Raw genomic sequence first — 115,343 nt, forward strand, 5'->3', positions numbered from 1 at the left:
ACGCTGAAGAAGCCGGAGGCACTCCTCCTGACCGGGCAGGGCATCACTTCTTATGAAGCAGGCGAAGTGTGGTTCCTGCTCGACCAGCAATTGCACATGCCCATCTCCAAGGTAGAGCTGAGCTCCTTCCCGAGACTGAACCTGAACCGCTACAATACCATCGTACTGGTGAACGGATCGTACAACAGCCTCGATAAAACGGCTGTTGAGAGACTCAAGCGCTGGGTAACAGATGGAGGCACGCTGATCACGTTCAAGTCGGCATCGGAGTGGGCCATCAAACAAGGTATAGCACAGGGCAAGGTTATAGCTGCCCACGATACGGCTTCAAAAGCTGGTGCCCGGATCGACTTCGCCAATGCTGCTCCCACCGAGGGTGCGCAGTCGGTAGGCGGATCGATCTATGAAGTGGACCTGGATACATCGCACCCGCTCGGCTTTGGCTTCGCGGAACGCAAACTACCCGTATACCGCAACAGCACTACCATCCTGGCGCCCGCCAAAAACCCGTACAGCACTGTAGCGCAGTACACGAAGGACCCTTGGTTGAGCGGCTACGTATCGAAGGGAAATCTCAGCAAGATAAAGAACTCGGCCGCCCTGCTTGTGAGCGATCAGGGGCAGGGACGTGTGATCCTGTTTGCTGATAACCCGAACTTCCGCGGCACCTGGTATGGCACCAACCGCCTGTTCTTCAACGCAATCTTTTTCGGGTCTGTAATCAAGACGCCCGGCACTACTGTAGCGGCTGAATAAACCCTGCTATCTGGTTACAATGCAAGGCTGGTGCAACGCGTACCGGCCTTGCATTATTTTTCTGCCAGCTGCATCGGCATTCTCCTAAAAAATAGTACCTTCACTTATACCTGAGGCTGCTCTTTCGGGAGCAGCAACCAACCCCATTAAAGACTTTACTATGCAAGCTACCGTTGCTTTAATCGCCCACAACAACAAAAAAACCGAGTTGCTGAACTGGGTAAAAGAAAACCAGCAGGCCCTGCGCCAATACAAACTGATCGGCACCACCAATACCTCTAAGCTGATCAACGAACTGCTCGACATGAACATCGAACCCTTCGGACACGGCCCCAGTGGTGGTGACATTCTGTTAGCCGCCCGCTTGCTGCAAGGGCAGATTCAGAAAGTGATTTTCTTCATCGACGTAGAAACCCCGCACGGCCACGAACATGACATCCAAACACTGATCCGCACCGCAGTACTTAATAACATTCCTATCGCGCTCAACAAGGCGTCGGCAGACCTGATCGTACTGGAGCGGGAGAATTAGAAAGAGACCTTCTGATATAGTACCAATAAGCGTATGTTCACGCTTTTGAGGTAGTTAGCGTGCATTTGTGAATCATAGAATCTATACATAAAGAAAGAACAAGAAGAATTACCTATGGAAACAAATAAGTTCTTATCTGCAATAGAACACGATGAACTGGCTGACTTTTCTGTAGGAAAAGGTAAATATTTCATTGCTGACCCGGAGTATGGAGAACACTGGGTATTGGGAGCTTGGTTGTACCATATTATCCCAGCGATAGAGCAAATTAAGGGTTTAGAAAAAATACATTCTTGAACTGATTAATGCATTAATAGACAGGAATAGTATTTCAGTAGATAAGAAAATTGAGTATCTATTATATCATGTGTATGTCTTCTACTACCTATTAAGTGAGAAGAGGTTAAAAACAATGGATATAATCAAAGACCTTGAACTCAAAATCCATGGTGAAATAGAGAAAGCTAGAATATACTATAAGTCAGTTGAAGAAGAGAAAGGTATCAGGCAGTTAGATTCGACTATAAAATTAATCAAAGCAAGAGGGGGGTTGATCGAGTTAAGCATTTAAGAAAACCGAACGCTAACAAGACCTATAGTGCATAAACACACCATAGCAAAACCGTTACCTGCAAGCGTAGAGCGACACTGCAATCATTAAGCGGACAGACTAAAAATCGTATTCAACCTACGACAATTGACAGAATGTGAACTTATGACTTTTTTAACACAGACTTTCTATGTTCTACTCCCCATTCAATCATTTTATCCAAGACTTCTGTAATCAATTTCCCTGACTGGGACAACTCATATTCAACAGACACAGGTGTTGTTTCATAGACAGTTCTAATTAACACACCGTTTAATTCTAATTCTTTGAGTTCCTTACTCAACATTCTGGGAGTAATTTTAGAAATATTGCGTTGTATATCTGTAAACCGCTTTTTACCAAACAGGACGGAACCGATTATTGGCAACTTCCATTTGCCACTAATGACATTAAGCGTGTCATTAATATTTAATACATACTCAACTGGACAAGATTTAATCTCCTTTAAACTAAGTTGCTTTTTCATTTTGCTGAATTTTTATCACTATACTTTAGTATATCACTATACTTTAGGAAGCAAATATAGTGCATCTTTGCAACTCACAATTAAAAAACAATAAAAAAATGATTTTAGTAACAGGAGCAACAGGACATTTTGGAAAGGCAACAATTGACTTTCTATTAAAAAAAGGAATTTCGGCAAACAACATTTCAGCCTTAGTAAGAGATGTAACAAAAGCGGAAGACCTAAAAACAAAAGGTATTAACATAAAAATTGGCGACTATGACAATTACGCTTCATTGGTAGAAGCATTTAAAGGCGTTGACAAGTTGCTATTGGTTTCGGGAACTGATGTTGTGAACCGTGGAAAACAACAGATAAATGCAGTAAATGCGGCTAAAGAAGCAGGTGTAAAACATATCATCTACACCAGTTTTGAGCGAAAAAACGATACCGAAACTTCGCCAATTGCCTTTCTTGCAAAATCGCATATTGACACAGAAAACCAAATCAAGACAAGCGGAATGGCTTACACCATTCTAAAAAACAATCTTTATCTTGATGCGTTGCCAATGTTTTTTGGTGAGCAAGTTTTAGAAACCGGAATATTTTTACCGGCAGGCAATACACAAGGGGCTTTTGCTTTGCGTAGTGATATGGCAGAAGCTGCTGCCAATATATTGACAAGCCAAGGACACGAAAACAAAGAATACTCTTTGAGTAATAGCGAAAATGTATCGCTTCAAGAAATTGCTCAAGATTTATCTGCAATTGCTGGTAAACAAATAAACTATGTAAGTCCGCCACAAGAAGTTTACGTTGACGCTTTGACAAAGGCTAACGTTCCAGCAGAATATATTGGAATGTTTTCTGGGTTTGCAGAAGCAATCAAGCAAGGAGAATTTTCAGCCGAAAAAACAGATTTAGAAAATCTCTTGGGCAGAAAACCAACGACAACAAAAGCGTTCTTGAAAGAAGTTTACGCAACTAAATAACAACTTGAAATTATTGCTTTACATAGCGGACAGTTTAAGGACTGTTCGCATTTTTTTATTCCACAACTCGACAGACAAAAACGCCAGCAGGTAACAGCGGTTTGGCAAAAGTGGCGGTTCAGCGCTTCGTATGACAGTTTTTCGTAAATTTAAAGTGTGTGCTTCGTATGAACATTTGTGGTAAAATTCGCCACCTTCGCCAAGCCGCAAAACGTTGTATTAAAGAAGTGTATCATGAGCCTTACTTACACCCATAATTGGGGAGGCATTAAGTTAGCATAAAAGCACACAAGCTTTTACCGAATGGCGGGGATACATAAAGTGACAAATCCAGGTTCTTTTATCTCAGTTTGATTAGTCGTGTTTTCTTCGCTTTCGTTCGATCTAAATGTATTGCTACATTGACCAAGCACCACCCAAATAATTACAAAAATTAGGATCGTACTGAAGCATCCTCCACCTAGTTTTTTAGCACCATAGCCAGCAAGCAATCCTCTGAATAAGTTATTCATAATAGTATTTTTATGTTTCTCGTTAGAAACGACATTTGGAATATGAAGTTCTACTTACTTGCCCAACCGTTCCTTAAAAGTTATTTGCATAAGGTTATATGGTAGGCTTGCTGATTTATCCTAGTCCAAAGGAGTGGTAAGGTGGAGTATAGGAGCTAAACTTAGAGATACTTGAAAAGACGAAGGTTAGAGATTTCGTTGAGTATAGAGCAAAACCCTACACTGAATAAATAAAGTGGTGAAAAACACGTTAGTACAGGGATTCCGTTCGGCTAACGCCTCAAACATTGCCTGTACTAATCAGTCAACCTAAATCCTAACATCCTTCCTACCCCATGAACATCACCTACAAAACAGACTTCACCCCAGACACGCAGCTGATCATCGACCTCTACAACAGCTCAGGCATAAACCGCCCGACTGCTGACCGCGATCGCATAGAGATGATGTATACTAATTCTAACCTGGTGGTAACCGCCTGGGATGGAGAGACACTGGTAGGTATAGCCCGCTCGCTCACCGACTTCTGCTATGCCTGCTATTTGTCGGACCTTGCCGTTCGGAAGGAATATCAGGCAGCGGGAATCGGCAGGCAGCTGATTGCTTTGACGAAGGAAATAATAGGAGAGCAAAGCATGCTATTACTTCTGTCGGCCCCGGCTGCCATGGACTACTACCCGAAAGTGGGATTTGATAAGGTAGAAAATGGCTTTATGATCAAACGGAGCAGGTAGCGGTGTCTCTATTTACCGCTTATCCGTAACCGCACCAGCACAATCCAGTAAAAGGGGGCGTATACCTAACCTGGAACACGCGCCTTATGGAAAACATCTTCTTTGATAGTTGGGAAAGCATCATCAGGACTTTTTCTGTCACGATCATGGGTTATATCGCTATGATCTTTTTGTTAAGAGTCTCTGGCAAAAGGACGCTCTCCAAAATGAATGCTTTTGACTTTGTTGTGACAGTGGCCTTGGGCTCTGTACTGGCTTCGCTTTCGCTCAATAAAAGCGTGCCGCTGGCTGATGGTGTCACGTCATTTTTCGTGCTGATCTTCCTGCAATACATCATTACCTGGCTGTCTGTGCGCATAAAGCAAGTCAAACAGCTTGTAACCAGTCAGCCCACGTTGCTACTCTACAAGGGGGAACTCCTGAAAGATGCGCTTAAAAGGAAGCGCGTTACGATAGAGGAAATCAATTCTGCTGCACGCAGCGGGGAACGGGGAGACCTGTCGAGAATTCATGCGATGATCCTGGAAACGACAGGTGAAATAACAGTTGTACCTGAGCTAAAATCTGACTCGCCCCATACACTGAAAGACGCCGGTAATTTTCCGGGATAAGGCAGGAGCCCGGCAACACTTTCTGTCCCAAAATAACAAAGGTATATATAGAACCACTGTGCCTGTGCTTTTTAGCAACCTGCACCCGAAATTCCTTATGTTTTCCTAACTTGCATTTTAAAAAGGTTCCCATTCACCCTTGCTTAAACCGACCCACGCTCGATGAACATCATCAAAAACCTGAAGATCAGGGATAAACTCCTCCTCCTGCTGGCTTTGCTCCTTTTTCCGCTCGTTTACTTTGTGGCTGCCACCGTGCAGCGCGAGCTCGAAGACAACGAGAAGCTGCAAAATGAAGTGGTGCAGTTAAACGAGTCAGAAAAAATCTCCGATCTGGTGCATTCCTTCCAGCGGGAAAGGGCCCGCATTCTGGCTGCCTCTGCCGGCGACTCCGCTTTTATGCTGGATGCCCGCGCCCAACGCGGCCTGACGGATGCAGCCGGACTGGAGTTAACCAATTTCCTGAACGAGACGAATCGGTCATTCCCGGCCCTCAGCATGCTGGATGACCTTAAAAAATACCGCAGCGAGCTCGATAAGGGCAAACTCGACCCAGAGGACTTCCGACGCTATTCATCAGATTTTATTTTCAGCATGCTGAACCGCATGGACGCCAGCGCCATCGGAATCAATGATGCCGAAATCGGCAAGCAACTTACCAGCTTCAAAAGCTTATCGGAGGCGAAGATCCACCTGGCCCGCATGCGCAGCCTGCTCATGAAATCCTTGCAGGAGGGGATTTTCTCGTACCAGGATTATGCCCAGCTCATGTCGCAGTACGCGTCACATACCGCTGCTCTGGGGGATTTTTACCGCTATGGCGAAAAAGAGGCTGTCAACGTGGTGCAGCAGATCGTAGTGTCGGACGAGTACAAGCGCGGCGACGCCATTTTGAAGACACTCCAGGAAAATCCCGAAACCGACTTGAACAGATTTCAGCCCCTCCAGGTCTATACCCTTTTCACGAACAACATTGAGGCCCTGCGCAAAGCTGAGTTGGCGCTGATAGACCAGATCAGGGAAGGAGTTGAAGCTGAGAGCAAGAGTAAAGAACACTACCTGCAGGTGCTGTTTGCCAGCCTGGCGGCGATCCTGATGCTGGTTGGCTTCCTGTCGTACTACATCATCAGCCTGATCTCCGGCTCCCTGGCCAGCCTCAAGAATGCTGCCGACCGCATCCGGCTGGGCGCCACCGACGTGGAGATCGACGTCAACAGCACAGATGAGATTGGCAGTGTGGCCGCTTCGTTCAGAGGTGTGGTCAATAAAACGGTGATGCTCTCGGAAGTGACCAAAGCCATTGGCGAGGGCCGCTACGACATGGATGTGGAGCCGCAAAGCGAGGCAGACGTGCTCAGCCTGTCTATCCGCACCATGAAGGAGAACCTGCGTACCTACACCACCGAGAATGCCAACCGTAATTGGGTGCTCACCGGCGTGGCCGAGCTCAGCAATCTGATCGGGGGCGAGTCCACGCTCGACAACGTGTCCAAACACGCCCTCTCCTACCTTTGCAATTACACCGACTCTGAGGCGGGTGTGCTATACCTGCACAACAACACGGGAAAACTGGAGCCTGCCGCCAGCTACGGCGTGCAACAGAACAGGGCGCAGTTGCCAGTGTTTGAAGTCGGAACCGGCACCGTGGGCCAAGCCGTTCAGGAACGAAAGGTTAAAGTGCTCGAAGGCGTGCAGGAGGAATACCTCCGCATCCGCACCGGCCTTTCTGATATCGAACCGGCCACAGTTATCATCATGCCGCTCTACTTTGGAAACACCATCGTGGGGGCGCTGGAGCTGGCTTCCCGCACGCCTTACACCGAGGTGCAGCGTCGCCTGCTCGACTCCGCCTCCGAGCGCATTTCGGTCCTCATCCATACCCTGAAAGCGCACCTGCAGACCCAGGAGCTGCTTTACGAAACACAAAACCAGGCCGAGGAGCTGGAGACGCAGCAGGAGGAACTGCGCCAGCTCAATGCCGAGCTGAAAGCATCGGAAGAGGAACTGCGCGTAAACCAGGAGGAACTGCAGGAAAAGAATGCCGAGCTCGAAGAAAAAGCACAGCTGCTGGAAGAGCAGTACGAGGCACTGGGTGCCAAGAATAAGGCCCTGGAGGATGCCCGCGAAGCGATTGAGCTGAAGATACAGCAGGTCGAAACCGTGAGCAAGTACAAGAGTGACTTTCTGGCTAACATGAGCCATGAGCTGCGCACCCCGCTCAATAGTATCCTCATCCTATCACGCTTGCTGGCCGACAATACTGAGAACACGCTGTCTACCAAGCAGATCGACCACGCCCACATCATCCACAAGTCCGGCAACGACCTGCTGCGTCTGATCAACGAAATACTGGACCTTTCCAAGATCGAGTCAGGCATGGTGAAACTGGAAACAGAGGAACTACAACTGTCCGACATCTCGATGAAGCCGATGTTTAAGGAACTGGCTGCCAAAAAGCAGATCAACTTCAAAGAGCGTCACCAGCCGGGTGCGTTCGACAGCATCGTGACGGACCGTTTCCGACTAGAGCAGATCCTGAAAAACTTCATCGGCAATGCCATTAAGTTTACCGACGAGGGCGGTGAAGTCGAGTTCCAGGTATACCCGGTTACCGAGCGCCCTGCCTTCAGATCGGAGCAGTTGCGCGAGTCGCAGGACGTGGTGGCCTTTGCCGTGCGCGACACCGGTATAGGTATAGCTCAGGACAAGCAGGAAATGGTGTTCGAAGCCTTCCAGCAAGCCGACACCTCCACCACCCGCAAATACGGCGGCACGGGTCTGGGACTCACGATCAGCAAGGAACTCGCCAGCTTGTTGGGCGGTGAGCTGATGCTCGAGAGTGAGCCGGGCAAGGGCAGCACCTTTACGCTATACCTGCCGCGTGTGCCGTTCGGCGCCGTAAACGGTTCGGCTATACCTGCGCAGCGACAGACGGCTGCCCATACACCGGCCGTACAGCCTGCTGCAGCGCCAACTGCCTCCCCGGCTCAGCAGAAAAGCCAGAGCATGGGGCAGGTGTTCCTGAACATGGAGCGCGAGGACAAGAAAGACATCTGTGTGCTCATCGTGGAGGACGACAAGGGCTTCAGCGACATCCTGGCAGACTTTGCCAAGGCCAAGAACTTCCGGGTGCACCAGGCCTTCACGGGTCGCGACGGCCTCCGCATGGCCCTGCAGCACAAGCCCGACGCCATGCTCCTCGACATCCAGCTGCCGGACATGTCGGGCTGGGACGTGCTCAAGAAAGTGCGTGAAGACAAAAACCTGCGCAACATCAACGTGCACGTCATGTCGGCCTACGACAAAGAGGTGATTGGGGAGCATGCCGAAAACGAAGAGTACCTGCCAAAACCGGTAACGCTCGAAATGCTCAACAAGGCCTTTGGCTCCATCGTGAACAAGTCGGGTGCGAACATCGAGAACATCCTGATCGTGGAGGACAACGAGATCGAGAACAAAGCCGTGGCCGAACTGCTGCTGGCCCACGGACTGAAATCTACCTCCGCCTACTCCGCCGAAGAAGCCGAGAAGGTGCTGGCCAAGCAAAAGGTAGACTGCATCATCCTCGACCTCAACCTGCCGGGCATGAAAGGCTACGAGTGGATGAAGCGCATCAAGTCGCAGACCAAACTCGGCGATATTCCGATCATCATTTACTCCGGCAAAGACCTGAGCGAGGAAGAAGAAACGAAACTGAAGGAGTTCGCCAACACGATCATCATCAAGAACGAGTACTCATACCTGCGCCTGCTCGACGAGGTGCAGCTCTTCCTGCACAAGGTGAACCAGAAGCTGCCGCCTGGCAACGAGTTCAAAATGAAGCTGCACGTGCCCGAAGAAGTGCTGCGCGGCAAGAAGATACTGGTGGTAGACGACGATGTGCGCAACATCTACTCGCTGAGCAGCTTGCTGGAGCTCCACGGCATGCAGGTGGTGGCCGCTTACGACGGCAAAGAGGCCTTGGAGAAACTTGACACCGAAACAGGTATAGACATGGTGCTGATGGACGTGATGATGCCGGAAATGGACGGTATAGAAGCGACAAAACGAATCCGGGCGGATTTACGTTTTAAGCAACTGCCGATCATTTCACTCACCGCCAAGGCTATGAAAGAAGACCGAGAAAAATGCATAGAAGCCGGGGCTTCTGACTATATACCGAAACCAGTAGACACCGATAAGTTACTTACCCTGATGCGGGTATGGTTGTATGAAGCCTGAGCAGGATGAATTGTTTGAGCTGGAGGTAGAGGCGCTCATCAAGGAAATACACACCCAGTACGGATACGATTTCAGCGGCTATGCCCGGGCCTCGGTATACCGGCGCATCAAGCGGTTTCTGGGTCAGAAGCACTTGCAGAGCATCGAAGACCTGCGCAAGTTTCTGTTCACGGACAGTTTTTTCTTCGAGAATTTCCTGCAGGAGATCACCGTGAACGTGACGGAGATGTTCCGCGACCCGACCTTTTACAAGTCGCTGCGCGAGAACGTGCTGCCCATCCTGTCCACCTACCCTTTCATCAAGGTATGGGATGCAGGCTGCTCTACCGGCGAGGAGCTCTTCTCGCTGGCGATCCTACTGGAGGAAGAAGGGCTGCTGGGCCGCACCAAGATCTACGCCACCGATATCAACCAGAAGGTGTTGCGGCAGGCGAAAGAAGGCATCTTCTCTGCCTCGAACATGACGGCCTATACCGCAGCGTACTATGCGGCGGGCGGCAACCGTGATTTTGCGGACTACTATACCAGCAACTACGGCAGCGTGAAATTCAACTCGTCGCTCGTCAGGAATGTGGTGTTTTATCCGCACAACCTGGCTACCGACAGCTCGTTCAACGAGTTTCACCTGATCGTGTGCCGCAATGTGCTGATCTACTTTAACCGGGCCCTGCAAGACAAGGTATACCAGCTATTTGACGAGAGTCTGGTGGATCTGGGCTACCTGGCACTGGGCAAAAAGGAAACGCTGGCCATGTCAGGCATCAGCGACACGTACAACTTTGTAGACAAGAACAACCGCATATACCGCAAAAACTCCTGATGCACAATATTTCCAGACTGATCGTAATAGGTGGCTCCTGGGGCGGCATACAGGCGTCGATGAGAATACTGGAGGGCCTTCCCGCCGATTACCCTATTCCCATCGTGCTGGTGCTGCACCGTTTGCGCAACCAGGAGGGCAGTCTGCAGGAGCTATTCGAAAAGAAACTGGTGCTGAAGGCAGTAGAGGTGGATGATAAAGCGCCTCTAGAGGCCGGCCACGTATACATTGCCCCGGCCAACTACCATGTACTGCTCGAAAAAGACCATACCTTCTCGCTCGACGACTCGGAGCTGGAGAACTACTCCCGCCCTTCCATCGACGTGACTTTTACCAGCGCAGCCGATGCTTTCGGGAAAAATACGGTGGGCATACTACTTAGTGGGGCCAGCAAGGATGGAAGTTCAGGATTAAAGTATATATTTGACAAACGGGGCACCGCCATTGTGCAGCACCCCGGCGAAGCAGAGATTTCCACCATGCCGCTGGCAGCCATCCATAGCACACCCGGCTGTAGTATCCTAAATGTTGAGCGCATACAAGCTTATTTGCTAACCTTACATGGACACTGACCACGATACCTTACCTATTACGACTTTGCCTACTCCTACCCATCCGGTAAAGATATTGCTCGTGGACGACAAGGAAGAAAACCTTGTCAGCCTGGCGAGCCTGCTATCGGATGACGGCGACAATACCGACTACCTGTTTGCCAATTCAGGCGAAGAGGCCCTGAAAATAGCGTTGCAGGAAGAGATAGCCCTTATTCTGCTGGATGTGCAGATGCCCGGCATGAACGGGTACGAAGTAGCCCGCTACCTGCGCGACATTTCCAAAACACGGGATATTCCAATCATTTTCGTGACGGCCATTCACCAGCAGGATGTGCACGTGATGGAGGGATTCGAGGCCGGAGCCGTGGACTTTCTGTTCAAGCCCCTGCACCCTGCCATCACCAAAGCCAAAGTGACGGCCTTTGTTCGGTTCTACCTGCAGAAGAAAGAAGTAGAGCGTGCCCACAAACGTACGCAGGAGATCAACCGTGAGCTGGAGGAACGCGTGAATGCCCGCACCGCCGAACTCACCCGCGTGAACAAAGACCTGGACAACTTCGTCTATACCGCCTCCCACGATCTGAAGGCCCCGATCAACAACATTGAAGGGCTGGTAGTGGCGCTGAGAGAGGTACTGGATAACCCGGAGCCTGACCACGGTGAACTGAACATCATTATGAACATGATCCAGGATGCCATCGGTCGGTTCAAGCACACTCTCATGGACCTGACAGAAGTGGCCAAGCTGCAGCACCAGGACGAAACCCCCATCGAAAGTGTCCGCTTTGCGGAGTTGATCGATGATGTGACATTGAACATTCAGGACCTGATTCTCAAATACGACGCTACAATCAACACAGACTTTTCTGAGGTGCCGGAGATGATTTTCTCGCGAAAGAACCTGCGCAGCATTGTCTACAATCTCGTGTCGAATGCCATCAAGTATAGCTCACCGGAACGTCAGCCGCTGATCGAGGTCAGCACTTACCGCGAGGGCGCCTATACCGTGTTCCGTGTCAAAGACAACGGGCTGGGTATAAGAGCAGATGACAAAAACAAGGTGTTTGCTATGTTCAAGCGCCTGCATGCGCACGTAGAGGGCACCGGCGTTGGCCTGGCCATCGTGAAGCGCATCGTGGAGAACTGCGACGGAAAGATAGAGTGCGACAGCGAACAGGGCATAGGCTCCGAGTTCAGGGTATACCTCAAGGAAGTTTAAGACCTCAGCATCTAGGTATAAAAAAGCCCCTCCCGGAATCATCCGGGAGGGGCTTTGAATTATAGGCCAATGCGGACGTTAGGCCTTCGTAGGTATACGCTTCAGGGTATCCAGCAGGAAATCCCAGTACTTCTGCACCGAGCTGATCTGCACTTTTTCGTCAGGTGAGTGGGCGCCCCGGATGTTCGGACCAAACGAGATCATCTCCATTTCCGGATAGTTCGCCCCGATGATACCGCACTCCAAACCGGCGTGGCAGGCGTTTACGTGGGCTTCCCCGTTGTACTTCTCTCTGTAAAGGTCGCTCATCAGCTGCACGATGCCGGCACCCGGACGAGGCATCCAGCCCGGATACATCCCGCTCAGTGATACGGAAGCACCCGCTAATTCCAGGGCACATTGTATGGCTGCGGCCAGATCCATTTTCTCGCTGTCCACGGAGCTGCGGGTGAGGCACTGCACAGTCAGTTTACCGTCCTGCACCAGCACGCGGGCTACGTTGTTCGAGGTTTGCACCAGGTGCTCGATATCCGGGCTCATGCGGTATACCCCGTTGTGGCAGGCATAAAGCGCCCGCAACAACTTACCCTGGTAATCGGCTGGCAATACCTGCGCCGGAGCCTCTGCCTTCTCCACCGTCACAGCTAGGTTCGGGTCGGTGGTAGCGTGCTCGTTTTTAAGGATCGCTGTCAGTTCTTCCACAAATTTTTCGAAAGCCGTAGCCTCGCCTGCAGGTATAGCCACTACGGCCACCGACTCGCGTGGGATGGCGTTTCGGAGGCTACCGCCGTCGATGGAACCGATGCGGAGGCCAAGTTTCTCAGAGGCCTGGTGCAACAAACGGTTCATCAGCTTGTTGGCGTTGCCACGACCCAGGTAAATGTCCATACCGGAGTGCCCACCGGTCAGGCCTTTAATGCTCACTTTGTAGCCTTTCATGTCGCCGCTTATACCTTCGGCCTGGTAGGTGCCGCTGGCGTTAATGTCTACGCCGCCGGCGCAACCAATGGTTAGTTCGGTGTCATCTTCGGTGTCGAGGTTGAGCATGATGTCAGCTTCCAGCACCCCGCCTTTCAGGCCAAGAGCGCCGGTCATACCTGTTTCTTCGTCTATTGTAAACAGGGCCTCAATAGCCGGATGTTCGATGTCGGTTGAGGCGAGCAGTGTCATGATGGAGGCCACGCCAAGACCGTTGTCGGCGCCCAACGTCGTGCCACGGGCTTTCACCCAATCGCCGTCCACATACATGTCGATGCCCTGCGTGTTGAAATCAAAATCGGTATCCGCGTTTTTCTGGTGCACCATGTCCACATGGCTCTGGATCAGCACCGTTTTGCGGTCTTCCATACCAGCAGTAGCGGGTTTCTTGATGATGACGTTGCCGATCTCGTCCTGAATGGTTTCCAGGCCAAGTTTCTGGCCAAACGCCATCATGAACGCGACCACACGCTCTTCTTTTTTGGAAGGCCGCGGCACGGCGTTCAGGTCAGCGAAATTATTCCAGAGGGCTTTCGGCTCGAGTGCTCTTACTTCGGTGCTCATGTATGATTGTTTATATCTAGTGTTGAATTTCTTATTGGTAATTGCCAGCGGCAATGTGGCGCTAAGGTAGTAAGAATATGGGAAAGGTTTTGGTTTGTAGGTATAGCGGAGGTTGTTGCAGGTATAGTGATTAGGGTTGTGCTTTTGCTTGCCCTGCCCGGGCACTCTCCGGAAGGCGGGAGCGTCCACGCTCGTGAAGGCTATCGTGGGGCCTCTGCTCAGGATAGGTATAGCGATAGCGCAACTTGTGGATACGCATGAAAGCCAGTTTGAAACCGGCGTAGTCGCGGCTTTTGCAGGTATGGCAAACAGTGTTGTTTTATAGCTTCGCCTGTGCGGCGGGCACTCACTTTTTTCCTTGATGGGGGTAGGGGCCCTCGATAAAGAAAAAAGTAAGCAAAAAAATCAAGACGCTCCAAACTCGCTGAACGCTCGAACAGTGGAGCGCCAAAAAGTGCACCTGGCTAGAGTGATTTGTTTCATAGTTTCCGGGGCAAGTTACTCTTGCTATACCTGCCAGTGGTGTGCGATACAACGCTTATAGCTTGGATTAGCAGTAGCAGAAAGTCCCCCTTTGAAGGGGGCAGGGGGATGTTAATCATTCACATGAAACTTCAGCTACTAAGCTATACCTGTAAAGTAGTAGTAGCCGAAACTCCCCGCCTTACACAAGGAAGGGTTAGTGTTGGTCGGATCCGGTAAAACAGAACAATTACAACGAAGCTTATACCTGTGGACCGGCAGCTACAGAAAATTCCCTTCTGGGGGTAGGGGCCATCGATAAAGGGAGGGGCAGATTCATCGTGCACGAGAATCCTGTTAATCCTAAAATCCTGTAAATCCTGATTCAGACAAATAAGACAGGGGATGACAATCATGCTCAAGCATCCTGCCAATCCGTGGGGAATAGGCGCCCTTTCTAAAACTAAAAAGCACGATCAAAAAAAATTTCCAAACCCCTGCGTCTTTCTACTCTCCTCCCCGTCATCCTGATGAATTTGAAACCGAAACATTAAAACAATTCATCCGATGGAGCCGATTTATCAATTTGCAACACCTAAATCAGTCGAAAAGCAGAAAGCTTTACAAAACAGCCAGGCACCAAAAGAGCAGCAGTTGACTGCAAAGCAAGCCTGCAACGAAGTCGCTTGTGAGCGCCAGCATAAAGTGGCATCTCTCCTGCGCATGTTAGCCCTGGTCTTGCTCTGCAGCGTGGCCTTGCAAACAGCCGCATTTGCCCAAACGACCCTCGTTTTTAATAATGGGAACAAGTCCACCAAAGAAAATAAGTCGGTCGCGGCCATCGGGTCTCTCGATGACATCACGTTTCCGGAAGCGGACTTTACGCGTGGTGCCTACCTGAAGCTGCGCACGGTATACCTGGATGTGCCGGTAAGGAAATTCAGGCTGAAGCCTTTCCCTGCCAATACCTCTGCCGAAACCCGCGCCGAACTCGACTTTTTGCTATACCTGCAAAAGACCCGGAATGCCGAAGCCATCAACCGCACCGAAACCATGGCAAGCGTGTACTTCGACCCACTGACTACCAACCCAACCGATGTTGACTATAGCCGCAACCTTAACAGCCTGTTTTACATCGGGCGTGATCTGGGCCCATGGTTTAATGCGGAAAAGCTGCCGGTTACCTCGCAGGTGCTGCAGAACGTGATCCAGGACGCTACGTATTACATTTTCTCACTTAAAAAGGAATTCAACCGTCCCAGACCTTACCAACTGGACAGCCGCATTGAAAACCTTGAAGCGCCGGGCCATGCCTCCTACCCGAGCGGACATTCTTCTACTTCGCACGTGCATGCCTACATTCTGGGCCACATCTTCCCGGAGTATCAGGATCACTTCGAGGGGGTCGCCAGCGAGATGGCCTTCTCCCGGGAAACCCGCGGCGTACACTACCCAAGCGACTCAGAGGCCGGGAAGGAGTTTGCCCGACAGTTTGTGCACGAGCTGATGAAGAGCCGAAAATTCCGCACTGACCTGGAATCCATGAAAAAGGAAATTGTGCAGGTGAGAGCCGCTCATCAGCTCACCAAAAAGTAAAAGTGCTGAGGCTGGCAGTAGGATAAAATATTCCGGCTGGAAGTAGCGGGAAAGAACAAAACCTATCGTACTATTGCAGCCTGAAAGTATAAGAATAAATGGAACCTTGGTTAGGATATGCACTCGTTGCCATGCTCACAGGGGGCGTGGCGCTGGTGTTTGCGAAGATGGGAATGAATAACAATGCCAACGAGCACCTGGCTTTGGTTATACGCACAGGTGTGCTGTTTATGATGGTGCTCGGGCACGCGCTGTACGCAGGCGGTCTCAAGACAGCCCGGCAAATTGACAACAAAACGCTCATCTGGTTCATTCTGGCCGGCGCCTGCACCGCCGTCTATTGGATTCTCTATTTCAAAGCCATCAAAACAGCCGATGTATCGATTGTGGCGACAATAGACCGGGCAGGTATACTGGTGACGGTAGGCCTCTCCTATTTTCTGCTGAACGAGCCGCTCACACCACGTCTGCTGCTGGGTATGGGCGTGATCTTGTGCGGCACCCTGATTCTGATCTGGAAATAAGCGATGATACAGCTCGTAGCGATGCAGCCGGAGCATGCCCACGAGGTGCTCCGCATCTACGGCGAGGGCTTGGAAACCGGCTTTTCGACCTTCAACACCGAAATACCCACCTGGCAAGAATGGGACCGCAACCACCTGCCGCATACCCGTTTGGTGGCTATTGAGAACGACGAAGTGCTGGGCTGGGTGGCGCTGCTGCCCGTTTCATCCAGGGCCTGCTACCGGGGTGTGGCGGAGTTCAGCATCTACATCGGTGCCCGCCACCGGGGCAGAGGTATAGCCGACCAGTTAATGCGCGCCATGATCGAAGCGAGCGAAGCCAACGGCATCTGGACCTTGCAATCCTCTACCTTTGCCGATAATACCACCAGCCTGCGCATGCAAGAGCGGCACGGCTTCCGGCGGATCGGCTACCGCGACCGCATTGCCCAGCTGCACGGGGTATGGCGTAATACCATCCTGCTGGAGCGACGCAGCGATAAGTTCTGAAACGACAAAGGCCCTGTAGTTCTACAGGGCCTTTGTCGTTTTGTATTCAGGTATAGCCTTTTTAACAAAGCGCTATACCTGATGAATGATAAACCAAAACACAAGCTATACCTGCGCTGTGCGTGCCTGGCCAAAAATCTTCTATCTCCGGAAAATGCAAAGCCATATTTCGCTTCCTATAGGTATACCGGTCTGCACTTTTGCAGCCATGCCTTAGATCGTGCGCATGGTCAGTGCTTTGTAGTCCCACTCCCTGATGTCGTGGCCGTACTGGGTCTGGTCGATGTAGGGGCCGCGGCAGATCTTCTCTTTGGGTGTTTCCACATCGTACTGCTCCTTGGCCCGCAGCAGCAGCTCGTCCATCAGCCAACGGGGTATGATGTCGCGGTCGGAAGGATATACAAAATGGAAGCTCATGAACTGGGCCAGCACAAGTTGCCAGTGCTGCTCTGTATAGGACCAAAGGCGGTTCCAGTCGAGGTTCTCGCCGCAGCGCAGGATAAGGTGGTTGATGTCTGAGCCATCGTAGCGCTCCCGGTTCTGCACATACAGTTTGCACCAGATGAGCTCTTCGGGCGGCATAAACTTCACTTTTACACCATACAGCTCTCCTTCGGTGGCATACTCAAACCAGCGGTCGTCCACGGGGCACAGGCTGGCGGGGTTATTATAGATGAGATCCATGAGGTGATCTTCCTTTTTAGCTTTGGCCAGCCAGCGGGGGTCGGTCATCTCGGTGTTGTAGCCACTGTCAGCAAAGGTCTTGAGAATGCGGGGGCACTCCCCTACTTTACAGAAAACATCGAGGTCCTTTGTTGCCCTGTTGATCCCCGTATACCTATCCAGCGCGAGTCCGCCTCCTACCAGGAACTTTGCCTCGCTCTTCACCAGCAGACTTAGCGCTTCCTTGTAAAAGTCTTCCGCCTCCAGCTTTTTGGGGGCCTTCTGCCCATTCTTCGACACAGTACGGGTCACTTTCTCCGTTGCCTGGTCCTTTTTTATTTTTGTATTATTCAGTTGCTTGTTCATGTGTTCATTCAGGCTCTAGGATCTTTGAAATGTTCATCAGGAGACAGCATGGCCTGAAGACTGCCTCTGGCGGAAACAGTCTAAATTGTACTACTCCTAAATCTAAAACTGAGGTAAGTGGTTTACTGATGAAGCGCCCAATTGGTTGTAGGGCTTATCAAATAAAGATTAACACAGGACAAGACGCTGAAATAAGTCTAATAAACAGCCTGATAGTATAAATGCACTGCTGAATCTGCTAATAGAAATCCAACGCTGAGCTAAAGGTGTTACCAGCCTTGACATAAAACGGAAAGTTAGCGGTGGCGACATTCCCCTGGCCGTCATACACATAGGCATACAGCCGGTAAGCGCCGTCCCGCTGCGGGGCTTTGAGGGTGGCGCTGTTGCCCTCCGCCTGCTGGATCACACCAGGTATAACATCTGGTTTTTGCTCTTTGATGGCGTTGCCGTCCTCGCTCACGGTTTCGGGCAGCAGCTCCCAATCAACCCGCAAACTATCGCCGTCGGCATCGGTGGCAAACACGGCTACCGGGGACAACTCACCGGGTTGCAGGTATACCTGGTCTAATGGGAAGATGCCCTTGAGCGACAAGTAGGCAATGTGCGGTGCCCGGTTGAAGTCGCTCGCTCCACTCCAGATTTCCCGCATCACCTGCGCCATTTCGGTTTCTTCGCCGGTTTCGGTCATGATGCTGAACCAGGTCGGTGTCGTTTCATATTTGTAGCCCCAGATAAAGGCGTAAGCACCCAGGCAACGATCAGCGTCAGCCAGTACGGTTTTCTCGTACCTTTCACGGGCGAAGGCGGCTTTCTCTGAACTGGTCTGCTCGATGGGCGCATACCACCAGGTGGTTCTGGTCTCCCAGTAGCCCCGGCCTCCGAACTCGGCTATCACATAGGGGCCTTCCCAGTCCGTATCGCGCAACTCAGCAGGCAAATCGTGCAGGGCTCCGAATGAGTTGATGGAAAGGATGTCGATGGCCGGGCAGCGGCGGTTGATGAGGTTGACGACCTGCTTGGGCACGTTCATTACTGTAGTGGTCGTCGGGTGGTTGGGGTCAGTTTCGTGAATCATTTCGGCCACGCCGTTCACAGCGTCCCATACCTTCACGTTTGACCCTTCGGCGTACAGCTCGTTGCCTACCACCCACATCAGCAGGGCCGGGTGGTCTTTGTACTTGAGCACTTCCTCACGCAGGCGCTCCTTCTGGGCGGCCACATCGTCTTTATCATAATAATTAAACCCTTCCCGCTCACGTTCCATCCAGAGCCCCAGCATCACGCTCAGGCCTTGCTGATGCGCTTCGTCCAGTATGCGCTGTGTTTCGTCATCGGTGTGCCATACCCGGATGGAGTTGCCCCCATAGGCCGCGACCTTGTCGAAATGTTCATATCCTGCGGCTCCCTTTATAAAGTAGGGCTCTCCGTTACGGTACAGGGTATACTTGTCGCCTTCTTTTACCACCTCTACGGCGCGACCTTTTTTGACATATTGCTGATTATCAGATGTTCTGAATGAACAAGCGCTTATGAGAAGTAAGCAAAACAATAAAATTGCACTCTTACTGGTAAGATAAACCATACTGTGGGTAAACATATAGTCAGGTATAGCGGGATATGTGTAATAAAATTCTGCGTAAAGCAGTAGAACTTTTGAGGCTAATACGAGTATAAACTTCAGATGTTATTGTACCAGATAACCCAAAATCATGCAAAACAGCCCTTGCATGAAAATTAAGCCACCCCAACGATAATACACGACCCCTTTTACTGATGTTTAACATTCCTGCCAGTAATCCAAAAGTTCAGCATGCTTCTATTCCCGGCGTTGTCCCCAAACAGAAGGATGTCCTGACGATCCGGCTGATGATCGTGATGGGCCTGATCACGATGGCGCTTTTTCTTTACTGGTTCATCGACAAAGACCATATCGGCTACCTGCCGCTCTACATCATGCTAACAACTGCGCTGGGCTTTAAACTCCTCCGCACCCTGCATGAGTGGTACCACTACTTTGATGTGAGCGTACCCATTAAGCCCAAACTGCGCACTAAGTTTAAGGTCGATGTGCTCACCACGTTCTGCCCCGGCGAGCCCTACGACATGATCATCAACACGCTTGAGGCCATTCAGCGCATCCGCTACCCGCACACCACCTACCTCTGCAACGAGGCAGATGATCCGTACCTACGGAAAGAATGCGCACGTTTAGGCGTGATCCACGTTACCCGTACCCAGAAGATCAATGCCAAAGCCGGCAACATCAACAACGCCCTGAAGCAGGCCACCGGTGACATCTGCCTGGTGCTGGACCCTGACCACGTGCCCGTGCCGGAGTTTCTGGACGAGGTGTTGCCTTATTTTGAAGACCCTGAAATAGGCTATGTGCAGTGTGTGCAGGCCTACTATAACCAAAAGGAAAGTCTGGTGGCCTATGGCGCTGCCGAACAGACCTACAATTTCTATGGCCCAATGATGATGGGCATGAATGCCCACGGCACGGCCCAGGCCATTGGCGCCAACTGCACCTTCCGCCGCAGCGCCCTCGACAGCATTGGCGGTCACGCTGCCGGTCTGGCCGAGGATATGCACACTGCCATGCAGTTGCACGCCAAAGGCTGGAAATCGGTATACGTTCCCAAGATACTGAACCGTGGCCTGGTGCCCGGCACACTTTCGGCTTACTACAAACAACAGGTAAAGTGGAGCCGCGGTACGTTTGAGCTGCTTTTCACGGTATACCCGAAGCTGTTCAGTCGCTTCACCTGGCGTCAGCGAATCCACTACGGTACGCTTCCGTTCTACTACCTTTTCGGGGTGTTCAACCTGATCGATTTCCTGATTCCTTCGCTCGCCCTGATCATGGCGGAGTTTCCGTGGTATGTGTCGTTGGGTGAGTTTTTGATCATGTTCACGCCTTTCTTCCTCATCTCCATCGCCATCCGGCAGTATGCGCAGCGGTGGTACCACGAGAAAAACGAGAAGGGCTTCCACCTGTTCGGCGGCATACTGCGAACCGGCACCTGGTGGATCTTCCTGCTGGGGCTCATCTACTCTATTTTCCGGGTGAGGGTGCCTTATATACCTACGCCTAAAGACGACAAGCCAAAGAACAACTGGCTGCTGAGCCTGCCCAATATCGCGATGATCGGGCTGATGCTGGGCGCCATCGCTTACAGCCAGCACCTGTACGGGCACCTGTATACCAACCCGTATGTGCAGATGATGGCCATGTTCTCGCTGGTGAACATCGGTATACTGGGTTCGGTGGTGGTGATCGGGCAGGAGAAGTTCATACAGTGGGTGCGCCACAATGTGTTGCATGCTAATGCCCTGCAGCCTGTGTTGCAGCCGCTCCGTCTGGCAATCTGGCGCACGCGCCACAGCTTCTACGACGGCATCCGCTACGTGGCCATTGTCATCACCATGGTGTCGGTGGCCGTCTCGACCAGCTTCCTGTTGTTTGGTTACAAACCGTATAACACCTCCCAGCAGCAGGACAAGCCACTCGTACAAAAGCCGGCTAAGTCAGGCGCCCGCACCCATACCATTCTTCCCGCCAACCTGCTGACCACTCCTCAGTAAGTCCGGCTACAAATAGCCCAACAGTTGACGGTCGCTCCCGTTTATAAGAATAGTGTACAGATGTAAAACGCTAAAACTTATAACTATGAACAGACACTCATCAGACCGGGATTACGACCGCCACGAAGGAGGTTTCCATACCCATCGCTCGGAACGCTACCGTCATCCGGATCAGGACAGCGGCTATCGATTCGACGACTACGGCTCCGCCGCGCACGGTGGATATGGCAACGAAAGCTACCAGGGCACCTGGGGCAACCAGGGCAATGAACGGGGCGGATCGCGCAACTACCCCAACACAAACATCACCGACAACAACACCTACAGCACTTCCCGCAATTACGGCAACATGGGCAGCTACGGAGGTGCCCAGGGCTTTGGCGACATCCGTGGCGGCCGGCATGCTTCCAGTCACCCATTTGATAGTGGCATGGGCTCCCAACGCAGCTATGGCAGCGAAGGCAGGGGATCGATGGGCAATCGTGGCTACCGCGAAGAGCACCGGGACTACAGCCGCCATAACAGGTATGGCTCCAACCGCGAAGACTTGTACGGCAACGAGGTTTCGCGCCGTTTTCAGGGAAGTGGCGGACAGGAACGCTACGACTTTGAACGGGACGACTACTACAGCTCCAACTATGGCGATGACCAGGGTAACTACATGGGCGGCGGGTATAACCGCGAATCCCGCAGCCGGTATGGCGAAGGCGACTATGGCTCGAGCGGCAACCTGCAGTCAGGCAACCAAAGCAGCAGCAACCGCGACCATCAGAACCACCCACGTGAATTCAACACGGTTCAGAACCGTTGGAATACGGACTGGTAGCCAGGTATCTATTAGCTGAAAAGTCAATACCAATTGCTTGCGGGAGTGTTTGATGCTCTGGCACCAAACAAACGCTGGCAATTTGAATTAACAAATCAGGGTTCAACCTCATGTTGAACCCTGATTTGTTTAAATAGCGGGTCAAACCCGCCAAAAAGAAGGAGTTACTATCGTAATCATTTCGATTCTAGCTCATTCTACTCCGGTACTCACTTGGAGTAGCACCCAACAATTTTTTCACATAGCGGGTAAAAAACGAACGGCTGCCAAATTCCATTTTATCGGCAATCTCAGAGATATTGAGCTTTTTATTTTCTAATAGGATAATGATGCGTTCCCTGGCGAAGCGTTGAATCCATCCGGAAGCTGTGATACCAGATGTTTGCTTACAGATCTGGTTGAGATATTTTGGGGTGATGTTTAACTGATTGCTGTAAAACTGTACTTCACGCTCGGTTGTGCAATGCTCCTGGGCCAGTTGCATAAACTGTTCATACAGGGTTCCGGTTTGCAGGCTGTGTTTCCGTCTTTCATATTCATTGGCAAAGATGTGCCACATTTCGAGAATAAACAGCTGCATCTGCAGGTTCAGGGCTTCCTTATAAAAGCGATGATCGGCCTCCAGAAAGCGGTCATACAGCCATTTAAAGTTAGAAAGGATTTTTTGTTTACCATTCCTGGCATGTAACGCTTTTACCGGGTAAACCCTGGAATGCAACAAGGCATTGATACTCCAGCCTTGGTCAGGAAGGTTGCTGTTCAAGAAGTCTTTTTCCACCAATAGTGCTGTTGCTTTAAAGCTTTTTGAAAACTGCAAGCTCGAAAGCTTGCTTTCGGCAAACCAAAACAAAAACTCCCCGCTTCTGCATTCCATCTCCTGGTCATTGAATACAAACCTGATACTCCCGCGATGGCAGAGTAAATGGGTATGGTAATGATCTTGGAAGTGATCGGGCAAATCATTCCTACCCGCTATTTCAATTAAAATAACCTTAGGTTCTTCTTTATGCGGCATTAATCAGGAGATTATTTCTGCCAATATAAGTGATATTTGACATTATAACCGAATAATGTGTAACAATTAAGAAGTGGCTCAGATTTAACTTTGTAATACCAGATATAACAAAATATGAAAACAGCTGATAAAGATATTTTTGAACGACTTAGAAGAGGGGAAACAATCACCCCAGATGATCCGCAGAGCAGCAGTTTGCGTGCGGAGTCCTACGCCACAATGAAGCTGGTTCAACAAATGAATAATTCCAGCCATCCCGAGGAGATTCGGAGTCTGTTAGGTCAGATCACAGAACAGGAAATCGACGCATCAACGGCCGTGTTTCCACCACTTTATATCAACTACGGAAAGAACACCAAAATCGGCAAGCATGTATTTATCAACTTTGGCTGCACATTTCTGGACCTAGGAGGCATTACCATCGAAGATAAAGTGATGCTGGCGCCTGGCGTGAAACTACTTTCAGAAGGGCATCCCTTATCGCCAGAAAACAGGCAATCACTTGTACCAGGCCATATTCACATCAAAAAGAACGCCTGGATTGGTGCAAATGCTACCATTCTGCAAGGGGTTACGGTAGGAGAAAATTCGGTTGTGGCAGCCGGAGCAGTTGTGTCAAAAGATGTGCCCGCCAATACAGTTGTGGGCGGCGTTCCCGCAAAGATCATTAAAACCATTTAGTATGAAAAATTTAGTAATCATGATAGCAGCCTTGCTAATGAGCGGGCAGGCTATCAGCCAAAATCTAAGGCAGCAAGGTGTAAGTAAGATGCAAGATCAGGAGCGGTATACTTTTGAATTGAACGACCAGGTAATACGCCGGGAAGTTACCTTCAAAAATAAGTATGGAATTACGGTAGCTGCAGATTTATATACGCCAAAGAACATTGGTAATAAAAAGCTTCCGGTCTTGATAGTAAGCGGTCCGTTTGGCGCCGTGAAAGAGCAGTCTTCGGGACTTTATGCGAACGAGTTGGCTGCCAGGGGCTTTGTAACGTTGGCTTTCGATCCTTCCTTCACAGGCGAAAGTGGCGGAGATGTTCGCAATGTTGCCTCGCCCGAAATTTTTACAGAAGACTTCAGCGCAGCGGTGGACTACGCTGGCTTGCTGCCTTCCGTTGACCGTAACCGCATTGGTGTGATGGCCATCTGCGGTCTGAGCGGGATGGCGCTTACTGCCGCCACAAGCGACTCGAGGATTAAAGCGGTAGCCACGGCTTCGATGTATGACATGTCTCGCAGCATGAGCCGCGGTCATAAAGATGGCTATACCTTGGAACAGCGCAAAAAAGTCGTTGATTACCTAAGCCAGCAGCGCTGGGTAGATGCCGAAAAAGGAAGCTATGCGTTGGGCTTACACGAAGTCCCCTTTGACAAGAATGGGGATATTGCAAAGGGAAATCGTGTACTACCTGAAACATTGCCCAAGAATCCAGACCCTGTTTTAGCTTCTTTCTTCGATTATTACCGGACACAACGCGGTTTCCACCCAAGGTCCATCAACTCGACAACAGCCTGGACTGCAACTACACCGATGTCGTTCTTCAGTTTTCCAATGGCAGCAAACATCAAGATGATTTCGCCCCGCCCGATTATGCTGATTGCAGGAGAGAAAGCTCACTCTCTTTATTATTCTGAAGATGTTTATAAGGAGGCTCCCGAGCCGAAAGAATTGGTGATTGTACCCAACGCTGACCATGTTGATTTGTACGATAAGACCGATTTGATTCCATTTGACAAGATGGAATCCTTCTTCAAAAAGAGCTTTCAACAAGCAAATTAATTATTTAAGATAAGCTGCTCCGCCATAAGCAGGGCCTTTTCATGAAGTTTTTATCATTAGACAAAAGTAAATTATGAACAGTAATAGCATGAAAGGAAAAATAATCGTCATAACCGGGGCTAGCAGTGGCCTGGGTGCAGAAACAGCCCGTCACCTTGCCGCACAGGGTGCATTTGTAGCACTTGGCGCCAGGCGAGCGGATCGTATAGAGTCATTAGCGGAGGAAATCAACAAAAATGGTGGTAGCGCCGTTGCTGTGGCTACTGACGTTACAAAGCGTGAACAGGTACAAAAATTAGTTGATGCTGCGGTTAAGCAGTTTGGTCGTGTGGACGTGATTCTCAATAATGCCGGCATCATGCCGCTCTCTCCTATGGAGCGCCTGAATGTGGACGAGTGGGACCAGATGATCGACGTTAACCTAAAAGGAGTGCTCTACGGCATTGCCGCCGCACTTCCTTATATGAAAAGTCAGAAATCAGGTCATATTATCAATGTTTCTTCGGTAGCAGGTCACAAGGTTTTCCACGGTTCTGCAGTGTATTCAGCAACGAAGTTTGGGGTCCGTGCCTTATCTGAGGGCCTGCGGCAGGAAGTGAAGGCATATAACATCCGCACCACCATTATTTCCCCGGGTGCCGTGCAGACGGAACTCCTCGATCACATCAGCGAAAGAGATATCCAGCAGGCAAACCAGGACTTTGTGGGAAAGGTAGGCGTTACCCCTGACGCATTTGCCCGCCTGATTGCTTTTGCCATAAGCCAACCTGAAGAAGTCGATATCAACGAGATACTTTTCCGGCCAACAGCCCAGGAGCTTTAAAGAGATAATAGAATATTAGTATCCCTTCCACATCGTGGAAGCACTGACCAAACAGGCGTCAAATGCCTACAAAGATTTCCTCAGGAGGTAAGAGATATCCTATATTATGGCAGGCCAAGATCAAATCGGTTGAAGAATTGAAAGAGGGCACTTTATGGATTCGCTATACCGTAAAGCTGGCTTAAAATTAGTGCGTTTAACTTGTTTTGATAACAACCTCAAGATTAAGCTGAGAACTTTGCTAGGAGCCTTGTGCAAAGTAAACGATAGGAAATAATACAGGAAGGAGGACTCGTGGATTTACTGACGAGGAGACAGGTTTAGATACGTTTATCGTTGCGTCTTTGCTGTTTGTGTGGTTTCTTTTGGCTGGATACACAGTTTCAGGATGTCTTTCCTGGTGCCGTAGAAGATGTTGCAGTCCACAGGCCCTCTTATACCTTCTATCACGCCGCGGTCAGTGTGCTGCCAGAACGAGAGCAGGGCCCGGTCGGTGCGCTGCATTTGCAGCTCTTTCACGTTGTAGTGCGCAATCCAGAGGGTGTACTCATCAAAGAAGCCCTCCAGGTAATCCTTGTAAAAGCTATACCCGGTATAGATGATTGGCTTGACGCCATAGGCCCGCTCCACATGCACGAGCCACTCTTTGATATCGCCCCGGAAATGGTTGAGTGGTTGCTTGCCACGGACCTCTACATCCAGCACGGGCGGCAAATCGCCGGGCTGCAGCACCACCGTCTGGATGAAATTGCGGGCCTGTTCCTCCGGCGACACGTTGGGCCGGTAAAAGTGGTAGGCTCCCCGGATGATGCCCACTTCCTGCGTCCCCTCCCAGTTGCGCTCGTAGTGACTGTCTTGGAGCTTTACGCCCTCGGTGGCTTTGATGAAGGCGAAGGATACATCGTTGTCGCGCACCTTCTCCCAATGGATCTTGCGCTGGTATTTGGACACGTCTATACCCAGTATGGTATTACCGAGCGGACTGTGCCCCTCTGGCCAGATGGGTTGCTCCTTTTCCCGGAAGAACTCCACGTAGAGCACCAGCAAGCCGATGGCTGCCACCACCCCCACCCCGATCCAGAAAGGCAATCTGGACTGCTGTTTCTTCCCTTTTTTTCGCTTAGGCGCAGCCCGTGGCGCTCTCGGGGCCTGCGCGGCCTTTTTGGGCGTCTTAATCGGCTTTAGCGGTGCGGGCGTTTTAACAGTGCTCATAGATTGCTGCGGGGAAGGCAAAGATATGCCTTTCAGGCAAATGGAAGGTATAGGTGTGTTTAAAAAAGATTGCCACAAAAGCGGCTATACCTTCGGGAGGCTCAGGAGCAGCTTCTGTATTACATTCAGCCGGATTCCGTTTAAACAGATCTTGCCAATGCCGTAAAAGGAAATCTACAAGAAGGCCATGGTATGAAAAACAGCAAAGAGAGACTTTACCGGGATGTGGAGCGGCTGACAGGTATAGAGCCGGCACGAAACTACCAGAACCTGGAGGCATTGGAGGAGGCGGTCCGGTACATCAAAGGCGAATTGGAGCAACTGGATTGTGAGGTATGGGAGCAGCCTTTTAAGGTCGATGGCAGGACTTACAAAAATGTGGTGGCGCTGTTCAAAGGCAGTAGCAGTGCCGAGCGGCTTGTGGTGGGCGCGCACTACGATGTATGCGGAAACCAGCCCGGGGCCGACGACAATGCCAGCGGTGTGGCCGGCCTGCTCGAAACGGCCCGGCTCCTGCACCTGCACAAACCACCGCTACCGTATGATGTAGAACTGGTAGCCTACTGCCTGGAGGAGCCGCCTTTCTTTGCCAGCGAGGACATGGGCAGTGCCGTGCATGCCCGAAAACTGCACGAACAGAAAGTAAAGGTACGCGCCATGATCTGTTACGAAATGATCGGTTACTTTTCGGAGGAGCCGAACTCGCAGAAGTTCCCGGATCCGGAGCTGGCGAAGCACTACCCCCATACCGGCAATTTCATCGTAGTGGTCGGCAAAACAGGGCAGGAAGCTTATACCCAGCAGGTGCGGGACCTCATGCGCCAGTATACCACTATCGATGTGCAGTCAGTGAACCTGCCGGCTGGCTTCGGACTGGTGGGTCTCTCCGATCACCGCAACTACTGGAAGTACGACATCAACGCCATCATGATCAACGACTCGTCCTTCCTGCGCAACCCGCACTACCACCAGACCAGCGACACCATCGATACGCTCGACTTCGACAAAATGGCGGCAGTGGTAGCAGGAGTATACGGGGCGCTCATTCGCCTATAAAAGCCTGGTGGTTTTTAGCTAAAACCCGTCCGACACCGACTACAGGTACAGCCAACTTTAAACTAACTTATACCTGCCCTATACCTGACAGATGCTCCAGCCGCTTGCCGTCCATAGTAGTATAGCTCCCCATCACATCGGCCGTCAGGCAGGAGTGTACCGGCAGGATTCCCATCAGATCGCCGATCTTATACCTGTCAAAAAGCGCTTTACTGGCGCGTATAGTGCCGTGCTCCTGCGACAGCGACACCACCTCAATCCCTTCCAATGGTTCCGACCAGCCGTTCTCGCTCAGTTCCACAACACGCCCGAAGATCAGTGAACCGTCGGCTCCCGCCAGGCTGTCTTTGGAAAAATGCACGCTGCCCCCGTGCACAATGAGCTCGTTTCGCTCCGGATGTTTGGCGATGACCGGGCAGGCCATGCACACCGCTATCTGTTTGAAATCGCATGAGCCAATGTGCTGCTGCGTGAGGTCGTAAAACACATAATTGCCTGGTCTGATCTCGTCTACGCCAGTGATGGTTTGTAAAATGCTGCAGGACGGCGTGTCACCGATCGATACCTTCAGCTCCTGGAAACGGGCCTTATACCTGTCGCGCACCAGATTCAGGAGAAAGACGGTCGTGTGGTGGATCGTGCGGATGGCATCGGCATCGGTTTGTTTGTAGGTATGGCCGTCGTGGGCGAGCACGCCTGCAAACTGCAATTTCTCGCTTTGCTCTAGCAGGGCCACGATGGTGTCGAGTTGCTCGTGGCTGTGCGGCAGGATACCTGTGCGGTGGTAGCCGGTATCGATCTTGAGCCAAAGGTTGACCGGATGCTGCAAAGCTTCTGCCAGCGCCTTTACCGTTTCGATGTTCACGGCCACCAGATGCAACTGTACCTTAGCCGCCAGTTCGTTCACCAGCGCCATGTCCCGGATGTTCACAGGTATAGCCACCAGGATGTCGGTCCAGCCGTGGCTGGCAAAGTAGCGGGCCATCTTCAGCGACGACACCGTAATGCCGGTCGTGCCCTGCTCCCGGAACCACTCTCCCACCTGCGCTGACTGGTGCGTTTTAAAATGCGGACGGAGCCGAATGTTGTTGCGGGCCGCTTTTTCGGCCATCATATTGATGTTCCGGCGGCATTTTTCTTCGTCGAGTAAGAGCGTGGTTTGGGTAATATGGTCGAGCATAGTAGTAGGACTTAACAGGTATAGCGGGCAGAATGGTGGCAGGTATAGCACCTGGGCTTTCATCATGCAACTTATTTTTCATGACAAATATCACCCCTTTGCCCTGCCCTAAATTTCGGAAAAAGCGCGCTGACTGACAAATGTCATTTCTTAGGCGGCCTGCGTGCCCGACCTTTGTAACCGTAATGGAGCAGACGTCTGCTTCGGTGTACAATTTAGAAGCGTTAATATGAATATTGCTGTCACTCCTGCCACCCCTGCTGAACTACTGGCCAAGTACGATGTACCGTCGCCACGCTATACCAGCTATCCTACTGTGCCGTTCTGGGACGAAAAACCCCTGACCGAAGAACGTTGGATGAGCCATGTGCAGCAGGCTTTTCGCAAGACCAATAGCAAAGATGGCATCAGCCTATACCTGCACCTGCCTTTCTGTGAGCAGTTGTGCACGTACTGCGGCTGTAACAAGCGCATCACCAAAAACCACGCAGTGGAGTCGCCCTACCTGGAGACCCTGCTAAAGGAATGGGACCAGTACCTGGCGCTCTTCGACGAGAAACCACGCATCACCGAGCTGCACCTGGGCGGCGGCACCCCGACTTTCTTCAGCGCAGCCAACCTCAAAAACCTGCTGGAGCGCCTGTTGGAGAAAACCGAGATCACGCCGGATGCGGCTTTCAGCATTGAGGTGCACCCGAATGCCACCAACGGCGAGCAGCTGCAGGTGCTCTACGACCTGGGCTTCCGCAGACTGAGCGTCGGTATACAGGACTTCGATCCGCGCGTGCAGATCGTGATCAACCGCATCCAGACCTTTGCCAAAACAAAAGAGATATTTGACATAGCCCGTGAAATCGGCTATACCTCCATCAACGGCGACATTATCTACGGTTTGCCGCACCAGACGGCCGAGAGCGTACGCATGACCATTGAGAAAGTGAAAGAGCTGCGCCCCGAGCGCATTGCCTTCTACAGCTACGCCCACGTGCCCTGGAAGAGCAAAGGCCAGCGCCGTTATTCGGAGGCTGACCTGCCGGCACCGGAAGTAAAACGCGGTCTGTACGAACTCGGCAGAGCCATGCTGCAAGAAGCCGGTTACATCGAGACAGGTATGGACCACTTCGCTTTGCCGGAAGACGAGCTGTGCATTGCATCCGCCAACGGCACCCTGCACCGCAACTTCATGGGCTATACCCCGCGCCACACCGAGTTGCTGATCGGCCTGGGCTGCTCCAGCATCTCTGACACCGGCACGGCCTTTATGCAGAACGTGAAAGAAGTGGAGGCCTACGAAGAAGCCGTGCTGACCGGTCACCTGCCGATCCTGAAAGGCCACGAGCTGACGGGTGAGGACATGCTGCTGCGCACCCACATCCAAAACCTGATGTGCCGCGACTATACCAGCTGGGAGCTTGAGGAACTGCCTTACTTTGTTAATGCCCTGATGCGCCTGCAACCGCTCGCCGACGACGGCCTGGTAGAGTACAGCAACCACGACATACAGGTGCTGCCGGCTGGCAAGCCTTTCCTGCGCAACATTGCCATGTGCCTGGACTCGCGCCTGTGGGCCAGCAAGCTGACCGTGCCGATTTTCAGTAAGTCTGTTTAAGGTGAGAGGATTGATTTAGTAATTATTCAGACTGAAGAGCAAAGTCCGGGTGCCGCAAGGTATGCCGGGCTTTTGTTTTTATGTTACCTTTGCCGATACAGCAACCTGACGGTCTATGTCATTTTTATACATCAAAGCCCTGCACATCATCTTTGTGGTTACCTGGTTTGCGGGCTTGTTTTACATCGTGCGCCTGTTCATCTATTTTGCAGAAGCACAGGAGAAACCGGAGCCGGAGCGCAGCATTCTGCAGAGCCAGTTCCGCATCATGCAGAAGCGTCTTTGGTATGGCATTACGTGGCCGTCAGCCATTTTGACGCTTCTATTTGGCACCAGCATTGTGGTGACCCTTGGCCTCTACGACCCGTTCCCGGGCTGGCTGATCTGGAAGCTGGCATTTGTGGTGTGCCTCTACGTGTACCATTTCCTGTGCCACAGCATCTTCAAGCAGCAGCAAAACGGCATCATCCGGTATACCTCCACCCAACTGCGCATCTGGAACGAGGTGGCCACAGTCTTTCTGATCGCCATTGTGTTTCTGGTAGTGCTCAAAAGTGCCTTGAGCATGGTCTGGGGCATTGTGGGACTGCTGTTGTTTTCGGCTATGCTGATGCTGGCCATTCGTATTTACAAGCGCAGCCGCGAGGCGAAGCAGGCGCGCTAAACTGCTCAACAATTCGTGCTTTGCCACGGATTTCGTAACTTTGAACAAATAAAAACCCATGAAACAAGCCGCTCTGAAGCCCAACGAGAGAGAACTGATCAAACTGATACGCTTTTTCAGCAAGCGTGCTGCCAAGCTAATGGAGGAAGGCGAGCTTAGCGCGGAACATTCCCAACTGACTGCTGCCTGCCAGAACCTGGAAACGCAGCTGCTCACGCATGCCACCAACCGCAGCGCCATTATGGACAAGCGGGAGCGCCTGCTCAACATCATCGAGGACAATGCGCAGTGTCCCAAATGCAACAAAGCCGACATGCTGAAGCGCACCGGCTCCACCACCAACGAGTACGGCTGGAAATGCAACACGTATAAGTGCCGCCGCTGCAACACCGGCTTCACCTGGAACCGCCCCAATAACCCCTGGGATATGGTGGAGTTCCTGGAAATGTACATCGGGCAGCTGCAACTGGCCATGGCCGCCGAGCAAAACCAGGAGGTAATCAACCATACCGAAGACGCTGTGATTCAGATGAAAGAAAGTCTGAACCGCCTGCGCCCGGTGCTGCAAACATCAGACGAAGAAGTAGACGCCCTGCAGCAAAAGGAAAAGGAAATGGACAAGCTGATCCACCAGTTCAAGACCTATCTGCAGATCGAGAAGATCAAACTGAACGCTTATCCGGAAGAGGAAGCTGAAGAAGAGGAAGATAATCAGTAAGCTATTCGGTAGAAGGATTTCAGGGGTAGGTATAGCGAGCAAACTGACAATCACCAAATTCGGCATATTGGCATCCGCTATACCTTGAGAACTCAGTTATCTGAAACAAATGCCGTTTACTTAAGAAATTGTCCCCCTTTTTGTCATCTCGACAGTATGGAGAGATCTGGATGATATAAGCATGAAGGCAATAATCCAGATTTCTCACGCTGTTCGAAATGACAGCAAAATATCATTAAAGCTGATTCGGATATATTTATCCGAATCTTTTTAGAGGGCCCCTACCCCCAACTGCTGCGGGTCTCCAGACCCGCGTGTGCCGATACACGGGGATTAGGAAATCCCCAAAAGCCAACTTTCGGATTGATAAATCCGAAAGAGCAATTGCAGTAAAATGCTTTAATTGTTGGCATTGGTAAGGGCTCGTTGCGGTAGAAATACAAAGATCTTATAACTGCGAAAGAACCTATACCTGAGTGCAGGCCCAATCACTTCTAAATCAGTAGGCTAACCAAATTAAAAAATCCGATGCAGCAGGGGCTTTCTATACCTGTTGCACCGGATTTTTGCTTTTATCGTATTGCTTAGCGTCTCTTCCGTCCGCCACTCTTGGCTGCCGGGGCGTTCCGGCTGGCTCCTCTGGCACCTGCGCTGCTCTTTCCTCCTGATTTTTTAGCGCCCGGCCCTTTCGAAGTGCCGCTCCGGCTTTTGCCTCCTCTAGCCTCGCTTACTCCGAAACCACTTTTCTTACCTGCTCCGCCTTCTTTTCGGGGCGGCCGGCTGCCAGAAGGCGACTTCTTGCGCGCCGGTTGCGAAGATGACGTTTGATTAGTAGATGTTTTCTTTTTAGGCGCTGACCCTTCTTCGGTTTTCGCCGAGTCGGCCACCTGACTCTGGATCGTGGCAATCTCTTCGTCGGTAAGTTCGCGCCACTGGCCTAGGGGCAGTTTGGCCAGGGTAATGTTCATGATGCGGATGCGCTGCAGGGTCTGCACTTCGTAGCCCAGCGTCTCGGTCATGCGGCGGATCTGGCGGTTCATGCCCTGCGTGAGGATGATGCGGAACTTGTTGGCTCCCAACTGCTCGACAAAGCACTTCTTCGTGTTCACGCCAAGAATCGACACGCCACTGCTCATCTTCTGGACAAAATCCTCATTGATCGGCTTGTCCACCGTCACGATGTACTCCTTCTCGTGCTTGTTGCCCGCCCGCAGGATCTTGTTTACAATGTCGCCGTCGTTGGTCAGAAAGATCAGGCCTTCGGAGTCTTTGTCGAGGCGGCCGATCGGGAAGATACGTTCCGGGTAATTGACGAAACGGATGATGTTGTCGCGCTGCGAAAGGTCGGTGGTGGTTTCGATGCCAGCCGGTTTGTTGAGCGCCAGGTATACGGGTGCCACCTGGTTCCATTGCAGCGTCTTTCCATCTACCTGTATTTTGTCTTTGCCTTTAATCCTGGCACCGACCTCAGGCAATTTGCCATTCACCAGCACCCTCCCCTGCTCTATCAGTTTATCGGCTTCGCGGCGCGAGCAAATACCTGCGTCGCTGATGAATTTATTCAGGCGGATGCCCTCGGCTGTGTGTTGTGTCATAATCTGAATAGGCTCGGGTATAGCCGGGCCCTGTGTATACCTTGTAAAATAACGAGAATTCTTCAGGAATAGCTAACCCCGTTTACCTACAGCCCCTGCACCAGCAGGTACCAGACCGCCAGCGTAATAAAAGAGAGCGGTATACCGAAGCCCACCATCATAGAGGCCAGCCGGGGTTTGAGTCCGTAGGAAATAGCCACGATGGAGGCCGTGATCATAGGCGCCATTCCTGCTTCGAGAATGCTCACCTGCACCACCGGGCCGCGCATACCCAGCACCAAAACGTAAAGCAAATAGATCAGCAGTGGAGCCAGAATCAGCTGAAAAGCAAGCCCCAGGAACAAAAAGCGCCAATGCTTGCTCTTGCGTTCGATGCGCAGTTGCATGCCCACGCTCACCAGCGCCAGTGGCGTTACGGTACTGCCCAGGCGGTTGAAAACATCCTTCAGATCATCTGAAAAATGCAGGTTGGCCACGTTCATGGCGAAAGCGATCACAAATACTATAAAAGGCGGAAAGGTGAGGATCTTGAGGCCAATGGCTTTATAATCCGGCTGTCCTTTGGAGAAGTAGGCGGCCAGGGCTATACCTAGTGTCGACACCACCACGAAGGTACCGGGCAGGTCGACGAGGATAGCCGTCTGCAGTCCTTCCTTGCCGTACAACGCCTCGATGATCGGGAAACCGACGAAAGAAGTATTGCCCAGCCCGGCGGTGAGGATCAGGCAGCCGATCAGCTTTTTAGACCAGCCATAGATGCGGCCCAGGGTATAGAAGAACACCGCCGCCGCTGCAAAGCAGATCCAGGCCACTGCTACTGGTAGCAGCACCGTGCTGTCGAGTTTTACCTCAGGTATAGCATAGAGCGCCAGCGCAGGGAGAGAAATATAGATGATGAACTGGTTGAGCACCACCGGCGAAGCGCTCGGAAAAGCCGGCACCCGCCGCAGCAGCACGCCCACGATCAGGCAAAGAAAAAGTAAGATGATACTGCTCATGCAGGCTCCGGTAAAAATGAAACCGCAAAGCTAGTTATACGGTGTCAGCTATAAGGTATAGCGCGCCGGAAAAATTATCGCTTCCGGAACAGCTCCGCGATCATGCACCGGATGCTGCCGCCCCCGGCTTTCTCGATCATGTGGATGGGCAGGTATAGCAGGTGCTCGTTGTGGGCTTTCATACGCTCCAGCTGCAGCGGCGTCAGGCTTTCGTAAGCGGCCTTCGACATCACCAGGATGCGCTCTCCCTGCCGGTTTTCGACCTGCAGCATGTTGCCGGCAAAGTACTGGTAAGTCTGCTCCTTGCTGATCTCGATGATTTCCTTCCCGCTTTCAATAAGGCTTGTTTGGAGCTTTTTGCGGTCTTGTTCAGCTACTGTGCTTAAAGCTACCACGGCATAGGTATCGCCCACACACATCATCACGTTGGTATGGTAGATCAGCTCTCCTGCCGAACCATACGCCTCGAAGGTAACTGCTTGGTAACCCAGTTTTTCGCAGAATTGCTGCAGCACCTCCACATTGGTCCGCGGAGACACAGCGGCATAGGCTATTTTGTTGACCCGGTCGAGTACCATGCTGCCCGTTCCTTCCAGAAAAACCGGTGTTTCCTGCCTCTCAAAAAGCTCCAGCGTCACGTGTTCCCCACACTGGCAGGCATGCTTTATTTGTTCGATCACCTCCTGACGCCGCTCCTTCCGTCTGCTGGGAGAAGCCATGGGGTACGTCACCAGCTGTCCCTCGGCATGGGTCGAGAACCAGTTGTTCGGAAACACAGAGTCGGGTGTGCCTGCATTTTCAGGATCCCGCAGTGTGATCACCTCCACACCCAACTCGCGCAGTTCCGCCACCGCATTTTTGAACTCCAGCAGGGCAATGTCCTGTACCTGCCCGGGTGTGAAATCCTGCAGCTCCTGTTGAAAGGAGTTCGTAGCGGCCGCCTCGGGGTTAAAACCAAAGCCTGTCGGCTCGATCATCAGGATAGTGGGAGTGGTTTGTTTCATGGGGATTTAGGTGTTTCACAAATATACCAGAGAAAATGGAGGAAAGGGATAAGCCTAAAAAAACCGGCTATACCTTACACAGGTATAGCCGGTTCAAAAATAAACAATCAACATCTAAATCGCCTTCGCCTTTTCCTTCAGCCAGTTCAGTTCCTCTTCGCTTAAATTCGGCCCAAGCTTCTCTACCACCAGTTGGTTGTAGTCATTCAGCCACTTGATCTGGCGCTCGTCCAGCAACTCTTTCTTCACCGGAGCTGTGTCGATCAGCGCCAGGGTGAGGTGCTCGAAGGTATAGAAATCGCCGAAATCGTTGGCTTCGTCCGGTATAGTCAGCACAAGGTTTTCGATGCGGATGCCGTACTGGTTCGGACGGTACAAGCCGGGCTCTACCGAGGTGATCATGCCCAGTTCGATATCCACTGGCGTAGGCGATGGGTTGAACACATGCGGACCTTCGTGCACGTTCAGGAAGAAACCAACGCCGTGACCGGTGCCGTGTCCGTAGTTGCGGGCATGGTCCCAGAGCGGCTTGCGGGTAATGGCATCGATCTGGTAGCCGCGGGTGCCTTTCGGGAAACGGGTGGTGGCACCGTCAATCATGCCTTTCAGCACTAGGGTATAGTCAGTCTTTTCTTCTTCTGTCAGGTTGCCGAGCGAAACCACGCGGGTGATGTCGGTGGTGCCGGTGGTATACTGCCCTCCGGAGTCAAGGAGGAACAGGCCATCGGCTTTCAGCTCCACATCACTCTCGGGAGTGGCTTTGTAGTGCGGCAGTGCCCCATGGGCCTTGTAACCAGCGATGGTGTCGAAACTCTCGCCCACGAAACCTTCCTGCTCTGCCCGGAACTCAAGCACCTTGTCTGCAACAGAAAGCTCCGTAATTTTTACTTTGCCCAGGTTTTCCTCCAACCATTTGAAGAAGCGGGTCAACGCCACGCCGTCTTTCACCATGGTCTTGCGGGTGTTCTCTACCTCCACTTGGTTTTTAACGGCCTTGAAGAAAGTAGTTGGGTTCGTGTTCTGCGTCACGCGCACCTCGGCTGGCAGCTGCTTGTACAAGGCGTAGCAATTACGTTTCGGGTCGATCAGGATCGAGGAACCGGCCGGCAATTCGGCCAGCAGGCGCTCCACCATTTCGTAAGGCTGTAGTTCCACCCCATCAGCCATCAATTTCTTCTTGTCGGTTTCGCTCAGTTTTGCCTGATCAATGAAGAGCACCGCATTATCCTGGCTGATCAGCGCAAAGCTGAGCACCACCGGATTGCACTTCACATCGGAACCGCGCATGTTGAAGAGCCAGGCCATGTCGTCGAGCGAGGAAATCAGGTGATAGTCCGCCCGCTGCTTTTTAAGGGACTTGCGCAGGGCTTCCAGTTTCGCGGTGGTGGATTGGCCTGTAATCTCCTCTCCCAGCAGGTAAGCCGGGGCAGTTGGCAATTCGGGGCGGCCTTCCCAGATTGGATCCAGAAGGTCGCGGTCAGAGGCCAGTGCTATACCTAACGGGGCCAATTCCTGCTCCAGCAGTTCTGCCAGTCCCACCGAGATCAGTTTCGCATCAAACCCCACTACCTCGCCCTGGTTGAGACGGTCGGCTAGCCAATCAATATATTCCGGAGCGTGCTGCACCTGCAGTTTTACCAGTTCAAAACCACTGTCCGCCAGTTGGTCCTTGGCCTGCTCAAAGTAACGGGCATCGGTCCAGAGCCCGGCAAAATCCGGGGTGATGACCAGCGTACCCGCCGAGCCGGTAAAGCCGGCGGCAAAGTAGATGCACTTGTAGCGGTCGGGCAGGTATTCGCTGATGTGTGGATCGGCGGAAGGGATGATGTAGGCGCTCAGCCCCTGCTCTTTCATTTGCTGGCGTATAGCGGCCAGTCTCTCTTTATGACTCATAGTTCGTGTGGCTTATTGAAAGAGGCAAATTAAGGAAATATGGGGAGAAATGCGCAGTCACGAACCCAGATTGGTGGTTTACCAATTGGTTAATTTTTACCCGGACGAGAAATTTCAACTGGCAAATATGCGGCTATACCTGCTTAAAAAGATGGTACGCTCACTTTTGGAAAATCTCAATTTCCACCCGCCTGTTCAGCGCCCTGTTTTCTTCGGTGAGGTTGTCCTTCTTCGGCGAGGCTTCTCCCAAGCCTTTGGCCGAAATGCGGTAGGCCGCTATACCTTTGTCTTCCAGGTAGGCTTTCACAGCAGCTGCCCTTCTTTGGGAAAGGGCCAGGTTGTCTGCTTCGGCCCCTACATCATCGGTATGCCCCACAATTTGAACAGCTACTTGTGCGCGCAACGCCATAAAAGCAGCCAGTGAATCGAGCAGCGGAAAAGCTACGGGCCTGATGGTGTGGTCAGCGGTGGCAAAGTTTACATCGCTGAGGGTGATGGTGCTGCCAATGGCGATGGGCGCTTCAGCTACTGATGCCATTGATGGAGCGGCATCAGGTATAGCTGAAGGTATAGCTTCGCCCTCCCCGTCCGCCTCAGGTTTGAGTACAACACTGATGTTGTCGTAACAGTAATACGTCCCTTTTTTCTTGCTGCTCTTCAGCTCTTCTTCCACTTCCTCTGTCTCCGGGTTCATCACCTCCAGCGCACTGGCATTTGCCCCCAGAAAATTACCAATCAGCAGGTAGCGTTCCCCACCTTTGGCTTTGTAGCTGCCACTCACCTTTATCCAGTTCGTTCTGGAAGCCAGCGGCTCGGCTGTAGCAGGCCTGAGCGAGGTGTAAGGTATAGCAGCGTTTGTCAGGGGATGGTCTTTGAGCCCGTATACCTGCCTGATGGCTGGCAGGGGCCTGTTTACGAAGTGTACCGTTACTTCACTGATGGGTGGTTCAATAGTAGAGGCCTTGATGGTATGGAGCGACACCACATACTCTTGGTTCTTCCGAAGCGGCCTCGCTAATTCTACCTGCGTCAGCTCGCTTGCTTCAAAACTAAACCACTGGCAAAGACAAACCTCCCCAAATTCAATATTGGCAAGCTGCCTGGAGGGCGTGTTGGATTGGTACGCATTAAAGTAAGGCGGGAACTGCAGTACTTTCGCTTCTATAGAGGCAATGTCGGGGGTGCCGCTTATGGCTTTAAATCCAATGACACCCCCTTTCAGCTGCTCCAGGCTGGGGTTCCGGACCAGGTTCTGCGCCATAGCCTGACTAAGGTATAAGCTAAAAAGAAAGTACAGCAGTATCGCTTTCATGTCATTTTTTACGGAGAGAAGCGGTGGAAGGTATACTGCATGCGATCAGCTGATCCGCTATTTTTAAAAGGGTAATAGCTCACCTTTACAAACAGCTGCACCCATAATTATCAATATCGCTGTACCACAGGTATAGCCATTTCCCATTCTCGCCCTTCGCCACCAGGGCCCGGAGTGGCGTGTCCAGTTCCCGGTTATCCGGAAAAGCATCCGCATACATGAAATAGAGATTTTCAAAACCCGTCAGTTTCGCGACAGATCTAGCTTCATTGTGACTGTCGGGACAGTCGGCGCACTCGGGTATCAGATTAGACCTGTACCATGTGTCAAAAGCCGGATTATTTTCATACGCCAGGTCGAGCGGCAGACGGCTGGCAAAAAGCACCTTGTCTTCAGATTGCAACGCCTGCCTGTCGAAGGTATAATGGTAATATTCAGAACATGTGCTTACGTAATGCCCCAGGTCCTGAACGCGGGATTTGCGGGTGGTTTTGGTCGTATACAGGTAAATCCGTGGCTTGCCGGCCGGGTATAGCGAATCGAGCACCTCCGGGAAATGCTGCAAGCTGGCAGTGTCAGCACTTACTGCCCGGTTCTTAAGGCGCCTGTTTAGCAAAACTTTTTCAGCTGACAAATCGGTGTATTCCGTTAGCAGATCCTTATCAGGCACGGGGTGCCCGATAATGCCTGGCTCTTGATTCGGAATTCTGAAAACCGGAAACAGCACTTGCTCAATGGTCAGGCGGGGTTGTTTGGGGTTGCTGTTGGAGAACTCCTGCTTGAGCTGCGTCAGAAACCGGCGGTTGTTAACGGTGAGTTTGCTTTGTTTGTCTACCAGAATTCTGTCAAGGTAGGCTATGCGCACAGAGTCATGCACATTCATAGAAGCATAATAGGCTTCACACTTTTGCCGCATGGCCTCCATTTGCTTGTCGGAGAGTTCTGTAGTGATTTCGGTCGGTTCGGAAGCCTCTTTTACCGGGGACTCTTTAGTTGAGACTGTTTCAAGTTCTTGCACCGGCCGTTCACCGCACGCCATCATGAGCAGCGCAACAAGGTATAGCACATAGTTTGTCTTCATAATTTCCGGAAGGGATTTTCAGTTACACAACAGGCAGCTTCACACCCGCCCACACCTAAAACTACTAAAAATCAGCAAAACCCTATATTTAATTACGCTTCTCCTCATACTACACTCCCAAAACCGTACAAACTGTTCATTTCTGAACAGGTATAACAACGCAAAAATCAATATACTATACCGTAAGTTACTTATTTACAGTAATATACAATATTGGCATCTAAATTGGCTATACCCTCACGAGTAAACCACTACGCAAGACGATGGACCGTGAATTATCAGCCAGCACAAAACAAGCACAAAAGCGGAAACGCATTTGGCAACTAGGTATAGCCGTTTCCTTCATAGCTGCAGCCATCTTTGGATTCAGAAGCCTGATAACGCCCAGCATTGCGCAGTCAGAACTCAGAACTGCGACGGTCGAGGAAGGCCCGGTTGTCGCCACGATCACGGCCTCAGGTATCGTGGTACCGGAGCACGAGCAGGTGATCACCAGCCCTATCCAGGCGCGCATCGAACAAGTGGTGCACAACACGGGCGAGCAGGTACAGCCCGGCGACCAGATCCTGCTGCTCGACAGGGGCTATACCCAGCTGGCTTACGACAAACTGAAAGACGAACTGGAACAGAGCCGTCACAAAAGCGTGCAGCTCAACCTCAACCTCGAAAAAAAACTGAACGCCCTGGCCTCGCAGCTGGAGATAAAGCGCATGCGGGTGAAAAGTCTGCAAGCCCAGCTCGAAGACGAACAGTACCTCCTCAAGATCGGGGGCGGCACCCAGGAGAGCGTGAAGCAGGCCGAACTCAACCTCCGCATCGCGCAGCAGGAACTAAAGCAAATAGAGCGTGAGATCGTAACGGAACGCCAGCTCCTGAAAGCCGACGAGCAGGAACTGCGCTATACCCTGGCCATGCAGAGCCACTCGATTGAGGAGTTGCAGCGCAAAATGGAGCAGGCCGAAGTGCGTGCGACGCAGCCGGGCGTTATCACCTGGGTGAAAAACGAGATCGGTAGCAACGTGAACGCCGGCGACATCATTGCCCGGCTCGCTGACCTGAGCAGCTACCGTGTGCAGGCCACCATCTCCGATGCCTTTGCCAGCCAGATCAGCGTTGGAAGCAGCGTGGTGGTGCGTATCAACGATTCCAACCTGCGAGGCAGTGTGGCCTCCATCAAACCGACCGTCGAGAATGGTATCGTCACCTTTTTTATAGCCCTCAAAGAAAAAGCACACCAGCAGCTGCGTCCGAGTCTGCGCGTGGATGTGTATGTGCACACTGTCGCCAAACCAAACACGCTGCGTGTGAAGAACGGCCCTTACTTTAGGAAGGCCAGCAAACCCCAGGTATACGTGCTGCGCGACGGCGAGCTGATCAGAAGAGATGCCAAAATCGGTGTGAGCAATGTAGACTACGTGGAGCTGGAAACCGGTGTGCAACCCGGTGACCAGGTGGTGATTTCTGATCTCGCAGAATACCAGCACCTCGACAAAGTGAAAGTGAAGTAAAACCATGAAAAATCTATACCCAATTTTTTTGCTGTTTGTAACGCTGCTGCCCTGTTTGCCAGGTATAGCACAGCCTGCAGCGCGCACCTTGCGTCTGCAGGAGGTGATTGCCCTAGCGCAGGAGCAGTCAGCAGCGGCACGGCAGGCCGAGACCAGCCGCGAAAACAGCTACTGGCAGTGGCGCAGCTTCAAATCGGATTACAAACCCCAGCTCAGCCTTACCGGTACCCTCCCCGATTTCAGCCGCACGATCATGCCCGTAACACAGCCTGACGGCACCACCGACTTCAAACCGGTGTCGATCAACAACTCTGAACTGGGGCTAAGCCTGAGCCAGGTCGTAAGTCCAACGGGTGGCCGGGTGTTCGTCACCTCACTGATGCAGCGCTTCGACGATTTTGACCGCGACGAGACCCGCTACAACGGCAACCCCGCCATCATCGGTCTGGAGCAGCCGCTGTTTGCCTACAACCAGTTGTCCTGGGCCAAAAAGATAGAACCGCTCCGTTACCAGGAATCACAGAAAGAATACCTGGAGGAGCGCGAAAGCATTGCTGTGAAAGCCACCCGCCTCTACTTCGACCTGCTGCTGGCGCAGACGAATCAGCGCATCGCCAGCCAGAACCAGTCGAGCAACGACACGCTGTACCAGATCGCGCAGGAAAAGTATAAGCTCGGTCGTCTCTCCAAAAACGACCTACTGCAACTCCGCCTGGCGGTGTTGAACGCTGAACTGGCCATGGCACAGGCCGCCCTGGATCAGCAGACCGCGGCCCTTGCCCTCAAAACCTACATCGGTATGAAGGAGACCGATCAGCTGGAGTTGCTCACACCCGAAGGTATACCTGCCACGACTGTGCTGGCAGAAACAGCGCTGGCTGAAGCCCGAAAAAATCGAAAGGAGAGCATTAACTTCAGCAGGAGACTACTGGAAGCCGAGGCACTGATGGCCAAAGCCCACGGCGACAATGGCTTCAATGCCAGTCTGTTTGCCACCTTCGGCCTCACCAACCGCGGCGCCTCCTTCACCGACATCTATACCCGACCTGAAAACCAGCAGCGGGCCCGCATCGGTTTCAGCATGCCGATCATGGACTGGGGACGGCAGCGCTCTATCTATAAGGTAGCGGAGCTGAACAAACAGCTGGTGCAGTATACCGTGGACCAGGAAGATGCCAACTTCGAGCAGGCCGTGCTCACACAGGTGAATCAGTACAACACCCTGAAGGCCCGCATCGCCACCACCGCCGAGGCCGATGCCATCGCGCAGGAGCGTTACGAGATCGCCCGCAACACCTTCCTGATCGGCCGCATCAGCATCACCGACCTAAACATTGCTCTGGCAGAAAAAGACCAGGCCCGCCGCGCCCACATCGCCTCCCTCAGCGAATTCTGGACGGCCCACTACACCCTGCGGCTGTTGACGCTTTACGATTTTGAAGAGGGACAGGTGTTGGAAGTGAGGGATTAAGAGAGTGAGTGAAGAGTGGAGTTTACGAATAGGGAAGGCAAGTTAGGGAAAGTGTACCAACTGTTATCAGGATGAACGGCTAAAATGAAGAATCCCTGTAGGGACAGGTCGCGACCTGTCCGAATCGTGCACTGATAAATATGCAGAAAAACCTGCCCTAGTCGTGCACACAACAATTTAACCATCAACAATTTAACAATTAACCACCAACAATTCAACCGACATTAGAACCAAGGTATAAAACTATGATCACGTTAAAGAACATCGAAAAAGTCTACCAGACCAAGACCATTGAGACGGTAGCGCTGCACAACGTTAACCTGCACATCCCGAAGGGGGAGTTTGTGTCGGTGATGGGACCCTCCGGCTGCGGCAAGTCCACCCTGCTCAACATCATAGGCTTGCTCGACGAGCCGACCAATGGCATTGTGGAGATCGACGGCAGCCCCATCAGCAGGTATAAAGACAAAGAACTGGCGCACATCCGCAACCAGAAGATCGGCTTTGTGTTCCAGAGCTATCACCTGATCAACGACCTGAGCGTGCTCGACAACGTGGAGTTGCCGCTCCTGTACCGAAGCGGCACTTCAGCAGCTGAAACCCGTCATCTGGCCCTCACAGCCCTGGAGAAAGTGGGTCTGAGTGCCCGCACCAAGCACTACCCAACCCAGCTTTCCGGCGGACAGCGCCAGCGGGTGGCCATTGCCCGTGCCCTCATTGGTCAGCCCGAACTAATTCTGGCCGACGAACCGACCGGTAACCTCGACTCGGTAATGGGCGAAGAGATCATGAACATCCTGCTCAACCTGAACCGCCAGGACGGCACTACCATCGTGATGGTGACGCACGACGAGAACATGGCCCAGAAGACCGGACGCCTCATCCGCTTCTTCGATGGCCAGCAGGTGTCTGATGCCAAAACTGCCGCACACGAGTTTCAAAAGGTATAGCCATGCTGAAGAATTACATCAAAATAGCCTGGAAGGTGCTCTTGCGGCGCAAGTTCTTTACCTTCATCAGCCTCTTCGGCATCAGTTTCACGCTGATGGTGCTGATGGTGGCCACTTCCCTCTTCGACCATACCTTCGGGCCGCAAATGCCGGAGCGTGACATGGATAATCTTTTGTTTGTCAATATGATGCGCGAAGAGCATTCCGAGGGATACTCCAGCAGTGGCCCGGCAAGTTATCACTTCCTGGACCGCAACGTACGCACCCTTCAGACACCGGAACAAGTGTCCGTTAACTCCATGTTCTTCCAGGTGAACAGCTACATCAACAACCGCAAGCTTGCCCTGGACATCAAGTACACTGACCGTGAGTTCTGGGACATTCTGGAATTTGATTTCCTGGAAGGAGGTGCTTTCGGACAGCAGGAAGTAGCGGGGGCCAGCCGCGTGGCCGTCATCAACGAAAGTACCCGAAACCAGTACTTTGGTGCAGGTGAGGCCGTGAGCAAGACCATAGAGGTTGACCAGGTTAAGTACAAGGTGGTGGGTGTGGTAAAAGATGTACCCGTGCTGCGCCTGAACTCATACGCCGACATCTGGGTGCCCATCACCCTCAAGAGCCAGGACTTCAATAAACCCGGGCTGAGGGGTCTTTATTTTGCCACTATCAAAGCGCACAACCCTGCTGATATACCGAAGATAAAAGCCGAATATGCTGCCATGCTGCAAAAGTTGGAGGATCAGCATCCGGTGAAGGGCACCAAGCTCTCGTCCTTCCCGGACACGGTTCTGGAAGCCTTTGCCCGAACCTTCCTGGGAAGAGGAAAAGAGCCTGGTCTGGCTATCCTCTACAGTATACTGGCTGGGTTGGCATTTCTGTTCATGTTGCTGCCCGCTATCAACCTGGTCAGCATCAACATCAGCCGCATCATGGAACGCTCCTCCGAGATCGGGGTCCGCAAAGCCTTTGGGGCCACTTCCTCCACTATCATCGGGCAGTTCATCGTCGAGAACGTCTTTTTGACGCTGCTGGGTGGTATACTTGGTTTTGCGCTTTCGGCTGCCGTGCTGAAGCTCATCAACGACAGCGGCGTGATCGTGTATGCCGACCTGGGGCTGAACCTGCGGGTGTTTGCCTGGGGACTGTTGCTCAGCCTGATTTTCGGATTGATCTCCGGAGTGTACCCTGCCTATAAAATGTCACGCTTAAAAGCCGTTGAGGCACTGAAAGGAGGTTCAAAATGATACGCCATCTGTTTAAATTAATCTGGAACAGGAAGAGAAGCAACTTCCTGCTCATCACCGAGATCTTCTTTTGCTTCCTGGTACTGTTCGCTGTGCTGAGCCTGATCGTTTACAATGTGCGCAACTACAACAAACCGTTGGGTTTCGAGCACGAGAACGTCTGGCTGCTGACCATGCGTCCTGACACCGACTCGACGGCGCTCAATCGCCAGACCCAGGAGCAGATCATACAGCGGGCGAAAGGCTTTCAGGAAATTGAGAGCATGGCGCTGACCAACAGCAACGCCCCTTTTGCCTTCAGCCAGATGAATAATGACGTATCGTATGGGGGGAAAGAGGTAAGGGCCAACGAGTATCTGGTTCAGGACAATTTTGACCAAGTAATGCGGATGCAGGTGAGCCACGGTCGCTGGTTTGGGCAGCAGGACAATGCCTCCCACCACTATCCTATTGTTATCAACAAGGCATTGCAGCAACAATTGTTTGAAGGAGAAGACCCACTGGGTAAGCTGTTGCCTCGCAATGACTCGTCCAGCTACCAGGTGGTGGGTGTGGTGGAGCATTACAGGCCAAGCAGTGAGTATACGGCCGAAGAGCCAGGCTTTTTTAACCGTATCTACCTGCCTCGAAATGAAAGCGAATTTTATGGGGAACTTCTGATACGGGTGAAGCCGGGTATGGGTGTGGAGTTTGAGGAGCGAATGGTGAAAGAGCTTTCAGGTATAGGCAAAGGTTGGACCATGGAGGTAGCCACCCTGGAGAAGATGCGCCAGAACAAGGAAAAAATGGCCAAAGTCCCGATGATCGCCCTGGCCATCATCTGTGGCTTCCTGATTTTAAACGTGGCGCTGGGCTTGTTCGGGGTGCTCTGGTATAACATCAGCCGCCGCAACAGTGAGATTGGCTTGCGCAGGGCTGTAGGTGCCGCCTCCGGCCAGGTATACCGGCAGTTTATCGGAGAGGTGCTGGTACTGGCTACTTTTGGCCTGGTGCTGGGCGTGGCCTTTGCCATTCAGTTTCCACTGCTGCAGGTGTTTGAGGTCGAGTCGACGGTATACTTCATTGCCTTAGGTATAGCCGTGGGATTGATCTACCTCTTAGCCATTGGCTGTGCCTTCTACCCCAGCCGGCAGGCAGCAGCTATACATCCGGCCATCGCGCTGCACGAAGAGTAATAGAAATTTCTGACTGAAAAAAAATATCTTTATACCTGATTTAGCAGCACCAGTTCAATGATCCTGATAATAGACGATGATGTGGCCGTTCGCGCTTCTTTGAGCATTTTGCTTAAACAGCACGGCTTCAAGACGAAAGAGGCCGCCTCTCCCAGGGAGGCGCTCGAAGTGGCGCAGCAGCAGTCCCTGCAGCTCGTGATCATGGACATGAACTTCTCCATCGAAACCACAGGCCATGATGGGCTCGAATTACTGGGAACGTTCAAACAGCGGCTGCCGCAGGTGCCTGTTATCCTGATCACGGGCTGGGGCTCCATCAGCCTGGCGGTGGAGGGCATGCGCCTGGGAGCGGCAGATTTTATCACCAAGCCCTGGAGCAACGATTACCTGGTGCAGGCGGTGCGCACGGCCCTGAGTCTGTCGCAGCAGGCACCCATTAAAGACGAAGCCCTGACCCGCAAAAAGCTGGACCAACAGTACGATTTCAGCAACATTGTGGGACAGGACCCGCAACTGCTGCAAATCCTGAAACGAATCGGGCAGATTGCACCCACCGATGCCTCGGTGCTGATCGAGGGCGAAAGCGGCACCGGTAAGGAACTGATTGCGGAGGCGGTGCACCGCAACAGCCTCCGCAAATCCCAGCCTTTTGTGAAGGTGAACCTGGGCGGTATATCGTCGAGTCTGTTCGAAAGCGAAATGTTTGGCCACAAACGCGGCGCCTTTACCGATGCCAAAGCCGACCGGGTCGGCCGCTTCGAGATGGCGAACAAAGGCACCATTTTCCTGGACGAGATCGGAGAACTGGACATGAACAGCCAAGTGAAACTGCTGCGCGTGCTCCAGGACCGCACCTACGAAGTGCTCGGCGACAGCCGCTCCCGCAAGCTCGACATCCGGGTAGTGTGCGCCACCAACCGCAACCTGGAGCAGATGGTGGAGGAAGGCAAGTTCCGCGAAGACCTCTTTTACCGCATCAACCTCATCAAGATGCGTATACCTGCTTTGCGCGAGCGGCCGGATGATATTCCGCTGCTGGTGCGGTTCTTTGTGGAGAACATGAAAAAGACCTACCACCGGCCTGAGTTGGAGTTGAGTCCCAAAGTATTGCAGTGGCTGAAGGAAATTTCCTTTCCGGGTAATATACGGGAGTTGAAAAACCTGGTGGAACGCACGGTGCTGGTAGCCGAAAACGATGTGCTGAGCGCCGAGGACTTCCAGGCGCAGGCGCAGCAGGGCCCCGTAAAAGCTGGTGACAAGGCCCTGCCTGCCGTGGGCACCATGACGCTGGACGAAATGGAAGCCTCCATGATCCGCAAGTCCATGGCCTATTACCACAACAACATCAGCAAGGTAGCCCGCGCATTGGGGCTGAGCAGGGCCGCCCTCTACCGTCGCCTCGAAAAGTTCGGCATCCCCTATGAAGCTCAGGACTAAATTTATCATTTTTGCGGTCTTCTTGCATGGCCTGCTTGCGGCCATGGCGTACTTCCTGCTGCAGGAGAACAAGCTGCTCTTTATTGGGATGGAGGTGCTGGTGCTGCTTTCCGTTGCGGTGACCGTGAACCTTTACAATGCCTTTTTCAAACCGCTCAACCTGATCCGGGCAGGTATAGAGTCCATCCGCGACAAAGACTTCTCGACCAAGTTTGTACAGGTGGGGCAGCCGGAGCTGGACGAACTGGTGGATGTGTACAACCGCATGATTGAGCAGTTGCGGCAGGAACGCGTGGCGCAGGCCGAAAAGCATTTCCTGCTCGAAAAGATCATCCAGGCCTCCCCCGCCGGCATCATCCTGCTCGATTTCGACAACCGCATCGAAAGTATTAACCCCGCTGCGGAGCGATTCCTATACCTTTCTGGCCAGTCGTTGCAGGGCAGCGAGCTGGCAGCGCTGCCCAACACCTGGGCACGGGAACTCACGCAGGTACAAGCCGGTCAGCCCTATACCTTCCGTCTCAATGGCATCCGTACCTTCCGGGCACACCGCGCACATTTTATTGACCGTGGTTTTCAGCGTGCCTTTATTATGCTGGAGGAACTCACCGAAGCCATTATCAAAAACGAGCGGCAGGCTTATGAAAAAGTCATCCGGATGATGTCGCATGAAGTGAACAACTCGACGGGCGCCATCAACTCCATTCTCGACTCGGTGCAGTACTACACCCCGCAGATTAACGAGGAACACCGCGAGGACTTCACCTACGCCCTGCAGGTAGCGATTGACCGAAACACGAACCTGAGCAAGTTCATGGCCAATTTTGCGGATGTGGTGCGCCTCCCTGCCCCTTCCAAAAAGCCGGTACAGGTGCAGGCCCTGCTCAAGCGGCTCGAGCGCCTGATGCTGCCCCAGTTGGAAAAACGGCAGATTAACTTGAGTCTGCAACTCCCCGCCACCCCGCTTTGCATCTCCATGGATGAGCAGCAGATCGAACAGGCGCTGCTCAATATCCTGAAAAACGCCATGGAAGCCGTGAAATCGGATGGCAGCATTTGGGTAGAGCTGCAGGAACAGCCGCCTTACCTGACCATTACCGACAATGGCGAAGGTATACCTGAGCACGTACGCCCAATGCTCTTCACCCCGTTCTTCAGCACCAAAGAAACCGGCCAGGGCATCGGCCTGACCATGATCCGGGAGATACTGCTGAGCCACGGCTTCCAGTTTTCACTCGAATCTGATGCTGACGGACTAACCTCGTTCAGAATACGCCTTTCAGCCGAAGACGCCAAATAGAACTAATTCATCAAAAAGCTACTCAAGCCGCTGCTTTCATTGAATCTTTTTAATAATCATCTAAATTTTATTTTGAAAGTAACTTCATTGGCCAAATTTCGTAGCCGAGCGCATACAACCTATGTTATAACCCCCTATATTGGTTCTACCGTTTGTTTATTTACACATTAAGATGGAATACAATATTATAGTAGCCCCTAACCTCGAAACACTGGCAACAGAGGTTGCCGTATTATTTCCGCAAGGCTGGAAGCTGAAAGATGGAATTATTGAGCATGCCGACGGATTCTCACAGCAGCTGATCCGCAAGGCGTCAGATAAACTGAAACTGAAACAAAACCAGATGCCGCAGCCCCGTGCCAAACAGCGCCGCACCAAATGGATTGAATAATATATATACTATATACCCTTTATATTAGTAGGTGAGCCACCTTCTTCATGCCAGGCGCATGGGGAAGGTGGCACTGTTTTATAGCAGTCCTTCGCGTATAACAGCAGTCGTTTCACGCTGCACGCCCCGCCAACATAGCTCCCGTCCTGCCATAAGTTATATTACTATTCCTATAATTCATTTATAGAGCATCCTACCCCACGTGCAATTGCAAGGTTATCTTGTGTTAATATTCATCCATTGCGCAAAATCACAACATTCTGATTCAAAATAACTTGCAATTAAAAAGCCGCACCCCGTACATTAAATTCACATAATATTTTTGAAAATAAGCATCTTTTTGTGGCTCCTATAGTATATATGGCTGATACAATTTTTTGGGTACCCCATGCCGAAGCACACCCGGTATGCGCTCCCGCTATCATAAATCAAAATAAACGTACGAGTATCATCATTCACAACACCCTTAACCAAAACACATGAGAAGAGTCGTATACCTCCTGCTCCTAATGATAAGCGCTACTTCGTGCTTAAGCAAAAAAGAGCTTGTATACATGCAAAATGACAACCTTAAGGAGACCGTGGCCACCCCTATGCAAACCACCTACACGCCGTACCAGCTGCAGCCTGCCGACGTACTCTCTATTAAGGTGCAGAGTCTGGAACCCGAAATTTCCAATATCTACAACATCGTACCGCCCTCCAGCGCCTTTGGCTTTGCCGACCCGGGCACTATGTTCCTGAGCGGCTACTCCGTAGACGATGAAGGCAACGTGAACCTCCCCAACGTGGGCAAGGTGAAGGTATCTGGCCTGACCCTGCAGCAGACACAGGAGCTGATTCAGCGCAACGTGGACCGCTACATCACCAACGCGACCGTAGTCGTGAAGCTCATCAACTTCAGAGTAAGTGTGTTAGGCGAAGTGCAGCGCCCGGGCCAGTACTTTGTGTATAACGAGCGGGCAACCCTCTTTGACGCACTGGGCATGGCGGGCGACCTGACACGCGGCGCGGCGCGGGAAAATGTGAAACTGGTGCGCCAGACACCCGGTGGATCTGAAGTGGTCCTCCTCGACCTGAAAGACCCAAATATCGTACAATCCAAATACTACTTCATGCAGCCCAACGATGTGCTGTATGTAGAGCCGTCTGTTGCGCAGGTGAAACGCGACAACCTGGTAGCGCTTAACGTGGTTACCATTGCCCTGGGGGTTATCTCAACTGCGGCAGTTATCCTGAATTACTTTAAATAGTACCCATGAAACGAAAAAATACAGCGCACGAAATAGACTTGAGAAGCTGGCTGTTCAAGTTCCGGACCAGATGGTATCTGTTCCTGGCTTTTGTACTGGTAGCCATGGCTGGGGCCTATGTCTATGTCAAAAGCTCCACCCGTGTCTATGCTTTTAAGTCGACCCTCCTTTTGGGGGATCAGCATACCGGTTCTAAAAAGGCGCAGGAGTTGCTTAACCTGCTCGATGTGCAGAACAAGGGCATTAAGGTGGAGGACGAAATCGGTATTCTGACCTCGGCTGATATGATCCGAACGACCTTAAAGCAACTCGACTTCTCGGTGTCGTACTACAAAGTGCCCGACCACTGGCTGAACACCGGGCTGGACCTGATTAAAGAGGAGCAGTACGACAACGCCCCCTTCATCGTGCACCTCGACACCAGCTCGCTCCAGATTGTGGACATTCCGCTGGAGGTGCGCGTGCTCAATGACAAGGAGTACGAACTGACTGTGAAGGCAGACACCCCTCCCCTGTACGATTACTCCACGCATACCGTGAAGCAGATCGTGCCGGAGGTGAATATTAGCAAAGTGCTGGAGTTCGGCAAGCCCTACAAGGATAAGAACTTCAGCTTTACGCTTGAGCGGGCCAACCCTGAGGACCAGATAGACGCCAAAAAGCACTACTTCGTACTCAACAGCTTGGAGAGCCTGGTGGCACAGTATGCCGGCAGCCTGCACATCAAGCCGATTGAGCGCGAAGCGCGGGTACTGGAAATGAGCACCAAAGGCACCATCCCTGAAAAGGAAATGCTTTTCCTGAACACACTGATGAGCACCTACGTGGCCCGTGACCTGGACGAGAAAAACATGAATGGTCAGAAAACTCTCGAGTTTATCGACGAGCAGATCGGCAGCCTGACGGACTCGCTCCGCCAGAGCAAGCAGGCGCTTTCGTCTTTCCGTTCGGCTAACCGAATTGCCAACATCGATGTGCAGTCTAACATCAGCTATGAAAAACTGGCGCAGTTGGAAATGGAGAAGTCAAAGTTAAGCACTGAGAAGCAGTACTACGTGACGGTGCTCGACCAGATTGAGGACGACGAGAGCTTCACCCAGGCAGTATCCCCGGCAGTGGCGGGTGTGCAGAACCCGAACCTGGCCAATCTCTTCACCGAGTTGTCGCGCCTGAACCAACAGCGCGCCTCATACAGTGTGAGCGCCACAGCGGATAACCCGAGAATTAAGGTGATTGACAGTGAGATAAAGAGCACGCGCAATGCCATTATAGCAAACATCAAAAACCTGATCCGCTCTACGGACATTTCCATCGCCAACGCCGACAAGCGCATCAACCAGCTTGAAACTGGTATAGCGAAAGTGCCGGAACACGAGCGCCGATTGATGGACCTGCAGAACCAGGCCGATTTCGTGAACAAGAAGTATGACTTCCTGCTCGAGAAACGCGCCGAGGCTGCCATTGCACTGGCCACCAACACTACCGATAAAAAGATAGTGGACAAAGCCGCCATGTGGGGTTCCGGCCCAGTGAACGTGAAGCCGAAGATGATCTTTATGCTGGCCCTGATTCTGGGTCTGATCATACCTGCCGCGCTCATTGTGCTGCTCGACAACGTGGACAACACCATACAGGGCAAAAACGACCTCAACAACGTGACCAACATCCCGTTCCTGGGCGTGATTGCGCATGGCACGAAGGCTGACAAGCTGGCGGTGAAGAACAACCCGCGCTCCGCCATTGCAGAGTCGTTCCGGTCGATCCGCATCAACCTGCAGTACCTGATGTCCGAAACCGACTTTAAGGTAGTGGGCGTGACTTCATCGGTGTCGGGTGAGGGCAAGACCTTTACCTCTGTCAACCTGAGCAGCGAGATGGCCATGGCCGGAAAACGCACCATCCTGATTGAGTCGGATATGCGCAAGCCTACCTTCAGCAAGTACTTCAACACGCACAATGCGGCCGGCTTGTCCTCATACCTGAGCCAGGGGCTGCCGCTGGAGGAAGTGATCCAGAAGACCGATATCGAGAACCTGGACATCATCTCGTGCGGCCCTATACCTGACAATGCCATCAAATTGCTGGAGCACAAGCGCATGGCCGAGCTGATCGCCAAGCTGAAGGAGCAGTATGAGTACGTGGTGATCGATACACCGCCAATCGGGTTCGTAGCCGAGTACTTTATCCTGATGAAGCACATGGATGTAAACCTGTATGTGGTAAAGCACAAGTACACCAGCAAAGACATGCTCACACAGGTGAACGATCTGTACGCAGCCCGCAAGTTGAAGAACATCTACATGGTGATCAACGACCTGAACTACAGCAGCACCTACGAGTACGGATACAAGAAAAAAGGCAGCTACTACTACGTGTAGCGCCTAAGCAAGAGATAAATGCACGCTTGAACCAGGAGGTGCTGTAGGAAGCAGATTCCTGCAGCACCTTTTTTTAGGGGAAGCACGATTACCAGAACTTCTACATGAGTAAAAATTTAGCTTCGAAGGCGGTTAGCGGGTTGAAATGGAGCTCGGCGGGCACTATCGCCAATGCCGTGATGCAGATCGGCTATACCTCCGCCATGGCCCGTCTGCTGGCTCCCGAGGCCTTTGGTCTGGTAGCCCTTTCGGCCGTTATCCTGCGCTTCGGGTACTATTTCGCGAATCTAGGCCTTAACCAGGCCATCATCCAGAAAGAAGAGCTTACCTCCGAAAACATACGGGCAGCCTTCACCTCATCGGCCCTGCTCGGTGCCGTGTTCACGGTGCTGGCTTGGGTGCTGGCGCCTTATGCCACCCTGATCTTCGATATGCCTGAAGTGGTGCCGATTGTGCGCGTCATGTCGCTGGCCTTTGTGGTGGGTGGGGTTTCTGCCACGGCCACCAGCCTGTTGCAGCGCAACATGCGCTTCAAGGAGCTGAGCATTGTGGAGACAGCTTCTTACGTGATCTCTTACCTGGGCGTCGGCATCCTGCTGGCCTGGCTGGACTTCGGGGTGTGGAGCTTGGTATATGCCTCGCTGGTGCAGCAGGCGCTGGTGGCGATCGGTGCTCATGCCATGGCCCGCCACAACGTGCTGCCGGTTGTGCGCTGGGAAGCGTATAGGGCGCTGCTCGCCTATGGCAGCAAAATGTCCGTGATCAGCTTCTTTGAGTTCATCTACACCGAACTGGCTACACTGCTGATTGGCCGTGTGTTCGGCGCTTACAAACTGGGTATCTACAACCGGGCTTTTATGCTCGTGAACCTGCCCATGTATAACCTGACGCGCACGGTGTCGCGGGTGGTCTTTCCCTCCTTCAGCAAACTGCAAACCGAAACAGAGAAGCTGGCCAGGGTATACCTTTCGAGCACCACCCTGCTGGCGACCCTGATCATACCTGTCTGCCTGGGCATCATGGTGGCCGCTCCGGAGATTGTGCATGTGGTGCTGGGCGACCAGTGGCTGGAGGCTATACCTGTGCTGCAGGTGCTGAGCCTGGCCATTCCGCTGAGCTTTGTCACCATGTTTGCCGGCATCGTGTGCGATGCCAAAGCCGTGCTTAACTGGAAGATCGTCATCACCATCACGCTGATTGTCGTGATCAGTGGCCTGTTTTTCCTGCTGCGCGACTATGGCCTGGTGGGCTTTGGCTTTGCGCTGCTGATCAGCGAGCTGGTCCGCATCGGCATGTACCAGACCCTGATGAAGAAGATTCTGTTCCTCTCTTACTTGAAACAGATAAGAGTCTACCTGCCCGGCATCCTGAACGGAGCCGTGGTGGCCATGGTGGTATACCTGGTGAGCACCTTGCTGCGCAACATGGAACTGCCGCATCTGGTGATTCTGATCTCACAGATGATTGTAGGCGGCTTCGTGTTTCTGGCGATGATCCTGCTCTTCCCGCACAGCGCCCTCAAGGAGCAGCTGCACATGATCTTTTCCAAACTGGGAGTGCAGGACAACCCAAGCTCCTATTCTGGCCGGATGCTGATGCGGTATAGAAAGAGCCTGATAAAAGAAACTGAGCAGGTATAAACAGGGTATACACACAACAATGACAACAAGTTTTAGCCAGCTTTGGCTCGTCTAATGCACACTAATTTACTTTAGAAGAAAACCAAATGACTATAGGAGTAGCTGGTCCCGTTGAATTGCGAATACTTGACTGGGACCTGAAAGACACGGACTTACCCCCGACCAATGCGTTCCCCCTCACCTCGCACTTCATCAACGCTTTGCTTAAAAGAGGTTTTAAAGTAATCGCCTATACCAATTCAACCGAGATAGCGGAGCCGATGGTGCTGGAGAGCGGCAACCTTAAGGTTTGTATCAGCCGCCAGAAGCCGCAGCCGGGCCGTCGTTTTTTTCTGTTCGAGGTGGAAGACCTTCGGAAGATGATGGTAGCCCATCCGGCTGATTTCATCAGTGCTTTCTGGAGCTATGAGTTTGCTTGGGCGGCCCTGAAAACAGGGAAACCCACCGTGGTGAGCCTGCACGATGTGGCATTCCAGATCCTGCGCAAAATACCGGATATGTTCCGTCTGGTGCGCTGGATGATCAACTACATCGTCGTGAGCAAGGCGGATTTCCTGCTAGCCAACTCCGCCTATACCTACAACCAGCTCGACCGCAAGACCAAATCCAAAACTAGGGTCATTGATAACTTTTATCCCAGCACACTGCACCAGCGCCTGGCAGCTACCGCCCAGAAAGGAAATTATATCATTACGGTAGCCCAGGGATTCACGCACCGAAAAAATATCGAGACCGGATTGCAGGCTTTTGGCTTGCTGCGCAGGCAGTTTCCGGACCTGGAGTACTACCTGGTGGGGGTTGACTCGGAAGAAGGGGGCCTGGCACAACAGTACGCGCAGAAACAAAACTTAACAGATGGCGTACGGTTTATGGGCCCGATGCCTTATGACGAGGTGTTCAGGCTGATCCAGAATGCCCAGGTGCTCCTGCATCCTTCCAGGGAGGAATCGTTTGGCATGGTGCTGCTCGAGGCAATGGTGGCCCGCACGCCGACGGTGGGAGGCAAAGACAGTGGCTACATCCCGCATTTGCTCGACTATGGCAAAGCAGGTCTGCTCTGCGACGTGGAGTCACCTGACTCGATGGCGACCGAAGTAGGCCGCCTTCTGTCAGACAGGGAGTTATACCAGACGCTCGTAGACGAAGGCTATACCTATGCGGAGGAGAACTTCTCTGAGAACGTCATCGTTGACCGGCATTTGAAGTACTATAGCGAGATCCTGGGCAAGCCCCTGCAGCCTGCGGTAGAGTCCGGTAAGCCAAAGCAGGTTGCCTAAGCGGGTTGCCGCCAGCCACTTTCCGGAAAAATGGCTTTAGAATGAAAGAACCGTATGAAATTTAATTACAGCTTTATATTCATTATCCCGCTTGCCATGATCCTGATCATGGACAACGCGTTTACGGAGTTGGCATTCCCGCACAACCTGGAAGCGCAGGGCAACATGCTGAACCTTTTGCTGAAAGGTATGGCGGCTGTTTCGTTTGGCTATAGTGCTTTTTACTTTAAGCGCATGTCGCCCGTCATGCGGGTAGCCTACGTGCTTACGACGCTGTATGTATTCGCCATGGTGTTTGAGTCGTACTACTTCTATGGCACCCCCATGGTGTACCCACACGTATTCCAGAAGCTGTTTTTGTTTTACTTCATTTTCTTTGTCTATACCTTTTACAAAGGCAATTTTCATCTGAAGTTCTCGCATGTAGTCTGGTTTATACTGGGCGGCTTTTGGGTGAGCGTTATTGTGGTGCACCCTGATAAGCTCAGCCTGGGCGCTTTTACCTCGCATGAGCGGGGAGTGTATGCCTCTTCCGTGTACATGCTGGTGATACCGTTCATGTACTTCCTGAGCAAGTACATTTTCCATGGCAAGCTGATGAGCCTGTTTATGGCTTTCTTTATCCTGGTCTCGATCGTTTTCTTCCAGCACCGGACCGTGTGGATATCGACTGCCATCATACTGATCATATATTACCTGCTGATCAGGTTTAAGTCCGGCTTGTCGATCAACTTCGCTGCGAAATTCATGCCCATCGGCATCGTACTGTTGATCGCAGGTATAACCAGCAGTGCTTTCCTGTTCTCGACCAACCCGGAGATTATTACCAAGATACAGGACAGTTTCTCCGATATAGAGAACTTCGACTCGCAGGGCACGGGCGGCTGGCGCTATATACAGTGGATGTCGTACCTGCCCTTTATCCAGGACAACTGGCTGGTCGGCATGCGCTTCGAAGGTTTTGAGCTGCCTATCCAGTTCTGGCGCGACGATACCAACGAGCCTGTGTTCGATGACGGCCAGGGGCACCACTTCCACAGCTTCTATGTGGACATTCTTTTCTACACCGGCTTTGTCGGACTCGCCATTTACTGCATCATGCCGATTTACGCGATCGTGAAGGGCCTGCGCTCGAAAGCCATGACCGTGAACCAGATTATCCTGATCGCCTTTATCAGCACAGGATTTGCCTACGGTTTCTCGTACGTGTTGCCCGTTTTTTATTACGCCATACTGGGCTGGACGATCGTTTACATGGAGGAGGACGGCGTGGAGCGAACCAGTTACCTGCGCGATTTCGGTTCCCGCTGGAAGGCGAAAGCAGTCGGTCAGTATAGAAAGCTAACAGCCGCCTGATTTCAGTAACCTCTGACGGCATTTTCAGTATACAAAACAGACATATCGTTATACCTTAATATTATGAGTAATTCTATTCCTACTACCCCTTTGCACACACCCGTGCTGTTAATCATATTCAATAGAGCTCATACCACACAACAAGTATTCGACCGTATCCGCCAGGTAAAGCCAGCGCGACTCTATGTAGCCGCTGATGGCCCGCGACCCGGCGTAGAGACAGATATAGCTAAATGCGCCGAGACACGTCGCATCGTAGAACAAGTGGACTGGGACTGCGAAGTGAAGACGCTTTTCCAGGAGAAAAACCTGAAGTGTGGTGTGGCTCCCGCAACAGCGATCAGTTGGTTCTTTGAGCATGAAGAGTCCGGCATTATCCTGGAAGACGACTGCGTTCCTTCCAAAAGCTTTTTCTGGTTTTGCCAGGAGTTGCTGGAGAAGTACAAGCACGATACGCGCATCATGCACATCAGCGGCAACAACTACCTGAATGGCTGGCGCCGGGACAACGACTACTCGTACTACTTCTCGAACAAAGTGAACGCCTGGGGCTGGGCTACCTGGCGCAGGGCCTGGCAGCTCTTCGACTTTAACCTGAAAGCCTACCCGGAATTGAAGGAAAAAGGCTACCTGAAAGGCCTCTTCCTGAACAAGTTTGAAGAAACCTACCGTTTGAGCAAGCTCGAGGAGGCGTTCGCCAGCATTTCGAACGGCGACATCTGGGATTACCAGTGGGAGTTTACGGTATACAGCAACTCGGGGCTCTGCATTGTGCCGGAGGTAAATTTGGTGCGCAACATTGGCTTTGGGGAAGATGCCACGCACACGTTTAATACCCACGATAACAAGGCACAGATCAAGGAGAATGAGATCGCTTTCCCGCTGCGCCATCCGCGTTTTGTGGTACGCGACATCGAGTCAGACACCAAGAACTTCAATCACCTGATCAAGGGCAAGGTAAGCTCCAAACTGAAGAGCATCCTAAGCTTTAATTTGTAAATGATCCTGTAACAAACCTTTTGATTTTCGTAGAAAGTGCTGCCACACTGCCCGGCGCAACGCTGGCACACGACCTGCACCTGATACTAGCATTACATTAGAACCACATGATAAGCATCATCATACCTGTATTTAACAGAAAAGAATATACACGCGAATGCCTCCTGTCTTTAGGCAAACAAACAGACCAACGTTTTAAAGTGGTTATTGTGGACGATGGCTCCACAGACGGCACAGAAGACATGCTTCGGCAGGAATTTCCGGAGGTAGAAGTACTCAAGGGCAGTGGCAGCCTGTTCTGGACAGCCGGCGTGAACATGGGCATCCGACATGCTTTGAAGCAAGACGCGCAGCTTATCATGACCATGAACAACGACGTGATAACGGATGAGCGCCTGATCGAGAAAATGTATTACTGGCATGCACAAAAGCCGGAAGCTCTTTTGGGAGCGCTCGAACTGGATGCCAATACCCAACAGCCCATCTTCGGAGGCGAGCGGTTGAACTGGCTCCTGAACACCATTGAAGAAGTACTGCCTACCCTATCGAAAGATGAGCAAAAAGGCCTACACGCCGTAACCCACCTGCCAGGCAGGGGTCTGCTTATACCTAGAGTGGTAATCGAAAAGATAGGCCTCTTCGACCAGGATCGGTTCCCACATTACATTGCCGACTACGACTATACCCATACCGCCAGGAGAGCAGGATTTGAGCTGTACGTAAACTATGACGCTAAGCTGCTCACCTATCCCGAAGAAAGCGGGGAGCGGCAGATACGAAGCGACAAGAACTTTAAAAACTACTACAAGCACCTGTTCGACCTGAAGGGCGGCGGTAACCTGCGGGACTTTACAAGGTTCACATTGAAGAACTGCCCTGCACCTTATATCCCGTTTCACCTGGCAAACGGCTATACGCGCAGGCTGTTTGGGTATTTTCTGAGATAACACTCCCTGATGCACCAGGCCATTGATTTGAAAAAAGATTTTCCATACCTCAAAGCACTAAGCATTGCAATTCCCCTGGTGGTGATGGCAATGCTTTTTGCTTATTATTATACCCAGGGGCACCTGCCTGGCGCAAAAAGCAGCGCTAAAGCCACCACAGTTGGCTATGACGATCCGATCGTGATCACGAAGAAAGGCACGTACTCCGGCAACTGGGAGTCAAAAGACTCAGAGGTGCCTGCTGTGGAAATCAGGACATCTGAGCCCGTCATAATCGAGAACTCCAACATACGGGGCGCCGGCTACCTGATTAAAAGCTGGGGCCACGCTGCCAATATTATCGTTAGAAACACCAGGGGCTACGGCCTTCCCCCCACCCCCTGGATTTTGTATGAGAAGCCGCGTCGTTTTCTGATCGTGAATGATTTTAAGCATGTGGTGGTAGAGAACTGTTATATGGAGAACACGGCCGGCATCTACATTGGAGACGCCTACAAAGGCGATGGCAGCCCGGACAACACCATAAAGATCCGCTACAACAAGGCAAAGAACATCGACGGACGCATTTACGACGGCTGGTACCGGTCGCAGTTTGTGCAGTTCAATTTCCGGAACCCGATTCAGCATGCCGAGATTGCCTGGAACGAGGTGATCAATGAACCGAACAAGTCGCTGGTGGAAGACAATATCAACCTGTCTAATTCACGTGGCACTTCCAGTTCACCAATCCGCATTCACAACAACTACATCCAGGGGGCTTATCCCTACCCAGCCGATAGCAAGGACTATTCAGGTGGCGGCATCATTGCGGACTCCTGGTATGAGGACGGTATGGGCGACCCCAGAGAGGTAGCCACGGCCCACGTCAAGGTATACGACAACCAGACCGTCAACCTGGGCAACTACAACTACGCCATCGCCGGCGGCAATAACATCGAGGTGTTTAACAACCGCGCCGTTTCTTCTGCTCGCTTTGAGGATGGTGAGATGTTTAAGATGTGGACACAGGGGCTGTACGGCTACGACTTCTACAAAAAGAGTGCGACTTTCAACAATACCTTTCACGGCAATGTGATCGGTATCATGGGACAGGGTGGCCGAAACGACAACCATTACTTTCCGGATGGGACGGTGCGCGAACACAGCAACACGTTCATAGAAGGCGAAATAACAAAACAAAGTGAGCTTGCCGAGTACCAAATCTGGAAGTCCAAACTGGAGAAGAACAACATCCTGCTTGGTCCTTCACCGGCACAACCTACAAAATCAACCAAATCGTCTTCAATTCAGTAGCTGGGAATCTGCAAAAAGGCACTTGACTCAGGCAAGAGCACACACCTCTACTCCCTTGCTCTTTTATAGCCTCCTCTCCCATTTCTCTTCTCTATCTATATTCCCAAGCCATTACAACGTCATCAAACCAAAGTTATAACACCTTTAAAAAGACAAAGATTAATAGCCTAATTATTAAATATATTATATTTAATATATTTATCATTTTTGTATTCTTTGTCTTCGTTATTTGGCTGAGTATTCTATATTTAAAATAAATATTATTAATTAAGTTATATGATATATTGTTTTAGATCAAATTAATTATATTGTATTTTTTAAATTTTTGTAACCTTTTTTAAAACCTCAACAAGCACCTAAAAGCCACTTATTCGCTTTAAACGCGCTTTTTACTTCCATTGCAAATTTAAATATTCCAAGTACTTATGATTTAAACAAGAATAAATCAAAAAAGACTGGTTTTTCTAAAAAATTCCGACTTATATTTGCAACAACTTATATATGAAGATAGAAGCACCGGTTAGCCTAGCTTAATATTTTCATAAAAAGCACCAAGCAGTACATCTGCTTCTGTATCGGAAAACGGTCACATGCCTGGCGCCTTATAAGGAATACATTTTTTTAATTTTTCAACTTTTAGCCAAAAAGATGAATACAATTTCCACTCAGGGGACTAAGTGGGCGGGGACAACTCTGTCTGCTCTAATTCTCACACTCGTAGCCTTTCTATTCTCGACAGGTTTCGTCAATGCCCAGACTTATAGCGGGCCATTAGTAATCACAAAAGGAGGTACTTACACAGGTAACTGGGAGTCAAAGGATTCCGAAGTAGCTGCTGTAGATGTTCGTACTTCCGAACCTGTAACCATCGTTAACTCGAACATCCGCGGTGCAGGCTACCTAATCAAAAGCTGGGGATATGCTGCCAACATCACCGTGAAAAACACGAAAGGTTACGGTCTTACCCCCACTCCTTTCAGAGATTACAAGAAACCACGTCGTTTCTTAACAGTTAACAACTTCAAGAATGTTATTGTAGAAAACTGCTACCTGGAAGGCACAGCCGGCATTTATGTAGGCACACGCTACGAAGGTGACGGATCTACAAACAACACCGTAAAAATACGCTACAACAAGGCAAAGAACATTGATGGCCGCGTATACGGTGGTCAGCGCGAGCACTCGCAATTCGCTCAGTTCAACTACCGTGGCAACCTGCCACACGCAGAGATCGCTTGGAACGAGGTGATCAACGAGCCAAACAAGTCGCTGGTGGAAGACAACATCAACCTGTCTAACTCACGTGGCACTTCCGGTTCTCCAATCCGCGTTCACAACAACTACATCCAGGGAGCTTACCCATACCCTGCCACAGAAACTAAATTCTCAGGTGGTGGTATTATCGCTGACTCATGGTATCAGGATGGCATGGGCGACGCAGCTTCAGTAGCGACAGCCTATGTGAAGGTATACGACAACCAGACGGTAAACATCGGTAACTACAACTATGCTATCGCAGGCGGTAATAACATCGAGGTATACAACAACCGTGGTGTTAACTCTGGCTTGTTTGACGACGGCACCCGCGTAAACACGCACAACGTAGGCCTGTACGGCTATGACTACTACAAGAAAGGCGCTACTTTTAATGCCGTAATGCGCAACAACGTGACGGGCGTTATGAGCCAGGGCAACCTGTTCGACAAGAACTACTTCCCGGATGGACTGGTTAAAAACGAGAACAACCCATACGTAGGTGGTAACATCACAAAGCAGCACGAAAAGAACGAATATACTGCCTGGTTGAACAAGCTTAGCAGCAATGGCATCGTACTTGGCCCTAATGGTTCAGCTCCGGTTACTTCGCCTTCACAGCCAGTACAAGAGCCGGTTGCCACAGCACCTGCTGACCAAACGCCAACTTCAGGATCAGGATCTACTGAAACTGCAACAGGTATTGCCGGTACTGGTAAGATCACACGTGATTTCTGGTCAAATGTGCACGGTACTGCTGTGAGCGTGATCCCGGTGAACACGACCCCAACCTCTTCCAGCGCACTGACTTCGTTCGAGGCGCCAGGCAACCAGGGTAATAACTACGGCCAGCGCATCCGCGGCTATGTAACAGCCCCTGCCACCGGCCAGTATACCTTCTGGATCGCGGCTGACGACGCGGCCGAGCTGTACCTGAGCTCAAGCGAGGACCCGGCCAAGAAGACGCGCATCGCCCTATCGAGCACCTGGACCAACCCACGCGAGTGGACCAAGACCAGCGGCCAGCAGTCTGCCAAGATCACCCTGGAGGCTGGCAAGCGCTACTACATCGAGGCGCTGATGCTGCAGGGCGGCGGCGGCGACAACCTGGCCGTGGGCTGGCAACTGCCAAGCGGCGCCATGGAGCGTCCGATCGCTGGAAACAGATTGTCTGAAATGGGAAGCACGGCTCCTGTAGTAACTGCTCCAGTAGAGGCTGTTACAGCAACCGTTCCTGTTGGCAAGATCACGCGTGACTTCTGGTCAAATGTGCACGGTACTGCTGTGAGCGTGATCCCGGTGAACACGACCCCAACCTCTTCCAGCGCACTGACTTCGTTCGAGGCGCCAGGCAACCAGGGTAATAACTACGGCCAGCGCATCCGCGGCTATGTAACAGCCCCTGCCACCGGCCAGTATACCTTCTGGATCGCGGCTGACGACGCGGCCGAGCTGTACCTGAGCTCAAGCGAGGACCCGGCCAAGAAGACGCGCATCGCCCTATCGAGCACCTGGACCAACCCACGCGAGTGGACCAAGACCAGCGGCCAGCAGTCTGCCAAGATCACCCTGGAGGCTGGCAAGCGCTACTACATCGAGGCGCTGATGCTGCAAGGCGGTGGCGGCGACAACCTGGCTGTGGGCTGGCAACTGCCAAGCGGCGCCATGGAGCGTCCGATCGCAGGAAACAGACTGTCACCAATCGAGTCTCTGACTGCTTCTTCTTCGTCTGCCCTTACTGCTGAGACAACTGATACAAACATCAGCTTTGATAAAGTAAGCGCTTACCCTAACCCATTCAACGACGTGGTAACACTAGACCTGGGCAAAGAGGAGATCAAACTACAGGCAGTTGTTATCCTGGACCAGGCTGGTACAGTGGTATACAAGGAAGAAAACCTGAAGGTAGAGAACAACAAGCTGGTGATGAACCTGGCTGCTACCGGACTAAGAGCAGGTCTGTACTTCCTGAAGTATACTGACAACACCGGTAAAAGCGCTACAATTAAACTGATGAAAGAGTAAGGGTAGCTTACAACTAAAAATGGATTTTCCCGAAACATGCCGGAAGACCAGATACAGTAAAATGAAAGGTTGGCTAACGCCGGCCGGATAGAACAGAAAAGCGGTGCAGGAGTTTTCCTGCACCGCTTTTCTGTTCTATGGCAGCCCTGATTGCGCAATAGTAAGGCGCAGAACCGGATAAAAAATCAGAAGTATTATTTATGAGAAAACCTCCTGACTTAGGTGATACACTGTGTGTATACCTAAAACGGGAGGTTTTCCTTTTTCATAGTACCCCTCAGGTCCGGGATGCTTCAGTCGCTACTACTTCTTGCGAACGAATTTCCAGGTATACACGCCTTTTCGAGATGTTGTTTTTTCCGAATCTGGTACGTCCTCTGGGAAACCAGCATATTCTTTTTCTTCTAGCCAGGTCATTTCTGAATCTGAAACAGATGCAACTTTATACTGTCCTTTATCGCTACCCCGCTGTAATTCAATTACAGTAGAATCGTTCGGGTTTGGAAAGCTATAATTCATTACCTCTGGGGCATTTCCTGGCGCGGTTACGGTTAACTGTTTGCCATTAAAGCTAAAGGTTGTCTGATACTGAACTGAGTCAGTGAACATGACTGCATTTTGATCTGAATAGTAGACTCTTTTAATCTGTGTGTTTGTCCAGTCGCCACGCATCTTTGCATCAATTACTGAAACCGGTGGGTCAAGCTTTTCATCATCGTCATCATTGCAAGACGTGAGAACGAGTGCAAACAAAAGGGGTATAAGAAATAGCTTTTTCATGGAGTAATACAATTAGATTTAGTAAAGGAATTTGAATTTTTATAATTGATTGTCTTTCTGACGGAGGATATTCGATGTTTTCAAAGCTTAGTACGAACTACGTTTAGCAGGGTTTATCAAAATTCTCACATTCAAAATATTTTATTCGCAGGCTATTGATATCCATTACGTTATAAAAAATTTAAAAGTTATATATGACCGGTATACCTACAATTTGCCCCAAGGCAGTCGATACATTGCCGACCGCTTTCCTGACTATACGTCTTCTTTCCCAGGCTTGCGAACTATTCCTTCATGCAGGCTCTGTTCTTTGCACGGCCTCTCCAATGGAATCAACGGGCGACTACGAGCTTACGGTTAAGGGTTTTGTTACTGCTAGCCACTGTCAGGTTATAGATGCCAGGTTTTAAAGAGCCTCCTACCGGCAGTGTCAGATACAGTGCACCAAACGCATCGGTTTGTACCTGCTGTCTAAGCACTTGCCTCCCCGAGCCGTCCGTTACCATAAAGGTCACCTCTTCGCTCTCTTTCAGATTAGCAACTTCGATGGTTACTTCATCTCCCACCGCGGCAGGGTTCGGATACACTCTAAACGAAGAGGCAGCCAGTGACCGGTCCTCGACCAGAATGATATTGGAATAGGAAGCGGTGCCATCCAATCTCACCAAGCGCAACCTGTAATACCCCTGGTCTTTGAGCGGCGTCTCGTCCGTGAAGGTATAGTCGATCGGAGCCGTTGTAGTGCCCGAAGCTTTCACCTGACCGATGGAAGTGAAATTCTCTCCATCTTCAGATCGCTCTATGTCAAAGAAATCTGTTTCCAGCTCATAGAGGGTTCTCCAGTCCAGCACAACGAATTTCTTGCTGAAGCTCTCCCCTTCTGTATACCTTCCTTTGAAGCCTACGATTTGTGTCAGGCTATTGTATACTTCCACGAAGCGCTCTCTGATCTCCTCTGGTGAGAGCGCTCTTCCAAAAAGCTTCACTTCATCCAGGTCGCCCTCGTAGTGGTAACTGTTAAGCTTGCTTGCATTAAAGTAGCCAATGGTAACCGGCGACCTGCTGCTGAAGCCGAAATCGTAGACGAAGTTGCCGGCGGCGACTTGCTCACCGTCCACATACAGCCTAATTGCCCCTGAGCTACCATCACGCACCGCCACGAGCTGGTGCCAGGCTCCGTCATTAAGCTTAGGGCCACTGGAGCCTACAAAATCACCCTTGAACTCAATGTTGGGCAGGTAAAAACCCGCTTTGCGGTCTTTGTCAAGCCCCAGCCACCACTGCGAGGGCGAGTCCGTGGCATGGCGACCCAACAGCACCTGGTTCTGGGCCTCACTGCTACCTTCTTTCGTTTCGGTGCGAAGCCACAGCTCAATCGTAAACGTCTCTTTCGCTTTCCAGTCGAAGTTCGGACTCCCGATTACATCAAGTCCCGTGTCCCGTCCGTTAAACCGTTGCCCTCCTTCTACTACGCCTTTCACGGAGGCAGGACGGCTTCTTGCCTGGGCAACTGCATCGATAGGCGTATACACATCCCGGTAATTGGGGCCCGAGCTTTCGTTCAGCTTCCAGTGGTGCAGCATCCCGATCCCTTCTTCCGTGGCGGCCCTCACCTCGATCTGAAAGCGTTGCGGGGCGCTCTCCCCCTCGCTATTACTGGCTCTTACCTCCACAGCAAAGTTCCCGGCAGCCTGTGGCACCCAGGAGATGAGGCCCGTGCCTGCATCGATCGTCATACCCTGCGGGCCTGAAATCAGGATGTAACGGGGGGCAGGCTTACCGGCTGCATTCACATCATACCTGTACTGCTGGTTGGCCGTGCCGTACGCAATGGGCGTCGATACGATCTCAGGTCTGGTTTCTTCAGGACCACAGTAACTGCCTGCTCCCTGATTATAGCGGTCGCGCGCTACCTGTTCCGACAAATTGGTGTTGTAGACCAGCAATTCGTCCAGGATGCCATCAAAGTAATACTTTGAGTCGATGTCAATATACCCGATTGTGATGGGGCTGGTAGCCTCCATGCTTCCGCGGTATTCCCTTATTTCCGTCCTTCTGTCGTCTACCCGGAAGCCGTCCACATACAGTTTGGTGATCTGGGGGCCTCCCTCCCGAACTACCGCCAGATGGTGCCACTTGCCATCAAACAGGTTGACAGCTTTGAGATAATCCGTCATGGTATGCGGGGCTCCATAGTTATCCTGCATATCAAAAACGGCGTACCCCTCCGGGTTAACGCCCAGCCACCATGCCGCCAGACCATCACTTGATTTACGACCGACAATGACCTGGTTGGATGATTTGCGGTTTACCTGCACCCATACCTCGATCGTAAAATTGCTGTTGGGTCCCCACTGAAAATTCTCTATCGCACTGAATTGAAGGCCAGTGCCCGAGCCGCTGAAGCGCTGCCCGCCGCCAAAGCGACTGACGGTGGGTGCAGGACAACCCGTACAGGTGGCGCTGGCGCCGGATACGTAATCAGAATAGCTGCCCGGCACTTTTTCGTCAAGCCCGAAGTGATGCACCAAACCGGGAGGGCAGTTTGTCTGGGCCAGCGCCACATTTTGAAGCGCTACCCCAAGCAGCACGCTAAGTGCCGTTGCCAGGGCCATTTTGCGCTTACAGCCCCAAGGGTATAAAGAAAGGTATCGGAAAATGTACCTGAAGGAAGATGCTATCATATAAGCTCACTAAGTATATGTATCACGGCATGTGGTGAATGCTCGCTACTTTGTTCGGGTTGAATTAGGGTATGGTTCAGAGTTGAACAGCTGCTGTTCCAGGCAACATGCCGGTCCACAACATTGCATGTCCTTTACGGAGAGTATAGGGCTACTGTTGTATTAGAGTACAATAATATTACGCCGCAGCGGCCCAGATGTTCGGCTTTGCAGCATACTTAAATTGTCCACAAAGCCAGGGCCTGTACTAGATGTACCTGAGGGAGATTTAGCGGTTAAATTATGGCTGGGGCAGATCCGGTAACACAACCTACCTGTTGTCTGAAAGCATGCGCCCGATACAGCTATACCGGCCTATGCAATTTTCTTGTCCAGGGAACAGCCATTTCATACCAGTTGCGTATAGAAAGCTGCACAATTATACTGATGCACCTATACAGCCCGGAAAATATATACTGAAATCCTAAACCTTTTGGCCCCGCACTTAATATAAGGGGAATGGTTTCTGTTTTCACCCGCCAGAGGGCACATACGAGGTGAAATCAAACAAACCACAGGGGACTACACGCTACTCTCGACCAATAACTGCGTCTGCATATGTTATTCAACTCTACTGAATTTTTCATATTCTTCCCGGTAGTAGTTACGCTCTACTTTTTAACGCCCCCGAACCGCAGATGGCTTATTCTGCTGCTGGCCAGCTATTACTTCTATGCCTCATGGCGTCCCGCCTATACCCTGATCCTCATCGTGTCTACCCTGGTCGATTATTTCTGCGGCCGTGCCATGGGCAGGTATAGCGACGCAGAAAAACACAAACGTAAGCCATACCTGTATTTCTCGCTATTTTCTAATCTGAGCATACTCGGCTTATTCAAGTATTACAATTTCTTCAACGACAGTGCGCGGGACATGGCCTCGGCTTTGAACATGGGATATGCCGTGCCGGCTTTTGAGCTGCTCCTGCCCATGGGGATCTCTTTCTATACCTTCCAGACCATGAGCTACTCCATTGATGTGTACCATGGGCGCATCAAAGCAGAAAGACACCTGGGTATTTTTGCGCTGTTCGTCACCTTTTTCCCGCAGTTGGTGGCAGGCCCCATTGAGCGGGCGGGCAACCTGTTGGGGCAACTCAAGGCCCACCACGAATTCAGCTACGAGCGGGCAGTAGCCGGCCTACGACGCATGGGGTGGGGATTTTTCAAGAAGATCATGATCGCGGACAACCTGGCCCTGATGGTAAACCAGGTATACAACAACCCAACCGACTACGAAGGCATCACGCTCATCATCGCCACCGTCTTTTTCGCCTTTCAGATCTACTGCGACTTCTCAGGCTACTCCGACATCGCCATCGGGGCGGCGCAGGTCATGGGCTTCCGGCTGATGGAGAACTTCCGCAGGCCTTACTTCTCTAAGAGCATTTCAGAATTCTGGAGCCGCTGGCATATTTCGCTTTCGTCCTGGTTTAGGGATTACCTCTACATTCCGCTGGGCGGCAACCGGGTGGTGAAGTGGCGCTGGTACTACAATCTGTTCATCACGTTTCTGGTGAGCGGTCTGTGGCACGGTGCTAATTGGACATTTGTGGTGTGGGGCGCTTTGCATGGCTTTTACCTGGTTTTTGCCATCGTCACAGCCAGGCAACGCGACGCCTTGGCGAGGTCGCTTGGCCTTACGAAAAGCCCGCTGCTTTACAAGTGGGTGCAGGTACTGAGCGTGTTCGCGCTGGTGCTCTTTTCCTGGGTATTTTTCCGGGCAAACTCCATTGGGGAGGCCTTTTACATCCTTCAAAGCAGCGTGACTGGTATAGGCAACATCCGGCAGTTGCTGGCAGGTATAGACCTGCAGCACATCCTGTTCATGGACCAGGGCTTTAAGGTATTTGCCGTATCTGTCATCTCGATTATGATCATGGAAACGGTGCACCTCATGCAGCGGCGTGGCAGCGTATCGCAACTGATCAGTCAAAAACCCGCTGTGGTGCGCTGGGGGCTCTATTATGCGGCCATCGTGGCAGTGCTGCTCTTCGGACAGTTCGGGCACCAGGAGTTCATTTATTTTCAGTTCTAAATGGCACAGGAGATGAAAAAAATGGAGGTTACAAGGCTGTTCAGGAAACTGGCGCTGCTCGCGTTGCCCTTTGTGCTGTGGCCTGTTATAGAGGCTGTCGTACTGCCAATGGACACGTTCACCTTCCGGGTATGGGAGACCATTTCGGTGAACAGTGTGCGCCTGCTGTCGGGCCCCTTTTACCCGAACATGCACCTGCGCATGGAGGAAGAGGGTGAGTTGGCTCCCCGCACACCATACGCCGAGAAAAAGCAGGTGGAATGGTACACTGATTCCTATGGCTACCGCAACCGCGACACCAAAGCCGAGGTGCTGCTGATCGGGGACTCCAATATCACTGGGGCCAAACTCTCGCAGGAGGAAACGCTGGCCGAAGTGCTGGAAAAGCAGCTGGGCAAAGAAGTATACTCCTTCGCCCCCGCCACCATCAACCGGTTTCTGGGCACCAAACGCTTTGAAGAAAATCCGCCTCAAGTGGTGGTGGTTTCGAGCATTGAGCGCCGTATCCCCGAGCTGCCCGCCGTGGGTGCCACAGGTATAGGCAATAAGCTCCGCGACCGCACAGGCACCATCATCAACTCATCCAGGGCACTGACCTGGCTGGCCGTAACAGCAGACCGCATTTCGAAGCTGGCGCTCTACCATCGCACCCTGGCCAACATCGAGCGTAAGTTTGGCAAAAAGGCGTATATCCAGTATCAAAATGAATTCTTTATGGAAGGTGAGCAAGCCAACCGCACCTTCGGTGACGAGGAAATAAAGCAGCTAGCCGATGTGCTGGAAGGCTACAAGCATGCGCTGGCCGAGCGAGGCATCCCCTTTGTGTTCATGCCTATACCTAACAAAGAGAACATTTACCACCAACTGCTGCCATCGGGGCAAAAGCCGGACTTTCTGCCCCGCCTGGTGGCTGAACTCCAGCGCAGAGACGTGAAGGTGGTGGACACGCAAGGCACGTTCGAACACCTGTACCACAACGAAAAGCAGAAGCTGTACCCTGCCGATGACGGGCACTGGAACAACACGGCGGTGATAGCTGCCGCCAGCCTCTTGGCGCAACATTTGCAGCAAGCAGCAGATAGCACCGAGCTCAACACCCGCCATCTGGTAAAACAGTTGGATTGATGGTGTAACACAGCCAAAATTGAATTAGAAACGTATAGCAACTATTACTCACCTTATATATATGAAACCAAAGGTATTTTACGATAAATCCACCAAACGTCTGAAAAAGATTCTTGGGCGTATCATCCCCCACAACACCCGTTTCAGACCTGATGGTGTTTTCCAGATCAATACAAAAAGCGAAACCACCAGTCCCCCATCCGAAGTGAAGGTGTATAGCATATACCCCAACCTGACCACCCCGCTTGAGATATCCGAGGACCTCTACCAGGCTTGTTCTGACTATTGGAAGCCGAAGCGCAGCGTCACCACCGACTATGTGGTGGTGGAGGTACCAAACGGACGCATCTACACCGACAATGAGAGCAGCGTGGCGATCATGTCGCAGCAAAACCACATCATCGAGAATGTATCGCTTAGTCTGGTAGACGGCAAAGTCGTAAGCGCTGATCAGAACAACATCTTTACCCAGAGTTATTTCCAGGCGCCGACCCGCTTCCCGGGTACCGTGTTCAGCATGCTGACCGGTGGCGCTGGCCTCAACAACATCGGCCACTGGTTCATGGATGTGCTGCCACGCCTGCACCTGCTCCGCGAAAGTGGCCTTTACAATGAAGTAGACTGGTTCCTGGTGCCCAGCACACGCTATGGCTACCAGACCGAAACGCTGGAACTGCTGGGTATACCTGCCGAGAAGATCATCACCTCTGTCGAATACCACCACCTGACCGCCGACCGCGTTATTGCCTCTACCGCGCCGCGCGGAAGCCATACCCTGGTGCCACGCTGGCTGGGGCAGTACATCCGCAACTCCTTCCTGCCGCTGGTGCAGCACGAAGTATTACCGGAATCGGAGCGGGTGCCTTACCTGTACATCAGCCGCAGCGACTCGGCTATGCGCAATGTGCTGAACGAAAAAGAGCTGTTGGAAGCGTTGGAGCCCTATAAATTCAAGTCGATTGTCTCCAGCAAGTACAGTATCCTGGAGAAGATCCGGATGTTCTCGCAGGCGAAGGTGGTCGTTTCCGCTACAGGTGCCGGCCTGATCAGCATGTTCTTCTGCAAGCCGGGTACCAAGATCATCGAGATCTTCCATGAGGGGTTTGTGATAGAGCCTTTCTATGACATTGCGACCAAAATAGACCTGGACTACGACTACCTTATTTGCAAAGGCGACAAACCAGTGCACAATGCCGACGAAGGCCAGCGCCAGCACCTATTGGTAGACACCAACCAAGTGGTGGAAATCCTCGAGAAAATGCGAAAGAGTTCGGGGAAGAAGAGTAGTGTGGAGACAGTTTAGAACCTGTTCCTAAGAATGATTTGCCTCTGTGACTTTGGTTGCAGGGGCTTTTTTCTTTTTAGTGCGGATGGCGTCTTCGTAAATGGAGAGCAGCACATGGTAATTGGCCTCCGGCGTATACCTGACCTCATAGCTCTGGCGGGCAATTACTCCCATTCTGGTAGCTACCCGGGGGTATTGGATCAGGGTATGCACGCGCTCTGCCAGTTCCTCCGCATTGCCGGGACTATAGTGCAGGCCATTCACGCCATCTTCCACAAGCTGCGCTGCACCGCCTATGTTAGCGGCGATAACAGGGGTGCCGGTCGAGAAGGCCTCAATGATGGTCATGCCGAAAGTTTCGAGCCATTCGGAGGAGAAGATCAACCCGCGGGCGCGCTTCAGATGTTCCAGTACCTGCTCCCGGTTCTGAAAGCCCAGGTAATCTATACCTGCATGCGCTGCCGCATACTCCTCCACCCGCCCCCGCAGCGGGCCGTCGCCCACCACTTTCAGCGGAAAAGGATTCAGTTCATGCGCTTTCAGCAGCGTCTCTATCCCTTTCTCAGGCGTCAGGCGGCCTACGTATAGAAAATAGTCTTCCCGCTCGGCACGGCTTATACCGATGTCCTGGGTAAAGTTGGGCTTAACGGCCACCTGCCCGGGCCTGAGTTTGAGGGATGACTTTCGGAATAAATCAGCGGCGCCGGGGGTGAGCGCAATAAACTTGTCTACTTTGCTCTTCCAGGTACCCAGCAGCTTGTGCATGCCGGTGGTGAGTACCACGGAGGCCGTCTGTACGGCGGAGTCACGGTATACCTTTTGACGGATGGCTCCCAGCGGGAAAGTCTTTCGCAGATTCTCCAGCTGTACCTTTCCGTTGTAGTAGAGCAGGGCACTTGGGCAGACCAGGCGGTAATTGTGCAGCGTCATCACAATGGGTACCTGCATGCGGTTCGCCACATAAAACACGGCGGGAGATAGCAAGGGGAAGAAATTGTGCACATGAATCACATCGGGCTGAAATGCCTTAATCCGCTCCTCCACCAGCTTGGCGCTACCCGGATTATACACAACGCCCAAGGCAGCTTTCAGCTTCTCAGGCAGGCTGTTCACCTCATTGTTCGAAAAGGTGAGCTTCTCTACCTGATGGCCGTGCTCCTGCAGCAAAGCAGCCTCCGCATGGAAAACAGTGTCCTCGCCACCAGCCTGCTTGTAATAGTTGTGTATGATCAGAATGCGCATGTATCGTTATTTGTCAGGCATGCGAATTCCCGCCCAGGCTATACCTGACCTGGACGGGGGGGATTCACAAGTTGCTGTATGATTAACCCTGAAGGGTTTAGGCTATCGCGGTTTTTGTTGGTGCTTGGGCTTCAGTGAAAGCCGATGCAAAATACTGGCGTTGCTCCTCGCGCAGTCTGTCGATGGTGCGGCCTTCCGGCAAGATCACATCGTCGTAGGTGAGTACCTGGTCTTTCGGAATGTCACGCTTCAGCACACACCCCTCGGCTATACCGATTGGCAGCAGATTCTCGTGCGCGGTCACGTCGGCGTTCTCACACAGGCCATAGGTCATATAATGGCCAATGCCGTCGATGGTTTCGCCCGCTTTCAGGTCTATTTTGGCAGCAGTCACTACTTCCACATACGGACGATCCAGTGGTGTTAGCGCAGCGTCGTTAAAAAGTACGGCTCTGGCGATGGTGAGTGGCACTTCTAAGTGACACAGGTGGTACGGGGTATAGAAACAGTAGAGCGGCCCCTCTCCCATCTTATAATAGTTGAGGTAATGCTGTTGCCGTGGATTGTCCTGCGTAGCGAGTACAAACACACCGCCAGCAGGCTCGGCTATACCTACCACGTAGTCCACAATGCCCGGCCCGTTGGTCAACTCTTCCAGCGGAAACAGGTTCACAGACTCCCGGATATTAGCTCCCTGGGGTGCGTATGGCCCCAGCATGCCGCGCTTGGCCACGCGCATACCTGTTCCGTTGGCCACAATGGCCTGCTCAAAAGATATCTTGGTGCCGTCGGCAAAGGACGTTACCATAGCCGGGTTCTGTCCCCAGCGTTTGGCAAAGCCTTCCTGCGTGGTCGGGTTGCGGTAAGGGTCGTGCAGGCCTTTGATATTGCCGCAGAGCACCGGCTTCATGCCGATAGACTTCACATAGCGGTACAGGTTCATGATCACGCCGGGCTGGTCGCCGTCCACGTTCGTGAACACGACACCCGCCTTGTCGGCGTATACCTTCAGAATCGGGCCCACCGTACCATCCACTTCGGCATCCATCATAATCGTATGCTTCCCGTTTTGTATGGCCGCTAAAGCCACCTGCGCCCCGAATTCCACGGCGCCTGTCACTTCCAGAATGGCATCGATCCCTTCCGCCTGGCACAGCAGCATCGGGTCGTTGGTGATGCTATACCTGCCGTTTCGGATGTTTTCCTGCAGGGCCTCCACAGAATCGACTTCCTCTACCTCGGCTATACCTGCTTCGTTGTAAGTTTCGCGGGCACGATCAATGGTCCGGTTTGAGATGGCCACCAGTTCCATACCCGGCACGTGGTTTTTGATTTGCAGCGCCACACCTTTGGCCATAAACCCGGCTCCTACCATCCCTACGCGGACAGGCCGGCCCTCGGCCTCTCGTTTGGCTAATGCGGTATCTATAATGATCATAATTCTTCTTTTAAAATGCGCTTTTGTTAAAACGACTTCATTCCGTTTCAGACAAGATCCAGGTCAGCTCAAGGTATAGAAATCTGTCGGTTTTATGTCAAGTGCTCCATCTTTGTAATCACACCCTTACAAAGCCGATTGTTCCGGCACAGCTTCCAGCAAGGGATGATTCTGGTCTTTTTCCGAGATCACCTGCGGCTCCATGGGCCACTGAATGTTGAAGGCCGGGTCGTTCCAGCGGTGGCCGCGCTCTGCTCCCGCCGCATAAAAGGCCGTCACCTGGTACATCACATCCGAGTTGTCCTCCAGTGTCAGGTACCCATGTGCGAAGCCTTCCGGAATGTAGAGCATGCGGTAGTTGTCAGCGGTCAGTTCCACGCCTATCCATTGCTTATACGTTTCGGAGTCCGGACGTAAGTCCACGATCACGTCGTAGATGGCACCGCGGGTACAGCGCACCAGTTTGGTCTCGGCGTGCGGAGCCAGTTGCATGTGCATGCCGCGCAAAGTGCCTTTTTTGTAGTTGTAGCTTACGTTCGCCTGCACCAGGTTGGTATTTAAGCCATATTGCTCAAATTCCTGCTGGCAGTAAGCCCGGCCGAAAAAGCCACGCTCATCTTCCAGCTTCTTTATATCGATGATATAGGCGCCTTTTAGTTTGGTTTCTGTAAAGATCATGTGTGTTGATGTATTAGAAAACACCTGCAAAGGGTTGCCTTGCAGGTGTCTGTCGTTCAGATTAGGAAGGCAGGTATACAGGTTGCTCGTCCTCGAGGTATTCCGCAATCTGGCCTAGCGTGAATTCTTTGATGTCGGTTATAGCTTCGTGGTAGGTCTTATACCAACCGATGGTGCGCTCGATGGCCTGCGCCGAGTTGTACTTCGGCGTCCAGCCCAGTTCTACCAGCGCTTTGCTGATGTCCAGTTTGAGTAATCCGGCTTCGTGTGGCTGGTTCTTGAGCTCCGGTTTATCGTAGCTGCCTGAGCCCCATACCTGCAGCGCTTTTTGCACCAGATCCTCCACCGGGCTGTTGTCGCCGGCTTGCGGACCGAAGTTCCAGGCGCCGCCAAAGGCTCTCGGATCTTGCGCCATTTTAGCGCCCAGCAACAGGTAACCGCCCAGCGGCTCCAATACGTGCTGCCACGGACGCACCGCATTCGGGTTGCGCACCGTTACCGGCTCCCCTACCCGCAGTGCCCGCACAATGTCCGGTATAATGCGGTCTTTGGCCCAGTCGCCACCCCCGATCACGTTACCGGCACGGGCGCTGGCAATCGCTTTCTGGTGCTTGTCGTAGGCCTCCGGATGGAAGAACGAGCGGTTATAGGATGAAATCACCAGCTCCGCACAGGCCTTGCTGGCGCTGTACGGGTCGTAACCACCCAACTGGTCGCTTTCGCGGTACGGGTATACCCATTCCTTGTTCTCGTATACCTTGTCGGTCGTGATCAATACCACCGTGCAAGGCTTTTCGAGTAAACGGACGGCATCCAACACATGGGCTGTGCCGATGGCATTCACGGCGAAGGTTTCTGACGGAAACTCGTAGGACAGGCGCACCAGCGGTTGCGCGGCCAGGTGGAATACAAAGTCCGGCTGAAAACGCAGCACGGCTTCCTCCACAGCCTCCTTGTCACGAATGTCGGCAATCACCGAGTCGCATAGGCTGTCGCCGTCCATCAGGTGGTACAGGTCTTCGTCGGTATCAGGGGCCAAGGCGTAGCCCATTACCTCAGCGCCCAGCGAATGTAGCATTTGCAGCATCCAGGAGCCTTTGAAGCCGGTGTGGCCCGTCAGAAATATTTTTTTGTTTTGATAGGTTTGCTGCAGAAATTCTCTCTTCATCAGCTTATGTTTCGCTAAAAGGTCAGGTATAGGATATGTTATACGCAGGCGCAAACATTCCGGTATACCTGGCGCCCTTTAGGCATTTACGGGTTGGTTTTTAATTACATTGTACCATGGCGCATTGCCAGCCTGAATTAATTCCTCCAGGTAGTTCTTGTCGCGCAGGGTGTCCATGGGTTGCCAGAAGCCAGTGTGCTTAAAGGCCGACATCTCCCCTTCGCGAGCCAGTCGCTCCATCGGTTCGCGCTCCCAGGTGGTGTGGTCGCCGTCGATGTAGTCAATCACAGAAGGTTCCAGCACAAAGAAGCCGCCGTTGATCCATGGTTGTTCGCCGCCTTCGGGTTTTTCCTGGAAGTGGCGCACATGCGTGTCTTCTCCGGAAAGCGTAAAAACGCCGAAACGACCCGGCTGCTGCACGGCGGTGAGTGTCGCCTTGGTGCCCTGCTGTCGGTGGAAGGCAATGGAAGCGCTGATATCGACGTCGCTCACGCCGTCACCATAGGTTAGGCAGAAGGTTTCATCGCCAATGTAGTCACGCACGCGCTTCAGACGGCCGCCTGTCAAAGTACCTTCACCGGTGTCAACCAGCGTCACCTTCCACGATTCTGTTTTGTTTTGGTGCACCTCCATGCTGTTGTTGTTCATGTCGAAGGTCACGTCGGAGTTATAGAGGAAGTAGTTGGCGAAATACTCTTTGATCATGTGACCTTTGTAGCCGCAGCAGATCACAAAGTCGTTGATGCCGTGGGCAGAGTATATTTTCATGATATGCCAGAGGATTGGTTTTCCGCCGATCTCCACCATGGGCTTCGGCCTGATGCCACTCTCCTCACTGATGCGGGTTCCGTATCCGCCTGCCAGTATTACAGCTTTCATTAATTTCTAAGGGTTTGGGTTGAATTTCTATTTAAATCTGTCATCTATACGACAATTACTATATTTTGATTTTGATATTGCAGATTTTCTGAAGGAAGCAAATTAGCGACCTGATTGTCAGGACTCCGCATGTTATAACACGCCTCAGCCAGTAACCACCCGTTCTTATACCTGTATTTGGCAGATAGGTTGAGTCCTGGCCGACTATCCTTTGAAAAGCGCTTTTCTGAAAATCGAAAAGATCGGATGAAAAAAATGCGCTGCGGGCTTCTATACCTGCACAGCGCATTTTTTGTTGACTAGCCTACCGTAACGGTGGTGGCCTTGCTATGTCTATCTTTAGGCCAGAGCATGTCCTTCAGCGTCAGGTATACGAACGTGCTGTTGGTGACCAGGTAGCGCTTCCAGAGTCGCTTCGGTTCCTGGTACAGCCGGTACGTCCACTCCAGCGACAGGTCACGCGCCCACTTCGGCAGTCGCTTCTCCAGTCCGGCATACGTCATGTAAGCCTGGCCAACGCCCAGCATACACGCTTTCACGCGGCCCTTGTGCTCGGCCATCCAGCGCTCCTGCTTCGGGCAACCCAAGGCTACAAACACCAGGTCAGCCCCGGCGTCATTGATCATATCCACGATCGACTGATCCTCAGCCTCGGTCAGTTGACGGAAAGGCGGCGAATAGTGTCCGGCAATTTTTATCGATGGGTGCTTTGCCTTCGCAGTAGCGACCACAGCCTCCAGCACATCATCCGTTGAGCCGAAGAAGAAAACCGACTTGCCTCTGGCAGCGGCCTCCTCGATCAGGCGCGGCATCAGGTCCATACCTGGCACGCGGTCCTGCTGGTGGCCATACTTCAGCTTCATCAGCTTCGACAAAGGACCACCGTCCGGTGAGGCCACATCTGCCTCGTTGAGTATTCGGTTAAAGCTTGGGTCCTGCGAGGCCTCTACAAGCATGTGCACATTGGCAAAGCACACATAAGAGGAGTCCCGGTTATCGGTCATCCAGAAGACCTGCTCCACAAATTCGTCGAAGCGACCCGTGGTAATGTAGGAATTCAGTAAGCGACGCTTCTGCTGCAGGGGTGCTGCCGTTCTGCGTAGGGTGCTTGGTTCCATTATATCGTTAGTATGCATTTTTCTCGCCTCTCACCATGTTCCACACGGTCAGGAAAATGATTTTCATGTCCATCATGAAGCTCCAGTTCTCCATGTATTTCACATCGTACTCCACACGTTTCTCCATCAGGTGCACTTCTTTGGTTTCGCCGCGGTAGCCGCTCACCTGTGCATATCCCGTGATGCCCGGTGTTACGAAGTGACGCATCTTGTACTTATTGATCACTTTAGAGTAGTGATCCAGCTGCGACACCAGGTTCGGACGAGGTCCTACTACGGACATATCGCCTAGCAGTACGTTGAAAAACTGTGGCAGTTCGTCCAGGTTCGTCTTGCGCAGGAAGGCGCCCACTCTCGTTACACGCGGGTCATCTTTGGTGGCCTGCAACTCTGTGTTGTTGTTTACACGCATGGTTCTGAACTTGTAGCACACAAACAGGCGGTTCTTTTTACCAGGGCGCAGCTGCTTGAAGAAGATCGGTCCTGGTGAGCTGATTTTGATAGCCAGTGCGATGATCGGCATCACGATCGGGAACAGAAGCAGGATAACGGCAGAAGAGAAGGCAATGTCAAATACGCGCTTCGCAACACGGTTGGTCACTTGCTCCAGTGGCTCTTTGCGCACACTGATCATCGGGATGTTCTGGTAGAAGTACATGTTCACTTCACGCTGCACAATGGCGCTGAAATCTGGCACAATGCGGAAGTAGATGAAGTTCTCGTCAGCGAACTCTGTCAGCTCGTCGATGTGCTCTTTGTCATTTACGGGCAAGGTATAGTATACCTCGTCGATGTTGTTCTGGAGGCAAAACTCCTGCAGGTCAGACACATTACCCTTTACCATGCTGCTGTGCTTGCTCAGTTCGTCAGCCTTGTCTGAAAAGAAGCCCATGAACTTACGCCCTGGGGCCTCGTCGTTGCTGAAGGTCTGGTGCAGGTTGATAGCGGCAGGTCCCATCCCTACGATCACGTAGCGGCTGTAAGCCATATCTGATTTCGAGAAATAGCGCTGGGCCAGGAAAAGGACCACACGGCTAACACCGATCAGCAGTGCTGTGAACAGGTAGGTGTACAGAAGCAACAGGCGGGACAGATGCTCCAGGTTGAAGATTACGATACAGCTGGTCAGGATCACAGCATGTATTGTAAAGGCATTCAACAGGTTACCTGTCTTTCTGCCTACTGGCAGAAAACCGTCGACTCTGAAAACGAAGTTCTTGAACCCTGATACGATCCACCACACAAGTGCGAAAAGCACGAAGAAGATACTGTATTGGTGGGTGAGCTCCAGATCGCCGTATCTGAAAAGGTTTGAAAGCTTAAAAGCGAAAGCTATCAATGTGATGTCTAGTATTAATAAGATTATTCTATTAAAACTATTATAGTGTCTGTATTTGTGCATAACCTGTAATTGTACTTATTGAATCATAATTCCCTTTTTTCCTAAATTGACCTTCTAACGCCTCTCGCCTTCAATCACTTTGTCAATCCCCACCTTGCTCCGGGAGCAATGACAGTCTTAATGTCTGTATTCACTTTTATACTTTAAGTTTTATTTCTGTTTTTGGTCTTCATTTGCCAGATCCGATTTGGCCTTGAGTTGACAACCAGAATTTAGACTGAAATACGACTGCATTTATATTAAGGTTTATTAATTTATCGCTAAATCGGGAATAAAATTCAAAGCGTTAATATTAGCATATTTATATTTTTAAATACATATAGGTTAAAATAATAACTTATGTCTTTATTATATAACTATTTCTATAATTACCTTCTTTTTGTCCGCTGTTTTACCCAAGGTTACATTCAGAAGCTTATTTATTCTATAAAAAAAATATTTGCAATCACCCACAAACTTTAAAAGGGAGACTAGACAAGATCTTCGATGTTAAAAGTGGATTAGACTTATTGGAACGCGGGCTAGAATATATGGTGAACACACACCCAAACGGTGTTTAATATCATATAAAAATAATACAAAAACTTACCTGATTAGCTTGCTGAAAGGTATGGCGATTGGCGGGAATTCATATAAAAGCTGGTTCTGGCGGGCATTCAGGGTAGAAACAGCAGAGCAAATGCTGCATACCTTCCTAAGCTCAAAATCCCGGTTCATAAAAAATTTACAATTATTTGAACCAAGTAACTTCAAAAAACATTTTGCACAATACGGACAGACCATGAAAATGTTCGGCCAAAGGTGATAAAAGTTTTAAGGCTTTGAAATTCATTTTTCTAACACCTTAGTAACTAACTGTATGACATAGGCAAGCGTCGCAAGAGCTGCTTTTGCTCCTTAGTTATCCCTGCGACTGAATTGAATTTTCCGGCCATAGCCATTTTATATAAAAGCAGTCATCTATAGCAAATTTATACAGACCCCTTTATGCAACCGGTACAAAAGAGCCTCGCTATTGTAGTGCTCACCCTACTTTATGTGCTGTGTTTTGGTCCAAAAACCCTAGCACAAAGTTGCACTCCTATTATAACTATTTCGGGCTCCTCTTCACTTTGCGCTGCGAGTGAAACCACCCTTACTGCCACGCAGGCTGCCAGTTATAAATGGTCGAATGGCGCTACAACCCAGCGCATTACCGTCACAACAGCAGACACTTACACAGTCACTACCACTACCGAGAGCGGCTGCACAGCCACTTCTGCGCCGGTTCTAATCAGTGCCCGGCCCGACGCCACCATCAAAGACCCGCTGTATGACTTTACTTATTGCAGCTATACCGGCAGCGCCAATTCCTTTAAGCTGGAAGTAGAGAATACGTCTAAAACAGCGGCCACTAACACGGGCTATAGCATTAACTGGGGCGATGGCAAAAACAGTAGCCTCGGTGCTGATTTTGAGCGAACCAGCCACACCTACACCGCCGCCGGCCTTTACACCATTACCGTAACGGCCACCGACGCCAGCGGCTGCGAGGGCACCTTCACCGAAAAGCTCTTTATCGGCAGCAACCCCGGCCTGGGTATCACCAGCGACGGCAACAACATCGATTGCGCGCCGGTATCCTACGGCTTCCGGATCACGGGCGTGGAGGGCAACTCCCCGCACACCGTCTATACCTTCCAGTTCGACGACGGCACGCCAGCCTATGTTTTCAAGCACAACGAGCTGCCCGCCGACCGCATCCTGCGTCACGAGTTCCTGGAGTCTTCCAAAGACAAACCCAACGGCTTCACCTTGAAAGGCACCGCTACCAACCAGTGTAACGTGTCGATCGCCACGTTCACCGGCATCCGCATCTCCAAAGGCCCTATTGCTGATTTTGCCATCGGCAATGTGTGCCTGAACGAGCCTGTCCGCTTTCAGGACAAGACCAAGAATGGCTACGATGCCTCAGCAAGAACCGACCGCTACCGTGTGCAATGGGAAATTTTCCCGGCAACCGGCTGGAAATTCTCGTCAGGAAATGGCACGACGCTGTCGCCGAACGTGGTGTTCAACGAATTGGGCGAGTACATGGTCCGCCTCACCGCCTACCCGCTTGATCCGAATTCGACCTGTTTGCCAACGGTAATGGAGCAGATGATCGTGGTGAACGATGTTCCCAAAGCCGCTTTCGACCTGACACCGGACGGCGGTGTATGTGCTCCTACCATCTTCAGAGCCCAGAACAACTCTACCGGTGCTGACCTGAAGTATACCTGGGCGGTTTCGGCAGCAGAAGGCTGGAGCTTTGCCGAGGGCACGAATGCTAATTCCGAGAATCCGGTGTTTAGTTTTGATAAGTCTGGCACCTATACCGTATCCCTGCTGGCCAGCAGCTTCTGTTCTGCCGAGAGCAAGCAGGAAACCAATATTGTGGTCATCCACAAGCCGTTGGCTACACTGCCCACGTCCCAGACCTACTGCGGTCCGCAAACCATTGCATTCTCTGAGAGCAATGCCGCGCACAGACCACAGTACAATGCCCAGTCCGGCACCATCAGTGCCTACCGCTGGGAAGTGAACGGCCCTGCGGGTATAACTTTTGAAGAAGGCACTCACGCAGGTATAGCCCATCCAATCATCCGTTTTGCTGAGCCAGGCACGTACAACGTGAAAGTAACAGCCACCAACGAATGCGGGGACTCAGAGGCAGCCGTGCAGCAAATTACAATCGACGCAATACCTGCACTCGAACTGAGCGCTCCGAAGGAAGTGGTCTGCCTCAACAGCGGCATCATGCAGTTGCAGGCCTCGCACGAAGGCGGCACCTGGAGCGGCTCCGAGTATGTATCAGCTGATGGCCGGTTCAACCCCGCTGCTGTTGGCGCCTATACCCTGACCTATACCCACCGCGCGGGAGTTTGTGAGGTTTCTGAAACACTCACCGTAACGGTGAACGACCTGCCCGCCGCCCCAACCGCGCAGCCGGTGGCAACTCTTTGCCCGGGCAGTAGCGCATTGCTACGAGTACTGCAGGCGGCAGGCAGCGTGCAGTGGTTCGACCAGCCAACAGGCGGCAATCTGCTGCACGAAGGAACCGCTTTCCAAACGGCCGCACTTGACAAGACAACAATATTCTATGCTCAAACTACAGTAGAAGGCGGTTGCGCGAGTGTGCGCACTCCCGTAAAGGTGGAGGTATACCCGGCCACACCCGCTCCTGTGGTAGCCCCTGTTACGCTTTGCGGCGCCGGCAGCAACGCCACCCTGATCGCAGAGGGCAATGCGGGCGCCTACGAATGGTTCGCGGATGCAGCGGCTACGCAGCAACTGGAAACCGGCAGAACCTTCACAGCCCCCAACCTGCCCGAGGGTACCAGCACCTTTTATGTGCGCGGTGTTACCAACGGCTGCTACAGCCCTTTGGTAGCGGCAATTGTCACCATCTTGCCTGCGCTCGACCGCAACACGCTGAAGGATATGGCTGTGATCTGTGCCGGGCAGTCGCCTACCCTGCTCACAGGCACCGCCCCAACGGGCGGCAACGGCAGCTATACCTACCGCTGGGAAGCCAGCGTCACCAGCGCTGACGGCGGATTTGAGGTGCTGGCCGGCGCCAGCAGTGCCACGCTTCAGCCAGGCACACTCAACCGCACTACCTGGTTTAGAAGAACGGTAATGTCAGCGGGTTGTTCCCATACCTCTGCTCCCATCGCCGTTACAGTTACACCTATTATAGAGCAGAACTCGGTTACTGCCATCGCTCCCATGTGTGAAGGCGCAGAAGCCCCTTCGCTGATAGGCACCGAGCCGAAAGGCGGCACAGGCAGCTATACCTATACCTGGGAGTCCAGCACGACAGGCACCAATGGCAGCTTTAAAGCGGCTAATGGCAGCAACCGTGCACAACATTACAATCCGGGTGTGCTGAACGAAACGACCTTTTTCCGTCGCAAAGTAACATCCGGCACTTGCCAGGAGCATATCAGCGAAGCCGTGAAGGTGACCGTCGTGAAGCCAATCACCATGAACTTCGTCTCGGTGCAACAGAACACCATCTGCAGCGGCAGCACACCGTCTGTTATCATCGGCAGCATGCCGCAGGGTGGTACCGCTCAGAAAACTTACCGCTGGGAGATGCGCACCGAAGAAGGCACCTTTGTGCCTGCCCTCGGCACGAACACCGGTCTGAACTATACGCCACAGATCAATGACAAAACCATGTTCTACCGCCGCGTGGTGGCAGGCGGCCCTTGCGGTGAAAACTCCAGCAACGAGATCCAGCTACTGGTGCAGCCAGCCATCGCAGCGAATACCATCCAGATCGCTGGCCAGCCGGTTATCTGCGAAGGCACTGCCGCCGCCACGCTCACAGGCGCACAGCCTTCGGGCGGAAACGGTACCTATACCTACCGCTGGCTTTACAGCACCATCGGACCGAATGCTACGTTTAGCCCGGCTCCTGGTCAGCACACCAGCCAGAACTACACCAGCCCGGCTGCCCTTACGCAAACCACCTGGTATATGCGCGAAGTGGTATCAGGCGAGTGCATCAGCAACTCCGCGGTAGTGGAGGTAACGGTTGTAGGCCTGCCGGCAGCGCCGGAAGTAGCCCCCGTTACGGTTTGCGAGGGCAGCTCGGCCACCCTGACCGTGAACAGCCATACCACCAACACCTTCCGCTGGTACGCCAACGCAACCGCGCAGGACCAACTGTTCGAAGGCTACAGCTTTGAGACAAAAGAACTGCACCAAACAACCACCTTTTTTGTGGAGGCGGTGAATGTGAACGGTTGCGGCAGCAGCGAGCGTCGCCCCGTCACGGTGACGGTCAACAAGCGCATCGACAGCAATAGCTTGATCGCCCTGACTGCCCCAATCTGTGCCGGGCAGCGTCCGGAGGTGCTGACAGGCACCGCCCCAACCGGCGGCAACGGCAGCTATACCTACCGCTGGGAGCGAAGTGAACAAGGTCCTGATGCTGGCTTCAGCCCGATAACGGGTGCCCAGGCAGCCTCTTACCAGCCCGAGGCGCTGGAGAAAACGACCTGGTACAGAAGGGTCGTGCTTTCAGGTCCGTGCGAGGCGCATACCAGCGCTGCCGTGAAAGTGAACGTACTGCCGGCGATCAGCAACAACACCATTACTGTTGAGAAGGGCACCATCTGCTCGGGCGACGTCCTGCAAACACTGAAAGGCGCCGCACCAGCCGGTGGCAATGGCACCTATACCTACCTGTGGGAAAGCAGCCGCAACGGCCAGCACTTCACGGCCGCCGCCGGCACCAATAACCAGCCGGACTATCAAGCCCCTGCCCCACTGACCGAGCGCATGTGGTACAGAAGAGTGGTCTTCTCGGCTCCTTGCCAGCAGTCACTGAGCCCGGTTCTGCAGATTGTGGTGCAGCCGGTGATCGCGAACAACACCATCACCACGCAATCGCATGCGGTGTGCGCGGGCGATACGCCTGGCGAACTGAAAGGCACCCGCCCAACTGGTGGCAACGAGCAACCGGCGTACCTGTGGGAAAGCCGCACCGAAAAAACTGAATTCGCACCTGCCACAGGCACCAACACCAGCATGAACTACCAGCCAGGTCAACTGTCAGAGACGACCTGGTTTCGCCGCAAGGTGGTGGCTGGTGAGTGCTTTCATACATCCGCGGAAGTGCGCATCCTGGTGAACGCAGTGATCGCAAACAACACGATCTCTGGAGACCAGGTGATCTGTACAGGCACAGCTCCGGCTAAGTTGACTGGTTCACAGCCAAGCGGCGGCACCGGCAGCTATACCTTCTACTGGGAGGCGGCAGGCAATGACGGCGTGTTCCGCAAAGTGAACAACAGCGCATCAGCTGATCTGACAGTAGGCATCCTGACCACGACCACGTCTTTCCGCCGTGTGGTGGAGTCGGGTCCGTGCCAGCAGGTGTCGAATGTGGTAACCATTACGGTTTCGCCTGTCATTAGCAACAACACGATCGGTCTGAACCAGAGCATCTTCCGGGGTCAGACACCGGCGCCGCTTTCCGGTACCAACCCAAGTGGAGGCGCCGGAGCGGGCACCTATACCTACCTGTGGGAGAGCAGCTACAGCCAGCAGGGCGGATACCAGCCAGCAGCAGGCATCAACAATGGCCGCCACTATACCCCGGAGGCGCTGCATGAATCGACCTGGTTCCGCCGTCGTGTATTATCGGGCGGTTGTGAGACGACATCCGATCCGGTACTGATCGAAGTTCACAAAGGCGTAACAAACAACAACATCTACAGCGACCAGGTGATCTGTGCAGGCAATAAACCGGTTGCCCTCAACGGCTCGGTGCCAGTGGGTGGCGATGGGGAGTTCCTATACCTGTGGCTGGCCAGCACGAAAGGCGCCAAAACAGGCTTTATGACGGCTACCGGCCAGAGCACCGGCAAAGATTACAGCCCGGCAGCGCTCACGCAGTCTACCTGGTTCCGCCGTGTGGTGCTTTCAGGACCTAAGCCAGACACCAGTGCGGCCGTGTTCATCAACGTGCGCCCGCCGATGGCCAACAACCGCATCAGCACCAGCCAAACCATTTGCTATGGCACTGCTCCATCTTCATTGGTAGGCACCCTGCCAACGGGTGGAAGCGGCAACTATACCTATACCTGGGAAAGCAGCACCAGCGGTCCGGACAATGGCTATACAACGGCAGCCGGCGGCAACAATGGCAAGGACTTCCAGTCGGCTACGCTGACCCAGACGAGCTGGTTCAGGAGAATCGTGACCTCAGAATCGTGCGAGCGCCTGGTGAGCGAGGCGATAAAAGTAACCGTGACCCCACTGCCAGACATGCCGGTAGCGAGTAGCCAGACCATCTGCCACAGTACCAAGGCTACCCTAACGGCTTCCGGCAGGGGCGGCAGACTGGAATGGTACAGCGAGGCAAAAGGTGGCAACCCAATCCTGGTTGGGAGCACCTTCACAACGCCTGTGCTGACAAGCACCACCACCTATTATGTGCAGGAAGTGGCCTCGTCGTGTGCCAGTGAGCGCCGTCCGGTGACCGTAACCGTGCCTGCTCCGAGTGCCAATGCAGGTATAGACCAAACCCTGATGCTGGGCAGAACCGTGCAGCTGCAGGCAAGTGGCGGCACGACCTACAGCTGGTCACCGGCTGAGGGCCTGAGCAACCCGAACATTGCTAACCCTTATGCTAAGCCGGAGAAAACCATGACCTATACCGTGACCGTGACCAACGAAGCCGGCTGTGTGTCCACGGACGAGGTGACCATTACGGTGCAGCAACTGGTGTACGTGCCGAACACCTTTACGCCGAATCAGGATGGCGTAAACGATGTGTGGGAGATTCTCAACATTGTGCAGTACCCGAACTGTAAGGTGCAGGTGTTCAACCAGTGGGGCAATGTGGTGTTCAGCTCTGAAGGCTACAAGCTCCCATGGGACGGACGCCAGAACGGCAAAGAACTGCCAATCGCCACTTATTACTACCTCATTCAGCTGGACAACCAGGAAAAACCGCTTTCAGGAAGTGTGACAATCGTTAAATAACCGTCTATGAACAAACTTTTAGCTTTAGGATTTGTGCTTCTGCTGGCTACCCAGGCCATGGCGCAGCAGAAGCCGCAGTACTCGCAGTATACCCTCAACAATTACCTGCTCAACCCAGCCATTGCAGGTATAGAGGACTACGCCGACGTAAAGATCGGTACCCGGCAGCAGTGGTCCGGACTGGAGGGGGCACCTGTGTCGTACTATGCCACGATTCATGCGCCGCTGATGAAGGAGCCAACTCCGGTGACAGCGGCCCAGCGAAACAGCTCGCCAGCCAAAGAGGCTACCACTAAAAAGCCAACCTCTTACCGTCGTATCCGGCCGCACCATGGGCTGGGGGCCATGGCCATGACGACGGCTACGGGTCCGCTTAAGCGCAGCAGCTTTAATGTGAGCTATGCTTACCACCAGCCCCTCTCCCGTACCCTGCGTGTGGCTGCCGGTGTGGCCCCGGGCCTGATCCAGTACAACTTGGACCCCTCGGCCGTCCGTGTGATCAACCCGAATGATAAAGCCATCAACGACGGGCGGATCAACGAGATGAAGTTTGACCTGAACATGGGGTTGTGGCTGTACTCTTACAACTATTATATAGGTATAGCTGGCGCGCAGCTCGTGCCCAGCAAACGCGAACACCTGACTACCGGCACCGCGACCGATAACAGCGGTCGCCTGCAAAAGCATTACTTCCTGACTGGCGGCTACCGGCTGGACGTGTCACCTGACCTGGCGCTTATACCTTCGGTGATGGTGAAAATGGCCCAGCCAAGCCCGGTGTCGGTGGATGCCACGCTCAAGGCCATGTATAGCGACCGCATTTGGGCAGCGGCCTCTTACCGTCACAACGAATCCTTAGCGGTGATGGCAGGTGTTAACATCAGTTACCTGATGGACCTGAGCTATTCCTATGATGCCAGCGTTTCGCCATTGGGCAGTTCCAACTCGGGCAGCCATGAAGTGGTGCTGGGCCTCAAACTTCGAAATGCCAGCAAAGTTATCTGCCCGCAATGGGCCTGGTAACTTAATCAGGATAGGTTTATGAGATTTTGACGAGCAGCCAATGGCTGCTCGTTTGTTTTTAGCATCACCATAAAAACACAAAACTTTTACATATTATTACAGTATGGTTATGTAATTATCTCCCTCAGCTATGGCCTTTAAACAGATCCTCTCAACTCTTATGGGTATTGTTTTCATTGTTTTTGCCGCTATGCAATACAATGACCCGGACGCTGCTATCTGGATAGCGACTTATCTGGTAGCGGCCATTTTTAGTTTCCTGGTGTCTTTCAACCGAATTAACCAGGCTATTCTTCTAGTAGCTTTTGTTGCCTATGCGGTCGGAGCCGTCTTCTTCTGGCCTGCGAAATGGGAGGGAATAGCGATTGGCGGGGGAGATATCAAAAATATAGAGGAAGCACGCGAGTTTCTTGGCTTAGTCTTAACCAGTATCACGATGCTGACCTTTGCCTTGTTCAGCAGAAGCAGAGCAAGGCTGCACCCAAAGAAACCAATCTACCAACAAGGAAAATGGGCAAACTGATTGCTCAGCCTGCCCATTCTTTTATAGAAGAGGGTGTTGCCTAACCTATTGGCTTGGCCCTTAAAACACCTCTGGTTATACCTGCTCTGCCTTAAAACCGGCTTTTTCTACTGTGCTCTTGATGGTTTGCGCATCCAGGCTGTCGGTGTTCACTTCCAGAATTTTGTCCGGGTTATCTGTATCCACTTTCCAGTCCTGCACCCCTTCCAGTTTGTTCAGATGGGGCGTTACAGCTTTGATACAGCTTCCGCAATTGATGGTCGTTTTAAATTTATAGGTCTTCATATTTAACATAATTTATAAACTGATTAAAAATAATTCTTTACAATTTCTTTCCGCGCAGGCGCAGGCTGTTGCTCACCACCGATACTGAACTAAGGGCCATCGCTGCGCCGGCCACCATCGGGTTAAGCAGGAAGCCGGTGAACGGGAACAGCAACCCTGCTGCCACAGGTATACAGATCACGTTGTAGATGAAGGCCCAGAACAGGTTCTGGCGAATCGTGCGCACCGTTGCTCGCGAGAGGTTGATCGCTGCCGCCACCTGCACCAGATCAGAGCGCATCAGCGTGATGCCGGCCACATCCATGGCCACATCCGTACCGTGGCCCATCGCGATACTGACGTCAGCCGTGGCCAGCGCCTGCGCATCGTTTATGCCATCTCCCACCATCGCTACCACTTTGCCCTGCTCCTGCAGTTTTTTCACAAAGTCGGCCTTGTCGCCGGGTAACAGTTCGGCTTCGTAATGAGTGATACCTACCTGACGGGAAACGGCCGCCGCAGTCTGGGCATTGTCACCGGTGAGCATATATACCTCCAGACCAGCCTCTTTCATTCGGGCTATACCTTCAAGGGCGGCAGGCTTTATCGGGTCACTCACCGCGAAAACGCCCAGCGCCTTTTGCCCATCGGCAAAGTATACGGCCGTCTTCGCGTTTTCCTGCAACTGCCGGGCAGCATCCTCCAACTGACTTTCAATTTGTATACCTTCCTGGCGCAGCAGCTTTTTGTTACCGGCAAAGAATTTCGCTCCTCCAAAGGATGCTTCCACCCCCATACCCGTGACGCTATTGAAGTAGTCCGGCTCTACAGTTGCTATCCCTTGCTCTTTGTAATAGGTATAGATGGCCTGCGCGATCGGGTGCTCTGACTTCGCCTCGATGGAATAGAAAAGCTGCTCTAGTCGCTCCTGCCCTGCTACACCTTCGGCCCAAACCACATCCGTAACAGAGGGTTTGCCCAGCGTGATGGTGCCAGTCTTGTCCAGCAGGATAACGTTTGCTTTGTAGGCATCCTCCAGGCTCTGCGCATCTTTGATCAGGATGCCGTTTTCAGCACCCTTGCCCACACCCACCATAATGGCGGTAGGCGTTGCCAGACCCAGCGCACAAGGACAGGCGATCACCAGCACCGAGATCATCGACACCAGCGCCTGCGACAAGTACGCTTCGCCACCCAACACGACCCAGGCCACGAAGGTCAGGACCGCGATCAACAGCACAACGGGCACGAAGATACCTGCAATTTTATCCACCAGTTTCTGCACCGGGGCTTTGCTGCCCTGCGCCTCCTGCACCATTTTGATGATATGGGCCAGCATCGTCTCCCCGCCCGTTTTGCGGGCCACGAGTTGTAAACTGCCTTTTTGGTTGATCGTGCCGGCATACAGCATGTCACCCACCTGTTTTTGTACCGGCAAGGGCTCCCCGCTCAGCATGCTCTCATCCACATAAGAACCGCCTAACAATACTTCACCGTCCACCGGTACCCGATCCCCGGGCAACAGCAACACAGCGTCTCCTATACGTACCTCTTCTATCCGGATCTCAGCTTCCACACCGTCGCGCAATACGCGTACCGTCTTCGGCTGCAGTCCCATCAGTTTTTTAATGGCTGCCGAGCTTCGGCTCTTGGCGCCCTCTTCCAGGTATTTGCCCAGCAGGATAAAGGCAATGATCACGGCCACGGCTTCGTAGTACACATGCGGCTCCAGACCCCGGCTTAAAAAGAAAGCTGGGTATACCGTGTTAAATACACTGAATGCGAAGGCTATACCTGTACTCAGGGCCACCAGGGTGTCCATGTTGGCGCGCAGGTACTTGGCCTGGCCCCAGGCGTTCACAAAAAAGTGACGTCCGGCCCAGAACAGAATCGGAGTGGTAAAGGCCAGCATGGCCCAGTTGCCCCAGCTGAAGGTATTGTGAAAGAACATACCCAGCACAAATACCGGGAATGCCAGTACCGCTGCCGCGATGGTTTTGGTCTTGAGCACCGCCAGCGCCTTTTCCTGACGCTCTTCCAACTCCTCCTCCGTGTGCTGGCCAATCAAAAGTTCAAAGCCAATCTCGTGCAGGGTGTCACGCAGCTGATCGGGCTTCACCTGGTTCGGGGCGTACGCCACCTGCACCGTCTTGCCGGCGAAGTTCACGTTGGCCTCCTGCACACCGTCCACCGTGCGCAGCATGCTCTCGATGCTCGAAGCACATGAGGCGCACGTCATCCCCTCTACCGGGAAAGTATCTTTTTTATAGGCTTTTTTATCTATCGTTTCCATGCTGTGTCGCTGGTTTATCTCCTAATTAACTACACAAAGGTACGCCCGTTGCTGGCTCCTGGTGTTACAGTTTCCCCGGAAAGGTTTACATATTTCGGGCGGCCTGCTCAATAGCCGTACCCTTTGGGCAATATCAAATCCACCTGTAAATCAGCTGCATGGAATTTTTTGGGGCCAATTATTTTGTTTTTAGTGTCACAATTGTTTATGTTCGGGAATAAACACTGATAACAATCGGTGCAAAATTCGCTACCCAAATATCTGTGCTGCATCATTCAGGAGGCACTTATACCTTACCTATGCTGAAAACAAACCCGCCAACGCATCTGCATGCAGCATCGCGCACGACCTATCTTGTGCCGTTTGCGTTCGCGAGTTTATTAGTCACCCTACTCATCCTTACCTCCTACACGTTCTGGCAGGCTCGTCAGGTGCAACTTAGCCACGATGCTTTTGTTGCGCTGGCGCTACAAGAGCTCGAGCTGATAGATGACCTGCAGGCCAATGACGATGCCGTTCACAAAGCAGTGCTCCTCCACCTGACCACAGACAGCCCGGCTGAAAAGGAAAATTACGAGCAGGATATCCGGGCTACCCAGGCGCAGAGTGCGGTCCTTACCGAGCAGTTAATGGCCATGATCGAGCATGATCAGCGCAAACGCATACTCCGTAACTTCCAGCGCGAGACAGCTGCGCATGACACCTTGGTCAAGCGTCTATTACAGCTCAGCCGCAGTGGGAACATAGCGGAGGCGCTCACCTACAACCGCATGGTGATCACACCAGAGTATCTGCAGCACCAGAACCATCTGAAAGAGCTGAGCGGGAGCATACGCCAGGCTACCAGCCAAAGCGGCGAGCGGGCATCGCAGTCCATTTCCTCGTTTATAGACAACCACCGGCTTATGCTGGGCATCATAATATTGATCAGCATAACGGCTCCGCTGCTGCTCCGCAACGTCATCCGGCGGCTTCGGCGTGACAATGTATTGCTCGATGCTGAAGTCCGGCAACGGCAGGAACTACAAAAAGCTTTGCTCGACAGTCAGATCCAGTACAAGATGCTCTTTGACCTGAACCCATTGCCGATGTGGGTGTATGACCGGCTCACCATGCAATTTCTGGAAGTGAACGAGGCCGCCTTACGCGAGTACGGGTACAGCAGAGATGCATTTTTAGCACTTACCATATTTGCAATCAGGCCGGACGAAGATGTGCCGCTTCTGAAAAAAAAGCTGGACCAGGCAGACAAACTGGAGTCTCAGCAAAGCAGCGGACGCCACAAACGCAGCAACGGCAGCATATTTGAGGTCGAAGTGATCTCCCACGCCCTGCCCCGCATCGGGGAGAGTATGCCCCGCCTGGTGGTTGCCATGAACGTGGACGAGCGCCTGCAAATGATCGAAAAGCTGCAGACGAGCGAAAAACAGCTGCGCGAAATAAGCTCCAGTATACCGGGCGCCGTTTTTCAGTTGGAGATGAAGAGCCTGAGTCATTACGCCTTCACTTTCGTCAGCGATGGCATCCGGAACCTTTTCCACATAAGCCCCGAAGAAGTTTACAGCAGCACCGCCGCGCTGTACCGACACATCGAGCCGGACGATGTCGCGCAGGTGCTACAGGCCATTAGCGACTCCTACCAGAACCTGTCTCCCCTGGTGGTGAGCTTCCGGATCAGGCAGCCACAAAAAGGAACGTGGAAGTGGGTAAAGACCCATGGGCTCCCTACCTGTAAGGAGGCAGGGCACGTGATCTGGAACGGCACCCTCATCGATATCACAGATCAGATCATAGCACAGGACAAACTGATGGCCAGTGAGGCAAACCTGAGGGCTCTGCTCGACAGTTCCCCCCAGGCCATCTACCTGCTCGACAAATCAATGCGCCTGATGATGTGCAATGCTGTGGCGCGGCAAGACGTACGAAACGCCCTGATAACCGAGCTGAAAGCAGGGATGAACTTTCTGGATCTGGTAAGCGAGGAAAAAGGACAGCAGTTCCGGGAGCAGCATAAACGGGCCATGCATGGCGAAACGATCTTGTGCGAAGACGGCCACGGCGATTACTGGCATGAAATATCCCTCCGCCCTGTACTCGGGCCGGACAACAGCGTGCTGGCCGTTGCCCTGAGCGTGCTCAATATCTCGGAACGCAAACTAGCCCTGGAGACCATTAAGCGCAACGAGGAGCAACTCGCCCGGGCGCAGCAACTGGCACAACTAGGCAACTGGGAGCTTAACATGGAGCACGACCTGGTTACCTGGTCTGACAGCGTTTACGATATTTATGGCGTCAGCAAGATGTCCTTTATTCCGTCGCGCCTCAGTGTCATGCACTTTGTTCCGGAGTCGGAGCAAGCACTCATAACAGCAGCAATTGAGGAAGCCGCTGAAAACCACAGTCTTTTATCGGTGGAGCACACCATTGTGCGGCCTGATGGCCAGAAGCGTACGGTTTATGAAATTGGAGAACCGGAATACGATGAGCAGGGCAAGCTGGTTCGGTTCCATGGCTCCGTTCAGGATATTACAGACCGCAAACGAACCGAGCAGGAAGCCCTGAGAGCGAAGAACCTGCTGCAATCTACATTGGAGAACATCCCCGAGATGATCTTCTCCGCCGACTCATCCCTTACCATGCTCTATGTGAGCCCGCAGTGCCGCGAACTGACAGGGTATACCGAAGAAGAGTTTACGGGCCAGACCAACCACTGGTATACCATCACGCACCCGGAAGATCGCGACTACCTTGACCGGCATATTCTGCCGGCCCTGAAAAGGGGTGAGCGGCAGCACTACGAAATGCGCATCATAACAAAGGATGCGGAGTGCAGGTGGCTGATGTTCCGCATTTCCCCCAGAAAAGACGATAACGGGCTCGTTTACCGCATCGATGGCTCTGCCTCGGATATGACGTCTTACAAAGAAGCGCAGCGAAAACGCGACGAGCTCACCGACCAGTTGCTGAAGCAAAACCAGAACCTGCAGCAATTCGCCTACATTGTGTCGCACAACCTCCGGGCCCCTATCGCGAACATACTGGGCCTCACCACCATTTACAACAAGCACAAGCCCGACTCGCCTATGAACCCGCGGGTGATTGAGAACCTGTTCAAATCTGCGAAACTCCTCGACACGACGATACGTGACCTGAACGATCTCCTCACGATCCGGAGCGAGCTAAACAATGTGCGGGAGAAAGTAAAGTTTGAGGACGTGTTCAAAGAGGTCTATGATAGCCTGCCCACCGAGTTGCTGGTTGAGCATATCCGGCTCGACTGTGACTTTGTAGAGGCGCCTGTCGTAACGGGTGTCCGGAGCTATGTGCACAGCATCATGCACAATCTCATAACAAATGCTTTGAAATACCGATCACCTGACAGAAATTTGCATCTACGTCTTAAAACTTTCACTATTCCTAACTATATTTGTCTCAGCGTCTCGGATAATGGTCTTGGAATCGATCTGAGCAAAGAGAAAGAAAAAGTCTTCGGTTTATACAAGCGATTCCATTCCCACGGAGAAGGCCGGGGGCTGGGGCTGCACCTTGTCAAAACCCAGACTGAGCTGCTTGGCGGCAAAGTAGAAGTAGAGAGCCAGGTGAATGTGGGCACTACCTTTAATATTTATTTTAGACACACCCTGTAGTAATGAATACATTGAAAAGAGTAGTTTTGATTGATGATGATGAAGTGAATAATTTCGTTTGCGAAAGCATCATCCGAAATGAGAACTTCGCCGAAGAGGTATTCAGCTTCCAAGGAGCTGAAGAGGCGCTTGAATTTCTGAACTCCTCCGTTGAACCATCCGGAGAAAAATTTCCTGACCTGATCTTTCTGGATATCAACATGCCCGGGATGGACGGCTGGAATTTTATAGAGGAGTACCGCAAACTACCGGAATATGCTACCCAGAAGTGTAGCCTGTTTATGCTATCCTCTGCCGTGGACCGCAAGGACATTCAGTGCGCCCGCAGCCACAAAGAAGTAAAAGAGTTTTTCTCGAAGCCGCTTTCTCCTGAGATCCTCGAATTCATTAAAGAAGAGTTTTTGGTGCGGGTAGAATAGTCTGCCTTCCTCAAAAAAGCAAGAGCGCATGTCTCGTCCATACCGACGCATGCGCTCTTGCTTTTTTAGAGGCCTTTACTGCTTAGTCTATTCGCTTGCCTATCTTCTCCATCTCTGCAATCTCTTTTTTCTGCGACCGGATAATCTCCTCAGCTAGTTTCTTCAACTCCGGATCCTTGATTCTGGCCTCTTCACTGACAAGTATAGTCGATGAGCGGAGCGGGATCATGGAGTGGATGAAGGCTTTGTCACCGACGAAGGACTGGTTTCGCAGCGCGATAAACGCTCCTACGGTCGCCACAATGCTCATGACAGTAATAATAGTGTTCAGCTTTTGATCCCTGTACATAGACCGCATCATCCACAGCGTGATCAATGCCATGGGGGCTACCATCAGGATTGTCATGTACAGCCAACTGAGATTCAGCCGAATATGGCCTATTTCGGCTACATTGCCGAGCATAACCACATAGATCACCAAAGAGAAGAGGCTTAACATCAACATAAACTTGCCGTAATTCCCCTTCTCCCTCATCTCCTGAATCAGTTTACGTTATCAAGCGGCTTCCGCGATGGAGCTGCCGCTTTCTTATACTCGGATGGCGACATGCCGGTTACCTGCTTAAACTGTGCCGACAGGTGCGCCACGCTGCTATACCCCAGCTGAAAGCTGATCTGACTCAGGCTCAGCTCGTTGTAGGCCAGCAGCTCCTTGGCTCGTTCTACTTTCTGCAGCACCACATAGCGGGCGATGGTGAGCCCCTCCTCAGCCGAAAAGAGCGTGCTCAGGTAATGGTAGTCGCGGCCAAGCGCCTGCGCCAGATAGTCCGACACGTTGACACTCAGGTTTTCAACCTCCCCCGAGCGAATGAGCTCGATGATGGCGATCTTGATCTTCTCGACGAGCTCTGCTTTCTTGTCTTCTATCAGCTCAAACCCGTTTTCCTGCAAAGATTCCCGCAGCCTTTGCAGTTGCTCAGTTGTAGGTTCCTGCTCGAGCCTCACCTCGCCCAGTTGGATGGCCAATGGCTGCAGATCAAGCTTGTCCAGTTCCTGGGTTACTACTTTCAGGCAACGGGGGCACACCATGTTGCGGATGTGTAAGGTATGTGGTTGTGTCATTTTAGCTATATTGAGGTTTTTACAGGGCGGCCATGCACTAAAACATCATTTTATCCGGAGCGCACACCAGCCTATACCTATGCAAATCTAACAAAACATTTCACCCAAACGCTCCCGGCGCCTGTTACAGAACATGCCGACCCAAGTTACCCGCTTTGAATTATTACGATACTCTTCCTGTTGTACCCTTATTCAACCTTCCTATACCTGCTGCAAGGCAGTGCGGGGGTATTAAATAAATAAGAGCAAGCCGGAATAATAGACTTACCTTTGCAGCTTGCAATAATCAATCATACATGACATTTAGCGAATTAAATTTAATAGAACCGATCCTGAAGGCGCTTCAGGCAGAGGGCTATACGCAGCCTACGCCTATACAGGAACGTGCTATACCTCATCTTTTGGCGGGCACCGACGTGCTTGGCTGCGCTCAGACGGGCACAGGCAAGACGGCTGCATTTGCCATACCTGTGCTGCAAATGCTGCACAACCAGAAAAACAGAGCACCTAAAACGATCAAAACGCTTATCCTCACTCCTACCCGGGAGCTGGCCATACAGATAAATGAAAGCTTTGCCTCTTACGGCAAAAACACCGATGTGCGCCATACCGTTATTTTTGGCGGCGTGTCGCAGCATGCGCAGGTACAAGAACTGAAGCGTGGCATTGACGTGCTGATCGCGACGCCGGGCCGTTTGCTCGACCTGATCGGTCAGGGCTTTATTTCCCTGAAGCACGTAGAGTTCTTCGTGCTGGATGAAGCAGACCGTATGCTGGACATGGGCTTTATCCATGACATCAAGCGCATCATCCCGATGCTGCCCAAGCAGCGCCAGTCGCTGTTCTTCTCCGCTACCATGCCTCCTGTTATTCAGGCGCTAGCCGATACTATTTTGATTAATCCGGTGAAGGTGGAGGTGACCCCTGTGTCGTCAACGGCTGAGAAAGTGGGCCAGGCGGTGTACTTTGTGGAGAAAAACGACAAACGCGACCTGCTCCGTCACCTGCTTTCTGATCAGGATATAGAACGCGTGCTGGTGTTCACCAGAACCAAGCATGGTGCCGATCGGGTAGTAAAGGATCTGAACAAGGCCAATATCCAGGCGGAGGCCATCCATGGCAATAAATCACAAAATGCGCGTCAGCGTGCGTTGAGCAACTTCAAGGCGGGTGCCACCCGCGTGCTGGTTGCCACTGACATTGCGGCCCGCGGTATAGACGTAGAAGAACTGTCGCACGTGATCAACTACGAGCTGCCGAACGAGCCTGAAACCTACGTGCACCGCATTGGCCGTACGGGTCGTGCCGGAAACGCAGGCATAGCGCTGTCGTTCTGCGATGAGGAAGAACGCTATTACCTGCGCGATATCCAGAAGCTGATCAACAAGCAGATCAAGGTGGATGCCAACCATCCTTTTGCCTTGCCGGAGCACCTGTCAATGAACCTGGAGAATGCCAAGAAGCCGAAAGGCCCGGCGGGCAGAGAGCCTCGCAATGGTGGTGCTTCCAACAATGGCAACCGTGCTGCTGCAGGTGGCAACAGGCCATCCGGAAACCGCAACGGCAATAGCCGTTCAGGTGGAAACGAAGGCGGTAACCGTGCTACAGCAAGTGCTGGTACTTCTGGCCGCTCGACGGGCGGAAACAGCAGAAACTGGCGCGACAAAAAGGGAACCGGCCAAAGCAGACCATCTGTGAAGCGCGGAGCATAATACGTTGCTATACCTAGAAAAAGCCCTGCCACTTCGTTAAGTGGCAGGGCTTTTTGCTTTCCCTTAGGTATAGGCTATACCTTAAATCCGGCTGTGGTCGCTGTCATTCGGCTCGGTATCGTCTCCGCCAAAAGGTTGGTCACGGCTTCGAATTCCGTTTACATCATCGTCCATGGCGGTATCGCTGCCCTCGTACTCAAAGCCAGGTCCCTGCGCGAATTCCTCTGTGCTTTTAGGGTTATTCGCACCGTAGCCGGTTGTTTCGTTTCCCTTTATGTGCAGGTTCTCCAGGCTGTCTTTCTGGTCGTCACGCTCCAGCGCTCCCCCCAGGCCTACATTGCGCTTGGCAGATGGATCGGGCTTATTGCCCATGGTCTGGCCTTTGCGGTGCTCTTCGTTTATATTCTTCGGCCTGTTGGGCGTGTTCTGTATATCTTCATCTCTGGTTGCCATAATTCAATTCGTTTGTTTAGCTGTGTATACGCTCACCCGGGAGTTCAGTTAGGCGCAACCACAATTACTTAACATAATTTACCAACCAACCACTTTTACACATCTCCCGTTTCTTTCAATTATATTTGGGCAGCGAAATAAGGTAATCTGATGGCACGTATGGCCGCCCGATTGCGTTACAGGAAGAACCGGCAGCGAAAAAGCTTATGAAACTATCGAAAATATACGACCCGCGGGAAATGAACTCCTACCAGTTTGTGGCCATGACGGGATTGGTGATGACCATCCTGGCCAACGTGATCCTGCTGTTCATCGGGAAGACCGTGGAGAACTTTAATGCGCTCTACCTCTGCTGGTTTGTTTTCTTTGGAGCAGGCACCATCGCCAATTTCAACAGCAAGCCCGGCGACCACGATCACCACCACCATCATTAAACCCAGGCATCAGGTATAGCTCACTGCTTCAGTAAAATGCAGATGCTCCCGGCATTTGTAATCGGCTTGCAACAGGTATAGCCTATTGCTTGAGGAACTCCAGCAGTGCTTTGTGAAACTGGTCCGGCGCCTCAAGGTGCGGGATATGCCCCACACCGGTTAGCTCCAGCAATTTTGCATCAGGTATAGCACTTGCCGTCTGCTGACCCAGCTGCGGATACTGCCCGTACTTTTTGCGTTCCTCTTCACTTTTGATGTAGGCCTTGCCCACGACTGTGCGGTCCTCCAGCCCGATGACCAACAGCACCGGTACCTTCAGGTCACTGAACTCATACACCACCGGCTGCTCATAGATCATGGCATAGGTATGCGCCGATACGAGCGCCACTTGTGGATAGTCCGGGCTGCGCAGCTGGGCGGCAGGTATACGCACCCACTCATCATAGGCCGGTTTCCAGGAAGTATAGTACGTTTTGTGGTAATCCCGGATTCCTGCCTCCGTGCGTTTCAGCTCTTCCTGGTACAGCTCATCCAAATTCTTGTAAGGCACCATGCGCCGGTAGTCCTCCAGCCCGATCGGATTTTCGAGTACCAGCTTAGCAGTAATTTCGGGGTACATGAGCGCAAAGCGGGTAGCCAGCATGCCGCCCATCGAGTGCCCGACTATGACTGCCTGGTTTATCTTGAGATGGTCTAGTAGTCGCCGAGTGTGCTGCGCCAGCTGATGGAAGCTGTAATGCACCTCTGCCTTGTCTGACTTGCCAAAGCCCAACTGATCGGGCACGACAACCCGATAGCCCTGCCCTGCCAGAAAGTTGATCGTCTGTTGCCAGTAGGCACCCAGAAAGTTCTTGCCGTGCATGAGCACCACCGTCTGCGGATTTTTGAAGTTGGTGGGCGGCGACACATCCATGTAGGCCATTTTATACTTCTGCCCCTCCTGCTCCACCTCCAGGTAGTTCACCGGGTAACGGTAGGCATAATCGCTCAGTGTAGCGTTGTGAGTCTGCTGCGACTGCGCCGCAAGCGGTAGTTGAGCAAGTAACAGGAGTAGCAGAGTGTATAGCGATTTCTTCATCAGGCGCAGGTATAGGTTCTGCTCATTTTACTTACGGCAGCCTATAAGAGTTATCATACAAAAAGCCCGGCGCTGCAGGCACCGGGCTCCTTTACTGAACCATATCGCTAAACGATGCTACTGCACCAGCACTTTTTTGGTGTGATAACGGTCTCCCTGCGCTACTTGCAGGAAGTATAGCCCCCGGCCAAAAGGCGTCAGGTCGATCTCCCGCTCATACACGCCGCTCAGTTTTTCCACCGTATCTACAAACACCTCCCGGCCTTTGTCATCCATCACCCTCACCACGGTAGTGCCCTTGTTTTTGAGTGAAAACTTCAGGTTGAAACGCCCGTTGTTGGGGTTTGGCGAGAAGTTGATTTCCTCCACTTTCAGTTCTTCGCGTGATTTCATTTCCACGGGAGCACCGGTGGCCTTTAGCTGTTCTTTGTCAGCCTTGGTCACGTCCTCTACTTTGGCCTTGCGCGAGATAAAGATGGCGCGGCCCATCTTTCCACCATCGAAATTGAAATCGGCGTGGGGTATTTCTTCCTCTCTGCCATCTTCATGTATGCGGTATACCTTCTTTTCGCCGTCTTTTACGATTACTTTTAAGTTCACCTGCTCTTGCAGTCTCATCAGCGAGTCAATGCGTACCTGACTCGGCATCGACTTGACGACGATGCGCTCTATTTCTTTCGGGTTGAGGGTCATGGCCCTGCCAGCATCGCCAATCTGGACGATGGAAGAGTCAATCAATGTGCGCATGAATACCCGTGGCCCCTCACCCATCAGCAGAGAGTCGCCCTGTACTATTTTGAAGTGCTTCATGACATCTTTGCTCAGGCTATCAACTGACAAGGTGAGCATGCGCACCTCCTTCAGAGCACGCCTCATAGCACTATCACCCTCCATCGCCTGCACCCTTTCCCTGAGCATTATATTTCTGTCTCCCCCCAAGGTATGGGCTCTCACTTTTCCATCCAGCAGGCGCATATGCGCACTATCCAACCGCATAGCTTTCAGGGCTTTGGCGATGGCCTCTTCCGTCTCGGCTGAAAAGGTGGTGTCAATCACCTCCGTTTTGCCATCCACCGTGCGGATCATTTTGATGTGTGTTTTGTGCTTCTGCTGGCCTGACGCCTGCGCCAAGGCACCGTACAGAGGCAGTAACCCCATCAGTAAGGCAAGGGCCAGTCTGAGTAAGGTCTGAAGGTTGAGGAAGAGGTTCATAGTGATAAGGTATAAGAGGTTAGTAGATCGTTTCTACAAATGTACGCTACCACAGAAGCCTGAACCGTTAAAGCCAGGTTAAAGTCTGTTAAGGAAAAGTTAAAGTAATGGACAAGCCAGCCGAAATACGTAAATTTGTTATGTGAGCAAGCTGACTATCATAGGTGCTATCGTGCTGATGAGCATATCGTTACTCGGTATGGTCGGCCTTCAGCTGTATTGGATCTCGGATGCCATACAGGTGAAGCAGGAGCAATTTGACCGCAGCGTGCACGAGGCGCTGGCCCGTGTGGTCGAAAAACTGGAGACGCAGGAAGCTGTATCGGCAGTGACAAGTGGTATGGCCACCCTGCAGGCAGCGCCTGTACAGGTGGAAGTGCTGGAGCAAACGCAGCCGGCACCGCCGCCCGTTGCACAGGCACAAGCGGTCAGCGTGAAGCAGGAGCCAAAACCAGCATCTCCTATTACGCCCATACCAGCCGGTACAGGTATAGCGGTTACTGCAAAATCTGCTAAAAAGGATTTTGGCACTGGCGCAACCTGGCAGGAAAGGTATACGGCAGACGGCCGAAACATACCAGCGGAGCGCTTCTTCCCCGTAGACTCGCTGATGCAGCGGATGCTCTCCCCTGCCGTAAGAATGTACAACTTCCCGGCCGAACATGCCGCCATGCTCAAACACTTGAAGGTACAGGCCGATACCATAGAAGCCCGCTCCATTCGCCTGAGCGGACTCGACGGTGAGCGGCTTCGAAAACTGACAGAAAATACCATCACCCATACCCGGCAGTTGAACGGCCGCAGCTTCCACATTTCGATGGACACGCTCCAGTACATTGCCCTGCACCTGGACAGCCTGCGCCGCTACGGCTACCTCAACCACACGATTGATCCTGCCTCGATCTCCGCTATAAACGTGCAGACCGACAGCGTCTTTATCTTTAAAAAGGGCAAGAGACAGCGGGAAAGCGTGAACGAGCAAAGAAACCAATTGGGAGGCCGGGTCATCTTCCGGAGTGTAGACAGGCCGCAGGAAAAGCGGATGGAAGTAACGAAGCCATCCGCCCGTTTCTATGTCCACGCGACTGAGATGCACGGCCAGGCGGCTTCTGCCAAGGTTGCCGGTTCCAGGCCTAAACCAGAACAAGCTCCTAAAGCGCAGCAAACCGCAGTGGCACCCACTCAGCCTGACCCGGTTCGCGTGGAGGCGCGCCAGGAGCGCCTGAATGAGGTTGTGGAAAAGATGGTGGTGGAATATGTTGCCAACGATAAGCCGCTAGAACAACGACTGAACTTAGAGGAAATCAAGCCGTTGCTGCAAAGCGAACTGCAGGATAAAGGCATTTGCCTGGACTTTGGTTACTGGGTGCTCTCCGATGAGCAAGACACCCTTACAGCAGCATACCTGCCAACCAACAGCACACGCAACTTTGCCACTTACAAAGCCAGCCTGTTCCCAAACGACATCTTTGACAAGTCGGATTACCTGGCCGTTTACTTTCCTGACAGCCAGGCCTATGCCATCAGGTCGCTCTGGATGATGCTGGCCTTCTCGGCGCTCTTCACGCTGATCATGGTGGCCACGTTTGGTACCACCATCCATATCATTTTCAGGCAGAAGAAACTCTCCGACATGAAGAATGACTTCATCAACAACATGACGCACGAGTTCAAGACGCCGATCGCCACCATCTCGCTGGCCGCAGACGCCATCTCCAACCCCAAGGTATACGTCCGGCCAGAGAAGGTGCAGTACTACACCGGCATCATCCGGCAGGAAAACAAGCGCATGAATGCACAGGTGGAGAACGTGCTGCAGATTGCCCGACTCGAAAAGGATGACTACGAGATGAACCTGATCCGGACCGATCTGCATGCCCTGGTGCTCAAAGCCATTGAGAGCATACACCTGCAGGTAGCTGATCGACAGGGCACCATCACCACCGATCTGCATGCTACTGCTCCTGACCTTGAACTGGACGAAGTGCACTTTTACAACGTTATCTGCAACCTGCTGGACAACGCAAACAAATACTCCCCGGACCGCCCTACCCTTCACATTCGGACGTACGACACCGCTGGCGGCATCCTGCTGGCTGTGGAAGATAAAGGCATGGGCATGACACGGGACGCACAGCTGCGGGTGTTTGACAAGTTTTACCGAGTACCGACGGGCAACCTGCACAATGTGAAGGGCTTTGGACTAGGCCTCAGCTACGTGAAAGCCATCGTGAAAGCTCATAACGGCACCATCAAACTGCAGAGCGAGCCAGGTAAAGGCAGCCGCTTCGAAGTATTTTTACCAGCCAGTGCCTGAAGGCAATGTGCCATGCAACCTAGGCACCCGGCCCGGCATCTTTAAACAAAAGTATATACCTAAATCCGCCACCACATGAGCGACAAAGGACTGAACATACTGCTTGCCGAGGACGACCCGAATTTTGGGATTGTGCTGAAAGACTATTTGGAACTGCATGATTACGAGGTGACCCTTTGCCCGGACGGATGCAAAGCCATTTCGGCTTTTCGGAAGGGGAACTTTGACCTGTGCATACTCGATGTGATGATGCCAGAAAAGGACGGTTTCACGCTGGCCCGGGAGATCAAGAAGCTGCAGCCTGACATGCCCCTGATCTTCCTGACGGCCAAAGCCATGCGGGAGGACATGCTCGAAGGATTCAAGATCGGTGCCGACGACTACATCACCAAGCCTTTTGACTCGGAGGTCCTGCTGTATAAAATTAAGGCGATCATGCATCGCAAGGGCGGCAACCCGGCTACGGAAAAGCCGGAGGTGACAGAATACAGCATCGGGCAGTACCGTTTCCAGTACAAATTGCGCCTGCTACACTACAATGGCGACATCCAAAAGCTGTCTCCGAAAGAGTCTGAGTTGCTGTACCTCCTCTGCCAGCGCTTGAATGATGTAGTACCGCGCGAAGAGGCACTGCTGCGTATCTGGCACGAAGACAGTTACTTTACGGGTCGCAGCATGGATGTCTACATTGCCAAACTCCGCAAATACCTCCGCCACGACCCTGCAGTGGAAATCATCAACATACACGGACAGGGTTACAGACTGTGCGCCCACAATGGGGTGATGTTATAATCCTAGGCCTTTTGCCAAGCATTAGCCCGGCTCGATCCTTAAATCATCTCAAATTTACCTTCCCAGCTGCAGGTCTAGCCTGCAGCATAGCTTGCTACTGGCTTCGGACAATTATGGAAAAAATTTATTTTACCATAACACTAGACATATATATCAGGAATATTATATTTGTTACATTTATTAAACAAACTTAACCATCATTCAAATTTCATCCATGAAAAAAATTCTACTGTTCGTTTTGCTTGCGGTAAGCTTTACGGCTTGCGGTCCTCAGATCTACACTGCTGCATCCTTTAAGGAGGTTAAGGCAAAACACCAAACGCTGGCCATTGTGCCTTTCGATGTATTGATCGAGTCTAGAAAACTCCCCAAAGGGGTAACGCCTGAGATGGTGAAGCAACAGCAAAAAGATTATGGCTTTGGCCTGCAGGGCGATGTGTATAGCTTTTTCCTGAGAGAGATGTCGAAAAACAAATACACCGTTAATTTTCAAGACGTGAGCAAGACAAATGCACTGCTTTCTGAGGCCGGCATCACGTATGAAAACATGAACACAGTGTCCAGAGACGAGATCTGCCAAATTCTGGGTGTAGATGCTATCGTCTCTGGCAAGGCCACTATGTCGCAGCCTATGTCTGATGGAGCTGCTATCGCGGTTGGCTTACTGGTTGGTGCCTGGGGGCCAACTAACAGCGTAAATACCTCCATTACCATCCATGAAGGCGAAAAAGGTGATCTTCTCTGGAAATACGACTACACTGCATCCGGTAGCATCGGCAGCAGCAGAAAGTCTCTCTCAAATGCCCTGATGAGAAACTCTTCTAAGAAATTTCCTTACAAGAAGTCGTAGTTAGCCAATAGGCAACAGCTAGCAGCTTTTTAACGCCCAAGCAGAATGCATCAAGAAGCCCCGCAGTCTATACCTGTGGGGCTTCTTTATGTCGTATGGCCTATAAAATGAAACAGGCCGCTACCAGAAGTAGCGGCCTGTGTGTTTCACCAAAACACTATTACAAACAGTTTAAACTCTTATCTTAGAAAGTAAACCCTACCGAGGCTTTGATCACCCGGTTGAAGGTGTCGAAGTTGCGGTTGGCGTCCACTGTGGTCAGACCATAGTCGTAGCCGGCACTTAGGTTAAAGCCGCTGGCAAAGCGGTAGCCTATACCTCCGGTGGCTGCCACGTCCAGTTCACGGAAGCCATTGTTCACGTCCCACTCCTGGTTCAGGGCGTTGAAGCCCAGGGCCCCTGCCTGAACCTGCACCTTGTTTGAGAGCAGGTATGAGAACTGCGGGCCTGCAAAAATGTGGAAACCCTCACCAATAAATATCTTCGCCAGAATCGGCATATCAATGTATTCTGCTTTGTTGGTCACCGTCACACCGGCGTTCAGGAAGTCAAACTGCTCCATCGGGATCTTGCCCACCAGGCGCATCCCTTTCTGGGAGTATAGGAGGCCCGGCTCGATCTCGAAACCCGGCGCAACAGGTATAGAAACCACACCGCCCACATGGAATCCCTCGCGCATCTGGCGGTTCAGGGAGCCATTGGTCATGTCCATCAGATCCTGGGCACTGTTAATGGTTTGCCCTTGCCATTCGGCCATGTTCACACCCGCTTTAATACCGATGCGCACGGGACTTTTTTGCTGCGCATTTGCCTGAGTTACCGCCATTCCCAGAACGACGGCCAGTAGTAGAAATACCTTTTCCATCTCACCAATCCTTAAATTTTGAAAACTAAAACTCTAAGCTGCGCTGCTTGATGGATCGAATGAAAGAACCGTGCCAAATTGTGACCGGGTGTGTTGAAAAAAGTTCACACATCGTCATAAATAATTATATATCAGACAATTAAATTTTTTAATTATTTTTCACAAGCAAGAAACAGCTTAAAACCGGTTAAGCTAAATCGTAGTATTCATTTGGCGATAGGCTTGTTTGCACCTTACCTTTGCAGCCCCTCGGCCCACAGTCAGGCCAGGTATAAGGTATAGGAAGATGAATGACAAAAGACAGGTGCGGCTCAACAGGCTGGCCGTGCACCGGGTAGGCAACAAGGCGAAGGAAGAAGGCGTGATCGTTTCGAAAGAACTGGTTGATCTGCGGGACGAACAACTGAGCGACCTGCTGACCAACTACTTTCTGGCCCCCTTTAAGCAGGAGGAGTTTTTCCGTTTTCACCATACCTCCGACCTCGCCCTGAACGAGATGTTCGCCTATTCGGCCCTGATATTTACGGAGCCGCAGAAATTCCTGGAATATTCGGTGCACGTGCTCAACCACCTCTACGAACAGTCGGACCACCCCAAGGTGAAGAGCGGCGAGTTGTACGTGGTACATTTGTCGGGCTGCCTGATGGAAGACGACATTGTGGACGCGATCGGTATTTTCAAGTCGGAGAACAAAGACACTTTCCTGACCTTTCAGGAAGAAGACGATGACCTGAACATGAATTACCATTTCGGAGTCAACATCAAGAGCGTGGACAAAGGCTGCCTGATCTTCAACACCGAGGCCGAAGACGGTTTCCGGGTGAAGATCGTGGACGCCAACAGCACCGACGCCGTGTTCTGGAAAGAGGACTTTCTGCACGTGACGGAGCTCAAGGACACCAACTTCAATACCAAAACGGCGCTCAACCTCTGCAAGGATTTTTCGGAGGAGGTGTTTGCCCAGACAGATAGCAAAAAAGCGCAGGTAGATTTTATCAGCCGCTCCGTCGACTACTTTTCCAAAAGCGAGACCTTTGACCTGGAGGAATTCACGAGCAGCGTGATCGACGAGCCGGAGACGGCAGAGCGCTTCAAGAACTATACCCAGGCCTTTGCCGAGGAGCGCGACATCGAGGGCTTCACCGACTTTGCCATCAACAAGAACACGGTGAAGAACATGAAGCGCAAGTTCCGCAACTTCATCAAGCTCGACACCCAGATCGAGATCAAGTTCAGCGGATATAACCCGGAGCAGAGTGAGCAGTACGTGGAGCGCGGCTTCGACCAGGAGCGCGGCATGCATTTCTACAAGGTATACTTCCACTCCGAGTCGTAGCGTTATTTGCCCGGCAGACAGGTATAGAAACTATACCTGCACGGGCCTTGTTGCAGAAAGACATGGACTTAAAATACCGGAACAGTATTTGATATAGAAGAAAGCACCTATGATCAGCTTTAAAAGAGATATGAAAAAATCAGTTTTGGCCACCTTACTTTTCGCCTTTGCCGCAACGGCTGTGTTTGCACAGGCGCCCGCTCAAAAGGCAGGCACCACGCAAAGCGCCCCTACCACATTGGAACAGCGCGCCGATGAGATTACGGCCGGCATGGTCAAGAACTTGCGCCTTACCCCGAAGCAGGCTGTCGAGCTAAAAGACGTCAACCGAAGCAGCATGAAGTTTGCGGAGGCAGCCCGCAAAAAGTACCGCGATAATCCCCCAAAACTGGCCCAGCAAATGGACATGATCAGCCAGACAAGGCTTTCACAGATCAAAGACATCCTGACCGAGCAGCAGTTTACCCAGTACCAGTCGCGCCGCGAGGAGAAGATGGGGGTCCCGCGTGAGGCCAGAAGCAACTCCAGCCAGGGCCAGGGCCAGCAGTACGACAACTACTAACCTACAGGTATAGGTTTATAGAAAAGCATGGCAGTCGCCGTGCTTTTTTTATGTCAGCCCACCTGCCGGTTTTCTGGCTGGCTCATCTGCTCTTCCAACTCCGGATCGTCAGGTATAGCCGTGGCCACCTTCAAGGCCGGCACCGCTTCGAGTGCCTCTGCTGCTTGTAAAGCCCGGGCTTCCCGCTCCCGCTGGTAGCCCGTCACAACAGCTCCCGGGGGTTTGAACAGGACATCCCACGCCTCCCCAATAGACCGGGTATGCCGCAGGTCTTTCCAGATAGCCACCCATTCGTGAAACACGAGGTAGAAGGGATTGTAGGAGGCAACAGGTGTTGTGAGGCCGTATATAGGCCTCTCCTCCTCCTGCTGAAAAGTACCAAACACCCTGTCCCAGATAATGAAAGTGGAGCCGTAGTTCTTATCGATGTACTTGGGGTTGGACCCGTGGTGCACGCGGTGATGGGAAGGGGTCACGAAAAAGTACTCCACCGGTGCAGGCAACTTTCGGATCAGCTCGGTGTGCACCCAAAACTGGTAAAGCACAGCCAGTTGATGGCAAACGAAAAATGTGAAGGGATCGAAACCGAGGAAAGGCACCGGCAGGAAAAACAGGAACTTGAGGGGGGATGTCCAACTGGTGCGCAGGGAAATCGCAAAATTCATTTTCTCCGACGAATGGTGCGTCACATGCGTCGCCCACCAGAGCCGCTGCTCGTGCGATACACGGTGCGCCCAGTACCTCAGAAAGTCCACCGCTACAAACCCGACTAAAAAGCCCCACCATGACCTGGGTATAGCCCAAGGCACAACATTGTAAATCATCATAGAGGATGTGAAAAGCACGATCCTTACGCTTGCTCCCACAATGGCACTGCCCGCACCAATCCAAAGCGCAGCCATAAAGTCCTGCTTCTCATAGTAGTTCCGCTTCTTCTTTACGCCCACATACCACTCAATCAAGACTGAAGCCACAATGACAGGCGCTGCCAGGTGCAGGATGGTTAAGTTATCCAGCTCAGCGATCTGCTCTATTGTGAAGACTTCCTTCTCCATAAGCTTTCAGGTTTGTGCAGAGGTATAGCCTTTTGTAACGGTGGCATTCACAAAGGGTTAAGCAAAAACACACAAGCATTGGCCGGCTTGAGAAGCCAAATTTCCTACCTATTCCGCTCTCAGCATGGCTCCGGAACGAGCGCTGGCATTGATTTTATGGAAAACACTCCGTATTCTTGCCAAAAGGTTAAGTTATATGAACATCCGCAAGAAAGTAAGAATGAACATACCTGCCGGCGTCGACCGCTATGCCGCCATCAACTTGTTTGTGAAAGCCGCCGAGAAGGAGAACTGGAGCGAACAGGAGATTCAGTTTGTGATCGATGAAGTGGTGGAGGCGGAGGATAATGCCAAAGGCCTGGAGGCGCTGGGGTACTACCTGGCTTAAAAAAAAACCGTGCCGGCGCAGCAACTGCACCGACACGGCTTATAGCGTAGTTAGCGTAAATTTCAGGCCTCGTTTTGCTCAGTTGGCTCGAGTTGCAGTTCAGCTTGGTGCTGTTGCAGCACATTGATGATGAAGTCGATGTGCTCTTTAAGATCCACGCCGAAGAGCTCAGCACCTTTCCGCACTTCTTCCCGGTCAACGGAGGCGGCGAATCCACTGGTTTTCAGTTTCTTCATCACCGACTTTGCCTCCAGCCCTTCCAACCGTTGTGGCCGCACCTGCGCGCAGGCCACGATAAATCCGGTTATCTCGTCGCAGGCAATCAGGGCTTTGTCTAGGGTGGTTTCGTAGGGCACGCCCCAGTGGGTATAATGCGCCGAGATGGCATGGGCGATGCGCTCCTCCCCTTTCCCGCGCAGCAGGTCTACGATCACGTTTGGGTGTTTGTCCGGGTAGGCCTGGTAGTCGGCATCGTGGAGGAGACCGGCTATGGCCCACTCGTCAGGGTTCTCTCCCATTTTGCTGGCGTAGGCCTCCATTACCAGTTCTACGGTGCGGGCATGGCGTAGCAGGCTCTCACTGGTAGTCATTTGCTCCAGTATGGTGCTGGCTTCTTGTCTTGTCATAGGTAGTTTGGGCTTTTCCAAACCGAATGTAGCAAATTCAGCTTATACCTGCACACCAGACAAGCTTAATCCTTCATGGCAAAACCGTAGTAGCTTGGCTGGAAATCGATCTCACTCTCATCGGGGAATTCGGATTTGGCAATTTTGACGTTTTCCCACCGGCCATAGATGTTATCCTTGCGGCCCACCAGAATATCGATGCGGTGGCGGAAGCGGCGGTTCATGGTATCCCGGACAATGTACTGCCCATCCAATTCGTCTGAGACACCGCGCACCCAAACGGTGTCGCCATATTGTATATCACCGCCCCAGCGTGTCAGCATGTCGCGTGAAAGGGCAATCCAGCGGTGTTTTTTAGGGTTTTTGGGGTTGATGCGGGAGCCGTCGGCTGTGATGAGGGGATTTCCGTCGGTCTGGTTTTTCTCAGGGTAGTAGACGGTGGCCGTTACAGTAAAAGCTTCTGGGTACTCGGGATAATCAGGGTATTCTTGTACTTTTTCTATGAGTCGGGGTGATATCAGTTCTTGCTCCTTTACCTCGCTCGGAGGGTTTGAATCTTCAGGTTCCAGGATGGCCATTTCATCAGAAAAAGTTACAAAAATGGAAATCACTACTGCGAGTATTTTGACCCTAAACATATTCAGTCCATTTCGTGAAACATCATTTCTATAATAATAAACCGCTTAAACGGCGGGTTTAGAAATTAAGTTTTGGGAGACGGACGATTTTTGGACAGTTAATGTGTGAGGATTTTAATCATAAAAAGCCCTATATACAGGCAGCGGATTCGAAATTCAAAGTTCTGGGCGTTGAAAGTATGTGAGCGCAAAAATTATAATTATCACTAAAAATTCATAGTATAAATTAAAAATATTGCATTACTATGTCGTAGTAATCACAGCTTTTTAGCTGTATAGCTCCCTCTAAATTGTAATTTACAAAGCTAGTTTATCGGAGCCATTTTGTATGGAATTGTCTAGTCTTGGTGATACCGTTTCTTTCTGTATTTGTCATAAATCACATACCCGATAAAGAGCACCAAACTTACCCCTCCTACCCAGATCAATCCGTTCATGAGGCGGTCGTTATCTTCGCCGAGCCAGGCCAGCAGTAAGGTGAGCGGTGTTATACCTGCTATGGTGGCGCCGATAAATTTAAAATAGCTCATTTTAGTGATGCCGGCCACAAAGCTGACCGCGTCATTAGACAAGAAGGGAGAGATACGGGCGACAATCACAGCCCAGATCCCGTAGTCCGATACAAAGCCCAATACCTTTTCTTCAGCCTTATGACCAATTATCTTGCGCACGCCTGCCTCACCTAGTCCCCGTCCGATAAAATAACCGATGGTAGAAGCCACCAGCACAGCAGCGATGGCGATCAGTGAGCCCCAGAAGGGCCCGTAAGCGATAATGGCCACCAGCATGAGGGCCACGACATTCACCACCACCAAGAACATCTGCGCGACCATGGCCAGAACAATAAAGATTGGTCCCCAGAAACCGAACTGCTCTACCCAGCTGGAAATACGCGCTTCGTCCCCGCTCGTCAGTACGTCCCAGCCTTCGTTAATATTCGCCTGAAAACCGGGAAAAATGAAATAAGAGAGGATCAGCAGTGCGATAATGCCTGCCGTTATGACCAAAGGCCATTTGCTTTGTTTTACATCTTCTTGTGTGGCGGCGGTGTTTTGCGACATAAGGAATTGTTTCTGTGATTAGACGCAGGTTACACTGTTCGGGTTAGGTTTCCAGCATACCTGTTTTGGTGTTCAGCCTGGCTTTCTGGTTATACTTTTTAGTTGGCTCATCGCTGGCCAGCGTGTAGCGCCAGGTATAATGCTGTCCGGCAAGCGTGCTGCTCTGGTGGCTTTGCTGTGCCAACAGCTCCCCCCGACTAAGCGGTGGTTCAACAGGTATAGCTGGCTGCTGTTTGTCAACATGCTCCCCGTAAAGCATGGCTGCTACAAGTCCTGCCAGCAGTCCGCCCAGGTGGCCTTCCCAGGAGATATGTTCCTCAGAGGGAAACAAGCCATAGAACAGGCCGCTGTACAGAAATAAAATAGCCAGCGAAATAGCCAGCCCGGCCCTGTCGCGACGCATCACCCCGTTGAACAGCAGATAGCCGGCCAGGCCGTATACCACGCCGCTCGCCCCCACGTGGTAGGCGTCCCGGCCGATAAACCAGGTAAACAAGCCGCTCAGCACGTAGACCAGCACAAACACACGCAGCGCAACCGGCCGGTGCAGAAACAGGATAAAGCCCGAGAGCAGCACCAGCGGAAATGAATTGGATAGCAGGTGGATGAGTCCCGAGTGGATGAGTGGCCCCAGGAACACGCCAACCAAGCCCAGAAAGTCGCGCGGGTGAATGCCGAGCCAGGCCAGGTTCACGTCATTGAGGTATGAGAGCAGCGCCACCAGCCAGATGAGCCCTACGAACAAAGTGCCCGGCAGAAAACTGTAGGCAAAGCGCTCGTGTTCGGCTTTCAGGTCCTGGCGGCTTTGAATAGGGGTTGCTTGCATCATGGGTCAGCGTCTGGAGAAGGTATAAATCTCTCCTGGTGGTGTGGTCTGGCTATACGTACTGGGGCGCCGGCAGGGCCTACCCTCATCATACCTGTTCAGCAGCAAGATACGGGCTGTCAGTCAGAATTAGTATGCGTTATCCGTACTTTTCACGTTCTATACCGTATCAGTTCCATTTCGGCCATGCCCTGGAGCGTATAAGGCCTATAGTTATAAACCAAATCCAATATTGAGAAGAAATAAAGGTGATTTCATCACGCGTACCATGCAAGCTAACCCTTTTCACCCGATTGCCAGCCGCCTGTCAGCACTATACCTCAGCCTTCTGTGCTGTATGCTGCTGTTGAGCTCCTGCGAGAGCACCGATACCAGCGGGACGGCCTATGCGCGTGACGAAGAGGGGCAGCAGGAGTTTTTCCCGGAAGAAGTCCCTTATACCCGACCAGGCACGCTGATCGAGGCGATCGAAAATCCCTCGCCCTGGGTAGACTCTGTTTTCCGGACGCTGAGCCCGGAAGAGCGCATCGCGCAGCTGATTGTCATTGAGGCTTTTTCGAACAAAGGCCCTAAGTACGAGGCGGACGTGATGAACCTGGTAAAAAGGTATAAGGTGGGCGGCATCATCTATTTTCAGGGTGGACCCGTGCGGCAGGCTGTCCTCAACAACCGACTACAGGCCGCCTCCAAAGTGCCGCTCCTGATCTCGATGGATGCTGAAACCGGGGTGGGCATGCGACTCGACAGCACCGTGCAGTATCCTTTCCAGATGATGATGGGCGCCATAGAAGACAATGGCCTGATCTACCGCATGGGGGCCGAGGTGGCCGAGGAGTTCAAGCGGCTGGGCATGCACGTCAACTTCGCTCCCGTGGCCGATATCAACAACAATCCCCAGAACCCCATTATCGGTTACCGCGCCTTTGGCGAGGACAAACTGGACGTTACGGCCAAAAGCCTGGCCTACATGCGCGGCATGCAGGAAAATGGCATCATTGCGGTGGCCAAGCACTTCCCTGGCCACGGCGACACGGATGTGGACTCGCACTACGACCTGCCCATCATTCCGCATGACCGCGACCGGCTCGACTCGCTGGAGCTATACCCTTTCCGCGAACTGATCAAGCATGGCATCGGGGGCATCATGGTGGCGCACATGCACATGCCCGAGCTCGACACGACCATGAACCTGCCCTCCACCCTTTCCAAACCCATCGTGACCAACCTGCTCAAGAAAAAACTGGAGTTCAAGGGTCTGGTCTTCACCGATGCCATGGTCATGAAGGGCGTAACCAAGTACTTCCCACCCGGTGAGGCGGAGGCGCGCGCCCTGATCGCGGGCAACGATGTGCTGGAGCGCCTCAACAGCGTGCCCAAGGCCATTCAAGCCATCGAGCAGGCGATTGCCCTGGGGTACATCACGCAGGAAGAAATTGACCGTCGCTGTAAAAAGATGCTGGCCGCCAAGGCCTGGGTAGGGCTGGACAGGTATATGCCCATTGAGCTGGAGAACCTGTACGAAGACCTGAACCCAGGTATAGCCGACAGCACCAACCATGCACTTGCCGAAGCCGCCATGACCCTGCTCAACAACCGGAAGAACTTTCTGCCCATCCGCCAGAAAAAGCGCCAGCGCATCGCCACGCTCTCTTTTGGTGTGGTGCGCCCCAGCATTTTCCAACGCGAGGTAAACAAGTATGCCCGCATCGACGCCGATTTTGTGATCTCCCGAAAGGCCAATGCCAAAGAAATAAAGCAAATGAAGCAGAAGCTCAAAGGCTACGACCTGGTAGTGGTAGGGCTTTATGGCCCCAGTGTCACGCCAAGCAACCGGCTGGGCTACTCCAAAGAAGCAGTTGGGTTTGTGACGGACCTGGCACGCTCGGACAGGTCCATCATGACGCTCTTTGACAACCCCTATACCTTGAACCAATTCCCGGACATCCACAAGAGCCGCGTGCTCATACTGGCTTACCAGGCCCACATGCACGCGCAAGTGGCGGCGGCCAAACTCCTGTTCGGCAAAATACCTGCCCGCGGCAGGCTGCCCGTTACCGTAAACGAGCACTACCAGTACGGCCATGGTATCAGCAAAGACAAACCCCTATTGGCCGTTAGCCCCTAATAAGTATCTTGTATGAGTGCTTTGCGTATGATGGCAAGTATAGGCATCGCCTGAAAACACCAACCCTAAAACTTTGAAAAAGAAATGCTTCACACTAGAACAACATACCTGATTTGCCTCCTGACAGCCCTGCTCCTTTGGGGCTGCGAAGGCAACCGCACGGCGCAGGAGACAGAAGAAATAACCGTGGACGTACCTGAAGACACTGCCCGCGTAGAACGTACGGGCCGCACCGTGGGTGAGCGCCTGGAGTCGCTGCGAGGCTGGATGAACGAGAAAGTGGAACGTGGCGACACGGCCATTCAGCGGGAGATGCCGGAAATAAAAGAAGATTTCCGGGTGCGATCCGCAGAAATTGAGCAGAACCTGGACAGCCTTTCCGTCGAATCCAAGGCAGAATACGCCCGCCTGAAGGAACGC

94 protein-coding genes (2 of these 94 running past the window's edge) are annotated in these 115,343 nt (G+C 52.2%); 58 read left to right on the top strand and 36 right to left on the bottom strand.

The features are described from left to right. From Q4E40_RS01760 to Q4E40_RS01775, 4 genes are all read left to right on the top strand, one after another. Positions 1-756 carry the end of a M14 metallopeptidase family protein gene (locus Q4E40_RS01760; RefSeq protein ID WP_303409684.1) on the top strand. Its footprint begins 1,848 nt before the window's first position, so 756 of the gene's 2,604 nt are visible here — the last part of the coding sequence; the start codon falls outside the window, past its left edge; it ends in the stop codon at positions 754-756. A 160-nt stretch (positions 757-916) separates the two neighbouring features. After that, positions 917-1,288 (top strand): methylglyoxal synthase, encoded by a 372-nt coding sequence (locus tag Q4E40_RS01765; RefSeq protein WP_303409685.1) that lies wholly within the window; start codon positions 917-919, stop codon positions 1,286-1,288. A 114-nt stretch (positions 1,289-1,402) separates the two neighbouring features. Then, on the top strand, positions 1,403-1,585 hold the full coding sequence (locus Q4E40_RS01770; RefSeq protein WP_303409686.1) for a hypothetical protein: 183 nt from the start codon (positions 1,403-1,405) through the stop codon (positions 1,583-1,585). A gap of 115 nt (positions 1,586-1,700) precedes the next feature. Beyond that, a complete protein-coding gene (locus tag Q4E40_RS01775) occupies positions 1,701-1,859 on the top strand; it encodes a hypothetical protein (RefSeq protein WP_303409687.1) in 159 nt (52 codons plus the stop codon). Between the two features lie 142 nt (positions 1,860-2,001). Here the strand turns inward: Q4E40_RS01775 and Q4E40_RS01780 are convergent, their stop codons facing one another. Next, the gene (locus Q4E40_RS01780; RefSeq protein WP_303409688.1) at positions 2,002-2,364 is read right to left on the bottom strand and encodes a winged helix-turn-helix transcriptional regulator; all 363 of its coding nucleotides are present in this window, start codon (positions 2,362-2,364) and stop codon (positions 2,002-2,004) included. Positions 2,365-2,462: 98 nt separating this feature from the next. On the opposite strand from Q4E40_RS01780, the gene Q4E40_RS01785 reads away from it, so the two are divergent. Further along, the gene (locus Q4E40_RS01785) at positions 2,463-3,335 is read left to right on the top strand and encodes an SDR family oxidoreductase (RefSeq protein ID WP_303409689.1); all 873 of its coding nucleotides are present in this window, start codon (positions 2,463-2,465) and stop codon (positions 3,333-3,335) included. 296 nt (positions 3,336-3,631) lie between these two features. On the opposite strand, the gene Q4E40_RS01790 is transcribed toward Q4E40_RS01785, so the two are convergent. Beyond that, positions 3,632-3,847 (bottom strand): hypothetical protein, encoded by a 216-nt coding sequence (locus tag Q4E40_RS01790; RefSeq protein ID WP_303409690.1) that lies wholly within the window; start codon positions 3,845-3,847, stop codon positions 3,632-3,634. Positions 3,848-4,182: 335 nt separating this feature from the next. Here Q4E40_RS01790 and Q4E40_RS01795 point away from each other — a divergent pair, with 335 nt between their 5' ends. The 6 genes from Q4E40_RS01795 (at position 4,183) to Q4E40_RS01820 (ending at position 12,006) form a co-directional block, all read left to right on the top strand. Continuing rightward, on the top strand, positions 4,183-4,581 hold the full coding sequence (locus Q4E40_RS01795) for a GNAT family N-acetyltransferase (RefSeq protein ID WP_303409691.1): 399 nt from the start codon (positions 4,183-4,185) through the stop codon (positions 4,579-4,581). Positions 4,582-4,667: 86 nt separating this feature from the next. Further along, positions 4,668-5,192, top strand: coding sequence for a DUF421 domain-containing protein (locus tag Q4E40_RS01800; RefSeq protein ID WP_303409692.1), 525 nt, complete (start codon positions 4,668-4,670; stop codon positions 5,190-5,192). Positions 5,193-5,354: 162 nt separating this feature from the next. Then, a complete protein-coding gene (locus tag Q4E40_RS01805) occupies positions 5,355-9,413 on the top strand; it encodes a response regulator (protein ID WP_303409693.1) in 4,059 nt (1,352 codons plus the stop codon). Next, positions 9,403-10,233 carry a CheR family methyltransferase gene (locus tag Q4E40_RS01810; RefSeq protein WP_303409694.1) on the top strand — a complete coding sequence of 277 codons (831 nt, stop codon included), beginning with the start codon at positions 9,403-9,405 and terminating at the stop codon, positions 10,231-10,233. Before Q4E40_RS01805 ends, Q4E40_RS01810 begins: the two co-directional genes overlap by 11 nt. Further along, positions 10,233-10,805, top strand: a complete 573-nt coding sequence (locus Q4E40_RS01815; RefSeq protein ID WP_303409695.1) for a chemotaxis protein CheB — start codon at positions 10,233-10,235, stop codon at positions 10,803-10,805. The genes Q4E40_RS01810 and Q4E40_RS01815 overlap by 1 nt, the downstream gene beginning before the upstream one ends. Beyond that, positions 10,795-12,006 (top strand): sensor histidine kinase, encoded by a 1,212-nt coding sequence (locus tag Q4E40_RS01820; protein ID WP_303409696.1) that lies wholly within the window; start codon positions 10,795-10,797, stop codon positions 12,004-12,006. Before Q4E40_RS01815 ends, Q4E40_RS01820 begins: the two co-directional genes overlap by 11 nt. A gap of 78 nt (positions 12,007-12,084) precedes the next feature. Here Q4E40_RS01820 and Q4E40_RS01825 read toward each other — a convergent pair whose 3' ends face one another. Next, entirely contained in the window at positions 12,085-13,548 is a 1,464-nt protein-coding gene (locus tag Q4E40_RS01825) for an aminoacyl-histidine dipeptidase (protein WP_303409697.1), read from the bottom strand. Between the two features lie 1,029 nt (positions 13,549-14,577). Between Q4E40_RS01825 and Q4E40_RS01830 the strand changes: the two genes are divergently transcribed. The 3 genes from Q4E40_RS01830 to Q4E40_RS01840 all read left to right on the top strand — a co-directional run bounded on the left by Q4E40_RS01830 (position 14,578) and on the right by Q4E40_RS01840 (position 16,619). Beyond that, positions 14,578-15,606, top strand: a complete 1,029-nt coding sequence (locus Q4E40_RS01830; protein ID WP_303409698.1) for a phosphatase PAP2 family protein — start codon at positions 14,578-14,580, stop codon at positions 15,604-15,606. A gap of 98 nt (positions 15,607-15,704) precedes the next feature. Further along, positions 15,705-16,130, top strand: coding sequence for an EamA family transporter (locus Q4E40_RS01835; RefSeq protein ID WP_303409699.1), 426 nt, complete (start codon positions 15,705-15,707; stop codon positions 16,128-16,130). A gap of 3 nt (positions 16,131-16,133) precedes the next feature. Continuing rightward, complete coding sequence (locus Q4E40_RS01840; protein WP_303409700.1) at positions 16,134-16,619, top strand: GNAT family N-acetyltransferase; 486 nt, start codon at positions 16,134-16,136, stop codon at positions 16,617-16,619. 213 nt (positions 16,620-16,832) lie between these two features. Here Q4E40_RS01840 and Q4E40_RS01845 read toward each other — a convergent pair whose 3' ends face one another. Both Q4E40_RS01845 and Q4E40_RS01850 read right to left on the bottom strand, forming a co-directional pair. Further along, the gene (locus tag Q4E40_RS01845; protein WP_303409701.1) at positions 16,833-17,648 is read right to left on the bottom strand and encodes a nucleotidyltransferase; all 816 of its coding nucleotides are present in this window, start codon (positions 17,646-17,648) and stop codon (positions 16,833-16,835) included. A gap of 238 nt (positions 17,649-17,886) precedes the next feature. Beyond that, entirely contained in the window at positions 17,887-19,116 is a 1,230-nt protein-coding gene (locus tag Q4E40_RS01850; protein ID WP_303409702.1) for a glycoside hydrolase family 2 TIM barrel-domain containing protein, read from the bottom strand. A 308-nt stretch (positions 19,117-19,424) separates the two neighbouring features. On the opposite strand from Q4E40_RS01850, the gene Q4E40_RS01855 reads away from it, so the two are divergent. Further along, positions 19,425-21,236, top strand: coding sequence for a glycosyltransferase (locus Q4E40_RS01855; protein ID WP_303409703.1), 1,812 nt, complete (start codon positions 19,425-19,427; stop codon positions 21,234-21,236). An 85-nt stretch (positions 21,237-21,321) separates the two neighbouring features. Beyond that, positions 21,322-22,062, top strand: a complete 741-nt coding sequence (locus Q4E40_RS01860) for a hypothetical protein (RefSeq protein WP_303409704.1) — start codon at positions 21,322-21,324, stop codon at positions 22,060-22,062. 187 nt (positions 22,063-22,249) lie between these two features. On the opposite strand, the gene Q4E40_RS01865 is transcribed toward Q4E40_RS01860, so the two are convergent. After that, a complete protein-coding gene (locus tag Q4E40_RS01865; RefSeq protein WP_303409705.1) occupies positions 22,250-23,077 on the bottom strand; it encodes a helix-turn-helix domain-containing protein in 828 nt (275 codons plus the stop codon). A 114-nt stretch (positions 23,078-23,191) separates the two neighbouring features. On the opposite strand from Q4E40_RS01865, the gene Q4E40_RS01870 reads away from it, so the two are divergent. The 3 genes from Q4E40_RS01870 to Q4E40_RS01880 all read left to right on the top strand — a co-directional run bounded on the left by Q4E40_RS01870 (position 23,192) and on the right by Q4E40_RS01880 (position 25,683). Continuing rightward, entirely contained in the window at positions 23,192-23,758 is a 567-nt protein-coding gene (locus Q4E40_RS01870; protein WP_303409706.1) for a sugar O-acetyltransferase, read from the top strand. Position 23,759: 1 nt separating this feature from the next. Beyond that, a complete protein-coding gene (locus tag Q4E40_RS01875) occupies positions 23,760-24,860 on the top strand; it encodes an alpha/beta hydrolase (protein ID WP_303409707.1) in 1,101 nt (366 codons plus the stop codon). Positions 24,861-24,933: 73 nt separating this feature from the next. After that, a complete protein-coding gene (locus Q4E40_RS01880; protein ID WP_303409708.1) occupies positions 24,934-25,683 on the top strand; it encodes an SDR family oxidoreductase in 750 nt (249 codons plus the stop codon). A gap of 330 nt (positions 25,684-26,013) precedes the next feature. On the opposite strand, the gene Q4E40_RS01885 is transcribed toward Q4E40_RS01880, so the two are convergent. After that, a complete protein-coding gene (locus Q4E40_RS01885) occupies positions 26,014-26,895 on the bottom strand; it encodes a glycoside hydrolase family 25 protein (protein ID WP_303409709.1) in 882 nt (293 codons plus the stop codon). Positions 26,896-27,087: 192 nt separating this feature from the next. Between Q4E40_RS01885 and Q4E40_RS01890 the strand changes: the two genes are divergently transcribed. Further along, entirely contained in the window at positions 27,088-27,951 is an 864-nt protein-coding gene (locus Q4E40_RS01890) for a M28 family peptidase (RefSeq protein WP_303409710.1), read from the top strand. Between the two features lie 67 nt (positions 27,952-28,018). Here the strand turns inward: Q4E40_RS01890 and Q4E40_RS01895 are convergent, their stop codons facing one another. After that, positions 28,019-29,197 (bottom strand): alanine racemase, encoded by a 1,179-nt coding sequence (locus Q4E40_RS01895; RefSeq protein WP_303409711.1) that lies wholly within the window; start codon positions 29,195-29,197, stop codon positions 28,019-28,021. Between the two features lie 163 nt (positions 29,198-29,360). Between Q4E40_RS01895 and hemN the strand changes: the two genes are divergently transcribed. The 3 genes from hemN to Q4E40_RS01910 all read left to right on the top strand — a co-directional run bounded on the left by hemN (position 29,361) and on the right by Q4E40_RS01910 (position 32,122). Next, positions 29,361-30,740: an oxygen-independent coproporphyrinogen III oxidase gene (hemN, locus tag Q4E40_RS01900; RefSeq protein ID WP_303409712.1), complete on the top strand. Its 1,380-nt coding sequence runs from the start codon at positions 29,361-29,363 to the stop codon at positions 30,738-30,740. Between the two features lie 115 nt (positions 30,741-30,855). After that, on the top strand, positions 30,856-31,404 hold the full coding sequence (locus Q4E40_RS01905) for a CopD family protein (protein WP_303409713.1): 549 nt from the start codon (positions 30,856-30,858) through the stop codon (positions 31,402-31,404). A 58-nt stretch (positions 31,405-31,462) separates the two neighbouring features. Continuing rightward, entirely contained in the window at positions 31,463-32,122 is a 660-nt protein-coding gene (locus tag Q4E40_RS01910; RefSeq protein WP_303409714.1) for a hypothetical protein, read from the top strand. A 584-nt stretch (positions 32,123-32,706) separates the two neighbouring features. Here the strand turns inward: Q4E40_RS01910 and rluF are convergent. From rluF to Q4E40_RS01940, 6 genes are all read right to left on the bottom strand, one after another. Beyond that, positions 32,707-33,717: a 23S rRNA pseudouridine(2604) synthase RluF gene (gene rluF, locus Q4E40_RS01915; protein ID WP_303409715.1), complete on the bottom strand. Its 1,011-nt coding sequence runs from the start codon at positions 33,715-33,717 to the stop codon at positions 32,707-32,709. Between the two features lie 86 nt (positions 33,718-33,803). Then, the gene (locus Q4E40_RS01920; protein ID WP_303409716.1) at positions 33,804-34,715 is read right to left on the bottom strand and encodes an AEC family transporter; all 912 of its coding nucleotides are present in this window, start codon (positions 34,713-34,715) and stop codon (positions 33,804-33,806) included. Positions 34,716-34,789: 74 nt separating this feature from the next. Continuing rightward, positions 34,790-35,719 carry a citrulline utilization hydrolase CtlX gene (ctlX, locus tag Q4E40_RS01925; protein ID WP_303409717.1) on the bottom strand — a complete coding sequence of 310 codons (930 nt, stop codon included), beginning with the start codon at positions 35,717-35,719 and terminating at the stop codon, positions 34,790-34,792. Positions 35,720-35,833: 114 nt separating this feature from the next. Next, positions 35,834-37,612, bottom strand: coding sequence for an aminopeptidase P family protein (locus Q4E40_RS01930; protein ID WP_303409718.1), 1,779 nt, complete (start codon positions 37,610-37,612; stop codon positions 35,834-35,836). Between the two features lie 160 nt (positions 37,613-37,772). Continuing rightward, the gene (locus Q4E40_RS01935) at positions 37,773-38,924 is read right to left on the bottom strand and encodes an OmpA family protein (protein WP_303409719.1); all 1,152 of its coding nucleotides are present in this window, start codon (positions 38,922-38,924) and stop codon (positions 37,773-37,775) included. Between the two features lie 85 nt (positions 38,925-39,009). Further along, on the bottom strand, positions 39,010-40,005 hold the full coding sequence (locus Q4E40_RS01940) for a hypothetical protein (RefSeq protein WP_303409720.1): 996 nt from the start codon (positions 40,003-40,005) through the stop codon (positions 39,010-39,012). 263 nt (positions 40,006-40,268) lie between these two features. Here Q4E40_RS01940 and Q4E40_RS01945 point away from each other — a divergent pair, with 263 nt between their 5' ends. The 17 genes from Q4E40_RS01945 (at position 40,269) to Q4E40_RS02025 (ending at position 63,903) form a co-directional block, all read left to right on the top strand. Then, on the top strand, positions 40,269-41,513 hold the full coding sequence (locus tag Q4E40_RS01945; protein WP_303409721.1) for an efflux RND transporter periplasmic adaptor subunit: 1,245 nt from the start codon (positions 40,269-40,271) through the stop codon (positions 41,511-41,513). A gap of 4 nt (positions 41,514-41,517) precedes the next feature. Beyond that, complete coding sequence (locus tag Q4E40_RS01950) at positions 41,518-42,984, top strand: TolC family protein (RefSeq protein WP_303409722.1); 1,467 nt, start codon at positions 41,518-41,520, stop codon at positions 42,982-42,984. 245 nt (positions 42,985-43,229) lie between these two features. After that, positions 43,230-43,934, top strand: coding sequence for an ABC transporter ATP-binding protein (locus Q4E40_RS01955; protein WP_303409723.1), 705 nt, complete (start codon positions 43,230-43,232; stop codon positions 43,932-43,934). Between the two features lie 2 nt (positions 43,935-43,936). Next, positions 43,937-45,178, top strand: a complete 1,242-nt coding sequence (locus tag Q4E40_RS01960) for an ABC transporter permease (protein ID WP_303409724.1) — start codon at positions 43,937-43,939, stop codon at positions 45,176-45,178. After that, entirely contained in the window at positions 45,175-46,353 is a 1,179-nt protein-coding gene (locus Q4E40_RS01965) for an ABC transporter permease (RefSeq protein WP_303409725.1), read from the top strand. Before Q4E40_RS01960 ends, Q4E40_RS01965 begins: the two co-directional genes overlap by 4 nt. Before the next feature lie 57 nt (positions 46,354-46,410). Further along, on the top strand, positions 46,411-47,790 hold the full coding sequence (locus Q4E40_RS01970) for a sigma-54-dependent transcriptional regulator (RefSeq protein WP_303409726.1): 1,380 nt from the start codon (positions 46,411-46,413) through the stop codon (positions 47,788-47,790). Continuing rightward, a complete protein-coding gene (locus Q4E40_RS01975; protein WP_303409727.1) occupies positions 47,774-49,090 on the top strand; it encodes a sensor histidine kinase in 1,317 nt (438 codons plus the stop codon). Before Q4E40_RS01970 ends, Q4E40_RS01975 begins: the two co-directional genes overlap by 17 nt. A gap of 172 nt (positions 49,091-49,262) precedes the next feature. After that, the gene (locus Q4E40_RS01980) at positions 49,263-49,481 is read left to right on the top strand and encodes a hypothetical protein (RefSeq protein ID WP_303409728.1); all 219 of its coding nucleotides are present in this window, start codon (positions 49,263-49,265) and stop codon (positions 49,479-49,481) included. A 479-nt stretch (positions 49,482-49,960) separates the two neighbouring features. After that, positions 49,961-50,734: a polysaccharide biosynthesis/export family protein gene (locus tag Q4E40_RS01985; protein WP_303409729.1), complete on the top strand. Its 774-nt coding sequence runs from the start codon at positions 49,961-49,963 to the stop codon at positions 50,732-50,734. Positions 50,735-50,739: 5 nt separating this feature from the next. Continuing rightward, positions 50,740-53,112 carry a GumC family protein gene (locus Q4E40_RS01990; RefSeq protein WP_303409730.1) on the top strand — a complete coding sequence of 791 codons (2,373 nt, stop codon included), beginning with the start codon at positions 50,740-50,742 and terminating at the stop codon, positions 53,110-53,112. Positions 53,113-53,216: 104 nt separating this feature from the next. Next, positions 53,217-54,752 carry a lipopolysaccharide biosynthesis protein gene (locus Q4E40_RS01995; protein ID WP_188500101.1) on the top strand — a complete coding sequence of 512 codons (1,536 nt, stop codon included), beginning with the start codon at positions 53,217-53,219 and terminating at the stop codon, positions 54,750-54,752. Positions 54,753-54,838: 86 nt separating this feature from the next. Continuing rightward, positions 54,839-56,029: a glycosyltransferase family 4 protein gene (locus Q4E40_RS02000; RefSeq protein WP_303409731.1), complete on the top strand. Its 1,191-nt coding sequence runs from the start codon at positions 54,839-54,841 to the stop codon at positions 56,027-56,029. 54 nt (positions 56,030-56,083) lie between these two features. Further along, complete coding sequence (locus Q4E40_RS02005) at positions 56,084-57,385, top strand: O-antigen ligase family protein (protein ID WP_303409732.1); 1,302 nt, start codon at positions 56,084-56,086, stop codon at positions 57,383-57,385. A gap of 102 nt (positions 57,386-57,487) precedes the next feature. After that, a complete protein-coding gene (locus Q4E40_RS02010; RefSeq protein WP_229733770.1) occupies positions 57,488-58,384 on the top strand; it encodes a nucleotide-diphospho-sugar transferase in 897 nt (298 codons plus the stop codon). Between the two features lie 107 nt (positions 58,385-58,491). Further along, entirely contained in the window at positions 58,492-59,331 is an 840-nt protein-coding gene (locus Q4E40_RS02015; RefSeq protein WP_303409733.1) for a glycosyltransferase family 2 protein, read from the top strand. 27 nt (positions 59,332-59,358) lie between these two features. Next, the gene (locus tag Q4E40_RS02020; RefSeq protein ID WP_303409734.1) at positions 59,359-60,624 is read left to right on the top strand and encodes a right-handed parallel beta-helix repeat-containing protein; all 1,266 of its coding nucleotides are present in this window, start codon (positions 59,359-59,361) and stop codon (positions 60,622-60,624) included. A gap of 648 nt (positions 60,625-61,272) precedes the next feature. Beyond that, positions 61,273-63,903: a PA14 domain-containing protein gene (locus Q4E40_RS02025; protein ID WP_303409735.1), complete on the top strand. Its 2,631-nt coding sequence runs from the start codon at positions 61,273-61,275 to the stop codon at positions 63,901-63,903. A 303-nt stretch (positions 63,904-64,206) separates the two neighbouring features. Here Q4E40_RS02025 and Q4E40_RS02030 read toward each other — a convergent pair whose 3' ends face one another. Both Q4E40_RS02030 and Q4E40_RS02035 read right to left on the bottom strand, forming a co-directional pair. Next, complete coding sequence (locus Q4E40_RS02030) at positions 64,207-64,683, bottom strand: hypothetical protein (RefSeq protein ID WP_303409736.1); 477 nt, start codon at positions 64,681-64,683, stop codon at positions 64,207-64,209. 332 nt (positions 64,684-65,015) lie between these two features. Then, positions 65,016-67,367 carry a LamG-like jellyroll fold domain-containing protein gene (locus Q4E40_RS02035; RefSeq protein ID WP_303409737.1) on the bottom strand — a complete coding sequence of 784 codons (2,352 nt, stop codon included), beginning with the start codon at positions 67,365-67,367 and terminating at the stop codon, positions 65,016-65,018. 597 nt (positions 67,368-67,964) lie between these two features. Here Q4E40_RS02035 and Q4E40_RS02040 point away from each other — a divergent pair. The 3 genes from Q4E40_RS02040 (at position 67,965) to Q4E40_RS02050 (ending at position 71,871) form a co-directional block, all read left to right on the top strand. Continuing rightward, positions 67,965-69,443 carry an MBOAT family O-acyltransferase gene (locus Q4E40_RS02040; protein WP_303409738.1) on the top strand — a complete coding sequence of 493 codons (1,479 nt, stop codon included), beginning with the start codon at positions 67,965-67,967 and terminating at the stop codon, positions 69,441-69,443. A gap of 12 nt (positions 69,444-69,455) precedes the next feature. Continuing rightward, entirely contained in the window at positions 69,456-70,568 is a 1,113-nt protein-coding gene (locus tag Q4E40_RS02045; protein WP_303409739.1) for an alginate O-acetyltransferase AlgX-related protein, read from the top strand. 61 nt (positions 70,569-70,629) lie between these two features. After that, positions 70,630-71,871, top strand: a complete 1,242-nt coding sequence (locus Q4E40_RS02050) for a glycosyltransferase family 61 protein (RefSeq protein ID WP_303409740.1) — start codon at positions 70,630-70,632, stop codon at positions 71,869-71,871. A gap of 9 nt (positions 71,872-71,880) precedes the next feature. Here the strand turns inward: Q4E40_RS02050 and Q4E40_RS02055 are convergent, their stop codons facing one another. From Q4E40_RS02055 to Q4E40_RS02085, 7 genes are all read right to left on the bottom strand, one after another. Then, complete coding sequence (locus tag Q4E40_RS02055; RefSeq protein ID WP_303409741.1) at positions 71,881-73,095, bottom strand: glycosyltransferase family 4 protein; 1,215 nt, start codon at positions 73,093-73,095, stop codon at positions 71,881-71,883. 97 nt (positions 73,096-73,192) lie between these two features. Then, positions 73,193-74,533: an NAD(P)H-dependent oxidoreductase gene (locus tag Q4E40_RS02060; protein ID WP_303409742.1), complete on the bottom strand. Its 1,341-nt coding sequence runs from the start codon at positions 74,531-74,533 to the stop codon at positions 73,193-73,195. Between the two features lie 126 nt (positions 74,534-74,659). Beyond that, a complete protein-coding gene (gene rfbC / locus Q4E40_RS02065) occupies positions 74,660-75,211 on the bottom strand; it encodes a dTDP-4-dehydrorhamnose 3,5-epimerase (protein WP_303409743.1) in 552 nt (183 codons plus the stop codon). A 61-nt stretch (positions 75,212-75,272) separates the two neighbouring features. Further along, entirely contained in the window at positions 75,273-76,379 is a 1,107-nt protein-coding gene (gene rfbG / locus Q4E40_RS02070) for a CDP-glucose 4,6-dehydratase (RefSeq protein ID WP_303409744.1), read from the bottom strand. 78 nt (positions 76,380-76,457) lie between these two features. Beyond that, the gene (gene rfbF / locus Q4E40_RS02075; RefSeq protein WP_253405432.1) at positions 76,458-77,258 is read right to left on the bottom strand and encodes a glucose-1-phosphate cytidylyltransferase; all 801 of its coding nucleotides are present in this window, start codon (positions 77,256-77,258) and stop codon (positions 76,458-76,460) included. Positions 77,259-77,557: 299 nt separating this feature from the next. After that, positions 77,558-78,376 carry a WecB/TagA/CpsF family glycosyltransferase gene (locus Q4E40_RS02080; protein ID WP_303409745.1) on the bottom strand — a complete coding sequence of 273 codons (819 nt, stop codon included), beginning with the start codon at positions 78,374-78,376 and terminating at the stop codon, positions 77,558-77,560. 7 nt (positions 78,377-78,383) lie between these two features. Further along, positions 78,384-79,715 (bottom strand): undecaprenyl-phosphate glucose phosphotransferase, encoded by a 1,332-nt coding sequence (locus tag Q4E40_RS02085; RefSeq protein ID WP_303409746.1) that lies wholly within the window; start codon positions 79,713-79,715, stop codon positions 78,384-78,386. Between the two features lie 1,050 nt (positions 79,716-80,765). Between Q4E40_RS02085 and Q4E40_RS02090 the strand changes: the two genes are divergently transcribed. The 3 genes from Q4E40_RS02090 (at position 80,766) to Q4E40_RS02100 (ending at position 88,848) form a co-directional block, all read left to right on the top strand. Next, the gene (locus tag Q4E40_RS02090) at positions 80,766-87,302 is read left to right on the top strand and encodes an Ig-like domain-containing protein (RefSeq protein ID WP_303409747.1); all 6,537 of its coding nucleotides are present in this window, start codon (positions 80,766-80,768) and stop codon (positions 87,300-87,302) included. Between the two features lie 6 nt (positions 87,303-87,308). Then, positions 87,309-88,325, top strand: coding sequence for a PorP/SprF family type IX secretion system membrane protein (locus Q4E40_RS02095; RefSeq protein WP_303409748.1), 1,017 nt, complete (start codon positions 87,309-87,311; stop codon positions 88,323-88,325). A 130-nt stretch (positions 88,326-88,455) separates the two neighbouring features. Next, on the top strand, positions 88,456-88,848 hold the full coding sequence (locus Q4E40_RS02100) for a transmembrane 220 family protein (protein WP_303409749.1): 393 nt from the start codon (positions 88,456-88,458) through the stop codon (positions 88,846-88,848). Positions 88,849-88,923: 75 nt separating this feature from the next. On the opposite strand, the gene Q4E40_RS02105 is transcribed toward Q4E40_RS02100, so the two are convergent. Together Q4E40_RS02105 and Q4E40_RS02110 are read right to left on the bottom strand one after the other, a co-directional pair. Continuing rightward, a complete protein-coding gene (locus Q4E40_RS02105) occupies positions 88,924-89,133 on the bottom strand; it encodes a heavy-metal-associated domain-containing protein (RefSeq protein ID WP_220624961.1) in 210 nt (69 codons plus the stop codon). Between the two features lie 37 nt (positions 89,134-89,170). Further along, positions 89,171-91,405 carry a heavy metal translocating P-type ATPase gene (locus Q4E40_RS02110; protein WP_303409750.1) on the bottom strand — a complete coding sequence of 745 codons (2,235 nt, stop codon included), beginning with the start codon at positions 91,403-91,405 and terminating at the stop codon, positions 89,171-89,173. Positions 91,406-91,704: 299 nt separating this feature from the next. Between Q4E40_RS02110 and Q4E40_RS02115 the strand changes: the two genes are divergently transcribed. Then, a complete protein-coding gene (locus Q4E40_RS02115) occupies positions 91,705-95,052 on the top strand; it encodes a PAS domain S-box protein (RefSeq protein ID WP_303409751.1) in 3,348 nt (1,115 codons plus the stop codon). Positions 95,053-95,054: 2 nt separating this feature from the next. Next, on the top strand, positions 95,055-95,471 hold the full coding sequence (locus tag Q4E40_RS02120; protein ID WP_303409752.1) for a response regulator: 417 nt from the start codon (positions 95,055-95,057) through the stop codon (positions 95,469-95,471). An 82-nt stretch (positions 95,472-95,553) separates the two neighbouring features. Here Q4E40_RS02120 and Q4E40_RS02125 read toward each other — a convergent pair whose 3' ends face one another. Both Q4E40_RS02125 and Q4E40_RS02130 read right to left on the bottom strand, forming a co-directional pair. Continuing rightward, entirely contained in the window at positions 95,554-96,006 is a 453-nt protein-coding gene (locus tag Q4E40_RS02125) for a DUF305 domain-containing protein (protein ID WP_303409753.1), read from the bottom strand. An 8-nt stretch (positions 96,007-96,014) separates the two neighbouring features. Beyond that, positions 96,015-96,593, bottom strand: a complete 579-nt coding sequence (locus Q4E40_RS02130) for a helix-turn-helix domain-containing protein (protein ID WP_303409754.1) — start codon at positions 96,591-96,593, stop codon at positions 96,015-96,017. A gap of 296 nt (positions 96,594-96,889) precedes the next feature. On the opposite strand from Q4E40_RS02130, the gene Q4E40_RS02135 reads away from it, so the two are divergent. Further along, positions 96,890-98,305, top strand: coding sequence for a DEAD/DEAH box helicase (locus Q4E40_RS02135; RefSeq protein WP_303409755.1), 1,416 nt, complete (start codon positions 96,890-96,892; stop codon positions 98,303-98,305). Between the two features lie 81 nt (positions 98,306-98,386). Here Q4E40_RS02135 and Q4E40_RS02140 read toward each other — a convergent pair whose 3' ends face one another. Continuing rightward, positions 98,387-98,758 (bottom strand): hypothetical protein, encoded by a 372-nt coding sequence (locus Q4E40_RS02140; RefSeq protein WP_303409756.1) that lies wholly within the window; start codon positions 98,756-98,758, stop codon positions 98,387-98,389. Positions 98,759-98,964: 206 nt separating this feature from the next. Here Q4E40_RS02140 and Q4E40_RS02145 point away from each other — a divergent pair, with 206 nt between their 5' ends. Continuing rightward, complete coding sequence (locus tag Q4E40_RS02145) at positions 98,965-99,192, top strand: hypothetical protein (protein WP_220624968.1); 228 nt, start codon at positions 98,965-98,967, stop codon at positions 99,190-99,192. Positions 99,193-99,274: 82 nt separating this feature from the next. On the opposite strand, the gene Q4E40_RS02150 is transcribed toward Q4E40_RS02145, so the two are convergent. Continuing rightward, positions 99,275-100,270: an alpha/beta fold hydrolase gene (locus Q4E40_RS02150; RefSeq protein WP_303409757.1), complete on the bottom strand. Its 996-nt coding sequence runs from the start codon at positions 100,268-100,270 to the stop codon at positions 99,275-99,277. A 117-nt stretch (positions 100,271-100,387) separates the two neighbouring features. Continuing rightward, positions 100,388-101,482, bottom strand: coding sequence for a T9SS type A sorting domain-containing protein (locus Q4E40_RS02155; RefSeq protein ID WP_303409758.1), 1,095 nt, complete (start codon positions 101,480-101,482; stop codon positions 100,388-100,390). 142 nt (positions 101,483-101,624) lie between these two features. Between Q4E40_RS02155 and Q4E40_RS02160 the strand changes: the two genes are divergently transcribed. The 3 genes from Q4E40_RS02160 to Q4E40_RS02170 all read left to right on the top strand — a co-directional run bounded on the left by Q4E40_RS02160 (position 101,625) and on the right by Q4E40_RS02170 (position 105,441). Then, a complete protein-coding gene (locus Q4E40_RS02160) occupies positions 101,625-103,799 on the top strand; it encodes a sensor histidine kinase (RefSeq protein WP_303409759.1) in 2,175 nt (724 codons plus the stop codon). Positions 103,800-103,874: 75 nt separating this feature from the next. Beyond that, positions 103,875-104,591 (top strand): response regulator transcription factor, encoded by a 717-nt coding sequence (locus Q4E40_RS02165; protein ID WP_303409760.1) that lies wholly within the window; start codon positions 103,875-103,877, stop codon positions 104,589-104,591. A 214-nt stretch (positions 104,592-104,805) separates the two neighbouring features. Next, positions 104,806-105,441 (top strand): hypothetical protein, encoded by a 636-nt coding sequence (locus tag Q4E40_RS02170; protein WP_303409761.1) that lies wholly within the window; start codon positions 104,806-104,808, stop codon positions 105,439-105,441. Between the two features lie 184 nt (positions 105,442-105,625). Here the strand turns inward: Q4E40_RS02170 and Q4E40_RS02175 are convergent, their stop codons facing one another. Continuing rightward, positions 105,626-106,306: a porin family protein gene (locus tag Q4E40_RS02175; protein WP_303409762.1), complete on the bottom strand. Its 681-nt coding sequence runs from the start codon at positions 106,304-106,306 to the stop codon at positions 105,626-105,628. Positions 106,307-106,592: 286 nt separating this feature from the next. Between Q4E40_RS02175 and Q4E40_RS02180 the strand changes: the two genes are divergently transcribed. Beyond that, the gene (locus Q4E40_RS02180; RefSeq protein WP_303409763.1) at positions 106,593-107,642 is read left to right on the top strand and encodes a nucleoid-associated protein; all 1,050 of its coding nucleotides are present in this window, start codon (positions 106,593-106,595) and stop codon (positions 107,640-107,642) included. A gap of 130 nt (positions 107,643-107,772) precedes the next feature. After that, positions 107,773-108,204, top strand: coding sequence for a hypothetical protein (locus Q4E40_RS02185; protein WP_303409764.1), 432 nt, complete (start codon positions 107,773-107,775; stop codon positions 108,202-108,204). 53 nt (positions 108,205-108,257) lie between these two features. Here Q4E40_RS02185 and Q4E40_RS02190 read toward each other — a convergent pair whose 3' ends face one another. Beyond that, entirely contained in the window at positions 108,258-109,259 is a 1,002-nt protein-coding gene (locus Q4E40_RS02190) for a sterol desaturase family protein (RefSeq protein ID WP_303409765.1), read from the bottom strand. A gap of 196 nt (positions 109,260-109,455) precedes the next feature. Between Q4E40_RS02190 and Q4E40_RS02195 the strand changes: the two genes are divergently transcribed. Then, positions 109,456-109,647 (top strand): hypothetical protein, encoded by a 192-nt coding sequence (locus Q4E40_RS02195; protein WP_303409766.1) that lies wholly within the window; start codon positions 109,456-109,458, stop codon positions 109,645-109,647. A 62-nt stretch (positions 109,648-109,709) separates the two neighbouring features. On the opposite strand, the gene Q4E40_RS02200 is transcribed toward Q4E40_RS02195, so the two are convergent. The 4 genes from Q4E40_RS02200 to Q4E40_RS02215 form a co-directional block, all read right to left on the bottom strand. Further along, positions 109,710-110,273 (bottom strand): HD domain-containing protein, encoded by a 564-nt coding sequence (locus Q4E40_RS02200; RefSeq protein WP_303409767.1) that lies wholly within the window; start codon positions 110,271-110,273, stop codon positions 109,710-109,712. A 65-nt stretch (positions 110,274-110,338) separates the two neighbouring features. Further along, positions 110,339-110,851 (bottom strand): RlpA-like double-psi beta-barrel domain-containing protein, encoded by a 513-nt coding sequence (locus Q4E40_RS02205; protein ID WP_303409768.1) that lies wholly within the window; start codon positions 110,849-110,851, stop codon positions 110,339-110,341. 398 nt (positions 110,852-111,249) lie between these two features. Beyond that, positions 111,250-111,972, bottom strand: a complete 723-nt coding sequence (locus Q4E40_RS02210) for a TVP38/TMEM64 family protein (protein ID WP_303409769.1) — start codon at positions 111,970-111,972, stop codon at positions 111,250-111,252. A 43-nt stretch (positions 111,973-112,015) separates the two neighbouring features. Next, on the bottom strand, positions 112,016-112,801 hold the full coding sequence (locus Q4E40_RS02215; protein WP_303409770.1) for a rhomboid family intramembrane serine protease: 786 nt from the start codon (positions 112,799-112,801) through the stop codon (positions 112,016-112,018). Between the two features lie 229 nt (positions 112,802-113,030). Between Q4E40_RS02215 and Q4E40_RS02220 the strand changes: the two genes are divergently transcribed. Together Q4E40_RS02220 and Q4E40_RS02225 are read left to right on the top strand one after the other, a co-directional pair. Continuing rightward, complete coding sequence (locus Q4E40_RS02220; protein ID WP_303409771.1) at positions 113,031-114,923, top strand: glycoside hydrolase family 3 protein; 1,893 nt, start codon at positions 113,031-113,033, stop codon at positions 114,921-114,923. An 84-nt stretch (positions 114,924-115,007) separates the two neighbouring features. Further along, positions 115,008-115,343, top strand: the start of a protein-coding gene (locus tag Q4E40_RS02225; protein ID WP_303409772.1) for a hypothetical protein. It continues 363 nt past the right edge of the window; the window shows 336 of its 699 coding nt (coding positions 1-336); the start codon lies at positions 115,008-115,010; the stop codon falls past the right edge of the window.

Origin of the sequence: Pontibacter coccineus, from assembly GCF_030546575.1 — a bacterium.
Taxonomy (GTDB): Bacteria; Bacteroidota; Bacteroidia; order Cytophagales; family Hymenobacteraceae; genus Pontibacter; species Pontibacter coccineus.

What these genes read in the sequence shown, in the direction of transcription:
- Q4E40_RS01880 (WP_303409708.1), top strand. Translation starts at nt 24,934, where the DNA reads ATGAACAGTAATAGCATGAAAGGAAAAATAATCGTCATAACCGGGGCT.
- Q4E40_RS02205 (WP_303409768.1), bottom strand. Translation starts at nt 110,851, where the DNA reads ATGGCCATCCTGGAACCTGAAGATTCAAACCCTCCGAGCGAGGTAAAG.
- Q4E40_RS01835 (WP_303409699.1), top strand. Translation starts at nt 15,705, where the DNA reads ATGGAACCTTGGTTAGGATATGCACTCGTTGCCATGCTCACAGGGGGC.
- Q4E40_RS01995 (WP_188500101.1), top strand. Translation starts at nt 53,217, where the DNA reads ATGAGTAAAAATTTAGCTTCGAAGGCGGTTAGCGGGTTGAAATGGAGC.
- Q4E40_RS02120 (WP_303409752.1), top strand. Translation starts at nt 95,055, where the DNA reads ATGAATACATTGAAAAGAGTAGTTTTGATTGATGATGATGAAGTGAAT.
- Q4E40_RS02170 (WP_303409761.1), top strand. Translation starts at nt 104,806, where the DNA reads ATGAAAAAAATTCTACTGTTCGTTTTGCTTGCGGTAAGCTTTACGGCT.
- Q4E40_RS01935 (WP_303409719.1), bottom strand. Translation starts at nt 38,924, where the DNA reads ATGAAAGCGATACTGCTGTACTTTCTTTTTAGCTTATACCTTAGTCAG.
- Q4E40_RS01960 (WP_303409724.1), top strand. Translation starts at nt 43,937, where the DNA reads ATGCTGAAGAATTACATCAAAATAGCCTGGAAGGTGCTCTTGCGGCGC.
- Q4E40_RS01930 (WP_303409718.1), bottom strand. Translation starts at nt 37,612, where the DNA reads ATGAGTCATAAAGAGAGACTGGCCGCTATACGCCAGCAAATGAAAGAG.
- Q4E40_RS01790 (WP_303409690.1), bottom strand. Translation starts at nt 3,847, where the DNA reads ATGAATAACTTATTCAGAGGATTGCTTGCTGGCTATGGTGCTAAAAAA.
- Q4E40_RS01860 (WP_303409704.1), top strand. Translation starts at nt 21,322, where the DNA reads ATGAACAGACACTCATCAGACCGGGATTACGACCGCCACGAAGGAGGT.
- Q4E40_RS01890 (WP_303409710.1), top strand. Translation starts at nt 27,088, where the DNA reads ATGAAAAACAGCAAAGAGAGACTTTACCGGGATGTGGAGCGGCTGACA.
- Q4E40_RS02025 (WP_303409735.1), top strand. Translation starts at nt 61,273, where the DNA reads ATGAATACAATTTCCACTCAGGGGACTAAGTGGGCGGGGACAACTCTG.
- Q4E40_RS01905 (WP_303409713.1), top strand. Translation starts at nt 30,856, where the DNA reads ATGTCATTTTTATACATCAAAGCCCTGCACATCATCTTTGTGGTTACC.
- Q4E40_RS01830 (WP_303409698.1), top strand. Translation starts at nt 14,578, where the DNA reads ATGGAGCCGATTTATCAATTTGCAACACCTAAATCAGTCGAAAAGCAG.
- Q4E40_RS01980 (WP_303409728.1), top strand. Translation starts at nt 49,263, where the DNA reads ATGGAATACAATATTATAGTAGCCCCTAACCTCGAAACACTGGCAACA.
- Q4E40_RS02015 (WP_303409733.1), top strand. Translation starts at nt 58,492, where the DNA reads ATGATAAGCATCATCATACCTGTATTTAACAGAAAAGAATATACACGC.
- Q4E40_RS01965 (WP_303409725.1), top strand. Translation starts at nt 45,175, where the DNA reads ATGATACGCCATCTGTTTAAATTAATCTGGAACAGGAAGAGAAGCAAC.
- Q4E40_RS01875 (WP_303409707.1), top strand. Translation starts at nt 23,760, where the DNA reads ATGAAAAATTTAGTAATCATGATAGCAGCCTTGCTAATGAGCGGGCAG.
- Q4E40_RS01895 (WP_303409711.1), bottom strand. Translation starts at nt 29,197, where the DNA reads ATGATGAAAGCCCAGGTGCTATACCTGCCACCATTCTGCCCGCTATAC.
- Q4E40_RS01765 (WP_303409685.1), top strand. Translation starts at nt 917, where the DNA reads ATGCAAGCTACCGTTGCTTTAATCGCCCACAACAACAAAAAAACCGAG.
- Q4E40_RS02195 (WP_303409766.1), top strand. Translation starts at nt 109,456, where the DNA reads ATGAACATCCGCAAGAAAGTAAGAATGAACATACCTGCCGGCGTCGAC.
- rfbC (WP_303409743.1), bottom strand. Translation starts at nt 75,211, where the DNA reads ATGATCTTTACAGAAACCAAACTAAAAGGCGCCTATATCATCGATATA.
- Q4E40_RS02180 (WP_303409763.1), top strand. Translation starts at nt 106,593, where the DNA reads ATGAATGACAAAAGACAGGTGCGGCTCAACAGGCTGGCCGTGCACCGG.
- Q4E40_RS01910 (WP_303409714.1), top strand. Translation starts at nt 31,463, where the DNA reads ATGAAACAAGCCGCTCTGAAGCCCAACGAGAGAGAACTGATCAAACTG.
- Q4E40_RS02155 (WP_303409758.1), bottom strand. Translation starts at nt 101,482, where the DNA reads ATGAACCTCTTCCTCAACCTTCAGACCTTACTCAGACTGGCCCTTGCC.
- Q4E40_RS02105 (WP_220624961.1), bottom strand. Translation starts at nt 89,133, where the DNA reads ATGAAGACCTATAAATTTAAAACGACCATCAATTGCGGAAGCTGTATC.
- Q4E40_RS02215 (WP_303409770.1), bottom strand. Translation starts at nt 112,801, where the DNA reads ATGATGCAAGCAACCCCTATTCAAAGCCGCCAGGACCTGAAAGCCGAA.
- Q4E40_RS02115 (WP_303409751.1), top strand. Translation starts at nt 91,705, where the DNA reads ATGCTGAAAACAAACCCGCCAACGCATCTGCATGCAGCATCGCGCACG.
- Q4E40_RS02045 (WP_303409739.1), top strand. Translation starts at nt 69,456, where the DNA reads ATGAAAAAAATGGAGGTTACAAGGCTGTTCAGGAAACTGGCGCTGCTC.
- Q4E40_RS01920 (WP_303409716.1), bottom strand. Translation starts at nt 34,715, where the DNA reads ATGAGCAGTATCATCTTACTTTTTCTTTGCCTGATCGTGGGCGTGCTG.
- Q4E40_RS02095 (WP_303409748.1), top strand. Translation starts at nt 87,309, where the DNA reads ATGAACAAACTTTTAGCTTTAGGATTTGTGCTTCTGCTGGCTACCCAG.
- Q4E40_RS01970 (WP_303409726.1), top strand. Translation starts at nt 46,411, where the DNA reads ATGATCCTGATAATAGACGATGATGTGGCCGTTCGCGCTTCTTTGAGC.
- Q4E40_RS02210 (WP_303409769.1), bottom strand. Translation starts at nt 111,972, where the DNA reads ATGTCGCAAAACACCGCCGCCACACAAGAAGATGTAAAACAAAGCAAA.
- Q4E40_RS02175 (WP_303409762.1), bottom strand. Translation starts at nt 106,306, where the DNA reads ATGGAAAAGGTATTTCTACTACTGGCCGTCGTTCTGGGAATGGCGGTA.
- ctlX (WP_303409717.1), bottom strand. Translation starts at nt 35,719, where the DNA reads ATGAAACAAACCACTCCCACTATCCTGATGATCGAGCCGACAGGCTTT.
- Q4E40_RS02035 (WP_303409737.1), bottom strand. Translation starts at nt 67,367, where the DNA reads ATGATAGCATCTTCCTTCAGGTACATTTTCCGATACCTTTCTTTATAC.
- Q4E40_RS01955 (WP_303409723.1), top strand. Translation starts at nt 43,230, where the DNA reads ATGATCACGTTAAAGAACATCGAAAAAGTCTACCAGACCAAGACCATT.
- Q4E40_RS02125 (WP_303409753.1), bottom strand. Translation starts at nt 96,006, where the DNA reads ATGAGGGAGAAGGGGAATTACGGCAAGTTTATGTTGATGTTAAGCCTC.
- rluF (WP_303409715.1), bottom strand. Translation starts at nt 33,717, where the DNA reads ATGACACAACACACAGCCGAGGGCATCCGCCTGAATAAATTCATCAGC.
- Q4E40_RS02040 (WP_303409738.1), top strand. Translation starts at nt 67,965, where the DNA reads ATGTTATTCAACTCTACTGAATTTTTCATATTCTTCCCGGTAGTAGTT.
- Q4E40_RS02200 (WP_303409767.1), bottom strand. Translation starts at nt 110,273, where the DNA reads ATGACAAGACAAGAAGCCAGCACCATACTGGAGCAAATGACTACCAGT.
- Q4E40_RS02080 (WP_303409745.1), bottom strand. Translation starts at nt 78,376, where the DNA reads ATGGAACCAAGCACCCTACGCAGAACGGCAGCACCCCTGCAGCAGAAG.
- Q4E40_RS02185 (WP_303409764.1), top strand. Translation starts at nt 107,773, where the DNA reads ATGAAAAAATCAGTTTTGGCCACCTTACTTTTCGCCTTTGCCGCAACG.
- Q4E40_RS02100 (WP_303409749.1), top strand. Translation starts at nt 88,456, where the DNA reads ATGGCCTTTAAACAGATCCTCTCAACTCTTATGGGTATTGTTTTCATT.
- Q4E40_RS01800 (WP_303409692.1), top strand. Translation starts at nt 4,668, where the DNA reads ATGGAAAACATCTTCTTTGATAGTTGGGAAAGCATCATCAGGACTTTT.
- Q4E40_RS01870 (WP_303409706.1), top strand. Translation starts at nt 23,192, where the DNA reads ATGAAAACAGCTGATAAAGATATTTTTGAACGACTTAGAAGAGGGGAA.
- Q4E40_RS01950 (WP_303409722.1), top strand. Translation starts at nt 41,518, where the DNA reads ATGAAAAATCTATACCCAATTTTTTTGCTGTTTGTAACGCTGCTGCCC.
- Q4E40_RS01945 (WP_303409721.1), top strand. Translation starts at nt 40,269, where the DNA reads ATGGACCGTGAATTATCAGCCAGCACAAAACAAGCACAAAAGCGGAAA.
- Q4E40_RS02055 (WP_303409741.1), bottom strand. Translation starts at nt 73,095, where the DNA reads ATGCGCATTCTGATCATACACAACTATTACAAGCAGGCTGGTGGCGAG.
- Q4E40_RS01990 (WP_303409730.1), top strand. Translation starts at nt 50,740, where the DNA reads ATGAAACGAAAAAATACAGCGCACGAAATAGACTTGAGAAGCTGGCTG.
- rfbG (WP_303409744.1), bottom strand. Translation starts at nt 76,379, where the DNA reads ATGAAGAGAGAATTTCTGCAGCAAACCTATCAAAACAAAAAAATATTT.
- Q4E40_RS01795 (WP_303409691.1), top strand. Translation starts at nt 4,183, where the DNA reads ATGAACATCACCTACAAAACAGACTTCACCCCAGACACGCAGCTGATC.
- Q4E40_RS02090 (WP_303409747.1), top strand. Translation starts at nt 80,766, where the DNA reads ATGCAACCGGTACAAAAGAGCCTCGCTATTGTAGTGCTCACCCTACTT.
- Q4E40_RS01885 (WP_303409709.1), bottom strand. Translation starts at nt 26,895, where the DNA reads ATGAGCACTGTTAAAACGCCCGCACCGCTAAAGCCGATTAAGACGCCC.
- Q4E40_RS01780 (WP_303409688.1), bottom strand. Translation starts at nt 2,364, where the DNA reads ATGAAAAAGCAACTTAGTTTAAAGGAGATTAAATCTTGTCCAGTTGAG.
- Q4E40_RS02150 (WP_303409757.1), bottom strand. Translation starts at nt 100,270, where the DNA reads ATGAAGAAATCGCTATACACTCTGCTACTCCTGTTACTTGCTCAACTA.
- Q4E40_RS02050 (WP_303409740.1), top strand. Translation starts at nt 70,630, where the DNA reads ATGAAACCAAAGGTATTTTACGATAAATCCACCAAACGTCTGAAAAAG.
- Q4E40_RS01785 (WP_303409689.1), top strand. Translation starts at nt 2,463, where the DNA reads ATGATTTTAGTAACAGGAGCAACAGGACATTTTGGAAAGGCAACAATT.
- Q4E40_RS01940 (WP_303409720.1), bottom strand. Translation starts at nt 40,005, where the DNA reads ATGAAGACAAACTATGTGCTATACCTTGTTGCGCTGCTCATGATGGCG.
- Q4E40_RS01975 (WP_303409727.1), top strand. Translation starts at nt 47,774, where the DNA reads ATGAAGCTCAGGACTAAATTTATCATTTTTGCGGTCTTCTTGCATGGC.
- Q4E40_RS01770 (WP_303409686.1), top strand. Translation starts at nt 1,403, where the DNA reads ATGGAAACAAATAAGTTCTTATCTGCAATAGAACACGATGAACTGGCT.
- rfbF (WP_253405432.1), bottom strand. Translation starts at nt 77,258, where the DNA reads ATGAAAGCTGTAATACTGGCAGGCGGATACGGAACCCGCATCAGTGAG.
- Q4E40_RS01805 (WP_303409693.1), top strand. Translation starts at nt 5,355, where the DNA reads ATGAACATCATCAAAAACCTGAAGATCAGGGATAAACTCCTCCTCCTG.
- Q4E40_RS01815 (WP_303409695.1), top strand. Translation starts at nt 10,233, where the DNA reads ATGCACAATATTTCCAGACTGATCGTAATAGGTGGCTCCTGGGGCGGC.
- Q4E40_RS02140 (WP_303409756.1), bottom strand. Translation starts at nt 98,758, where the DNA reads ATGGCAACCAGAGATGAAGATATACAGAACACGCCCAACAGGCCGAAG.
- Q4E40_RS02005 (WP_303409732.1), top strand. Translation starts at nt 56,084, where the DNA reads ATGAAATTTAATTACAGCTTTATATTCATTATCCCGCTTGCCATGATC.
- Q4E40_RS02000 (WP_303409731.1), top strand. Translation starts at nt 54,839, where the DNA reads ATGACTATAGGAGTAGCTGGTCCCGTTGAATTGCGAATACTTGACTGG.
- hemN (WP_303409712.1), top strand. Translation starts at nt 29,361, where the DNA reads ATGAATATTGCTGTCACTCCTGCCACCCCTGCTGAACTACTGGCCAAG.
- Q4E40_RS02135 (WP_303409755.1), top strand. Translation starts at nt 96,890, where the DNA reads ATGACATTTAGCGAATTAAATTTAATAGAACCGATCCTGAAGGCGCTT.
- Q4E40_RS02190 (WP_303409765.1), bottom strand. Translation starts at nt 109,259, where the DNA reads ATGGAGAAGGAAGTCTTCACAATAGAGCAGATCGCTGAGCTGGATAAC.
- Q4E40_RS01840 (WP_303409700.1), top strand. Translation starts at nt 16,134, where the DNA reads ATGATACAGCTCGTAGCGATGCAGCCGGAGCATGCCCACGAGGTGCTC.
- Q4E40_RS01845 (WP_303409701.1), bottom strand. Translation starts at nt 17,648, where the DNA reads ATGAACAAGCAACTGAATAATACAAAAATAAAAAAGGACCAGGCAACG.
- Q4E40_RS01865 (WP_303409705.1), bottom strand. Translation starts at nt 23,077, where the DNA reads ATGCCGCATAAAGAAGAACCTAAGGTTATTTTAATTGAAATAGCGGGT.
- Q4E40_RS02110 (WP_303409750.1), bottom strand. Translation starts at nt 91,405, where the DNA reads ATGGAAACGATAGATAAAAAAGCCTATAAAAAAGATACTTTCCCGGTA.
- Q4E40_RS02130 (WP_303409754.1), bottom strand. Translation starts at nt 96,593, where the DNA reads ATGACACAACCACATACCTTACACATCCGCAACATGGTGTGCCCCCGT.
- Q4E40_RS01855 (WP_303409703.1), top strand. Translation starts at nt 19,425, where the DNA reads ATGTTTAACATTCCTGCCAGTAATCCAAAAGTTCAGCATGCTTCTATT.
- Q4E40_RS01810 (WP_303409694.1), top strand. Translation starts at nt 9,403, where the DNA reads ATGAAGCCTGAGCAGGATGAATTGTTTGAGCTGGAGGTAGAGGCGCTC.
- Q4E40_RS02145 (WP_220624968.1), top strand. Translation starts at nt 98,965, where the DNA reads ATGAAACTATCGAAAATATACGACCCGCGGGAAATGAACTCCTACCAG.
- Q4E40_RS01775 (WP_303409687.1), top strand. Translation starts at nt 1,701, where the DNA reads ATGGATATAATCAAAGACCTTGAACTCAAAATCCATGGTGAAATAGAG.
- Q4E40_RS02030 (WP_303409736.1), bottom strand. Translation starts at nt 64,683, where the DNA reads ATGAAAAAGCTATTTCTTATACCCCTTTTGTTTGCACTCGTTCTCACG.
- Q4E40_RS02165 (WP_303409760.1), top strand. Translation starts at nt 103,875, where the DNA reads ATGAGCGACAAAGGACTGAACATACTGCTTGCCGAGGACGACCCGAAT.
- Q4E40_RS01825 (WP_303409697.1), bottom strand. Translation starts at nt 13,548, where the DNA reads ATGAGCACCGAAGTAAGAGCACTCGAGCCGAAAGCCCTCTGGAATAAT.
- Q4E40_RS01820 (WP_303409696.1), top strand. Translation starts at nt 10,795, where the DNA reads ATGGACACTGACCACGATACCTTACCTATTACGACTTTGCCTACTCCT.
- Q4E40_RS01985 (WP_303409729.1), top strand. Translation starts at nt 49,961, where the DNA reads ATGAGAAGAGTCGTATACCTCCTGCTCCTAATGATAAGCGCTACTTCG.
- Q4E40_RS02060 (WP_303409742.1), bottom strand. Translation starts at nt 74,533, where the DNA reads ATGATCATTATAGATACCGCATTAGCCAAACGAGAGGCCGAGGGCCGG.